Below are 114,293 nucleotides of genomic sequence, written 5' to 3'. Positions count from 1 at the left end.
TTTTTCTGATGAAGACCAGGCTATATTTTTTGCCTTTACATTACAGTCATATTGGCAGCTTTATAACAAAGAAAGTTCCTCACCATTTCGTGAGACCAACTATGAGCCTGAAATTTTTTGGGTTAATTATTTAGATAAAAAGCACGTTCCATGGGGCGACGAAATGGCAGTAGTCCTTGGTATTTCGCATCAATCTAACGGTAATAGTCAGCCTGATTCGCGCTCATGGAACCGTATTTATGCAAACTTTTTGTGGGAAAACGATGGCTATGTGTTTAGCTTTAAACCTTGGTACCGTATTTCAGAAAGCGAGAAGGAAACGCCATTAGATCCAAGAGGTGATGATAACCCTGATATTTACAAATACATGGGTTACTTTGAATTTAGCGGTGCATATCGACTTAATGATCATGAATTTAGTTTTATGACCCGCAATAATTTAAATTCAGATAACCGCGGTGCAATTCAGCTTGATTGGTCATTCCCATTATGGGGCCGAGTTCGCGGTTACGCCCAATACTTCAACGGCTACGGTGAAAGTTTAATTGATTATAACGCTGACATAGAACGTATTGGCGTGGGTATATTATTAACTGATTTACTATAAAAAAGGCCAAGCAATTGCTTGGCCTTATCTTTTGTTTGCTCTGAATTCTAACTACTTAATAATTCTAAATGTACCTTCAAACTCAGCAGCCAGTAACTCACCATCGTAGATTTCCACTGGCACTACATAGCTCGCTTTACCTTCTGACTCTAACTCGGCTAATTTACCCTTACAGCCGCTTAAATCAACGCTGCCACGTGGGTCGTTATTAAGCGGTTTTAAATATTTAATATTAGCATCAGCTAACACAATATTACCTTCAAGCCCGGCTTCTTTGAGTGCTAAATAAGTCGCGCCCCAGCCGGTTAACGTCGCTAAACTATAAATAGAGCCAGCAAACATAGTGTTATGCAAGTTTAAGTTCGCATTTAAATCTGCACTGGTGGTAAATTGCCAATCAGTGTAACTTTCAACTTTAATGCCCATAGCATCGCTGATCGGAATAGATTCGCGCCAGGTATTTTGCAGAACTTGGGTCCAATTGGGATGGCGGAACCAGCCTGGCTCAGACGGTTTTTGTTTCACCATTTTCCAGTGTTGTACATCATCGTAAGCTAAGTGAGCCTTTTCTTTTAATTCATAACCATGACGTTTGTAAAATTCTAATGCTCGTTCACGAGCGAATAAAACTAACTCATCGGCGTCTTGAGTCCAGGCTATTTTCTCGAGCTCATGCAATAAACGGCTACCAATGTGTTGATTACGGTTACCTTGTGCAACGGCCATATAACGGACTTGCGCTTGTTGTTGATTATTAAAATGCAGTCGTGCAACACCTAACACTGCCCCCTCTTTATTTTTAATAAAGCGATGCTCAGCATCTTGCTCTAAATCATCCTGCTCAGAACCACGCGGTTCATTCCAAGGCGCGCGCAATACTTGCCAACGTAATTGATAATACGCTTGCCAATCTTCGCTACTTTGTGGTGTTGTCACCTGAAACATAATCACTCCTGTTGCTACCAAGGCCGCAAACGCTTGCTAATTCAAGATGCGTTTATCTAACTAAAAATGCGGTCAGTTATTATTTGCAAACTACCATACTCCATCTGGTAAAAACTTGGAATACGACTTTGGTGAGCAACGCAAAATAACTGCTTTACCTGTAAAACTTGATAGACATATTGGCACTTTAGATTGACTCGTCTATGCTGATGTAACTATGGAACATTTTTTTGAAGACAACGGGGCAGTAAAACACAGCTTTATCGAAGATTGTCACCGTATCGGGCAACTACTCTATTGGCACAAATATGGCGCCGATTGCATTCAGGTACGCCAACATAAGCAGTTACGTTGGTTATTGATCAACGAAACACTACAGTCAGTGGTCGAGAAAAGCAGCCCAAGCCATTTGCTGTTTCCGCATTTACAATATTTAGCGCAATTATGGCAACCACTCCCGGCACCAAACGCCGTACTTGAACTGGGCTTAGGTGGCGGCGCTATCCGCAATTACTTACAACACACCTACCCTGATAGTCAGCTACTTTCTGTAGAGAAAAATCCGAATATCATTCATTGCTATAAGCGTTTTTTTGGTGGTGAGCATGCATCGAATTTACGCTGTTTTGATGCTGAAGCTGTATTAGAGCATGGCCCACAATACGATTGGATCATTCTTGACCTATTTAGCCAATTAGATGCGCCGTTATTTTTATACAAACACCGCTTTTATGAAAAACTGCGCTGTGCTTTAACTAAAAATGGCTATTTATTTATTAATTTTTTATCTGGTCATGAATCACAATTAAAGCAGTTAGAACATTTGCTGATCACCACTTTTGGTAAAATACCTAGCATCGAAAAAATTCCAGGTTATGCCAACAACATCGTGGTGATCAGAAAATAACTGCTAGCCTTAACTACACTGTTAAATTAAATGTCACCGGCCCATCATTACATAAACTGACTTGCATATCCGCAGCAAATTGCCCTGTAGCTACGCTTAACCCCATAACTCTAGCTTGGCTAACAAAGTATTCGTATAGCTCATTAGCTTGTGCAGGTGTGGCTGCTGATGAAAAACTTGGCCGCATGCCTTTTTTAGTATCCGCCGCCAGAGTAAATTGCGATACCACCAATAACTCACCTTGAATATCTTGCAGGCTTAAATTCATTTTGTCGTTTTCATCGCTAAATACGCGGTAATTGCTAACTTTATGTAGCAGCTTATCAGTGCTTTGTTGATCATCATGCTTTTCAACTCCAAGCAACAATAAAAGCCCCTGCTCAATTTGCCCAACCACCTGACCATCCACTTCAACTTTTGCGTGTTTTACGCGCTGAATTAATCCTTGCATCTATTCCTCGATAATTTGATCCACATAAGATCGGCTGCACGCCGCACTGCCGCTAAATATACATTACTATCAACACCATGCCCAACACCATCTAAAATAAGTAACTGTGCGTTGAGTTGCTCAGCTAAATGCTGTACGGCATTAAAACGACACACTAAATCATGCCTGCCATGAATAAACCAAGTAGGAATTTTACTAATTCTTTTATAGTGTTCACCAATGAAGTTATCAGTAATAAAACACTGAGCAGTAAAGTAATGGACCATTAAACGCGCCATATTAAGCCCCAACTGTGGTGAACTTAACCCCCATTGATGTTGCTGTTTACCATGGCTTAATACGTTTTCCCATTGGCACCATAATTTAGCAAAGTGATTTGCATTAATTTGATTATCATCATTTAACTGCCGCCGATAAAACGCAAAAATGCTGGCAACATCAGGTAACTCCTGAGAAAAACGCGCATATAATTCAGGATAAAAATGTGCAGCAGCACCATGACGACTATATAGCCACTGAAAATCGGCTGAAGTAGCCAAAAACGTGCCTCGTAAAATTAACCCATGTACATGTTGAGTGTGTTCAATGGCATACAGCAAACACAGAGTTGCTCCCCACGAACCACCGCTTAACACCCACTTTTCTAGTCCTAAGTAAGTGCGTAAATAATCAAGGTCAGCGACCAGTTCTGTGGTTGTATTAGCGCTAGTTAAATGAGGCGTTGATTGCCCGCAGCCGCGTTGGCTATATAAAATAATACGATAACGGGTAGGATCAAAGAAACGGCAATTATCAGCATGCAAACCCATGCCGGGACCGCCATGGCAAATTACCACCGGCAGGCCAGCTGGAGCACCGAACTCTTGTACATGAATTTGATGTCCACTCCCTACACTCAAATGAAAGTCATGGTATGGGGTAATATTTGGATATAACTGCATAATGCCGATTCTCCTATCAGCGATGCAGTGAATTACTTATTAGCATCGCCCTCATCAAGGATAATATCGGGTGTATCTTCGATATTTTTAGGGCCAATGCACACTGTAAACTCTGCACCGAGTAACACAACCACCCACGACAAATACACCCACACAAATAAAATTGGAATAGTTGCCACCGCACCATAAATCACTTCGTATGAAGGAAAGTGACTGATATAAAGCGCAAAACCTTTTTTAGTTAATTCAAACAACAAGGCTGCAAATAAAGCACCTGGTACTGCAGCTTTAAAAGATACGCGAGTATTAGGCACTAAAGTATAGAGCATAATAAAGCCAGCCATAGAAATTAAATAAGGCAGTAATTTTAATAAAAAGCCACTAAAGCCCGGAATCCCCTGATCGGCAAATGATACTAACGACACAATATATGAAGTAACACCAATACTTGCGCCTAATAACAATGGCCCTAAACTCAACACCATCCAATATACCGCGAAAGAAATCATCATTGGTCGCTTGGTTTTAATCCGCCAAATTCGATTCAGTGTCGCATCAACATTACGGATCAGTAGCAATGCTATCGCTGCAAGAAAACCAATACCTACAGCAGTCATTTGATTCGCATTACCTGCAAAAGACGTTATATGCTCTTTAATTACATCTGATGAGGTGGGCACAAAGTTAGTAAATAAAAAGTTTTCAATAGCAATACGGGTATCTTCAAAGCCAGGAAAAGCCGAGAAAATAGCCACGCCAACTGCAATTAAAGGAACCAATGAAAGTAAGGTTACATAGGCTAAATAACCAGCATTTACAGTAATTTGGTCGTCAATACAGCGATTAATATACTGCATCCACCACGTTGGCTGCTGACGTATAAGTACCCTCAACTGCTGTTTATAATGTGCGACCTTTTCATTCATAAAGTTAACTTTCTGCTAAAATAGTTTTGATTATCATAGCAATCCACCACATAATTTACAGCACTAACGGATTTAAAAAGGGATCTCGATGAAAAAACTGACTTTACTCAGCGCACCAATATTGGCCTTATCACTGGCTTTATCTGGCTGCCAATCTGCATATTACTCGGCTATGGAATCAGTTGGTGTGCATAAGCGTGACATTTTAGTGGACCGCGTAGAAGCAACTAAAGAGTCTCAAGAAGAGTCTCAAGAGGAATTCCAATCTGCACTTGAGCGTTTAACAACATTGATTAACTTTGATGGTGGAGATGTACAAGCAGCCTATGACCAACTCAATGATGACTACGAATCTAGCCTTGCGGCTGCTAATGACGTTACAAATAACATCAACAAAGTTGAAGATGTAGCTGAAGCATTGTTTGAAGAATGGAGCGATGAATTAGAACAGTATTCTAACGCCTCACTTAAACGTGAAAGTAATAAAAAGCTCACCGCAACCAAACGTGACTTTGATAAACTATTACGCTCTATGCGTAATGCTGAAAGCAAGATGGAGCCGGTACTGTCATCACTGCATGACAATGTTTTATACTTGAAGCATAACCTTAATGCACAAGCTGTATCAGCCATTCAAGGTGAATTCACTAATCTTAAGCGCGACATCAAAGTGTTAATGGATGACATGAACAAGTCGATTGCTGATTCAAATAAATTTATTGAGCAAATGAGTAAAGCAGGCTAAATCAGCTGTGAGTTTGCCTGTCACTTATCAAGAGCGCTAGTTTGCTAGTCGCAGAGTAATCAAAGCCTACATTTATGTAGGCTTTTTTGTTGTTATATCTTGTTACTTTTTAAGTGTTTTTTCATCGGCTATTTTTGCTACAATTCTACCTAATTAGAATTATAAAAACATTAAACAATGAAAATACGTGCAGTTAGTTTAATTATCGCATCAAGTTTATTAGCTGCGTGTAGCACTGCCAATCATGTGCAAAGAATTGCAGGCGCTGATACTGTTGTGCCACTTCATCAAGAGGGTGAACAGGCTGGGCGCTACCACAACCTCTATCCAGGGAAAAAAACCTATCCGATTAGCTGCGAAAGTGATTGTTACCCAAGTAATGCTAACTTGATATGTGAAACTCCGGGTGAAAACTGCCTCTATCAAGGCGCGCAACTAGCACCACAACTAAATACCGGCTACACAGTTCGCTGGCTCGGTCACGCCGGGTTTATGATCAACACTCCTAACGGCCAGCAAGTTGTATTTGACCCAGTAAAAGAGCAATTTGACTCCCCTGTTGATTTAGCTTTTCGACTGGCATCTGGGTTTTATCGTAAACCTGGGGACTGGCTTAGCGAAAGCGAGCTTAACAATCTAGACGCAGTAATTTATTCTCATATCCATTACGATCACTTCAATAAAGCAGACATTGAAAGCATCGGTAATAAACCTCGCTACTTAACACCACTTGGTATGGCAGATAACTTTCCTACCGGTGGTTTTAATATTAGCGAAATGGCGTGGTACGCAAACACTAACATTGATGATTTAACCATTCATGCGCTACCTGCACATCATTTTAGCGCCCGCGTGCTGGTACCTTTTATTTATGAAGATCGCGATAAAGATTTATGGAATGGCTGGTTACTTGAGCAAAATGGCAGCACTTTATTTTTTGCAGGCGATACTGGCTACTCCCAACATTTTAAGGATATCCAACAAAAATACGGTGATATTGATATCTGTTTAATGCCGATTGCCTCTTATTACCACGAAGAGAATGGCAACTGGTATCGTTATGTACATACTACTCCTGAGGATGCCTTAACAGCCGCACAGCAGCTTAATTGTAAAGTTATTATACCTTGGGGCTATGGCAACTCAAGTTGGAAGATGGGCGATCACAGCAGCCATTCTGCATTGCTGCGCTTATTGCATATGAATGATGAAATGAAGTCACAAATCCCGCTGTATATTTTAAATGAAGGGCAAAGTGTCGCACTATAAAACGACACTTGGGTACTGATACGATTGCTCTTCCGCCTTACATTCATCATCACCGAGAGAGCGATTTATTGGCCCAAGTAACATACTAAACAAACCATTAATGATATTCGCTGTTTGATGTGTATCTGAACTATCAAGCGAGTGGTTCTGCACTTGCCGTTGCTGACTTTGTGCACTACCAACAACAAAGTCACAACCCGAGCTCATTACTTGCGACGAAGTACAGCCAGATAACAACATAGCCGCAATCAACAACAATACGTTAGCCACAATTATTCCTTTTATATTAATTCTAGTAGTGCCATTACTTTACCTGTTAATTACACTCAACAATGTAAAAAACTGTATTCACTTACGATCCATTACTATCACTAATTTTATACCTGAACATTCTGTCTGTTGTTTTCAATTTTTGTTTCAGTCACTATTGAGCCACAAACAAAATAAGAAACTTTGAGAATTAGATGAAAACAGCCGCGCTTACCTTAAGCCTATTAATGAGCAACGCCGCTATGGCTATAGATGTAGAGCATACAGCAACACCAATTACTATTGACGGTGTATCTGAAAGCCCATGGGACCAAGCAAAATGGCAGCCTATGCCTTTTCTTATGGATGGCACCTTGCCTGACTCAGATAAAGACTTTAAAGGCCGCTACAAGTTACTTTGGGATGAAAACTACCTGTATTTACAAGCCGATATTGTGGATGATGTACTAATTGATACCCATCCAGATCCTACCGATAAGTACTGGGACGATGATGCCTTAGAAGTGTTTATTGATAGCGACGCATCTGGCGGTAACCATCAGTTCAATCATACTGCATTTGCCTATCACATTGGTCTTGATAACCAAGCTGCCGATTTCGGAGCTGATAAAAAACCCCAGTTATACACAGATCATTTAATCAGCCACTGGCAACGAAACAGTACCGCCCCATATAACATCACATGGGAAGTAGCCATTAAGCTCTACCCGAATGATTTCCAAGAAGGCGCGCAAAACACCCCACTTAAATTAACGGCAAAACAAGTCATCGGCTTTATGCTCGCCTACTGTGATAACGACGGCACCGAAGTGCGCGAACACTTTATGGGTTCACACGAAGTACAACCCGTAAATGGCAGCCGCAACCTAGGCTATATCGACGCCAGCGTATTTGGAAAGGTTACGTTATTACCGAAAAAGTGATAGGAGTTGGCGAGTCAACTAGAGTAAAGTTAGCAAGTTAAGCAAGGTTGGGTTGAGCGCAGCGAAACCCAACGAAAAAATACCCCGCTAACAAAAACAGGGGCTTTGCATTATCAGCTACTTTAAAAGCCCTTCCTCTTTTACTGCTCATTTTCTTCTCCTTGTGCAAAAAAATCTTTAAGTCAGTTATTCACAAAGAGGATAAGAGCCGCTGCACTTTTAGAGGAAAGAGGTTATGTTGCATGGTTTATAAAATCTAGCGATTTTTACCTAATAACTATACAAACACCAATCTAGCCAACTACGCTGTTCTAATCTGACAGCTGACCGCTTATAGCTTACAGCTCTTCCCCTCACAAACTTTACTCTCGCTAACTTTACTCTCGCTAACTTTACTCTCGCTAACTTTACTCTCGCTAACTTTCCCCTCGCTAACTTTCCCCTAGCTAACTAATAACCACAAAAAAGCCGCTGTATTTTGCAATACAGCGGCTTTTAAAATCAGCTTAATTTATAAGGTGATTATCCTTTAGGCGCACGACCAGCACGTTTACGTTCGTTTTCTGTAAGATGACGCTTACGGATACGAATGTTTAGTGGTGTTACTTCAACTAGCTCGTCATCATCGATGAACTCAAGCGCTTGCTCAAGTGAGTAGTTTAGGTGCGGAGAAAGCGTTTGCGCTTCATCAGTACCAGATGCACGTACGTTAGTTAACTGCTTGCCTTTAAGGGCGTTAACTGTAAGGTCGTTATCACGGTTATGAATACCGATAACCATACCTTCGTATACTTCAACACCGTGACCGATGAATAAGCGACCACGTTCTTGTAAGTTGAATAATGCGTTAGTAAGTGCTTTACCTGTTGCATTTGCAATCATTACACCGTTCTTACGAACACCGATCTCGCCACCTTTGTGCGGGCCGTAATGGTCGAAAGTATGGTACATAAGACCTGAACCTGATGTAAGCGTCATGAAATCAGTTTGGAAACCGATTAAACCACGACTTGGGATCATAAAGTCTAAACGCATACGACCTTTGCCATCTGGCGTCATATTTGTTAGTTCGCCTTTACGAAGACCAATTTGCTCCATTACAGAACCTTGGTGCTCATCTTGACAGTCAATTGTTACTGTTTCGAACGGTTCTTCTAGAACGCCATCAACAGTACGTAAGATTACTTCTGGACGAGAAACAGCTAGCTCGTAACCTTCACGACGCATGTTTTCGATTAAGATACCTAGGTGTAATTCACCACGACCAGATACACGGAAGCTATCTGGGCTAGCAGTATCTTCAACGCGAAGTGCTACGTTGTGTACTAATTCTTTGTCTAAACGCTCACGGATATTACGTGACGTTACAAACTTACCTTCTTTACCACAGAAAGGTGAGTTATTTACAGAGAATGTCATTGTTACAGTTGGCTCATCAACACTTAGTGGTGGTAATGCCTCAACGTTGCCAGGGAAACAAACTGTATCAGAAATCTTAAGCTCACCAATACCAGTTACTGTTACGATGTTACCAGCGTAAGCTTTATCAGTTTCGATACGCTCAAGGCCTAGGTAGCTTTGTACTGCGCCAATTTTGCCATTACGTTTAGTACCATCGGCACTGATAATAGTAACTTGTTGGTTAGGAGCAACAGAACCACGTTTGATACGACCGATACCAACTACACCAACATATGAGTTGTAATCAAGTTGCGAAATCTGCATTTGGAAGTCACCTTCAGGATCTGCATCCGGTGGTGATACTTCGTCAACGATCATCTTGAACATAGGTTCCATGTTGTCTGATGGCTCGTCTAAATCTAATGTTGCCCAGCCGTTGATTGCTGATGCATAGATTACTTTAAAGTCTAACTGTTCGTCAGTTGCGCCTAGGTTGTCGAATAAATCAAAGATTTGATCCATAACCCAATCAGGACGTGCACCTGGCTTATCAATTTTATTGATAACAACGATTGGCTTTAAGCCTTGCGCGAATGCTTTTTGCGTAACGAAACGCGTTTGTGGCATTGGACCTTCTTGAGCATCAACAAGTAGTAATACTGAGTCAGCCATCGAAAGTACGCGTTCAACTTCACCGCCAAAGTCGGCGTGTCCAGGGGTGTCTACGATATTGATATGGTAGTCATTCCATGAAATGGCTGTGTTTTTAGCCAAAATGGTAATACCACGTTCTTTCTCAATGTCGTTTGAGTCCATCACGCGCTCTTCGTTACCGCCGCGTGTTTCTAATGTACCTGATTGCTCAAGTAGTTTGTCAACCAATGTTGTTTTACCGTGGTCAACGTGCGCGATAATCGCTATATTTCTTAACTTTTCGATGCTCATATTTTTACTCAGAGAAATTAATTCTCAATGATCCTGCAAGATCTACGCACTCACCTGCGTTTTCACGAGATGTCCCAGCATAGGATTTAAAAGGGCGCATATTATCCCTCATTAATGACATGGATGAAAGTTTATCCAATATATATTTCACAACTTTCTTCATACTTCTAATAAGTATCTGTTTTATATATGACATTTTAATTAATTTAATTTTTCAATTTGTCACTATTTTGCTCATTCCTAGCTATTATTGTCATAATTTGGCAGTATTTGGTGAGTAAGTTAGCTTTATGTTGGTGTTTATAATCTATACAATTTAGCGCTAAAGAGAAGCAACCACACTGGCGCACCAAAATGATCATAAGACGATCCAATATGGTGCAAAACATATAAAAGCTGGATGTATAACTTATTTTTTAACCTTAAAAAACAATGCACTATAAAAATGGCATAAAAGCCGCTTACTATAAAAGCAAAAGCAATTATGCAGCAAAATAAAACCCAACAGTTGGAGGACACATGTCACAATCGGTTTTAGATTTTATTAAAGAAAATGACGTTAAGTTCGTTGATTTACGCTTTACTGATACCAAAGGTAAAGAGCAACATGTTTCTATTCCTCATCACCAAGTAGATGAAGATTTCTTTGAAGACGGCAAAATGTTTGACGGTTCTTCAATTGCTGGTTGGAAAGGCATTAACGAATCAGACATGGTATTACTACCTGTTGCTGAGTCTGCTAAATTAGACCCTTTCACAGAAGAAGCTACTTTAATTTTACGTTGTGATGTTGTTGAACCTGGCACATTACAAGGTTATGAGCGTGATCCTCGTTCAGTTGCTAAGCGCGCTGAAGAGTACATGCGTTCTACTGGTATTGCTGATACCGTGCTATTTGGTCCTGAGCCAGAGTTCTTCGTATTTGATGACATCAAATACAAAACTGATATGTCAGGTTCAATGTACAAGATTGATTCTAAGCAAGCAGCTTGGAACTCAGATAAAAGCTACGAAGGCGGCAACACTGGCCATCGTCCAGGCGTGAAAGGTGGTTATTTCCCTGTTGCTCCAGTGGATGATTTCCAAGATTGGCGTTCAGCGACGTGTTTAGTTCTTGAAGAGCTAGGTCAAGTTGTAGAAGCGCATCACCACGAAGTGGCTACAGCTGGTCAAAACGAAATCGCAACTCGCTTTAACACTATGGTATTAAAAGCAGATGAAATCCAAGAAATGAAATATGTTATCCATAACATGGCTCATTTATATGGCAAAACAGCGACCTTCATGCCTAAGCCAATCGTTGGTGACAATGGTTCTGGTATGCACTGTCACCAGTCTTTAGCTAAAGACGGTGTTAACTTATTCGCAGGCGACAAGTACGGCGGTCTTTCTGAAGAAGCGCTTTACTACATCGGTGGTATTATCAAGCATGCTAAAGCAATCAATGCTTTTGCAAATGCGTCTACTAACTCGTACAAACGTTTAGTACCAGGCTTTGAAGCGCCAGTAATGCTTGCGTACTCTGCACGTAACCGTTCTGCATCAATCCGTATCCCAGTGGTTCCATCAGAAAAAGGTCGTCGTATCGAAGTACGCTTCCCAGATCCAACAGCTAACCCATACCTTGCTTTCTCTGCAATGCTTATGGCTGGCCTTGATGGTATCAAAAACAAGATCCACCCTGGCGATGCAATGGATAAAGATTTATACGACTTACCAGCAGAAGAAGCAGCAGAAATCCCAACAGTTGCAACTTCACTACAAGAAGCGCTTGCGTCTCTAGATGCTGACCGTGAGTTCTTAAATCAAGGTGGTGTATTCACTAACGATTTAATCGATGCTTACATTGCGCTTAAGTCTAAAGAAGTTGAAAAGCTTAACATGACGACTCACCCTGTTGAGTTCGAAATGTACTACAGCTGTTAATTAGGCTGTAGAAAAATTATCTTATAGATAATATATGTGTGTTCTCAAGGCCCGTTCTGCGGGCTTTTTTTATGGCTAATTTTCCCATTCTCCACTAAAGTTTAATTAGTGCAAAAAATGCAAGGTGACAAGGTGAAAAAGACGCTTTTATTACTAGTAACTCTGATTTTAATCAGCTTTTATGGCTATTCTGGCGATAAGAAAATTTATTCTTGGAAAGATAAAAATGGCGTATCAGTATTTTCAGATACTCCTAAACCAGGTGCGCAAGAAATCAAGCTCACCAATCAAAGTTTGTCGATGCCGACTGTTGATACAAGCATTTTAGATGAACAGCAACCAGCGGCTGTGAAAAGCTATAAAGCGGTTATTTCTTCCCCTGCCGATCAAGGCACTGTTCGTGAAAATACCGGTTCAGTGTATGTAACTAGCCGTATAACACCACGCTTTGAGAATGGTTTTAAAATTCAACTACTAGTTGATGGCGCACCGTACGCAGAACCTAGCAATATCAGTACTTTTGCCCTGCGCGAGGTAAACCGTGGCGAACACACATTGCAACTGAAGCTATTTGACCCACAAGGCTCTGTTGTCTCTGTTAGTCCAGTGAGCACATTTTATATGCATAGAGCATCGTCTTTATAAAAACCATGTATTTCTATCAAAGACCATAATTTACTTAAAATATTTGTGCTAAGCTGCTAATAATCATCAACGCACTAAAATGGTGCAATCATGCCCGATAATAAAAATTTTAACCCTGAGTTACTAACTAGCATTTGGCAAAACCTGTCAACGGCAGTGATCTTACTTGATCAACAATTCACCCTTATTTACGCTAATAATAGCGCCAGTGAACTGTTAGGATTAGGCCCTAAACGTATCCTCAATCAACCGTTTGACAGTCTTTTTAATTACCATTCCATTGACCTTAAACGCATTGCACAATACTCTTTGGTAGATGGTGTAGATTGCCACCAGCACAGAGCTGACGTGGTTTTTGTTGATTCTCGTCATGCCAAACTAGCAATTAGTTCGCGTCGCGTGAAGTTACAAAATGAATATTTTATTTTATTCGAGTGTCGCCAAACTGATGATGAAATTCGCCACGATCAAGCTTCTAATCAAATGCATCAATATCAGGCAGCACGTAACCTAATTAGAGGGCTTGCTCATGAAATCAAAAATCCTTTAGGCGGAATTCGCGGAGCGGCGCAATTATTGCAGTATGAGGTTGATCAGCAAGAACGGGATGAATGTGCAGAATTAATTATTGAACAAGCCGATCGCTTACGAGAGCTTGTTGACAGGCTACTGGGCCCGAATCAATTACCACAAAAGTCATACGGTAATATTCATCAAACCTTAGAGTCTGTAATTAAACTAAGTACATTAGATAATTGCGCCAATATTAGCTTGGAAAAAGATTACGACCCAAGTATACCTGATGTCTATATTGACCAAGGTAAAATTCAGCAAGTAGTACTTAACATCGTTCGAAATGCACAACAAGCGTTAGTCGGTGGTGGCGTGATAAAAATTAAAACACGTATTAATCACCAGCAACGTCGCCCCGGAAAAGCCCCTAAAAAGGCACTGCTGATCCAAATTTCAGATGACGGACCAGGTATCGATTCCAGCATCAAAGAGACATTATTTTACCCGATGATCACCAACAAAGAAGGTGGTTCTGGCTTAGGTCTCTCGATTGCACAAACCTTGATCGATCAACACAACGGCTATATAGAATGCGATAGCTGGCCAGGTCATACAGAGTTTAATATATATCTGCCTTTTGCGGATTAATCGGTTTTTGGAGTTTGCATGAAAACAGTTTGGCTGGTTGATGATGATGCATCTATTCGCTTTGTACTTGAAAAAGCACTAACTCGCGCAGGATTTAATGCTGAAAGTTTTTCTAATGCACAAGACGTGCTGTCAGCATTAAAGTTTAGCCAACCTACGGTACTGGTGTCTGATGTACGTATGCCTGGTATGGATGGTATGGCATTATTAGAACTGATCGCTGAACAAAACCCAGGCTTGCCAGTGATCATCATGACTGCGCATTCAGATTTAGATTCAGCGGTAAATGCGTTTCAAAAAGGTGCTTTTGAATACCTAGCCAAACCATTTGATTTAAATGAAGCAGTTGCGTTAGTAGAAAGCGCGTGTCGCGCTAACTCAACTAAAAAAGTAAAACGTAAACCCGCACCACCTAAAAGTGCCCATATCATTGGCGAAGCGCCAGCCATGCAGGAAGTATTTCGGGCAATAGGTAAGCTGTCAGCATCAAGTATGAGCGTACTTATCAATGGTGAATCTGGTACCGGTAAAGAATTGGTAGCCAGTGCTTTACATAACCACAGCCCACGCAAAGAAAACCAGTTTATTGCCTTAAACATGGCAGCTATTCCAAAAGAGTTGGTTGAATCAGAGCTATTTGGCCATGAAAAAGGCGCTTTTACTGGTGCTGATAGCGTACGTAAAGGTCGCTTTGAGCAAGCCAATGGCGGTACGCTATTCTTAGATGAGATTGGTGATATGCCGCTGGATGTACAAACCCGTTTGCTGCGTGTTTTAGCTGATGGTGAGTTTTACCGTGTTGGTGGCCATCAAAGTATTAAAGTTGATGTCCGGATCATTGCCGCGACTCACCAAAACCTTGAAGACTTAGTAAAACAAGGCAAATTCAGAGACGATTTATTTCATCGCTTAAATGTTGTGCGCCTGCGCCTACCTGCACTGCGTGAACGTACCGAAGACATTGAACGCTTAGCACAGCATTTTTTACATAAAAGCGCCAAAGACTTACAAGTCGAAAGCAAAATTCTCAGCTCAAAAGCCACCGACTTACTACGCTTGTTCAACTGGCCTGGCAATGTTCGTCAACTAGAGAACACCTGCCGCTGGCTTACCGTTATGGCTCCCGGCGAGCTTGTGAGTGAGCAAGACTTACCTCCAGAGATCTTAGCAATTGACGAGACTCAACAAGAGGGTGATTGGCTTGATGCCTTTCAACAATGGCTTAACCTAGAGCTTAAGCAAGGCAAAGAAAACATCTGGCCTAATGTACAAGCGCAATTAGAAACCCGCCTAATTAAAACCGCATTGGCAAACTGTGCAGGACATAAACAAGAAGCCGCAGTAAAAATAGGCTGGGGCCGCAATACATTGACCCGTAAATTAAAAGAGCGCAATATCAACTAACTTCCCTGCTCAAACGAAGGAAAATAAGTTGAAGTTAATCGAGCATATTCCATTAATAAAGCAGATGGAGATACTTAATAGGCTGAGTTTTTTTAGAGAGTTCAGCCTCAATGAGCGCCAAGTATTACTGGAGTCATTCAGTCACTTATACTTGATCAATAAAGATCGCTTTGTGTTTAAACAGTTTGATAACGACAAACAACTGTATATCGTGCTCAGCGGCGCTATTGTGGTATTTAAACATAGTCATCTGATGGATTTAGGCACCATTGAACCAGGCGAATTTATTGGTGAAGGTGCGTTTATAAATAACCGCGAGCACAGTACCAGTGCTCGTGCTAAAAGCGATACCATAGTACTGGCGATTACCAGCGAAGCACTAATACGTTTACCAAATGTGATCCGCGAAAAAATTAAAGACCGCATTATCGAAGGGATGAGCGAGCGTATAGCCAAACTTAGTCACTACCTAGAATCACGGGGCTAATCCATATACACAACTTGCAGCGAGCAGTTTAACCAATGCGGCCCTGTAATGTGTGCGTTATAGCGAAATGTGTCTGAGGGCTTTTCCCCAAAAGGAGTAGCAACCAAAGGGCTTAAATGCGTGTATGACTGCGAAGTATCTCTATAATTGATGACTAAATAATTTTCATAACGCTGCCAAACTAACTGAGCGCGGGCACCATTTAGTAAAGCAAATTCAACCAAGTTATCAACAAATCTAACTTTGAGACCATTGTAACGATCTTCAACGCAACCAGTAGTTCGCATTTGTTCTGGCACATCAAAACCTAGCTCTATTTGCTCACCACGCAAGTAAAAGCCAATATTGCCATTGCTATAATGATGATTTGCCGCCGACACATAGTGTATCTGTGGCTGATAGCCCATTGCTTGCATAATATCAGCAAGCTGCTCGGTTTCAGCTGTAAGTAGCTTATCTTCGGAAGTTAACAGTGTCGCAGCGGCAAACTCTTTGGGGATTGGTAATTGAATAAACTGATACGGTAATGGTTGTTGCTGTAAGCGTATTGTTAGCTGTTGTTTTTCTAGCTCTGTTAACGCTTGCGTGTACACATATATTGTTGGTTGTTGGCACGCAGTTAGTAATAACAACATGCCAATTAAAATGCCATATTTCATAGTCACCTCGAATAGATTACAACTGTAGTCTATTCGAGGTGACTATTTATAGCAAGTTAATTCACTTGGCTATTGAGCCAAGCATCCACGCTTTTACGGGTATATAAAACATCCTTAAACAAGCGGTGTCGTTGAAACTCAAGTAGTTTTTCTTTGCTATTTTCACCACAACTTAATTGGCTGTGATTGTCGTTAAAACGTGAAATTAAAGAAAAACCACGATCTGACCTATCAGGCGCTTTTTTTACAATCTTGCTAAGTTCAGACCTTACATCATCAGCGGTCATAAACCCTGAACCCTCCAGGCCCATTAACTCTTTTTTCATGGCTGATCTAACACCCATTTTAAATCTCCAGTACTGCGGCATTTGTAATAAAATGACCAACTAAATATCGAATACGACACGAATAGCAAATTACAGGCCAGCTACTGACGCGGATACTACGCTTGAATTACTACCGTTTTTTTAAAGACGGTAGAAAATTCAAAAAAGTTTCAGATTAATTCTATTTAATGCCCTGTATACTTTTGGCAGCTTGATGCAAAAGTCGCGCACAGCCTTTATACTACAGGCTGTGCCCTACCTTAATGAGATCAAACATGAACGACGAATATATTGAAATTGAATTAGAAGAAGAGCCAATTGAGCTATGCAAACTCTTAAAAGTTCTTGATTTAGTCGAAGGTGGCGGCCAAGCCAAAAACCTTATCACTGAAGGCTATGTTGGCGTTAACCATGAAATTTGTACAATCAAGCGGAAAAAATTATACAGTGGCGACATTCTTGAATTTGATGGTGAGCAATTTCAACTGACATTAAGCGAAAGTGCTATTCCAGCAGAGCGCCCTGTTACATCAACGCAACCTGAACCACAACAAAGTGCAGAGCCTGCGACTAACGCGCCTGCTAAAGCTAAGCGTAAACGTACCAAAAAACCAAAAGTGGATGAAAAAACAGGCCGTCGCCCTATTTCATTCGGCTAATCCAATTTAGACTACGTGCAACTTGTAAAAGTAGCCGTAGTCGCCTTTAATAACTTTTTAAATAATAGTTTAAAAGGTAATGTATGACTCCTCCGCACTGGTTAAAATCTGTCGCTTGGGCAGCCCTTATTTGGAACTTGCTAGGGGTAATTGCATTCATTATGCAAATGCTCATGACTCCAGACATGATAAGTAAACTCCCTATAGAACAACAAGCTGCATATTCAAACACACCAATTTGGTCAACTATTGCATTCGCTACCGCGGTTTTTGGTGGGGTATTAGGCTGTATTTTATTATTACTTAAAAAAGCCCTTGCTCGAGTGCTTTTTGCGCTCTCACTCGCTGGGATTTTTATCCAGCAATTTTATAATTTCATTGTTATTAATAGTATTGAATTACTCGGTGCCAGCGCGGTGTTTATGCCAATATTCGTAGTCGTAATTGCAATTATCCTGCTACTGCTAAGCCACAAAGGCAAACAGCAAGGTTGGCTACTGTAAAACACGCTATTGAGTTGCTATTGTTTTACTGCTGACGCTTGAAATATAAATTTTCAGCATCATATATACCCTATTACTTGTATAAAAATCGCACAAAAACACACTGGTATGTACTTTGCATTTTAATTATTCAAAGAGAGGTTACATTTACCACTTAAGTACCATTTAAGGATATTCATCTAACTTAGGGGCACATAATGAACAATAGTTTTGACACCCAAAAACAACTCACTATCAACGGTGAGCAGTTTCATATCCATTCACTGCAAGGTTTAGGCGATAAAGCCAAGCGACTGCCGTTCTCGCTCAAGATCCTACTCGAAAACTTACTGCGCAATGAAGACGGCGTAAATATTAAAAAACAAGATATTGAAGCGTTGCTAAACTGGGATTCACAAGCCAAGCCCAGTGCTGAGGTAGCATTTACACCCGCCCGCGTGGTGATGCAAGATTTTACTGGCGTACCAGCAATCGTCGATTTGGCCGCAATGCGTGATGCTATGGAAAGACTTGGCGGCGATCCTGCGAAAATAAATCCACTATCTCCAGCTGAATTAGTTATCGACCACTCAGTACAAGTAGATGGTTATGGTGAAGATGGCTCATTTGATTTAAATGCCAAACTTGAGTACGAACGTAATAAAGAACGTTATGAGTTTTTACGCTGGGGCCAAACAGCCTTTGATAACTTAAAAGTTGTGCCACCAGCAACGGGTATTGTTCACCAAGTGAATTTAGAATACCTTGCTCGCGTTGTCTTTAATGAAGAGCGCAATGGGCAAAAATTTGCTTACCCTGACACCTTAGTCGGTACTGATTCACATACCACTATGATCAACGGCTTAGGCGTACTTGGTTGGGGTGTAGGCGGCATTGAAGCAGAAGCTGCAATGCTCGGCCAGCCAATTAGCTTGCTGATCCCACAAGTTGTGGGCATGAAGCTCAGTGGCCGTTTACCTGAAGGCACCACAGCGACAGATTTAGTACTGACCGTCACTGAGATACTGCGCAAACATGGTGTGGTGGGTAAATTTGTTGAATTTTATGGTGACGGCCTTGCCGACTTACCATTAGCAGATCGTGCCACCATTGCTAATATGGCGCCTGAATACGGTGCTACGTGTGGTATTTTCCCTATTGATGATGAAACCATTAGTTACTTGCGCTTAACTAATCGCGATGAAGAGCAGTTAAAACTGATTGAAGACTACGCAAAACACCAAGGGTTATGGCGTAATGATGGCGATGAAGCTAATTACACCGATAAACTCGAGTTAAACCTCAGCGATGTGGTGCCAAGCCTTGCCGGTCCAAAACGTCCACAAGACAGAATTGCACTGGATCAAGCCGGCGAAGTTATTGCCAATCATTTAAAAACCTTTCAAGATGAACGTCTTGCTAAACGCGACAATAGTGATGAACAGCAATCACGTATCGAAAGTGAAGGCCCTGTCACTAATCCTGATGAGCCAACCAACGAAGCGCAATTTATGGGCGCAGCAAAGGTTAACTTTAAAGGCCAAGAATTTGAGTTAAAAGATGGCGCTTGTGTAATTGCTGCCATTACTAGCTGTACCAACACTTCAAACCCAAGCGTTATTTTAGCTGCGGGTTTAGTCGCGCAAAAAGCTCGCCAATTAGGAATTAACGTAAAACCTTGGGTAAAAACATCACTCGCACCTGGCTCACAAGTGGTCACTGACTACTTAGAAAAAGCAGGCCTGATGGATGATTTAGATGCCCTTGGCTTTAACCTAGTAGGTTATGGCTGCACTACCTGTATTGGTAACTCAGGTCCGCTTGCCGATGAGATCAGTGAGGCAATTCAACAGCACAAATTAGTAGTAAGCTCTATTTTATCGGGTAACCGTAACTTTGAAGGACGTATTCACCAAGATGTGAAAATGAACTTTTTAGCCTCACCACCTTTAGTTGTCGCCTATGCGATTGCAGGTCGTACAGATATCGATGTTTATAACGAGCCACTTGCGCAAGATGCTAATGGTAACGATATTTACCTGAAAAACATTTGGCCTAGTGTCAGCGAAGTGAATGAACTGGTGAAAAAAACCGTCACTAAAGAAATGTTCGCTACCAGTTACGGTAATGTTTATAAGGGTGATGATCGCTGGCAACAAATCAAAATTCCTGATGGTAAACTTTATGACTGGGATGATGCCTCAACGTATATTAAAAAAGCGCCGTTTTTTGATGGCATGACGACAGAACCACCAGGCATCCCTACTATTACGGGTGCTCGCTGTTTAGCAAAACTTGGCGATTCCGTCACTACTGATCATATATCCCCTGCTGGTGCAATTAAAGCAAGCGCGCCTGCTGGCGAATACTTACAAGAAAATGGCGTAGATAAATCGCAATTTAACTCATACGGTTCTCGCCGTGGTAATCATGAAGTAATGATGCGCGGTACATTTGCCAATGTACGCTTAAAAAACTTGCTTGCACCAGGCACCGAAGGCGGTGTAACGCGCACTCAACCTGATGATGAGCTTGCCAGTATTTACGATGCTGCAATGGCGTATCAACAGCAAGGCGTGCCACTCGTTGTGCTTGCCGGTGCTGAGTATGGTACGGGTTCATCACGAGACTGGGCAGCGAAAGGTTCGCTATTATTAGGTATTAAAGCGGTCATTGCGCAAAGTTATGAACGTATTCATCGCTCGAACCTAATTGGCATGGGCGTGCTACCACTGCAATTTAAAGCAGGTGAGAGCCATGAATCACTGGGGTTAACAGGTCAAGAGCAGTTCGATATCGAAGGTCTCTACGATAAAACCAAGGAAGTTAGTGTCGTTGCCACCAATAGCGAAGGCAAAAAACTAAGCTTTAGTGCCGATGTCCGTATTGATACCCCCAAAGAGTGGGATTACTACAAACATGGCGGCATTTTACAGTATGTACTACGTAATATGTTAACTAGCTAATTAATCTATAATATTAGGGCTTTGCAAAATTAACTTGCTTAGCCCTTAATTTTTTGATGTAAAACAAGTCAGCTTACTCATTATTAACTACACTTAATTCATCTTATCATTAATGCCTGCATACTATGACCGAGCAGAAGATCATCAAAGTACTAAAAGTATTTATTGTCCTTGGCATATGCCTTATTGTGACTGGACATTATTTATTAGTGTCTGATCTGTTTGGTGAACAAAATAGTATTCATGGCATTATTATCAGCGCCGCTTTTATTGCTATTGGGGTGCTATTTTCTCTGCCTACAAAAATTTACCTCACTATTGTTTTAATGAACATAGAGGCTGTACATGACCAACATGTATAGCAGCAAGGTATTGCAATTAATCAAACCATTTAACACCTCTAAAACTTTATTAATAGCGGCACTTTTAGTGCTTTGCTTACCCATTCAATTACGTGCAAATGACAAATTGATTATTGCATCCGGTAATTTTGCACCTTATTTCATGCAAGATAACGTAACCGGTAATGGTTACTTCGATCAGCTTGTGGTTCAAGTGTTACGGATACAAGGCTATCAAAACCCGCAGTTGGTGCCGTTAAATAATGATGCTATTCAACGCTACTTCAACAATAAAGTCGCTGATATCGCGATCAACTATACGGCACAACCAGCTGCACACGCATTTACTTCTCGTTATCGTGTGCGATTTATGAACCGCGTGACCATGCTCCGTTCTGCATGGACCGAGAAAGTAACTACGCTGAACGATTTGAAAAATTTAAGAGTCGGTAGTTTTATAGGGGCGAGCGATATCTTTGGTGCTGAGTATAAAAACATGGCGACACAGGTATTCACTCACTATAGTGAAGTAGGAAATCAACAAGCCCTAAATAAACAGTTACTTACCAATAAGATCGATGCCCGTATCGGTGATTATTTAATGCTCTACTGGCATACATCAACAAACACCCAACTTGACCCTACAAGTTTTATATATCGCGATATTTTAAACTATCAAGGCTCTTACATTGTTTTTCAAGATAAGTCTGTCAGAGATAATTTTGATAAAGGCCTGACAAGGTTAGTTGCTTCAGGAGAACTAATGATAGCTACTGAGCGTTGGTTAAAAGCTTATAACCTGCCAATCATTAAGCAACAATTTTTTGTAACACAGCCCGAAAAAACACAGCAAAACAACGCTATTGAAGCAAATTAATGCGTCTCATCTAACGATTTAGTGCGATGCTCTAACTGTTCTTTCACTTGCTCTGCATCTTCAAACAGCTTTTTCATCACCACGGGATCATAAACACTGCTTGAGTTTGGCATTAAAGACATATTAGTTGTTTTTGAGGTACCTTTTAAAATAGACGTATCTTCTGCGGCAGTTACCGTAATATCACGCGGATCAAGAATTACTTTTTCACTTGTACCGTTAGGATTAGGCTGATCGGAGTAATGCCATTGCCCTTGCTGATCTTGCCATTTATAAATAACGGTCGTTGCTACTGAGCTTTCATAGGTAATTGATTCAACAACTTTTTGACTAGTCTCACTGACCAATTTGGCAGCTATAGCAAAGGTGTCACTTGATAACTCAAGCATTTGATCTGTTAGCTGATTTGATTTACTACTAATACCATCACTGGTTAACCACGTTTGGCCATCGGGTCGTTGCAAGTAAAATAATGCCGCGACACTGATCAGCAATACCATAATTGCTAGGTACGCAAAATACTTCATCTTCAATCCTTTGAGTTAAACTTTTTTCTTTCTATTTTCTTACTATCATTGATAGCGAGCTATGATTTTAGCTAGGCCACCATTATCTTTCAAGCTTTGTAAAAAATCATTAAATTCTTTTGCCCGCTTCTTGCCACGCTCAGTATGTGCAAATTGTAGCTGCAAAGGCGCCTCACCGACATTAAAAGCACTTACACCAAGAGCTGAGAATTTAGGGTATTTATTGACGTACCAATCAAAAACCGCGCGCGACATAATAGTAAAACGTCTACTAACATGGTTATCATTATAAAGACTCTGTAATACATCTAGATCCGAATAAAAGTTCTCACGATGCAAGATTTGATCACGCACCAATGGCTCATATTCAGGATATACATAACCAAAGCGCCCAAGCAGTACACCATTATGCAGCACTTTTTCATCTTGAAAATCACTGGGGTTTGCACCATGGGTCACCACCATGACATCTTCAACCATCACAATTTCTTGACTCCAATAATACTTATGGGCTGTCAAGAGCCAACTTTCAGATTCCATACGCGCATCAACCTCACCATTACAAACCATTTTCTCCGAGCGCATTTCAGGGACATATGTATACTCAATAGTAAGGGAGTGCTGCTCAGCAAACAGGGTTATTAACTCATTCAACAGTCCTTTTTTAGCGCCTCCAATAATGTGATATGGGGGATAATTCTCATCAGGTAACGCAACGCGAAAGGTGTCAGCAAAAGAGTGGTTTGGAAAAAATAAAAACAAGATAGCAAAGTATCTATTCATCAATGATGCACACAAAGCTAATGGCTACTTACTTTATACTGTAGTCAAAAAAATAAAGCACAGCTAGGCTGCGCTTTAAGAATTTAATGATAACCGTAAGATTAGATCCCATCACCATCAATGTGTAGGCCACATTCGCGGTTTAGACCAAAAAAACGGGTCTCTTCTTCGCTCATACCTGGCTCTAGTTTACGCGTAGTATGCACATCGCCCATTGATACATAACCTTGCTCCCATAATGGGTGGTATGGCAAGTCATGTTTAGTCAGGTACTGATAAACATCGCGGTTTGACCATTCAATGATTGGATAAACCTTTACCGTGCCACGGCTAATTTCAACAACTTGCTTGTCGGCACGTGTCGATGATTGGTCACGACGCAAGCCGCTAAACCAAGTACCTGCATTTATATCTTTTAATGCGCGAGTCATTGGCTCAACTTTATTAAGCTGGTTATATTGTTTAATACCCGCTTCGCCTAGCTCCCATAACTTACCAAACTTGGCTTCTTGCCAAGCTGGGCTTAACTGCGACTTATACACTTTTAAATTTAGCGATAAACGTTCGGTCATTTGCTCAATAAACTGATAAGTCTCTGGAAATAAATAACCGGTATCAGTTAGCACCACTGGAATATCGGCTTTTTGTGACGTTACTAAATGCAACATTACCGCGGCTTGAATACCAAAGCTTGATGATAAAAACTGCGTGTCTGGCAAGTTTTCCAGTGCCCAAGCGACACGCTGTTCAGCGCTCATATCTTTTAATATGCCGTTAGCATCTGCAAGCAGTGTTACTTGGCTTTCTTTATCAAGCTGTAAAATGTTTTTAAATTCACTCATAGTAAATTCCAAACCTTAGCAAGCGTAACCGCTTGCTTTTAAATTAAGCGTAGAAATCGGTGACTGAGACTTTAACTTCAGCAACAATGCCTTTACGGATCACAAAATCACCAAAACATTCGCCGTCGTTACGCTCACTTGCCCATTGACCTATTAATTTATCAAAGGCCTCTAAATACACGTCTTCACCGACATTCTCTAAATACAACTTAGGAATACGCGTACCTTCAAGATTGCCACCTAAGTAAACGTTATATTTGCCAGGTCCTTTACCCACCAACCCTGCTTCAGCCAACATTGCGCGGCCACAGCCATTCGGGCAACCTACAACACGCATGATAATACTGTCATCAGGAATACCGTGTTTAGCAAGCAACGCTTCAGTTTTTTCAATTAAGCTTGGTAAATAACGCTCGGCTTCCGCCATCGCTAAAGGGCAAGTCGGCAGTGAAACACAGGCCATTGAGTTTTTTCGCTGCTCTGAATCTTTGTCATCAATCAAACCGTGTTCACGCGCTATTTTTTCAATTATTGCTTTTTGATCAGCAGGCACACCGGCAATGATCAAATTTTGATTTGCTGTCATACGAAAATCACCTTGGTGAATTTCAGCAATTTTTCGACAACCTGTTTTCAGTGGTTTACCCGGAAAATCTAAAATACGACCACTTTGGATAAATAAGGTTAAGTGATGCTTGCCATCAATGCCTTCAACCCAGCCAATGCGATCGCCACGATGAGTAAACTCATAAGGGCGGCTTGGTGCAAATTTAACCCCTGCACGCTGCTCTACTTCTGCTTTGAATACATCAGTACCTACGCGGTCTAAGGTGTATTTAGTTTTTGCATTTTTACGGTTTGAGCGATTACCCCAGTCGCGCTGTACAGACACCACATGCTCAGCAATTTTTAGCGTATCTTCGAGTGCGATAAAACCAAAATCATCGGCTTTACGTGGATACGTTGCAGTATCACCGTGGGTCATAGCAAGACCACCACCTACTAGCACGTTAAAACCAACTAATTTACCGTTATCAGCAATCGCGACAAAGTTTAAGTCATTCGCATGCACATCCACTTCGTTGTTCGGTGGAATAGTCACTGTGGTCTTAAACTTACGTGGTAAGTAAGTTGAACCTAAAATTGGCTCTTCTGTGGTTTCGCTTTTTTCGCCGTTTAGCCAAATTTCAGCATACGCTTTAGTTTTTGGTAACAAGTGCTCAGAAATTTTCGCTGCCCACTCATACGCTTCTTGATGCAGCTCAGATTCAACCGGATTAGTAGTGCATAGTACGTTACGGTTTACATCGCCCGCTGTTGCGATAGAGTCAATGCCCACGCTATCCAACATTTGGTGCATGCCTTTTATATTTGGCTTTAACACACCATGAAACTGAAACGTTTGGCGAGTTGTTAAACGAATACTACCGTAGCTGGTTTTTTCATCAGCGAACTTATCAATTGCTAACCATTGCTCTGGCTTGATGATACCGCCAGGCATACGTGCACGTAACATGACGTTGTGTAATGGCTCAAGCTTTTGCTTAGCACGCTCACCACGAATATCACGGTCATCTTGCTGATACATACCGTGGAAACGAATTAACTGAAAGTTATCCGCAGTGAAACCACCGGTGATCTCATTTTTTAAGTCTTGTTCAATTGTGCCACGTAAAAAGTTACTTTCTCTTTTCAAGCGCTCGTTATCAGAAAGCTTTACGTTTTTATCTTGTTCGCTCATGTTTAATCCTAAATTTGTTACAGTGACGGCTGTTAGCTTTTAATAAAATAAACTACGTGCGCTTAGTACACGTCTTTCTGATAGCGGTTAGCGCTGCGCAAATCTTTCAAGTATTGATCTGCATCTTCATAGCTCTTACCTGTGTTCTCGCTAATAATATCAACCAACGCATTGTGCACGTCTTTTGCCATTCGATTAGCGTCACCACAAATATATAAATGCGCGCCCGCTTCTAGCCATGCAAATACGTCTTTGCTGTTTTGGCGTAGCTTGTCTTGCACGTAGACCTTCTCTGCTTGGTCACGGCTAAACGCCACATCAACTTTACTTAGTAGCCCTGATTTTAAGTAACCTTGAATTTCTACTTGATATAAGAAATCTTGGGTAAAGTGTGGGTTACCAAAGAATAACCAGTTTTTACCGGATGCTTCGCGGGCATCACGTTCTTGTAAGAAAGCACGGAACGGCGCAATACCAGTACCAGGGCCGACCATGATCACTGGCGTTTCGTCGTTAGCAGGTAAACGGAAGTTATCGTTATGCTCGCTATATACTTTTACTCTACAGCCTTCTTCGGCACGACGTGCTAAATAACCCGAACAACCACCTAAGTGCTCACTACCGAATGCCTCAAATTCAACTAGACCAATGGTTAAATGCACTTCATCTTCAACCTCAGCTTGGCTTGAAGCGATAGAATATAAACGCGCTTGTAGTTTGCGTAGGCAATCAACTAAAGTTTGTGCTTCAAGCTTGGCTGGATTTTGGCGGATCACATCATAGATTTGACGAGGCTCGATGTATTCACGCATTGCCGCTTTATCTTCAACCAGCTTTAATAACTCAGGTGTGCCTGTCGCTATCGCGTACTTTTCCACAAAGCCAGGGTATGACTGAGTCAATTCAAGTTTTTCAATCAGTGCATCACGAATACTGAGCTCTTCATCAGCGATTTTAACTTGGCTTGCAGCATCAATTTGCGTCAGTGTCAGTACTTCATCAACCAGTGCTTCATCATTTAAGAAGTACACACCCAGCGAGTCACCCGGTGTGTAAGTAATATCAGACCCTTCCAGTGAAATCTCAACATGGCGCACATCTTTGGTTGAATCTCGACCGGTGATCTTTTGCACTAGGCTAAGCTCTGCTGGAAATGGGTTTTGCTTAGTATATTGGCTGGCAGCTGTTGCTGGTGCACCAAATGACACTACTTGCCCACCTGTTGCGCCTTGCTGTGCTTTTAAATCAGGTTCAAATGCATCAAGTGCTCCGCTGATCCAGCTGGCGGCTTCATCATCGTAATCAACGTCTAAATCAGCACGCTGATAAATGGTTTCTGCACCGAGCTTATTTAAGCGCTGTTCAAAGTCTTTTGCTGTTTGACAGAAGAACTCATAGCTTGAATCACCTAAACCTATAACCGCAATTTTAACGCCATCAAGCTTAGGTGCTTTTTTGGTTGCTAAAAACTCATGTAATGTTTCGGCATCTTCCGGCGGCTCACCTTCACCGTAAGTAGAAACAACAACAGTTAAGAATTTTTCTTTTTTCAGGGCCGTTGGTTTGTAATCAGCCATGCTAACTAGCTTAACAGCTAAACCACGAGACTCCGCTTGCTCTTTGAGCTTAGTCGCTACACCTTTTGAATTACCGGTTTGTGAGCCATATAAAATGGTCAATGCCGCTGCATCCCCAGCACTTGGCGCAGCACCTACAACACCACCTAAGGCCGCCGTATTGGCATTCGCAGCAAGGTAGCCACTTACCCAAGCTTGCTGAATTGGATTAAGCTCAGCCACTAAACCTTGCAGCTTTTGTACTTGCTCTTGCGATAGCGGACTTGCCGCGGCATTGAGTTGACCTAACAACATGAATTAATTCCCCGTAACCCTGAAAGTTATCTGCAAAATGATCACTGATTGCAGTAATCACTTTGCCTAAAATTTGTGTCGCCTTTAAGGCAAATAACTCAGGCCCTAAAGATTTCTCTGAGTGTGAAGAATAACGGGGTACGCGCCAATAAAAAAAGAATAGAATCTGCTTTGTTATTCCATTTAGTTATTAATTTATAAATTAACCAGTAAAAACAGATTAAAAGGTAAAAATAACTGCTGATGATTTCAGCACCACGCTTAGCCGATCAGAAATATCATACAAAAATTTATTCACTTCATTTTTTTCAAAATACAAATTAACTTTTTTGCAACAAATCTTGAGTAGGCTATAGTGGATTTGGCCACATTCTGTGCGCCGACTATAAATACAATAAGGAAACACTATGTCACACGGGGCATATAGAAAACTCATACTCAGCAGTGCTATGTTAGCTACAGCACTTCCCTGCATGGCCAGCATTAATAATGGTGACTTTGAAAACTGGTCAAGTAATAGCCCAAACGGCTGGAGTACGATTGACTCAGGCATTACACTATCAGCTTCAAATACCATAGTGAATTCAGGAGCTCTTGCTGCAAAAGTAGTGGTTAATACCGCTAGTCAAAGCAATACTGATTTACTGCAAGAAGTTACTGTTGAGGCCGGCAAAAGCTACTTATTCTCAAGCTGGGTTTATCACACCGAAGGCGGCATTAAAGCGCGCTTAATTGCCGACGGCTATCAAGGCTATTCAAATCCAGCGTTATTAAATCAGTGGCAACAAATAAGCTATACATATACAGCAACCAGCAATGCTACGATTACCGTGGGCCTGCGTTTTTACGATGTCAGCGGCTTTGATGGCAGTGAAACTATTTATGTGGATAGTTTTACACCAGGTGCTAGTGATACCACCCCACCGCCACCAGTCGGTTGTGCTGATAACACCGTTAACTTAGCACTGACAACTGATAACTATGGCGAAGAGACTAGCTGGCAGATCACTAACGCCCAAGGCACAGCAGTTGCGTCAGGTGGCAGTTATAGTGGCAACAACAGCTACACAGAGCAAGCTTGCTTAGTTGATGGCGATTACACATTTAGTATTTTTGATAGTTACGGCGACGGTATTTGCTGTTCATTTGGTAATGGCAGCTACGCGCTAACATCCGCCCAAACAACATTGGCTAACGGCAGTAGTTTTCAAAGCAGTGAAGCAACTCCCTTTATACTTGGTGATAATACCAACCCAGAAACGCCACCCAGCGAGCCAACTGGCTACTATGTTACAGCACAAGGTTTAACGGGCTATACACTTAAAACCGCGCTTTATAACATTATTAAAGGTCACAACTCACAAGGTTATTCAGCTATTTGGAGTTTTTACGATCTTGCTTCACGGGATAAGTACTTTGAAAATGACAATTCAATACTCGATCGCTATTCAGAAAATCCCACCGGTCAAGACAGCTATAACTATGTCGCTGTAAGTGATCAATGCGGCACTTACAATAGTGAAGCTGATTGTTATAACCGCGAACATTCATTTCCGAAAAGTTGGTTTGGCGGCACAAATGAGCCTATGAACTCAGACGTACATCATATTTTTGCAACCGATGGTTATGTTAATTCAAAACGTAGCAATTACCCATTTGGCGAAGTAGGCAGCGCCAGTTTCACCTCAAGCAATGGCAGTAAGCTTGGCAGCGCAGCAAGCTCGATTAATTACTCAGGCACGGTATTTGAGCCAATCGATGAGTTTAAAGGTGACTTTGCTCGCGCCTACTTCTATATGGCAACCCGCTACGAAAACGTCATTGGTACTTGGCAAAACAACACCACGGCTAGTAATGCCGTGCTTAACGGCTCTAGTAACCAAGTGTTTGAGAATTGGGTAGTGACTATGTTGGTTAATTGGCATAACGACGATCCAGTCAGTCAACTTGAACTTGATAGAAACCAAGCCGCTTATGAGCATCAAGGCAATCGCAATCCATATATCGATCATCCAGAATTTGTTGAGATGATTTGGTAAAGGTCAGCGGTCAGCGGTCAGCGGTCAGCGGTCAGCGGTCAGCGGTCAGCGGTCAGCGGTCAGCGCAGAAAAACATCAGCCTTTGCACTTGCAAAGGCTGTTTTGCTCTCTAATTTTATAACCCAATTTATGCAGTAAGAATATAATTAATGCTCTTTTGTTTGTCATTGTTGGGCATCTTTTTTGTTGCTCAACCCATGCTAACGCAGCAGTTGCAAATTCACTGTTATTTGCAATTGAGTGATCCACCGCTTCTGCAAGCTTCACAATTTGCAAAATAGATTGTCTATATTCGGTAAGGCCTAGGCTTAAAAGGTAATTTTGAATCGGACACATAGCATTTAATCAGAGTGAAAAAATACAGCATAAAAGCTGGAGCTAGGTTAAGGTCAAGTAGTTTTTTATGAGGGAAATTTATCGACGTGCTTTTTCTATGGTATGAATTTTTATACCTGCATATTCTTATACCAATCGTGTTAAGTTACAGACCATTTATAGCGACAGATAAATACAGTGATAACAAGGCGTAAATTTTGACATGTAGTTGTTCTAATTGAAAAAATTATAACGCAGTTAGCGCTTTATTTAGCTCGCTAGAATGGTTAAATATTTAAGTCGATTGGTATTACTGTTCTCTTCTTCCCGGCCCTCAATAGACTCAACCCAAGCTACGGTGGGGAAATTTACTCCGCGCTGACGGCTGAAAGCTTACCGCTAAAAGCTGCTCCAAACGCAAAAAGCCCCAGCTAATGCCGGGGCTTTTTATAAAACAGACTTAATTAAAAATTAAGCTTGTTTTGGACTAGAAATAACGTCTACTAATGTCCAAGACTTAGTCTTAGAGATTGGAGCGCATTCACGGATAGTAACAACGTCACCCGCTTTTGCTGTGTTATTTTCGTCATGTACGTGTAATTTAGTCGTACGTTTGATGAATTTCCCATAGATTGGGTGCTTCACGTAACGTGCGATAGCGATAGTGAAAGATTTTTCCATCTTGTCGCTGATTACAGTGCCTTGAAGAGTACGAATTTTATCACTCATTATTGACCTGCCTTCTGGTTAATAACTGTTTTTACACGCGCGATATCGCGACGTACTGTTCTTAGCGTGTGAGTTTGAGCTAACTGACCAGTGCTTGCTTGCATGCGCAGGTTAAACTGCTCACGAAGAAGACCTAGAAGTTCAGCATTAAGCTCTTCTACGCTTTTATCTTTTAGTTCGCTTGCTTTCATCACATTACCGTCCGAGTTACGAAAGTTGTTTTGAATGGCAGTTTACGAGCAGCAAGGTCGAATGCTTCACGAGCAAGCTCTTCAGAAACACCTTCCATTTCGTAAAGTACTTTACCAGGCTGAATTTCAGCAACCCAATATTCAACAGAACCTTTACCTTTACCCATACGAACTTCAAGAGGCTTTTCTGTGATCGGTTTGTCAGGGAAGACACGGATCCAGATTTTACCTTGACGTTTCACGTGACGTGTCATGGCACGACGAGCTGCTTCGATTTGACGAGCAGTCATGCGGCCACGGCCAGTAGCTTTCAAACCGAAAGTACCGAAGCTTACTTTGTTACCGTTTTGCGCTAAACCACGGTTGCGGCCTTTGTGCATTTTACGGAATTTTGTACGTTTTGGCTGTAACATTACTCGCTACCTCTACTTAGCACTTTTTTTGGCTTTCTTTGGTGCGCGTTTAGCTGGCTTCTCTTGCTCTTGTACTAGTGGTAAACCACCAATAACTTCGCCTTTGAAGATCCAAACTTTAACACCAATGATACCATAAGTGGTTAAGGCTTCAGAAGTTGCGTAGTCGATATCAGCACGAAGAGTATGTAGAGGTACACGACCTTCACGATACCATTCTGAACGTGCGATTTCTGCGCCGCCAAGACGACCGCTAACTTCAACTTTGATCCCTTTAGAACCGATGCGCATTGCATTTTGTACCGAACGCTTCATAGCGCGACGGAACATAACACGACGCTCTAGTTGAGAGGCAATGCCGTCTGCTACTAGTTGTGCATCTAGTTCTGGTTTACGTACTTCAGAAATATTGATCTGAGCAGGTACACCAGCAATCTTAGTTACCGCTTGACGTAATTTTTCTACGTCTTCGCCTTTTTTACCGATAACAACACCCGGACGAGCCGTGTGAATTGTTACGCGGATTGATTTTGCTGGACGCTCAATAACGATTTTAGACACAGAAGCCGCTTTCAATTCCTTAGTAAGGAATGTACGTACTTTGTGATCGCCAAAAAGCTGTGCAGAGAAATCTTTTGAACTCGCGTACCAGGTAGAAACCCAAGGTTTAGATATACCTAGGCGAATACCAGTAGGATGAACTTTTTGTCCCATTACTTATACTCCTAGCTATCTGAAACCACAACAGTGATGTGGCTTGTACGCTTAAGGATGCGGTCTGCGCGTCCTTTAGCACGTGGCATAATACGTTTCATTGTTGGACCATCGTCCACAAAGATCGTTGTTACACGTAGCTCATCAATGTCAGCACCTTCGTTATGCTCTGCGTTAGCAATAGCAGACTCAAGTACTTTCTTAACTAATACAGCCGCTTTCTTAGGGCTGTACGCCAGGATTTCTAGTGCGCGATCGACAGGTAACCCGCGGATCTGATCTGCAACTAGACGTGCTTTTTGCGCCGAACCAGAGGCGAATTTATGTTTAGCTAATGCTTGCATTTATCATTCCCCTCTTAACGTTTCTTCGCTTTCTTATCCGCAGCGTGGCCACGGTAAGTGCGAGTTGGTGCAAATTCACCTAGTTTGTGACCGATCATTTCGTCAGAAACGAAAACTGGTACATGCTGGCGACCATTATGGACAGCAATGGTCAATCCGATCATGTTAGGTATGATCATTGAACGACGGCTCCAAGTTTTAATTGGCTTCTTGTCACCGCTTTCCAAAGCTTTCTCTACCTTCTTCAGCAAGTGTAGGTCTATAAAAGGACCCTTCTTGAGAGAGCGTGGCATGGCTATTCCTCAATATTACTTAGTACGACGACGTACTATAAATTTATCCGTACGCTTGTTCTTACGCGTCTTAGCACCTTTAGTCGGCTTACCCCATGGAGACACAGGATGACGACCACCAGATGTACGACCTTCACCACCACCGTGTGGGTGATCAACCGGGTTCATGGCAACACCACGAACTGTCGGACGAATACCACGCCAGCGATTTGCACCTGCTTTACCAAGTGAACGAAGCATATGCTCAGCATTGCCTACTTCACCTAGCGTCGCACGACAATCTGATTCAACTTTACGAACTTCGCCTGAACGAAGACGTAATGTTACATACTGACCATCACGAGCAAGGATTTGAACGTATGCACCAGCAGAACGTGCGATTTGAGCACCTTTACCTGGTTTTAATTCTACGTTGTGAACAGTCGAACCTACAGGCATATTGCGCATAGGTAATGCATTACCAGGCTTGATTGGTGCATCAACACCAGACTGGATTGCATCACCAGCTTTTAAGCCTTTTGGTGCGATAATGTAACGACGCTCACCGTCTGCATATAATACAAGTGCGATGTTTGCGCTACGATTTGGATCATATTCTAAACGCTCAACAGTGGCTGGAATGCCATCTTTAGTACGTTTAAAATCGATTAAACGGTAATGCTGCTTATGACCACCACCGATATGACGAACCGTAATACGACCATTGTTATTACGACCACCTGATTTAGAGTTTTTCTCTAATAGTGGTGCGTATGGCTTGCCCTTATGTAGATCTGGGTTTACCACTTTAACTAGGTGACGACGACCCGCAGAAGTTGGCTTACACTTTTGAAGTGCCATAATTCTAACTCCCCTTATTACTCGGCGCCGCCGACAAAGTCTAGTTCGCTGCCTTCTTTAAGAGTAACGTAAGCTTTTTTCCAGTCGCTACGACGACCGAAACGTGCGCCAGTACGTTTTGTTTTACCCTTAACATTAAGTGTGCGAACACCAGTTACTTCCACTTCAAAAAGCTTCTCTACAGCTGCTTTAACTTCAGCTTTAGTTGCGTCATTTACTACTTTGAAAACGATAGTGTTGTTTTCTTCAGCAGCAATAGTGCTTTTTTCAGAGATATGTGGAGCAAGGATCACTTTTAAAAGACGTTCTTCACGAATCATGCTAGCGTCTCCTCAAGTTGCTTAACAGCAGCTGCTGTAATAAGTACCTTATCGAAAGCGATTAAGCTTACAGGGTCGATACCAGCTACATCACGCGTGTCAACCTTGTACAGGTTACGTGCCGATAAAAATAGATTCTCATCTACTTCTTCAGTTACGATTAGAACATCTTTAAGCTCAAGTTCTTTAAGCTTAGCAACTAGTTCTTTAGTTTTTGGTGCTGCTAGAGCAAAACTTTCAACAACGATTAAACGCTCTTGACGAACTAATTCAGATAAAATGCTTTTGATCGCACCGCGGTACATTTTACGGTTTACTTTTTGGCTGTGGTCTTGTGGTTTAGCTGCGAAGCTAACGCCACCTGAACGCCAAATTGGACTACGGATTGTACCAGCACGTGCACGGCCAGTACCTTTTTGAGCCCATGGTTTTTTACCACCACCGCTTACTTCAGAACGTGTCTTCTGAGCACGAGTACCTTGACGAGCACCTGCTGCGTATGCAACAACTACTTGATGTACTAATGCTTCGTTAAACTCACGTCCAAAAGTAGCTTCAGAAACTTCAAGACCGCCAGAAGCGTCTTTAATTGCTAATTCCATCACTAAATCTCCAGGACTTATGCTTTAACAGCAGGTTTAACGATAACGTCACCGCCGATAGCGCCAGGTACTGCACCTTTAACTAAAAGCAAGTTACGCTCAGCGTCAACGCGTACTAGTTCTAAGTTTTGAGTCGTTACACGCTCAGCACCCATATGACCGGCCATTTTCTTACCTTTAAACACCTTACCAGGTGATTGGTTTTGACCGATTGAACCAGGAGCACGGTGAGATAGAGAGTTACCATGTGTAGCGTCTTGCATGCTGAAATTCCAGCGCTTAACACCACCTTGGAAACCTTTACCTTTAGAAGTACCGGTTACGTCAACTTTGTTGATTTCGTTGAATAATTCAACAGTAAGCTCAGCGCCTACTTCAAAATCGCCTTCACCACCATTTAGGCGGAATTCCCACAGACCGCGACCCGCTTCAACACCAGCTTTAGCGAAGTGACCCGCTGTTGCTTTGTTTACACGGCTTGCTTTTTTAGTGCCTGCGGTTACTTGAAGCGCGTTATAACCGTCTGTTGCGTCAGATTTGATCTGAGCAATGCGGTTAGGTGTCGCTTCAATAACTGTCACAGGGATAGATACACCATCTTCAGTGAAGATACGTGTCATACCCACTTTACGACCGACTAGACCTAATGCCATTTTCCTAAAACCTCTCTAATCTTTCGATTAACCCAGGCTGATTTGAACATCAACACCAGCAGCAAGATCTAAACGCATAAGTGCGTCAACAGTCTTGTCAGTTGGTTCTACGATGTCGATCAGACGTTTATGGGTGCGGATCTCGTACTGATCACGCGCATCTTTATTAACGTGCGGTGATGTAAGTACAGTAAAACGTTCAAAGCGTGTAGGTAGTGGAATTGGACCACGTACTTGTGCGCCAGTGCGTTTCGCAGTTTCCACGATTTCCGCCGTTGATTGGTCAATCAAACGGTGGTCAAAAGCTTTTAGGCGAATACGAATGCGTTGATTTGACATTCTTAAACCTCAATATAAAGAGCATTTAAAAGAGCATAAAAAAACGACCGAAACAATCTTAAAAACATAAGATGCCGGTTGTTGATTTATATCTACGTTGAGTTCCAAATCGGAACTCCTGTTTTATTAGCTTGAAATCCAAGCTTAATGTTCCTTCCAAGTTCCCGGGGGAATTTTGAAAGCCTGCGTATTATAGTGATATTGGTGATAAATGCAACAACTATTTCAAACTACCAGAATGAGGATTATTTATACTGTAAAAAAGGGTTGTCACTATGTCGTCATTACTGGGAATTTACTATAGTTAGGAAGCCATGCAATCGTACTTGGCACTAATGATAATGGTCAGTCCAGTTTTTAATTGTTATTATTCATCCTTATTTTGCTTTTATCTCTTAATCCTTAACCTTGGTGAGTTGATGCGTATTTTTAATTATTGCTTGAATTTTGTGTCTATGGTGATGAATCGCCTATTTGTGAAAAGCAAAGTACTGCCCGAGAACCCAATTGAACAATACGGTCTTAATCCCGCCTACCCTACTTTTTATATAGTTAAACTTAATGCTCGCTCAGATTTAGCGGCTCTTGACCGAGTTTGTAAGAAGTACAACCTGCCCAGACCAACTGAACAACAGCTGTTGGGTAATGCAGAGTTAGACCGTTTTATTGGCCTACAAAATCCACCACCACTGTTTGGCAGCCAAGCGAAGCCAACTGACGCGCTAAACCAGGGTAAACAAATAATTGCTCAACTATTTACCAGTGGCGAAAAAAACGTGCAAGTCATTCCGGTCACTATTTTATGGGGTCGTAATCCTGGTAAAGAAAAACCAGGTTTAGGTACGCTAGTTTCGCACTCACTTACACCTAGCTGGTTTCGTAAGTTTTTTGTATTACTGTTTTCGGGGCGCGATAACTTTATACGCTTTAGTCAACCGTTGGATTTATCGTTATTAGTAAATGAAAAAGCCGATGTTGATGAATTACCTCATAAATTACTTCGCGTCGCTAGGGTGCATTTTCGTCGTCAAAAATTGGCGGCAACGGGCCCTAAAATGCCCTCACGCGAGCAACTATTTAATTCATTGTTAGCATCACCGACTATAAAAAAAGCAATTAACGATGAAGCAAAAAGCAAAAAAATCAGCCATGAGCAAGCACGGCAAAATGCGTTAAAGCTATTAGATGAGATTGCTGCTAACTACAGTGATGCCACCATACGTGTTGCAGATCGTGTATTAACCTGGCTATGGAATAAGCTCTACAACGGCATTGATATAAAATACACCGAACAAATCCATGATCTAACCAATAAAGGTCATGAAATTATTTATATGCCGTGTCATCGCAGCCACATGGATTACTTATTACTTACCTACTCGATTTATCATCTTGGTTTAGTACCACCACATATTGCTGCTGGTATTAACTTAAACTTCTTCCCAGCAGGCGGCATATTCCGCCGCAGTGGCGCATTTTTTATTCGCCGCTCATTTGCTGGCAACAAGCTTTACTCTGCTGTATTTAAAGAGTATTTAAGTCAGTTGTTTATCAAAGGTTACTCAGTTAAGTTTTATACTGAGGGCGGACGTAGCCGTACCGGGCGTTTACTACCACCAAAAACAGGTATGTTGGCGATGACACTACAAGCTATGTTACGTGGTATTGATCGCCCTATTTCGATTGTGCCGGTGTACATTGGTTATGAACACGTCATGGAAATAAATACTTATCTGAAAGAACTCGCAGGTGATGATAAAAAAGGCGAGTCGATTTTCGGTATTTTCAAAGCCATTAAAAATCTCAAAAACTATGGCCGCGGCTATTTGAATTTTGGCGATCCGATTTCGGTTAATCAATATTTAAATGAGCATCAACCTGATTGGCGTGAATCTATTCACCCAACTGATGTACAAAAACCACAATGGCTTGGTCCGCAAGTGGCGACTTTAGCGGATAAAGTGATGGTTAATATTAATAGTGCCGCCGCGCTTAACGCAGTTAATTTACTGGCAATGATCTTACTGGTAAATGATAAGCAAGCATTGAGCAAACCTAAATTGTTAGCACAACTAGACTTTTACTTACATTTACAACGTAGCGCTAGTTACAGTGAAAAAATCACCACCCCAGATGAAACTTCATCACAGTTACTCGAACATGCTTTAAAGTTGAATAAATTTGACGTTATAAGCGATGAGTTTGGCGAGATTATCGCGATTAACGATAAAGAGAAAATCCTCTTTAACTACTACCGTAATAATATTCTTCATGTGTTTGCCGTACCAAGCTTACTGGCACTGCATATATTTAAAAGCCATAAAACGACAGTATCGCAGTGCCAAAAATTGGTTAACTGTTTTTACCCGATGTTTGCTAAAGAATGGTTTTTACACGAACTTGATGAAAATTATATCACCCGCATACTGGCCAGCTTTGTAGATCAAGATTTAATAGAAATTGATGGTGATAACATAAAAATCACCAACAGTAATGATTGCTTAGCCAAGCTGGAAATTCTAGGTCGTGCGCTTAGCTTAACCCTGCAACGCTACGCCATTGTGATTGGCTTTATTCAAACCAGTAAAGAAATTGAACGCGCAGAACTTGAACGCGAAAGCCAAGTATTAGCGCAGCGCTTAGGTACCTTGCATGGTATTAAGACTCCTGAGTTTTTTGACAAAAAAGTATTGGTAGGCTTTATTAGCAACTTGCGCGAACAAAATTTAATTAGCGAAACCGAGAATGGCTTACAGGGCAGTACTGAACTTTGTGAAGTGTATATTCATCTTAAAGCCTTGCTGCCAGCGCGAGTCTGGCAGTCAATTAGTGATATTGTGCAAGGACAATGTAAGCAAAAATAACTGCAAGCGGCATATTAACGCTGACGCATTACACCTTCTTGGATCGTTGAGGCAACTAAATTGCCTTGACGGTCAAAGAACTGACCACGCACCAACCCCCGCCCTGAGCTCGCACTTGGGCTATCAATGGTATATAAGATCCAATCATCCATTCGAAACGGACGATGAAACCACATCGCATGGTCAATTGTTGCTACTTGCATGTTTGGCTGCATAAACGAGACACCATGGGGCTGTAGAGCCGTTGGTAAAAACTCAAAGTCAGACGCATACGCCAATAAATAGTTATGAATACGTTGATCATCTGGCATCTCGCCATTGGCTTTGAACCAAATATGTTTAACCGGCTCCATTACCTCTGGCTTAAATGGGTTATGAAAGGTGACCGGACGCATTTCAATCGGCATTTCGCGAATAAACTTATTGCGGATCACCTCAGGTATATGAGATGCGTGCTCTTGATAAAACTCCAGTGATGAGCGCAGCTCCTCAGGAGCAGGTACATCCGGCATAGTAGCTTGATGCGACAAGCCATCTTCAGCACCTTGAAATGATGCCGTCATATAAAAAATAGGTTTTCCATATTGAATAGCACTAACTCGGCGAGTACTAAAGCTCTTACCATCACGGATCGTTTCAACATCGTACACAATTGGCTTTGCAGCATCTCCAGGGCGTAAAAAATAAGAATGCAGTGAATGAACAATACGGCCTTCCGGTAAGGTTTCTTTAGCTGCAGACAGTGCTTGGCCCATGACTTGACCACCAAATACCGCACGAAAACCCAAATCTTGGCTTTGCCCTCGATACAAGCCCTGCTCTATTTCTTCTAACGTTAATAACGACAATAAATCATCTAAAACTTGGCTCATAGTTGCTCCTCAATCCCATTTAGATTTTAATGATACTATAGACAAGTATGATGTAAATATTTCAAGGATCCTAGTTATGGCGTATTGGTTATTTAAAACTGAACCCGATGCATTTTCAATCGACGATTTAAAAAGCGCCCCTGCACAAACCACTGCATGGGAAGGTGTGCGCAACTACCAAGCCCGTAATTTTATGCGCGATGGCGTAAAGCTCGGCGATTTAGTAATGATTTACCATTCTAGCTGTAAACACGTCGGCGTTGCAGGTATCGCAATAGTGACTGCTGAAGCCTACCCAGATCCTTGCCAGTTTGATTTAAGCAGTGATTATTACGATCCTAAATCAACCAGTGATAAACCGAGATGGGTTGTGGTTGATGTGACCTATCAGCAGCATTTAAATAAATTAGTCAGCTTAAAAGCGATTAAAGAAAACGACGCCATCACCGAAATCGCTCTAAAAAAAGGCGGTCGATTATCGGTAATGCCAGTGACTAAAGCGGATTGGCAAGCAATTATAAAAATGGCAGAGTAACAACAATAGATTGTTGCTAATACATCACGTTTCCTTCTTTTTCCAAATTTGCTAAAATAGACGGCTTGTTTTAGTTAGGGGGTTAGATGAAATTACTGTATTGGTTAGATGAGTGGTTAACTCTACCTCAAGATGAACAGCAAACCAGATTACCTATCTCTGGAGGCGATTTACTTGGCGATGTTTTTGTTAAGTATCACTTTATTGATATAAATAAGCCTTTATTGTTCACCTTTTCTCCTGCAGGTACTAATTACCAAGAGCATGATCTCAATGATGATTTTAGCCCTTGGGGATTTCAACTAGCGCAAAAACAACATGTGAATGTTATTTCTTTTCAGCACTTAGGAATAAGTAATTGGTTTAGACACCGTAATTTACTGTTTTTCCTCGAGCAACTAGCTCCCTTGCTAACACCCTTTACCCAGAGATTAGGCTACGGCTTAAGCCGAGGTGGCTTTGCTGTGGGTGCATTTGCTAATTTACTAAAGCTAGATAAGGTACTGTTATTTCACCCTGTTAGCACCAAAAATAAAGCACTTGCTCCTTGGGATGACCGCTCAAGTACCGATATAGCACAACAATTCGATTGGGAGCAAGATTACCACGATCTCGATTTAGGCAATGCTAAAGGCTATATAATTTACGACCCGACCAATCGTATTGACCGTGGCCATGCTAAGCGCTATTCGCAACTAACCCACTTACGCGTGTTTGGTATGGGTCACAGTACCCATGCCACCTACCTAAATAAATTTGGCTTCTATAAACAAGTGGCCGTCGACTTTATTAGCCATCAACAAGTCGATATTGCGCAATTTCGCCTACAAACCAAAACCCTGCGCTTTAAAGAAGACTATTATAGAAGGCTCAACAAGGCGAATGCTAAATCGGCACACCGCCAAGTATTATTAAGCAAAGCGCACAACATACTAATTGATGAAAAAGCAGCGCATGTGCAAGAGCATCAAGCAAAAATTGATATTCAACCATTGATTGATGTCGCGCTAAAGCACCAAGATGAACACCCTAAGGATGCCATTCAGCTGCTGGAAGTTGCTCAGCAACTTGCCCCTGATGATCCTTTAGTGGAGCACAAACTAAAACAGTTAAAATAAAAAACCGTGCTTGTTTAATCAAGCACGGTTGGCAAATTTATATGTAAACTGACAACTCAATTTTAACCTTTCTTTTTCTTGGTAGTTTTCTTTTTGTGCCCGTGCTTGGGCACTATCGCAAAGTACATTATCAGTGCGAGCCAGGAGAAAAGGATAATGCCGATTAACCAGCCATTTTTTTCATGACCTTGCGTGCGCTTACTGTTAAGCACAATTACCACTGGTAAAATATAAGCACTCAAAAGTAGAATTAAAAACGCCACTTCATTCATTGCTTAGCAAGCCCCTGCCAATCGACTTCGCTGCTTAAAACACGATCAACCGCGATATAATGTAAAATATCACCACTGTTAACCGGATAATCCAGTGGTGGATTTAAATCCATATTTTGCGCACTTAGATTGTGTGCAACACCAAGTAAAATAGCATCATGGTCGTGTTTAAAATGATGAAATAATTTACCAAATTCCATTACCGCTAAATCATCAGGAATAACTAAACTAAACTGGGTATCACCATGCAAAGTAGATAATAATTCCTCTTGTACACGACTAGAGCCTGGGTCTTGCATTGAGCGTACTAGAATTTCGGCTGACTTAGCCGTTGAACATTCCACGTTGTAACAATGTTCTAGCAGCATTTCGACTTTACTCTCATCGTTAAAGTGCGCACTAATATGGCAGTCATCTTTTACTAATTTACTAATGCGCAGGGCGGTGGTAAAAGTTTCGTCGTCGTCTTGCCCGTCAATAATAATTTTATCTGCCAGTTTAATTGCGACCCTTTCCAGCTCGCTTAAATCTGTAAAACTAGTTAAGCGTACAAAATCAACATGGGCATTAGCTAAAAATGGATGCTCCATTGACTCTGTGACCGCAAGCAAAATTCGTCGATCCAAACGCTTTTGGTCAGCGAGAATATAATCAATCATTTTTTTAGTACGAATTTGATGCCAGCCAAAAATAATAATGTGATTGTGAAAATGTGCAAAACTTTTATCACCCGTCATAGCGCGCCTAATTAAATAAGTAACTGTTTGCCCTGTTTTACCTAACAGAACACCAAATAAAGCTAAACCAAATGGAATTTGCAGTATCGCTACAATCCATCTACCCAGATCTGTAGTTGCACTAAAATCACCATATCCTACCGTTGAGGTAGTAACGATATAGTAATAAACAAAAGTGCTAATTGGCCTCAGTGCTACTTCTCCTGCGAAGATTAACAACAACCAGATCAAGACCATATGTAATAATGTAGCAATAGCGACAGCTTGCCAACTAACCTGATCAATATGATTTCTGACTAGTAAAAATAATCGTTTAAATATAAAAGGCATGCCCACACTTGGTTATTCAGCTATCAATTATCCGATAAGTTACTGTAATGCTGAAATGAAGGCAATGCTTGAAATACCTTTGAGGATCAAGATTATTATCTAGACTGCTTTTTTAAAGTAGAACAGTGTAAGCTATACTTGAATTATTAATTATAAAGTCGAGCGTGTTATGTCAGGTGTATTAGCTTCTGTTGATCAACGAACTCAACTCGTTGGTGAAAATCGCTTAGAGTTATTATTGTTTTATTTGCACAGTCGTCACTTGTTTGCTCTTAATGTCTTTAAAGTTAAAGAAGTAGTGAAACTGCCGCATCTTAGTATCATTCCACATGCCCATCCTAAAATATCAGGCGTAGCCAATATTCGTGGTGAATCAATCCCTGTTATTGATTTACGCCAAGCGATTTGCATGTCTGCGGCTAAGAATACTGAAGATAGTAACTTAGTGATCACTGAATACAATCGTACAGTACAAGGGTTTTTAATTGGTAAGGTTGATCAAATCGTTAATATGACATGGTCAGATATAATGCCACCGCCTTCCTCTATCGGTAAAAATCATTATCTAACTGCGCTCACTAAAATTCAACGTGATGGTCAAGAGCAGTTAGTAGAGATCATTGATGTAGAAAAAGTATTAGCAGAGATTATTGAGTACGAAGTGCAAATCTCTGATGAGGTACTTGACCAAAGTATCGTAAACGAATTTGTTGGCCGAAAAATACTCCATGCAGACGACTCACCTACAGCACGAAAGCAAGTGAGCGATACATTAACGCAGTTGGGTATTGAGATTATCCCAGCGAGTAATGGTCTTGAAGCACTCAATATGCTTAAAGCCTGGGCTGATAAAGGCATGGACGTAGAAAAAGAGTTACTGATGGTGATCACCGATGCAGAAATGCCAGCAATGGATGGTTATCGCTTAACGCACGAGATACGTAACGATAACCGCTTAAAAAATCTGCATGTGGTACTTAACACATCCCTCAGTGGCAGCTTTAACCAAGCCATGGTCGAGAAAGTGGGTTGCAATGCGTTTTTATCTAAATTTCAACCAGATTTACTCGTAGAAGAAGTACAAACACGTTTAAAAGCGGTCCTCGCACCACAGAAATAGCACTGTATCTAAGCGTGGCTTATGCCACGCTAGTGCTTGAATTAACGTTTATTGTAATGACGAACAAATACGCGATTTAACACCACGACTACAACTCTATTTGCCAATTAAACGCTTTCGTGATTAATTGGCAATATGTAGCAATAATCAAAACACACAATCATTATGCTAAATCATGTTGCCAAACCGTTCACTAAATTAGTGGAACGTTACCTACCCGATCCCTTTATTTTTGTTATTTTACTCACACTACTTACCTTTATAATTGCGTGTGTAGTGACACCTTCAAACCCACAACAAGTGCTGAGCGCGTGGGGCAGTGGTTTTTGGAACTTACTGAGTTTTGCCATGCAGATGCTGTTGGTATTACTCACCGGATATATGCTGGCAAGTACACCGATGATGAGCCGACTGCTCACGCAATTAGCAAAACTTGCCAATACTGCGCCAAAAGCTATTTTATTAGTGACTTTTGTATCATTACTCGCCAGTTGGATTAACTGGGGATTTGGCTTAGTTATTGGCGCTTTATTTGCCAAAGCAATTGCCCGCCACACACTCGTTGATTATCGCTTACTGGTTGCCAGTGCGTATTCTGGCTTTATTGTTTGGCATGGTGGCTTGGCAGGTTCAATTCCATTAACCATTGCTACTCCAGGGCATTTTGCTGAGCAAAGTATGGGCGTGATAAACACCAGCGCCACCTTGTTCTCAGGTTTTAATATCGCCATTGTGGTGGGCTTATTTATTATTATGCCACTGGTTAATCGTTATATGTTACCCAGCGCAAAAGACAGCATTTATGTTGATAAAACGCTATTAGCAGAACCGACACCTAAGCCCAACAATGTTACTCGCCCTGCCGATAGAATTGAACACAGTAAGTTATTAGGACTAGGCATTGGAGTGCTTGGGCTAGTTTATTTAGCTAATTATTTTGTGTTTAGTGGCGGCTCACTTAATTTAAACAGTGTGATTGCACTGTTTTTATTTTCTGCGATTTTACTGCATCAAACGCCGTATAATTTACTTAATAGCCTGCAGCAAGCAGTCCCCAGCGGCGCAGGGATTATTATCCAGTTTCCATTTTATGCTGGGATCATGGCAATCATGGTACAAACGGGTTTGGCGCAGCAGATATCACAAGGATTTATCGCCATCGCCAGTGCACAATCATTGCCATTTTGGAGCTTTTTAAGTGCTGGCTTAGTAAATATATTTGTGCCCTCAGGTGGCGGCCAATGGGCGGTGCAAGCGCCTATAGTGATACCCGCAGCACAGGCTTTAGGTGCCGACATGCCCCGCGTAGCAATGGCGGTAGCCTGGGGTGATGCCTGGACTAACCTGATTCAGCCATTCTGGGCTTTACCGGTACTGGCAATTGCCGGCCTAAAAGCCAAAGACATTATGGGCTTTTGTTTAGTGCAGTTAATTATAACCGGCGTGTTTATATCCTTGATGTTGAGTTTTTATCCGTAACGCTTGCTGCAAAAATACAGCGTGAGTAACACCTCACGCTATTTAAATTTGTTAACTCGATAGAATTTTCATCGGCAGGCTTAAAATTGCGTTTTCAGAGTCAGCAAAGTGCATCATCACCCCGACGTGTCCTGCAACGACGAGTGCATACATTACCGCTGAAAAACCTTGCCCGTATTTATCTAGTGGCAGTAAATGCGAATAGTGGCGGCCGCGCCATTCAAAGGCGATTTCCAGTGCACCGATAAATAAGAAAAACACTAATAGCATTAAACCAAAGGTGTAGCTTAGCCATAAGCCAAATAACACGCCTAAAATACAAATACTTAAACCAACCCATGAACGCATTGAGAAGCTAATACTTTTTAATACATGCCCGCCATCAAGCGGTAAAATAGGCAGCAAGTTAAATAAATTCAATAATGCGCTGAGTACTGCGACCCCGGCAAATATTTCCATCTCGGTGGCATAATAAAGCACCACACCAAGTATGGAGGTGATCAAACCAAATGCAGGCCCCATTAAAGAAATCACCACATCTTGCCAGCGGGTGGTAATTTTATCGTCGCTTACGGCAAGCCCACCAACAAATGGGATTAAATAGATACCCTTGGTTTTAATACCAAAATATTGCATTGCTCTGACATGGCCGTACTCGTGGATCACCAAACAAGCAATTAGCATAAGCGCAAACTCAAACGTAAATAACCAAGCATAACCAGCCACTGAGGCGCCCGCTAATACTACCTTAACGACTTTCGCACTTTTAAAAATCTTAAAACCGAGCGCAAATAATCCAAGCAGCCCCTGCTTAGGTTTAGTTTTTTCAATAGGCGGTAATGTCAGTTGTTTTACAAACTCATTATCAATATGTAGCGCTATACTATGCTCAATGACCGTACTGGTGTCTAAACCAATCACTTGATTATCTAGCTTAAATTCAAAATAGTTAGCACGTGGATTATCAAATCCGATTGCCTGTTGTTGCTGAAAAATTTTTACAATTTGTTGCCCCGCGAGCACTAAACTAAATTGTTGATCAGCAAGGGTCAGCTGTATTTGCATGATGTCACTTCAAATCTTAAAAATTATATCGTTAGTATACCCATTTTTTTAGCTAGATTATGGAATATATTTGCAACTATAAAGCTGACACCTTCGCTATTCTCGACTACTTTTAATTAACGAGTAAATTTTATTTCAGGGAAGAAAATGACAAAGCTAGCACGCAGCATTTTGGTCGTTGATGATTCAAAAGCTATTTTAGTAGTGATGCAGGCTATCTTAAATGAGCTTGATGTGCCCAATGTAACAACCTGTTTAGATGCGCAAGATGCCCTCAATAAAGTAAAAGCGCATCCATATGCATTTGATGCCGTATTTACTGATCTGAATATGCCGAACATGGATGGCATGGAGCTTATTCGTCACCTTGGCGAGTTACATTACCCAGGGGCAATTGTCATTATTTCTGAAATGAATTCAAAAATCATTGATTTAGCGGCTGATTTAGCGCGTAAAAACAACGTACATTTAATTGGTAATATCGCCAAACCAGTACAACTCAACCAAGTTTATACACTGCTACAAAAACTAGAGTATTTAGCTTGTCATACAGAAAAGCCCACAGAACCAATTTCTGAAACGCAATTACTGCATGCGATAAGCCATAATGAGATAACGCCGTTTTATCAACCAAAAATAAACCGTACTAATAATAAAGTTGAAAGCGTAGAAGTATTAGCCAGAATTGTGACAGCAGCACAAGGTGCTATATTTTTACCTGAACGGTTTATTTGTGTTGCTGAAGATTTAGATTTAATTAATCTGATCACGTTTCAGTTGTTTGAAAAGGCAACAGGCGATTTCTCAGAAATAAAAACTCGTTTAGGCTACAAACTTAAACTGGCTTTTAATTTGTCCCCCTGCCAGCTAGAAGATTTAAGCTGCCCAGATAAGCTGGCTTTAATTTTACATCTTAATCAACTGACCCCAAGTGAGATTATTTTAGAGATCACAGAACAGCATGCTTTATCCAGTTCTGCACAGCTAGAAACTCTAAACCGTTTACGAATGCGCGGTTTTGGCATTTCTCTTGATGATTTTGGCACCGGCTTTACCAATGTACAACAATTAAAAACATTGCCTTTTACTGAGGTGAAAATAGATCGTACCTTGATCAGTAATATTGAAAGTGATTTATTTTCTCAAGTCATTGTTAGTAGCTTAGTAAATATAGCCATTCAAGATGACTTAACAATTGTCGCTGAAGGCATTGAGCGCGTTGAAGAGCTTGAATACTTGGATCGTTTTAAAGAGCACATCTTAATGCAGGGCTTTTTGATCAGTCGCCCAAAAGGCAAAACTGAATTTATTCGTTGGGCGCAATCATGGCTACATATGGTTTCATTAAATAGTCATAGCCGACGTTAATTTTTTCGTTTCGCCATGGTATTCTCAGCGCTTAACAATTTATTGCTACTTTCCAAGCGCTGACGCCAGCGTTGCTTAGCAACTGCCTGCATATTAGCTGATTGATCATGCTCATCGACTATTTCAAAGCCCATTAACGCTTCGATCATATCTTCGAGTGTCACAATCCCCTGCACATCACCATATTCATCTATCACTAAACAAATATGAGTACGCTCAGCTAGCAGAGTATGTAATAAAGTAGGTACGTATAAAGTCTCTGGCACAGTATAAATAGGTTTTATCAACTTACTTATTTTATAGTTTTCACCCAACCTATGATACGCCAGCATAATATCGTTTTTATGCACAAAACCGATAATATCATCACCATTTTTATCATATACCAACACCCGAGAAAACGACGCTGAACCATGCTCAGCCAAATATTGATTTACGGTTAAATCTTTATGTACTTTAAACAAGACGGTACGCGGGGTAATTAGCGCATCTAATTTGGCGTGACGGAAATGCAATAAACTACGGATGATTTCAGACTCTTCCTGATGTAAGGCACCTGATTGCGATCCCATATCAGCCATGGCTTCAATTTCTTGGCGAATATAGTACTCTTCGTTGTAATTACGGCCCAACATACCGGTGAGTTTTTCGGCAAGCCACACAAAAGGTTTGAGTGCGATGACTAAATACTGTAATGCTTGGGTCACCATAGGTGCAAGCGTTCGCCAATGCTTTGCGCCCAGAGTTTTTGGAATGATTTCTGACAACACCAATACTAACAAAGTCATTATCGCCGAAGCAATTCCCACCGCCGCATCAGAAAAAACTACGGCAGCTTGTGCCCCTACACCGGCAGCTCCAGCAGTATGGGCAACCGTATTTAAGGTTAAAATAGCAGCTAAAGGCTGATCAACATTGGTTTTCAAGTGCTCGAAACGCTTGGCTAGTTTAGGCTTTTTTTTACGTAATACTGCAACATAGCTAGGCGTTATACTCAATAATACGGCTTCCATAATCGAACATAAAAAAGAAATCGTAATCGCCGCTACCATGTAAACGATTAATAATGTCACTGTTACCTCTACGCTACTCAATTGCTCAACACCTTATCAAGTGTCAGCCCTAACCTCAAACCTTACACTGCTGAGCAATGGAATCCATCGCAGAGCACTTTTTGACACCACAACCACATGCTATATTAAATTAAATTCCCTACATCAGGCTCAATAATGAATTTTAGTTCACTATGGCGCGGAAAAACACCTCGCCTAACAACCACACTCGCGGTGTTAACTTTAAGCACGTTAAGTAGCGCTCTAGTAGCTGCACCATTAGATAAAGCAGATATTAAGTTTATTGGCCCAATTGCAGCCGACATGCAACTAAAGCCATACCAAACTGAGCATCAAGATGCGATTATTAACGCCCTATTACCTAGCATTCAACAACCAACAACAAGCATTACGGTATTTGGCGAAAAATTAAAGTGGCAAACCTTAGATAAAGTAAATGCATTAACTCTGGGCGGTCTACAAGCATTAAAGTTTACCACTCATGCTGAGCGCTTTAGCCAAGGCACATTGACACTTAAAGGTATCGAAAAAGCGCAGTTGTTTATCAATGGTGAAAAACAAACAGCCACAAAAGAAAGCTACGAACTGGCATTACCGCAAGGCGATCACCAAATAGTGATTATTGCTGAACAAGTTGCTAATTGGCACGATGTTGACGTTGATTTCAACCCTAAAGCAGCAATTGATAGATTAACTTTTAGCAATAAAGAGCAACATGGTTTATCTGCCAAGCAACTGTTTGATGCCACAACGGTCAGTTCAATATCTTTAGCACCTGATGCCAAACAGCATTTAGTGGCAAAACGCCATTATCAAGATAGCACGGGTAACCAAGCAAATGTGATCACTGAGCTAAAAAATGATGATAATCAAATAGTTTACCGTTTTGAGTCGGGTCAACCGAGTAACATTATTTGGAGCCCTGATAACAATTATTTAGTCTATCTATTAGATGGAAAATTAAAGCAATTAAACCGCAAAACCCTTAACCTTAAAGTGATTGCCAACAACCTAGAGGGCGCGGGTGACTTTGCTTATTACGATAACAACAGCTTAATCTTCAGCTGGTCCAAATCACCAGCAGCTGATAACAGCCTAACTAAACACTACCAAGGTTTACAAGATCGTTGGTCATATGCCCGCACAACCTCACAAGCTTACTTATTAGATATAAGTACAGGCCTGAGTAAAGCATTGAGCCAAGGACCACTTAGTCACAGTATTGAAGATTTTAATAGCAAACGTGGTACGGTATTACTGAGTCGTGGTGTGCAAGTAATGCAAGCGTCGACTCACCCCACCACAGAGTTAGTGGAACTGAATATTGCCAATGCGAGCAACACAGTTATTGGTCAGTTTACTACGTTTAATCAAGCCAAATACACAGGTGATGACATTTATGTCACTGCGGGTCCTGATTTTAAAGATGGTTTAGGCAGAAACCTACCTGAGAATATGCTTGCCAACAACTATGATGGACAGCTTTACCTATTAACTGATCATGGTAAAAATGCAGCACCATTAAGTCGTGAATTTGATCCTGCCATTGGTCAACTTGAAGTACTCGCTAATGGCGATGCCCTCGTTAAAGTCACTGAGCAAGATACGATTGCTTTATACCTGTACGATAAAAGCAAACAACGCTTTAGCAAACTCAAAACAGGTTTTGATGTAGTTGAACAATTCAGTTATTCAAACAACCGCAGCCCAGCTATTTTAGTTAGCGGCTCTAATGCATCATCTCCACAGCAATTAAAACAGTTAAGTATTAATAAAAACACCGCAACCACATTGTGGGATTCTAAACCACAAGCGTATGCGAATACCGATATAGCCAGCTTAGATGAATTTAACTTTACCAATACCGCAGGTGTTGAAATTAAAGGTCGTGTTTACTTTCCAAGCAATCTTGATAAGAACAAACACTACCCTGCATTAGTATACTACTATGGCGGTACATCACCGGTTACTCGTGGGTTTACTGGCCGTTATCCTTTCAATTTATGGGCCGAGCATGGCTATGTAGTCTATGTAGTGCAACCGACCGGTGCAACTGGGTTTGGCCAACAGTTCTCCGCTAAGCATGTGAATGCGTGGGGTCAATATACTGCTGACGATATTATGCAAGGTACCCAAGCGCTATTAAAACAGTATCCATTTATTGATAAAAATCGTTTAGGTAATTTAGGCGCATCATACGGTGGCTTTATGACTATGTTACTAACCACTAAAACAAATATGTTTAGTGCCTCAATCGCGCACGCAGGTATTTCTAATATTACCTCGTATTGGGGTCATGGTTGGTGGGGCTATTTATATTCTGGCGAAGCTTCTAAAAACAGCTACCCTTGGAGTAATAGTGAACTATACAGCCAACACAGTCCGGTTTTCCACGCAGACAAAGTAACTACACCGCTACTGCTATTACATGGTGATGCTGATACCAATGTACCAGTAGGCGAAAGTCACACTATGTACACTGCGCTGAAACTACTTGGCAAAGATGTTGATCTTATTGAATATAAAGGAGCGGACCATCAAATTTTTGCTCGCGATCAACGCTTTAACTGGTGGGATACTATGCTTGCCTACTTCGATAAGCATTTAAAAGAGCAACCGCAGTGGTGGCAGTACTTATACCCTGAGAAGTAGCTTTGCATACCGTTCAACAGGTAAGCCTAGTATGTTTACCTGTTGATAATAATTAATAAATAATCTAAATAGAGCATAAATACTAAAAATCGCCCTTCTCTCCTTTTGCGAATGAGTGATAACATAGCGGCATCATTAAAGGTAATTAAGATACTATGACTATTCATGTTTTATTGGTTGAAGATGACGAACTATTAGTTAAACGCATAATCAATCATTTTGCAGAGACTGAATTTTGCATTGAGAATGATGCAACTGGCGCTGATGCCTTAGCTATAGTGCAATCTCGCGCTAATAATTATGATGCCATATCATTAGCAATTATTGACATAGTATTACCTAAACGTGATGGCTTACATTTAGCAAAAGAACTCAACACCCTCACAGACATTGGTGTGATCATGCTTTCAAGCCGAGATTCTCAAGCCGATCGTATTGCCGGACTTGCTCAAGGCGCTGATGACTATATTTGTAAACCAGTTGATTTATTAGAGCTTGAACTGCGTATAAGAGCACTTTATAAGCGCTTAAAAAGCAATAATAACAGTAGCGATGAAAGCGAAGAATTTATTGAATATGCTGACTTCAAACTGCATCCAGACAACCGCACTTTAATCACTGCTAATGGCATTGAATCTAGGCTCACTGAAGCGGAACATAAAGTGTTAATTTGTTTGATCTCAAACGCAGGAAAAGCCACGTCTCGTGAAAAAATATCAGAAGAAATTGGCCAGCCAGATTGGAGTCCAAATGACAGAACTGTTGATGTTTTAATTGGTCGCTTACGTAAAAAACTGAGCGATGAAAAAGACCAAAAACGCATCGTTACGGTACGCGGTAAAGGCTACATGCTGTCAATTTAATGCAATCTAACCGCTAATACTGGGTTAATTGTGATAACAAACGTTCAAATGCACGATAATTGAGTGCCTCTTTTAGTTCATCAAAACTAATATTATCTTGCCCTTTTAGATCACTAATTGTTCGCGCTACTTTGATCACTCGATGATAAGAGCGTGGCGATAATGATAGCTTTTCACTGGCTTTAGCTAAAAACTGTAACTCTGGTGCTGCAAGCGCGCAATGCACACTCATTTCTTTATTATTAAGTCGCGCATTGACTTTCCCTTGGCGACGCAATTGCAGATTATATGCCGCCTCCACCCGTGTGCGCACAGTCGCACTACTTTGTTCTTCTTGAGTACTTTGCAATTGCGCACTGCTTAAACGTGGTAGCTCTATTTGTAAATCAATACGGTCAATAAATGGTCCTGACACTCGCGATAAATAACGCATAACTTGATCCGGAGTTGCGCGCTTATCATTATGACAACCCGTAGGACTTGGATTAAGAGCCGCAATTAATTGAAACTGTGCAGGAAACTCCATTTGCCTTGCCGCTCTTGAAATCGTTACAGTGCCTGTCTCCATTGGCTCGCGTAATGAGTCAAGCACCTTACGTTCAAACTCAGGTAGTTCGTCAAGAAATAATACGCCATTATGTGCCAGTGAAATCTCCCCGGGCTTTGGGTTTGAAGAGCCTCCTACTAGCGCCACTGCGGAGCATGTGTGATGAGGATTACGAAATGGTCGCTTGCGCCAATTAGTTAGATCGACACTTTGGCCAATAATTGAATACAACGCTGCGGTGGAAAGTGCCTCATCATCGGACATGCCCGGCATAATAGTCGGCATACGTTGCGCGAGCATTGACTTACCCGTACCAGGTGGCCCCAAAAAAAGTAAATTATGGCCACCCGCAGCAGCGATTTCTAACACTCTTTTTGCGCCCGGCTGGCCTTTTACATCACTTAAATCAATTAAGAACTCAACACCGCTATGTTGCTGTTCTGGGTAGCTAATATTAAGAGGTAAAGGCTGCTGATTGAGTAAATCACTCCATACTTCTTGGATAGAAGAGACCGCTTTGCGCTCAACGCCATTTACTAAACTCGCTAAACTGTCATTTACTAAAGGTAAAAAACAACAACGCCCTTGTGCTTTAGCTGCTAAAACTGATGGCAGTATTGCATTCACGCCACGCACTTCGCCATTCAGTGCCAGCTCACCATAAAATTCATAGCGCTCAATATCAGTGCAAACAATTTGCTCTGAAGCGATGAGAATACCAACCGCAATCGCTAAATCAAAACGCCCCCCTTCTTTGGGTAAATCAGCAGGTGCTAAATTGACTGTAATGCGTTGGTCTGGAAAACCAAATTTAGAGTTTTCTAATGCGCTGCGTACACGATCTTTGGCTTCTTTTACTGAGGCTTCGGGCAAACCTACAATATGAAATGCTGGTAAACCATTACCTAGATGCACCTCAACGATCACTTCAGGTGCTTGAATGCCCACTTGGGCACGAGAATAAATTCGAGCTAATGACATCCTTTGTCCCTGTAACGTTCTGTTCTTTACAGTCTAGTCAGGATATTTAAAAATATGTAGTGTTAGTTGCCATTTCATTGCTGCAAGGCGTAACAGCAAGGTGGTTAACATCGCTAACACCATCGCTATCTCTGTCTCAATGTTCAATACAATTGCTTGGGTATAAACAATACCACCAGCAATACAAGTAATTGCATATAGCTCACCTTTTAATAGCATAGGAATATTGCCTGCCAACACATCACGCGTTACCCCGCCAAAGCAACCGGTGATCACCCCCATAATAATTGCCGTTGTAGCTGGCATCCCCGCGAGCAATGCTTTTTGCGCCCCCATTACAGCAAAGAACGCTAAACCAAACGCATCTGCAACTTGTAAATGATATAAAGGAATTGATTTTTGCTTATTGATCAATCGCGTGGTAACAAAGACAGACGCAAATATCGCGATAAAATAACTTTGGTCATGTAACCAAAATACCGGAACATCTAAAATCAAATCTCGAATTGTGCCACCACCTATCGCGGTGACCGTCGCCAGTACCACGACTCCAAAGCCATCCATTTTTTTATCATAGGCAATTAAAGTGCCTGACATGGCAAATACGGCGATGCCAATTAAATCAAACCAATGATAAAGTTCAGTCATATATCCAAGCCATCCCAAGATGCGAATCGAAGTAAAATAAACATTGCTTAACGACGCCGTTTTAGCACAATAAATGCAAAGTTTTAAGCGAACTTAGATTTATTGCTATTTCTATTAATTCAGTAACTGCTGCGCTGTCTGCAACTGCTTATAGCGTACGATCAATGTAACACCACGCAGTAGCATAAAGCAGGTCATTGCTAACCAAAGCGCATGATTTTGCCAAGCATTAAACACCCAAAACACGCCAAAGAATCCAACTAATGCTGAAATTAGCATAGTATTTCGCATATCTTGAGCTCTGGTTAGGCCAACAAAAATACCATCAAACAAAAAGCAACTCATTGCCGCTAATGGCATAAAAATCAACCATGGTAAGTATTCATAGGCGGCTTTGATCACTTCAGGAATATCTGTTAATAAGGTAATAATTTGCGAACCAAACAATGCAAAAAACACGCTATAACAAAAAGCAAATAGCACTCCCCAAAATACGCTTATTTTTACCCATAAGTTTATACGTCGTACGCTATGTTGACCTTTTGCTTGGCCAACTTTTGCTTCACTTGCATAGGCAATACCATCAAGAGCAAAGCTCACTAGCATTAAAAAGTTCAGTAATACAGCATTTACCGCAAGCGTTACCTCGCCAATGCGTGCACCATAGAAGGTCATAAAGCTAAAACACAGTTGTAAAATTAAGGAGCGAATAAAAATATCACGGTTAAGACTTAATAACGCCCACATTTTATCTCGGCTAAACCACCCACCTAAAAATAGCGGCACAGTCATTTTTTTCGCCAACCTAAAAACCAAGAATAATGCAAATAATAGCGCGGTATAATCGGCAATCAACGATGCCCAAGCAGCTCCGGCGACTTGCCAATCTAAGTACACAACAAAATAAATATCTAAAACAATGTTGGTGATATTAGTAACTAGTAATAAATAAAAAGGCCCTTTACCGTAATGAATCCCTAACATCCAAGCTAATAATACCAAGTTACATAATGCCGCTGGTGCACTAAAAATACGAATTTCAAAATAACTATAAGCTTGTGCGAGCACCTGCGCACTGGAACCAGAAAGGTAAGCTATGGCATTTTTAATAAGTGGCGATAAAGCAATTAAAGAAAATGCCACGATAAGCGCTAATACTAAACTGCGCTTTAATAATCCGGCTAATTGAGGATAATCTTTCTTGCCATAAGCTTGTGCAACCAGCCCTGTGGTACTCATGCGTAAAAAGCCCGCCAACCAAAATAGCAATGAAATCACCGTGGCGCCCAAGGCAATTCCGGCAAGAAAATGAGCACTACCAAGGTGCCCTATTACTGCAGTATCAACTATTCCTAACAGTGGCACGGTTATATTTGATAATATCATTGGACCAGCTAACAACAGCAAGCTTTTATGGTGTGCTTTATGACGATTAAGAAATTTTTTCACAGTCTGCTATCGATCCTCTTTTGTCTATCTTTACCTGCTCACAGCGCAGTTATTTTACAATATCACCATGTCAGTGAGACCCTGCCAGCAGTCACCAGTGTCAGTGCAGAAACCTTCACTGAGCATTTAAACTATCTAAAACAGCATGACTTTAACGTAGTGCCACTGAATGAATTACTATCTGCTTTACAACAAGGCCAAAGTTTACCAGATAAAGCCGTCGCTATTACCTTTGATGATGGTTACAACAATAATTATGAACAAGCAGCGCCGATATTAGAAAAGTTTGCTTACCCCTATACTATTTTCGTTAATCCAAAATTAATTGATGAAGGTAAAGGCTATGTAATGGGCTGGGATAAACTCAGAGAACTTGCCAAAAAAGGTGCTCTGATCAGCAATCACAGCGCACAACATGATTACCTACATCGTAAATTAGCCGATGAAACAACCCAACAATGGCAGGCGCGTATTAAGCAAGATATTTTGTCATCACAACAACGGATCAAAGAAGAAATTGGCCATGACTATAAATACTTAGCATATCCATATGGCGAGTTTAATAACCAATTACAAAGTTTAGTGAAAGAGTTGGGCTTTATTGGTATTGGCCAACACTCTGGTGCCATCAACAAAGACTCTGATTTTAGCCGTTTACCACGCTTTCCGGCTTCTGGGTTTTATAGCAAGCTTGATACGCTAGTGACCAAACTAAACTCTCGCGCATTTTCAATCCAAGAGCTTACTTATATTGATAGCGTGACCAGCCAAAATCCACCTCAGATCAGCATTAAATTTAATATGGGAGACTTTCATAAAAGTCAGCTAGCTTGTTATGTATCGGGCATCGGTCAGGCAAAACTAAACTGGTCAGCAGCTGATACTGTGACCATAAATTCACCGAAAAATTTAGCTCAAGGGCGATCACGATTTAACTGCACAGCACCATCAATTGCTCATAAAAATAGCTATTATTGGTTTTCACAACCGTGGGTAATTGTGCAGTAAAAATATAATCCCTTGATAATTATCAACCTGAGCCCGGGATAATCAGCTCTAGTTTATAAGATGACTACTTTTTCATTGCTTGGTTTAGTAGATGCTGCGTCACTTTATCAAGCGAGACCACCGCTAAAGCTGCTCCGATCTCTACAGCGGCTTTAGGCATGCCCCATACCACTGACGATAGTTCATCTTGCGCTACGGTATAAGCACCATGCTGTTTTAGCGCCAGTAAACCTTGCGCGCCATCGCTCCCCATACCCGTTAATAAAGCTGCGATGGTATTTTTAGGGCACACTTTAACCAGCGAGTTAAACAATACATCAACCGCAGGACGATGACGGTTAACCGGCTCGCTCTCATCAAGCTGACAATATAAGCTGCCTCCTTGCTGTATAACGCTTAAGTGTTGACCACCCGGGGCGATAAACGCCCAGCCAGCTTTTAACTTATCGCCTTGCTGCGCCTCTTTGACATTAATAGTACATGTCCTATCCATGCGCAAAGCAAATGAACTACTAAACACAGGTGGAATATGCTGCGTGATAACGATCGGAGGGCAGTTTTCTGGCATTCTTATTAGCACCTCTTTAATCGCCTCTGTTCCTCCTGTTGAAGCTCCAATCGCCAAAACCTTATTGATACTAAACTGTGCATTACTTAGCGTTTCGATAGGTTGTACTTGGCTTAATTTAAAAGGCCGTACTCGTGCCGCCGCTGCCGTACGGACCTTTTGTTGCACTAATTTAGCATACTGGCTTAATTGCTCAGATACATTGACTGTCGGCTTAGCTATAAAATCAACTGCTCCTAATTCCAGCGCCTCCAAAGTTATCGGTGAACCTTTTTGGGTGAGCGTTGATATCATTACCACAGGCATAGGCCGTAGACGCATTAGGTTTTTCAAAAAACTAATGCCATCCATTTTCGGCATTTCAATATCTAAAGTCAGCACATCGGGATTAAGTTGCTTAATCATTTCTCGTGCTTGATAAGGGTCTTCTGCACACCCTACGACCTGAATATCATCAGCCTGGTGCAGTACCTCCGTCAATACTCGTCGAATCAATGGCGAGTCATCAATCACTAACACCTTGACCATTTTTTACCCCTTAAAATAACTCAATATCGGTTTTAGAATCTTGTTCTTCGATATCATGTAAATAACGGACTTCGCGTTTTTCAATCACATCAGTGTGCATGTCGCGCAATTTTTTAACCTGTGCTTTGCCTGTTTGAGGGTTAAAATTGACCTTACGCGGCCAAGGCCCCCCCACATCATGAGACACTAATTCTAGCCCTTCTTCTTGCACATAAGAATAAGCAAAGCGAATATTACCAAGGCCAATATCTGTCATCGAGCGAATAATTTTACCGCCGCCAAACAGTTTTATTTTTAGATTTTGCCTAGAGGCGCCATTTTTAAGTACTTCATTAATTAAAAACTCCATCGCCCAGTTACCATAACGACAATTTAAGTTATGCGCACTAGTTGGCTCTACGCCTTTTTCAATCGGTAACATAAAGTGATTCATGCCACCCACACCAAGCTTGTCATCATAAATGCAAGCAGCAATACATGAACCTAGCACAGTGGAAATCACCTCATCGTTTTTTGACACGTAAAACTCACCGGGCAATACTTTAGCAATAACTTGCCGCTGACCTGAGTCCCAAAACCGCTTAATATGCTCAAAGCCATGTAATACTGGCTTAAAATGACTATCCATAAATCACCTTCTGATACATAGTTTTACCTAAGTTTTTAAACTCACTATGCTCCTTTCCCATGGTTTCAGAATGACCTAATAATAGGTACCCATGATCAGCTAAAATATGACAATAACGGTGGAATAACTGATCTTTTGTTTCTTTATCAAAATAAATCACCACATTGCGACAAAAGATCACATCAAAAGGCCCTTTCATTGGCCATTCTTGTAATAAATTCAATCGCTTAAAATGAATTTTTTGCTGTAATTCAGGTTTAACTTTGAATAACTCACCATCTTTAGTTTTTAAAAACCAGCGCTGTAATTGATGTTGTTCAAGTCCATTCACATTAGCCGCAGTGTAGGTACCGGATTGTGCTTTAGCTAATACGTTTGAATCCAAATCAGTGGCTAAAATTTTCACATCCCAATCGGCTGGAAATAACCCATGTAAGGTCATAGCTAAAGAATAGGGCTCTTCCCCAGTTGAACAACCTGCAGACCATATCCGAACTCGCCGAGTGCTTTTATTTGTCACTAATAACTTTGGTATTACATGGGATTGCAAATAATCAAAATGATGTGATTCACGAAAAAAAGAAGTCAGATTAGTTGTTATTGCATTGATAAAATCACTAAATTCTTGCTCTTTATGTGCCTCTAAATAAGCTAAATACTGTTTAAAATTTGTCAGCTGCAATGTTCTGAGCCGACGAGCAAGACGTGAATAGACCATTTCTCGTTTATGATCACCTAATACAATGCCACACGCGTCATAAACTATTGCAGCTATTTGCTTGAAATCATGGTCGGTTAGTAAAAACTCTTTCATTTCAATTACTCGCAATAGGCGTGACTGAGCTGCGATTGAATATTAACAAAATTGCTAAAAGTTAAGACTCTGGATTTTTCAAAGTACAGAGGCTCAACTAGTAATGCGATTGCAAAAAACGTTAAAATTCCTCCCATTCATCAGCTGAATTAGCAAAATTATTACCTCGCGCTTTACTACGGATATTATTACTACGTGGTGGCGCGGTAGTAGGAGTTACTGGTGCAGTATTAATTACAGCGTCTTGCTGACTTAAAGTGAAAAAGTTCAGTAACCGGGTCATATCATTCGCTTGCTCTGACATTGACTCGCTGGCCGCTGATGCTTGCTCAACTAAGGCCGCATTTTGCTGGGTCATTTCATCCATTTGCGAAATAGCTTTGTTGACTTGCTCAATACCTGAACTTTGCTCTTCGGATGCTGCTGCAATATCAGATATCATTTCAGTTACTTTTTGCACTGCAATAACAATTTCTTTTAAAGTGGCTCCTGATTCATTAACTAATAAAGTGCCATCTTCAACCTTACCAACGCTATCTCTGATCAACTCTTTAATTTCTTTTGCAGCACCCGCTGAACGCTGCGCTAAATTACGCACTTCCCCAGCAACAACAGCAAAGCCACGGCCTTGCTCACCAGCTCTTGCAGCTTCAACAGCTGCATTAAGAGCTAATAAATTAGTTTGAAAGGCAATCTCGTCAATCACACTAATAATATCGGCAATTTTTTTACTCGACTCATTAATTGCCGACATGCTGATCACCGCGCGATTAACAACTTCGCCACCTTGCTGCGCTTTATCGCGCGTTTCTTCAGCTAATTCATTAACCACTTTTGCATTATCAGCATTTTGACGTACTGTACTGGTCATTTCCTCCATGCTTGATGCTGTTTCTTCAAGCGATGATGCCTGCTCTTCAGTACGCTGGCTTAGATCAGCGTTGCCTTGAGATATTTCCTCAGCTCCACTTGCCACTAAGGTTGCCGAGGTATTAATACGATTAATGACTTCCGTTAATTTATCAGCCGTGGTATTGGCATCACGCTTAAGCTTTTCAAACGACCCCTGATACTCTTGCTCTATGCGTTGTGATAAGTCACCATTGGCCATCGCATCAAGCATATTACCAGTACCGGTGACAGCATCATCAACAATACCAATTAAACCATTTAGGCCTTTAGCTAAGCGTAAAAAGAAACCGCCTTTACCTTGCTCTGTAACACGGGCTTCAAGATTACCTTTACCTGCCGAGCTAACTAAATCAGCCATCTCTTTTTCCATTGCCACTTCAGCTGTTCGATCTTCCCATTCCACCACAGTGCCGATTCGTTCATTTTCTGAGTTAAAAATAGGGTTAGCAACTAAACCAAAAGTGCGCCCGCCAACCAGTATCTCTGCACTGTAAGTATCGGTTAGCTTGCTTAACAGATTGCGTTGATGCGCTGGATTTTTATGAAATACATCAATGTTTTGCCCTAATAACTGGCTACTATCAAAATTAGGTAAATCGCGACGTAAATCTTGCTCAGCGTTGCGCATCATATTTTGCACCGCTTCATTCATATAAATAATATCGTTTTTCGTATTTGCAATCATGGTATTTGTTGCAACTCGATCCAGAGCTTGACGCACCCTAAGATTTTCTTCAGCAGCACGTTTTTCAGCAGTCGCTTTTTTAATACTTTCGGTTAAATCTTGCCACTCAATTATAGTTCCTAATCGTTTGCCTTCTTTATTAAACCAAGGGGTCGCAATAATATTAAAAATTAATGATGCAATTTCTAGTTTTGATTCAATAGAGTCGGTCAAGTTTGTATACAACTGAGCCTGCTGTGCTGTATTTTCAAAAAATGCCGTAATACTTGAGCCCACTATACTATTGACGGAAAAATCACCTAGTACACTCTGTAGCTCACCTTGTCTGGCTTGGAGCATTTGTTTTAATTGATTATTAGCAAACACTATCTGTAAATCATTGTCTGCCATCATCACACTCGCCTGGCAGATCGTTAATGCGCTCGATAGATCAGCATCCCTTTTAGATTCTTTTTCTAATTCTTTTTGAGCTGTGATGTCTGTCGCATATTTAACCACCTTATAAGGTTTGCCACTGAGATCAAATATTGGATTATAAGATGCTTGGATCCATACCTCACTGCCATCTTTAGCAATACGTAAATACTCACCGGAGTCAAATTCACCACGACCTAATTTTTGCCAAAACAGTTGGTATTGCTCACTTTTAGCAACCTCAGGCTCAATAAATATACGATGATGCCGCCCGACTATTTCCTCTAACTGATAACCAAATGTCTGCAAAAAGTTGTCATTCGCGGTCAACACGCTGCCATCTAAATCAAACTCAATCACCGCTTGAGATTTGCTAATAGCAGCAATTTGCCCCGCAGCTTCAACAGCGACCATCTTTTGCGCCGAAATATCACTGGCAAATTTAACAACTTTTATAACATTTCCATGCTCATCCTTAACGGGATTATAAGTTGCTTGGATCCACACTTCTTTGCCACTTTTACTGATCCGCTTAAACTCATCAGCAATAAACTCTCCGCCTTTCAAGCTTTGCCAAAAGCTTTTATATTCACTGCTCTGAGCTTCTTTTTTAGATACAAATATTGAATGATGCTGGCCCTGAATTTCTTCTAAGGGGTAACCCATTACATCTAAAAAGTTATTATTCGCCGTAATAATTATGCCGCTAGGTTCAAACTCAATCACCGCAAGTGACTTATTTAATGCCGTAACGATTAAATCATTATTTGATTTTTTAGAATTACTAAACCACCCCATGCCCATCACCTTCTTGTTGATCACCATTTGCTATATTTAGTACTTGGCTAAATATCCATTGTTTTTTGCAGGTCCAATAACGCGACCATCTTCTCACCGACATTCACTAACCCTGCGATAAACTCAGCATTCTCTGAGCCGCTAAAGTTAGGCACCGTCTTCGCATCTTGCTCTACAATACTGTAAACATCAGATACGGCATCGACTACCATTCCCATAATCTTGCTATTTTGCTCAAAAATTACTTTCACTACGATCACCACGGTTAACGGTCCATAGTCAATCGTCGCTAAGCCAAACCGTAATCTAAGATCTAAAATAGGTACTATGGTGCCACGTAGATTAATCACCCCTTTGACATAATCTGGGGCATTCGGGATCTCGGTGATCTCCTCCCAACTGCGAATTTCTTGAACAGTTAAAATATCAACTCCGTATTCTTCATCAGCCATAATAAAGGTTAAAAACTGCTTAACTCCTTGGCCCTGTTCAAGCATTATTTTGTTATTTAACTCGCTGTGCGCAGAGATCATGAAGCCTCCAAGTTAGCTTGCGATTCAATAATCAATTCTTGGCTACCGGGTTTTCTTAATCCTGATAATTTAATTAAGCCGCTGATATCGACAATCAACGAAACCCGACCATCCCCTAATATAGTGGCACCTGACACGCCATCTACTTTTTGGTAATTAGCTTCTAAACTTTTAATCACTACTTGTTGCTGTGACAATAAATCATCAACTAACAAACCAATTTTTTGATTATCGCTTTCAACTACCACTAACAAGGTTTTATCAAGCGTTTCTATCGCACCTTGATGATTGAAAATACTGTATAAACGCAAGATAGGAATGTATTCATCACGCAGTCTAAGTACGTCTAAGTCTTTACCCACTCGACTGACTTTATTGATATCAATTTGTAATGATTCAACAATAGATATTAATGGAATAATATAGGTGTGCTTTGCAACCCTCACTAACTGACCATCTAAAATAGCCAGAGTAAGTGGCAAGCGAATAGTAAAGGTAGACCCAACACCTGCAGCAGATGACACTTCAACCGAGCCATTGAGTGATTGGATATTACGCCTGACCACATCCATACCAACACCACGTCCGGATATATCACTTACCTCATCTGCGGTTGAAAAACCGGGCATAAAAATGAGCTCATTAATTTCATCATCATCCAACTCATCAGCTTCGCTTACGAGCCCATTAGCAACCGCTTTTTGTTTAATCTTTACAGTATTAAGGCCTTGTCCGTCATCCATGATCTCTATAACAATATTGCCACCTTGGTGAAATGCATTAAGTGTGACTGTACCGACTGGGTCTTTACCTGCAGCAAGGCGCTGTTCAACCGTTTCTAGCCCATGATCCAGCGAATTTCGTACTAAGTGCACCATAGGATCTGATATTTTTTCCATTACGGTTTTATCAAGCTCGGTCTGTTCACCTAACAGTTTTAGCTCAACTTGCTTATTCAGTTTTTGCGAAATATCTCGCACCAAACGCGGAAAACGACTAAATACAAAGCTGATTGGCAGCATTCGGATACGCATTACATTTTCTTGTAAATCACGAGTGTTATGGGCCAATTGCGCTAAGCCTTCCTGCAAAGAGGCGATCGTCGCTTCGGTGATCTCTTGTTGACCAATTTGGCTTAACATCGCTTGAGTGATAACCAGCTCTCCAACCATATTGATCAATGAGTCAACTTTATCTATGCCTACTCTGATTGAAGTAGATTCTGCAGCTGGAGTGCTTGCTTTGACCGCAGTACCTTTTTTTATTGGCTTAACCGCAGCAACATTGACAACTGCTGGGGCTGAAGTTGAATTAGGGTTTTCCTCAATCACATCAGGCGCTGTAATTTGTGTATCATCATCAGCAAATAAGCCGCCGCACAACGCGATAGTAATATCAGCATCATCTTCAACCCACTCAAATATTTCTCGAATCGCACTCTCATCTTTTGCTGTGTTTAAAAAGAATCGCCAAGATAAAAAACAATCGTCGGGGCTTAAATCAGCAATGTCAGGGATCTCATTATTGAAAGCTTGAGTCTCTAAATCGCCCAATTCAGCCAACTCACTGATCATATAAAGTGGCTCATTGCCTGTTTTAAATAAATGATGATGTGGTTTAAAATCAATCTGATAGGTGTTTAGCGCAAGTTGAGCGGGGCTAGCAGTGACTTCCAGTTTATTTTGTTCGGCTTGGTTTACTCCTAAAATCTGTTCAAACTTAATTCTCAGTGCAATTGCTTCTTCTAAATTAGGTTCTTGCTCTGCTTGTAAGCCACGAAGTAACTCCCGCAAGCAATCAACAGATTTAAGTAATAGGTTAACATGCTCTGCGGTAAGCTCTCGTTTCCCCTCACGAATTTGATCTAATAGGGTTTCTAGCACATGAGTAAAGTCAGACACAGAGTTAAAACCAAATGTACCACTGCCGCCTTTGATAGAATGCGCAGCACGAAAAATGGTATTGATTGTTTCTAAATCTTCTTCGCCAGGTACTAAGTTTAATAACTCAGCTTCCATCGCATCTAAGCCTTCAAAACTTTCCTCAAAGAAGACTTCAAAAAATTGACTTAAATCTATACTCATACCCCGTCCCCTAGATTAGCGAATTACTTTTTTTAAAACCGCTAATAACTGTTCAGGATTAAAAGGTTTAACTATCCAGCCTGTTGCACCAGCAGCTTTCCCTTCTACTTTTTTGTCCATACCTGATTCTGTTGTTAGCATTAGCAATGGCGTAAATTTATAGTTTGGTAAGGTGCGTAACTCCCTGATCAAAGTAATACCATCCATCACTGGCATGTTTACATCTGAAATAACAGCATCAAAACCTTGTTGTTTTGCGATGCTAAGTGCTTCACTTCCGTCCTTTGCCTCAGTGACATCAAAACCCGCCTTTTTCAGTGTAAAACTCACCATTTGACGCATTGATGCCGAATCATCCACGGCTAAAATTCTTTTCATATGAACCCCTTAATCTACATTTTCAAGTATCAGATATTCACTTAGGCCTAAGCGACTAATGGCATTTTTTAAAGGCTCACTTTGCCCAACCCAAATAATTTTGTGATGTACGCATAGCAAGTGCTTTTGCAGAGCACACAATAGTTGAATAGAGGCAGTATCTACGCGCACAACTTCACTAATGTCTAAACAAACATCATCATTGCGGTGTAATTCTTGTAATAAATCTTGGTGTAAGTTTTCAACTTGGGTGATTGCTAGTTCAGCGGGAAGCTTCATCATATTGTTCGCACTTTCCATGTTTAACCAATTCATAACAAAAGCTTAGACTGAGTTAGTAAAAATGCCATAAATGCGTTGAAAAAAGAGTGAAATTATTTACAGGGGATAAAAGAAAAACAAAAAAGGAGCTCAACGCTCCTCGAAAAGAATTAAAGTATACTTTCTGGCTCATTTATTGATAATGATCGGCGATCTGCTTAAATTCAGTTATTAATAATTTAGCATTAATTAATGGCACACTGCCTTGTTTAAATTCAGGTTTAAATATGGCTCTTACCGCTCCTTGAGGGTCAACCATCGCAATTGAAGCACTATGGTCAACGGCATATTCTTGCTCATCACTATTACTAATTGCGTAAATCAAACCTAACTCTCTAACTAGTGGAAATAGATCTTTATGTTCCCCTGAGACCGCTAAAAAATCAGGATTAAAATAATCAATGTAGGCTTTGCGTTTAGCGACTGTATCGCGTTTTGGATCGACCGCTAAAAACCAAATTTGCAATGGGTATTCATCTTTCAACGCTTTATAAACGCCATTGAGTTTAGCTAATGTCAGAGGGCAAATATCTGGGCAACTGGTATAACCTAAAAACACTAAATTCCATTGACCTTGCAATGTTTGCTTAGTTACGGGCTGAGCATTTTGATCTTGTAAAGTAAAATCACTCAAAGGTTTGGCTTGTTCATATACCAAAGCTTCAACGTCAGGCATAGCGCTGTCACTACAAGCTGTTAACAGCAATAAACTTAACACCAACCACACTCTTGCCCCACGCTTAACTGCTAAGCTATTCATATAACGAACCATTTATCTATAAATAAGGCGACAAAGAGTATCATTAAATGAATAATTGAAAAACGGAATAAATCCATTGCCGTATCGTCATTCCCCGCTATTTTTAGTTTTACCGCTTTATAGATGAAAATCCCATTAAGTAGTGTCGCAGCAATTAAATAAATGAGCCCCGACATACCAATTAAATAAGGCAATACACATACCAAGGCCAATAAAATAGAGTATGCAACTACACAGGTTTTACAAAAATCAATACCATGAGTGACTGGCAACATGGGGATCTTAGCGCGTTCGTAATCACTTTTGCGAGCAATTGCCAGCGCCCAAAAATGCGGCGGAGTCCAAGTAAATATGATCATCACCAATAACCAAGGAGCCGCTGCCATATGCCCGGTTTCTGATACCCACCCTAACAACGGCGGCATGGCACCGGCCAGCCCTCCTATAACAATATTTTGTGGCGTTGCACGCTTTAAAAAGGAGGTATAAATAAACGCATAACCAACTAACGCAAATAAGGTTAATACAGCGGTTAAAGTATTAGCCCAGATCATCAACATAATGAAACCACTCACCCCAATAACAGCGGCAAAACTTAAAGCATGCAGTTTAGATAACCGCCCCTTCGCCACTGGCCGATGGCGTGTACGTGCCATTTTGCTATCTATTTCGCTATCAACCACATGATTGATCACCGCAGCTGCTGCGGATAACAAGCCAATCCCCAGTAAACTAATAAACTGTACGCCAATACCACGACCAACATCGGGTGCCAGCGCTAAACCAACCCATGCTGTTAATACCAACATCGCGACTACTTTAAATTTACTGATCGCTAAATAATCATTTATTAAGCCGCTAATTTGGCTAGGTGCTAACTTTGTTATTGCTATTAATGGTGTCATAACTGCCCCTATGTACGTGCTTTTAAGTAAAAACATAAACGAACGACTGTTAACAATAGTATGGCAGCCATTAAATTATGTGCCAGCGCAACGCCGAGCGGGAAATGCCAGTGCACAACCGCCAAGCCCAAACAAATTTGACACAGCAACGCGACCAATACGGAGACTGTACAATGCTTTATTTTTCTCGACACAGCACGGCTATAAATGCGCCACATGATCAGCGCTAATACTACACAGGTAACTAACGCCCACATTCGATGTAATAAATGGATCGACATTCTAGCCTGCTGTGAAAGTACACCATATTCATAAGTACTTTGCTCTAATGGCAACTGAAATACACTACTCAATGAAAACGGCTGTCCGTAACTACACAATGGCAAGCCATTGCAGTGCGGCGCCGCATAATTAGCAGCAAGCCAACCGCCTAGCGCTATTTGCAATACCAACACCACTAATGCGACTAGACTAAGTTTAAAGTAACGCCGAGCTGGGGCGTCGCCGCCAAAAATTGGTTTTGCCGTTAGCCGTAAATACAATAATGTAACCAATGATAAAATACTAAATCCACCTAATAAGTGCCCCAATACAATCAGCGGCTGTAAATTCATGGTGACGGTCCACATCCCTAAAGCCGCTTGAAACACCACCAGTATTAGTAATAGTAAGGGTAATTTAATTGGCGTGGTTGGATATTGACGTTTTAATAAAGCCAATATAAATAACGCTAAAATAAGTAAACCTAACGTGCCGGCAAAATAGCGATGGATCATTTCTTTCCACGCTTTAGCGGTTTCGAACATCATATCTGGGTAGGTTTGCTCTACATGGGCTAAATCAGCCTCATGCTTGGGTACCGTCAAAAAGCCATAGCAACCGGGCCAATCCGGACAACCCAATCCGGCATCACTCAAGCGCGTATAAGCCCCTAAGCCAACAACTAAGATCGATAACATAAAAGTTGCTAATACCAAATGTTTATAGTTTTTATACATAATTGGCACTCCTTAATTTAGCTAGAACGCGAATAGTTAAGTAATTTTTTTAAATCTTTTAACAGTCCTTTTTGAGTCAAACGGTTTTGCTGTGGCTCACTATGGTAAGGATACTGCAAGACCACTAAGCCCATATGATCAATTAGATATAAACTAGCTGGTTGCAGTACATCAACCTCTGGTAACTGACGCCATGGCAGCTCTTTTTGCTGTGTCTGGCCAAGGATGGCTACATCGACTTTACCTTGATTTTTACCAAGAGCGATGTAGAGGTTCTCTAGTGCTTGTAACTGCTGTGCACAAGCTTGTTGGCATTGTGCTGGGTGATTTAAAGCAATAGTCCATTGTTTATGCTCCGTTTTTTTCCAATCTTGTAGTTTTATTTCCTGTGTTAAAAATTCCCCTTTATTACTCGATGCACTAGGTATCCACTCAAGCTTTAACGCCAAATACGCCAGTATTAAAGGCACTAAACAACAGCCAATAAATATTAATAACGGATTGTTTTTCATTGTAATTCCTTCTTTTTAAAAGCAAATACAGCAATAACAAGGCAGGCAATCGCAATCAATAACCATTGCACTGCGTAGGCTTGATGTTTTTCGGGGCTCATCACCACAGCTTGGTAATGCGGCGCAGCAATCTCATCCGCGATACCTTGCCGATAACCAATAAAGTCAATCATGTCGCGACCTGTTTGCTGTGAAAACAATACTAAATCGATAATTTGTACGCGCTTGGGCCATGCTGTATCCGTCTTGTGTTGTGCATCTTGCAAAGTAAAGCCACTGAGCTTTCCTTGCTTTAATTGCACGGTCATTGCCAAAGGAGTCGATGGTAGGTTTATACTAGGGAGTTGCTGGCGAGTAAGTGGTGCTTTAACCCAACCCAAATTCACCAACAGAGTTTGCTTACTTTGCTGTAAACGCAGCAAGGTAAGTACATCGTAGCCAACCTGACCTTGGTAAACTTGATTATCTAACAACCAATATTGCTGCGTATCTAGCACTCCAGAGATACTTATCTGCAAGCCCGTTTTATTCCAATCACTAGGCAGTTGCTGCATTTGCTGCCAGCTCATTACTCCCTGACTTTGCAGGGCTGCTATTTGTGTTAATTGCTCAGTTTTACTTTCAGCTCGCTGTAATTGCCAATACCCTAGGCGTAAACACACCAATACCACAATGGTTACCACGCAAATGGTAATAATTGAGCTAAGCTTTTGTTTACGCCATAAAATTAACTGCATAAAGGTGACCCAGTGATTATTAAAATTATTATCGTACTGTTGCTACTATTTATACTTTTTAACTTGTTCCGTGCCTTATTTATTATGGTATCGGGTAAAACAGATGGACGGCCTATGTCTCACTATTTAGGCCGTCGTGTGCTGTTTTCTGTTATCGTCTTAGTGATTGTTATTGCGGCCCTTAAACTAGGTTTCATCCACAGTAACTCATCACCAATTGACAAAGTTACAGCACATATACAAACACAAATAAACACAACCACACCACATCAACAAAATGCCAATACCAAGCTGCGGCTTGAAACGCAAAATGTTTATCTGGGCTAAAGTGGCCCTTTAAAATACGGATCAGCATGACTAATAATAAAATAGTTCCTAAGGTCACATGCATGCCATGAAAGCCGGTTAGTAAAAAGAAAGTATTGCCATATACGCCAGCATCTAAGGTCAGTCCTAAATCCTGATAAGCATGCAAATACTCTACGACTTGCAGCCCTAAAAAACAGACCCCTAGTACGATTGTCAGTGCCATAAATACTTTTAATGGCCCACGCTTATTGTTCTCCATGCCTACATGAGCAAAATGTAAGGTAACCGATGAGGTTAGTAATATTAATGTGTTGATCAGCGGCAATCCCTGCCAACCCATAGCCTGTGTCGTACCACCACCGGGGGTAGTAACTAAGGGCCAGATTGCCTCAAAAGTAGGCCACAGTACCTCATTGGTCATGGCATTATTTCCGGCGCCACCAAGCCAAGGCACAGAGATCATCCGGGCATAAAAAAGGGCACCGAAAAAAGCCATAAAAAACATTACTTCAGAGAAAATAAACCAGCTCATACCTTGACGAAACGAGCGATCCATCTGTGCTGAATATAAGCCTTGATCAGACTCTTCAATGACATTTTTAAACCAGCGAAATAGCATAAACAGCAACACACCAATTCCTGCATAAAGCACATAATGGCCAGCCCCACCGCCGCTGCTTGCTTGCATTACGGTAAGACCTGCCCCAACAGCAATAAAAAACATCGCAAATGCGCCAACTATTGGCCACGGACTTTGCGCGGGAACATAATATTTTTCGTAATTTTTATCCATTTTGTTTGCTCCTAATTAGCTATTAGCTTGGCAACCTAATTACTAGCCACTATCTGCCCGCTAATATCAAACACGGTATAAGACAAAGTTAACTCTTCAACATCTTCAGGTAATTGCGTATCAACATAAAAAAGCAGTTTAAATTCCACTTCTTCACCTGCTTTCAAAGGTTGTTGATCGAAACAAAAGCAAGCCATTTTATGCAAATACTTAGCTGCTTTGCCTGGAGACACCGACGGTACCGCTTGCATAACTTTATCTTCATTACTGGTATTTTTTGCTCTAAACAGCACTTCGCGCATAGCTCCGGGCTTTACTACCACACTATACTCATGTGATTGCACCTCAAATGGCGCTCCACTTTGCGCATGAGTTGTGAAGCTTACGTCGATTTCTCGTGCCTCATTAACACTCGTACTTTGCTTTGCTTGCTCTAACGAAGGCTTACCATTAAGGCCTGTTACATCACAAAAAACGTCGTACAACGGCACCAAAGCAAACGCAAAAGCGAACATGCCAAGACATATTAAAACTAAGCGCTTAAGCAGTGGTGCATGACTCATTACTTAATCTCCGGTGGCGTTTCAAAAGTATGATAAGGCGCAGGCGATGCCACCTCCCATTCCAAACCCTCAGCACCATCCCACACTTTGGCGGGCACTTTATCGCCGCCTCGTGCACACTTAAATACTACAACCACAAATAACAATTGTGATAAACCAAAAGCAAAGCCACCAATACTAATAATCGCGTTAAAGTCTGCAAATTGCAGTGCGTAGTCAGGAATCCGGCGCGGCATACCGGCCAAACCAACAAAGTGCATAGGGAAAAACAATACATTCACGCTCACTAAAGACAACCAAAAATGCCATTTAGCCAAGGTGATATTGAACATATTTCCCGTCCATTTTGGCAGCCAATAATACGCCCCGGCCATAATTGAAAATATCGCCCCAGTCACTAACACATAATGAAAGTGCGCCACCACAAAATAAGTATCATGGTATTGAAAATCAGCAGGAGTAATCGCCAGCATCAACCCAGAGAAACCACCTAAAGTGAATAACACAATAAACGCAATACTAAATAACATAGGCACTTCAAAACTAATCGAACCACGCCACATGGTGGCTACCCAGTTAAATACTTTGACCCCAGTTGGCACCGATATCAGCATAGTTGCATACATAAAAAATAATTCGCCAGCGACAGGCATACCTGTGGTAAACATATGATGCGCCCAAACTATAAAGCTCAGTAAAGCAATCGAAGATGTGGCATATACCATAGAGGCATAACCAAATAATTTTTTACGTGAAAAGGTCGGCACTATAGTCGAGATAATGCCAAAGGCTGGCAGTATCATAATGTACACTTCAGGGTGACCAAAAAACCAAAATATGTGCTGGAACATCACCGGATCACCGCCCCCAGCAGCATCAAAAAAGCTGGTTGCAAAATACTTATCAGTCAATACCATAGTCACAGCACCGGCCAATACCGGCATCACAGCAATCAATAAAAAAGCGGTGATAAGCCATGTCCACACAAACAGCGGCAGCTTCATCCAAGTCATACCTGGCGCACGTAAATTAACGATAGTTACAATCACATTGATTGCGCCCATAATTGAGCTAATACCCATGATGTGAATAGCAAAAACAAATAATGCGGTATTATCGTTACTGTAAGTTGTTGACAGTGGTGCATAAAAAGTCCAGCCAAATGCCGGGCCACCACCTGGCATAAACAGGGATGCCAGTAAAATAATAAAAGCAAAAGGTAAAATCCAAAAGCTCCAATTATTCATCCGTGGTAATGCCATATCTGGTGCGCCAATCATGAGTGGTACCATCCAGTTAGCCAATCCTGTAAAGGCCGGCATAACGGCACCAAATACCATGATCAAGCCATGTACTGTGGTCATTTGATTGAAAAAGTGAGGCTCTACTAACTGTAAGCCAGGTTGAAATAACTCTGCGCGGATCACCATCGCCATGGCGCCACCAATTAAAAACATCGTCAACGAAAAAATTAAATATAAGCTACCGATATCTTTATGGTTAGTAGTATAAAGCCAGCGTTTAAAACCTTTCGCAGGATGATGATGTCCATCATGGTGTGCAGCTTGATCATGTTGTTGCTCTGTTACGCTACTCATTATTTAGCCTCCGAAGTTGCATCAATCGCGGCTTGTATCTGACTCGGTTGAATTACATCCCCAGTGTCATTGCCCCATGCATTACGCTTATAGGTGATCACAGCTGCTAGCTGCTTGATTGATAACTGCTTGTCAAATGCTTGCATAGCGGTACCTGGGCGACCATGAAGCACGACATCAATATGATCTTTAATATCTCCTAATACTACCGGACTGCCTTTGAGCGCAGGGAAAACCCCCGGTAAGCCCATACCTGTTGGTTGGTGACACGCAGCGCAACTGGCCATATAGACTTGCTCGCCGAGTGTCATTAATTCTTCTTTTGGTAATGTTTGATCTAATAATGCAGCATCAGCAATTGCAGCGTTTGCTTTTGCCTGCTTAGCTTCGCTCAGCCAGTTTGCAAATGCTTGCTCAGATTTAGCTTCAACCACCACAGGCATAAAGCCATGATCCTTTCCGCATAGTTCTGCACATTGCCCTCGATAAATGCCCTCTTCATTAATTCTGGTCCAAGTTTCATTGATAAACCCAGGGTTAGCATCTTTTTTCACTGCAAAATCAGGCACCCACCAAGAATGAATAACGTCGTCTGAGGTCATTAAAAATCGTACTTTTTGATTAATTGGCAACACCAAAGGTTTATCAACTTCAAGCAGGTAATTAGGGTTTTTATTTGCAAGATTAGTTATTTCATCTTGAGGTGTAGCAAGCATTGAATAAAACTCAACATCTTCACCCATGTACTCATAATGCCATTTCCATTGAGAACCAGTAATTTTAATCGTGAGATCAGCTTTACTAGCATCTTCCATTGCAATCAAAGTTTTTGTCGCAGGAATTGCCATACCAATTAAAATCACAAACGGGATTGCCGTCCAAAGGATTTCAACTTTAGTACTTTCATGAAATTGGGCTGGTTTTGCCCCTTTAGATTTACGGTGGTGGATCAGTGCCCAAAACATCACGGCGAACACTATGACCCCAATCACACAACATATAATAAATATTGTCATGTGCAGCTGATAAACATCATTACTTATATCTGTTACGCCCTTACGCATATTAAACTGGCTATTAGCCAATACTTGCTGCGGTAGAACAAACAATATAAGCCACAAGGTAGAGCTCAATTTACCCATGTGACGGCTCCTTTAAATGCTATTGCAAAACGCAAAGCGAAAAGGCGGCACAGCTTTATTCGCGCCAATTCGTTATTTTTTATTGTTACTGAATATTAACGCAACCCTAAATTATGCTATTGAGCAAAATTGTTAGACTTTTAAAGTAGCTGTTAACACAGTGTATTAACCAATTAGTTAAAAAATGAACAATTAGCAAGTTTTAAGAGCAATTAAATTCTTTTTTGGTGCATAAATAACAGCTAAAAATCAGCGCGTTATTTTGTAATTAGGGATAATATTAGAGGGCTAAAAGTAGCTGACAAGTAGATTTGATAGGGCTTAGGACGCTATAGCTAAGTATAAAATCTAGCCATTAAAGCGGTAAAAAATTAAATGCACCAAACTTCCCCAATTTGGTGCGAAATATAGATCAAAAAATTTACATCCAATCAGCGTTGCGGATCACCCCAACAGCTAACCCTTCAATATTGAAAGATTCATGTTCAAGATCCACTTCAATCGGTGAAAATTCATCATTTTCAGCATGTAAAAAAACTTTTTTACCTGCTTTTTCAAGGCGTTTTACTGTTACATCGTCATCAACACGGGCAACCACCACTTGGCCATTTTCAGCAACTTGAGTGCTGTGTACTGCCAATAAGTCGCCATCCATAATACCAATGTCTTTCATACTCATGCCTTGCACACGCAGTAAAAAATCAGCAGCCGGTTTAAACAAGAGTGGATCTATTTTGCAATGACTTTCAACATGCTGCTCTGCCAAAATAGGCTCACCAGCGGCAACTCTGCCTATTAGAGGTAAACCAAGTTGTTCCGGCTCATCCTCTTCAACTAACTGAATACCTCGACTAGCACCGGGCTTCATTTTAATAACGCCCTTTTTCGCTAATGCCTTTAAATGTTCTTCCGCTGCATTAGCACTTTTAAAACCTAACGTTTGCGCAATCTCAGCACGGGTTGGCGGCATACCGGTATCTTTAATAAAAACTTTAATAAGTTCGAGAATTTGAGCTTGGCGATTCGTTAATGGGCGCATACAACTGGTTTTCCATACAGTACATTTAACTGTGAGTATATACAGTTATCTGAAAATCGCAAATATAAATTGGCTTAAAATCGCGCCGTTAATAACAAGCTCATACTATTTAAACCACTTCCAGAATCTAGCGCAGATCCAAGACCAAACTTTAATGCTACATGTTGATTAAACCAATATTGCGTTTGCAGTTCATAGTTGTCTTTTAGATTTTTCTGATTACGAATATTAGCAACGACTCCCACTGACCATGCTTGATTTACATAATAAACCGCCTGCCCCTGCACATAACGATAACGCCCTGCCAATTGCTTTAGCTCTAAATCCCAACCTTGATTGCTAACTATATTTGTCCAACGAACATAAGGAGCATAAGTCCATTCAACCGCGACTCTTTCATTATCTTTGCCAAACCACATATCATGGCGCTCTAAGCGACTGTAATATACATTGAACCCTAGTTGTAACTGCTCATTCATTTGCTTACCAACAGCGGCACTCACTAAATAATCAGTATTTTGCCAATAGCTATTATCTTCACAGAGGCGCTGCGCGCTGGCACTAATAACTAATCCTGCGGGACCATAGATGGCAGCATCGGCATTTAAATAGCTAAAATCATCATTAGCAAACCCACCAATAGCATAATTATTGACTTGATTTAAATACGCTTTTAGCTCGTATGGACCAGTCAACGATTCAAGATCTTGCGCAAAATATCGATACCGTGCGCCTAAAAAAGATTCATCTAAACCAGCTAAATCGGTAAAACCAATATCGAGTTGATGTTGGGTACTAGCAACAGCCTGCGGCTGAGCAACAAGGCTCATTAATAATATTGCACCACATCCAAATACCTTTACTTTCATCCTTAAGATCCATTAACAGTTAGATAATATAGGTACATTTTATCTATTTTTATGATCTTAACTGTAGGAAAATGTTTAAAAGTGTAGACTGATTTAGTAAATAACTTAGTGAGGTAGACAGATGAGTATTTGGTATCAACCGATCACCCTAGCACAATGTAAGCAACTTGATGACGGCATAAGTGGTCAAGGCACATTGATGAAAACCATGGGCATTGAAATAAGTGAAATAGGCGATGATTATTTAGTAGCAACGATGCCCGCGATCCCAGCTCATCATAACCCTATGGGTATGGTGCATGGCGGCGCAAATGTTGTACTTGCAGAAACGGTGGCGAGTTATGCTGCAAACTTTGCTGTTGATTTTACAAAGTTTTATTGTGTTGGCCAGGAGATCAATGCCAATCATCTAAAAGCATCACGTAATGGTATATTAACCGCGATAGCAACACCACTACACTTAGGCAAGCGTACATCCGTATGGGAAATAAAAATCACCAATAGTCGTGGAGAACTGTGCTGCGTATCAAGAATGACCGCAGCAATTGTAGAGCGAAAAGGCTAACTTGAAAGTGGATAAATTGTAATTTCAATACCTGCGCCAATAGCAGAAATACGCAATAAAGTATCGGCACTGAGCGCTTGATTAAAGCATTTTGGCGAAGTGCCTGATTCAAAGCCAATATCAAAGGTGCGCTTTGAGCATGATAACCACTGCTTTAATGCATTGCGTGAGCAAGATTCAATTAACTCACATAAGTGGTTAATCGCTTTATCTGGTGAGATAACGTCTTCATTAGACTCAATACGTGCTAGTTGACGGTACTCATCTTTATCGTAATGCAAAACCACAGCACTTTTTTTTAAGTCTGCAACTAACAAACTAATATCTTGCTTTGATTCAAGCTCTAGATCTACATTTAAAAATTGAATTTCCGACATTGTTTCATTTTTACCCTGCGTTAATAACAACGCAAACTTTAACCTAATTTTGCGTATATACCAAATCTAGAGTAGCTAGTTTTATTTTGTTGATGCGACAATTTGCCACATTGGCAAACTCAATATAATTTATAGAATACCGCACTAATAACAAACAGGTAGTCACTATGGATAAACGCATTTTTAAACATGCGCGTAAGTTTCACAAATGGTTAGGTTACTTATTAGCGCTACAAATTTTTGCATGGTTACTCGGTGGTTTAATTATGAGTGCTATACCGCTTGAAAAAGTTCACGGTAAACATTTAGCTGCGCGGCAATTAAATAACCCATTCAAACAAGCTGATTATCTAGCCTCAGTTGATAATATCGTTGCAAAAATTACTCAACCAAGACAAATTAGTTATAGTCACTTTTTAACAATCCCTACCATTATTGTGAGCAACAGTAACGGTGAGTACAGCTTTAACGGAGTTACTGGCCGTCCTTTGGTAGCACCGAGTAAAGCGCAAATTATTGCCAATGCCCAAGCTCATCTATTAATTAATGCGCAAGTAACAGACGTGATCAAACTAGCTAAAGGTACTCGCGAAGTTGGCTTTAAAGAAAATATTTGGCAAGTAAATTTTGACGATACGTTTAACACCACACTATATTTATCCGCTGATAGCGGCCAAGTTATTACTGTTCGCAGCACAATTTGGCGAATTTTCGATTTTTTCTGGATGTTACACATAATGGACTATGATCAACGTGAAGATTTTAATAACCCATTATTAATTAGTTTTGCAGCCAGTAGCATATTGTTTTGTTTAACTGGCTTTATTTTATTACTACAGAATATCCGTTTTAGAAAACGTACTTCCCGTCGCCCAAGTAGCTAACCTTACCTTGTAGATGAGTTGAAATTCCCACTACATCACACAGTTAAGCGATTTACTTTTTGAATAATCGCTCTAAACTAGCGCTTCCTGTAGTTCACTAAAGTGATTGGATATGCCGCATTTAATTATTGCGCTGGTATTGTGTTGTGTGAGTTTTAACCTTTATGCAGAACAATTCACCAGTTTTTACAGCGCAAAAAAACACCTCATCAAAACCCTTCCTGATAACGCCACCAGCCTCTATTGTGGCTGTAATATTAAACGCCAAGGTAAAAAACTGGTGCCCGACCCAAATGCATGTGGTTATGTGCCTCGCAATGCGGTTACTCGTTCAGGCAAACCAAATGCGCGCGCAACTCGGATTGAGTGGGAACATATTGTGTCTGCATGGGAATTTGGTCACCAGCTACAATGCTGGCAAGATGGCGGCCGAAAAAATTGCATTAAAGTCAGTGCGCAATTTCGGAAAATGGAAGCTGATATAAATAATCTCGCTCCGGCAATTGGTGAAATAAACGCAGACCGCTCTAATTATAGCTTTGGCATGATTGCAGGTAATGCAAGCCAATATGGTCGCTGCCAAGTAAAGGTAGATTTTAAACAGCGTGTGGTAGAGCCGCCCTTTTATGCACGAAAACGCATTGCCGATGCTTATTTTTATATGCAAAAAACCTATGGTTTAAAAATTTCCGACAAGCAACAAAAATTATTTACCGCATGGCAAAACCAAGCTTTGGCAGCGAAAAATAGCAATGCTGTACTTTAAATAGCCAAAACCATAAAAAAGGCGCATTTCGCGCCTTTTCACTTAAAACCTACATTTAGTTTCGTCATTAAAGATCTTGATGTGGGCCAAACACCTCGTAGTGAATACGCTCAGCAGCGACTCCTAATACGAGTAATTGCTGTTTAATTGCAGCCATAAACCCCGTTGGGCCACAGATGTAGAAATCACCTTCTTCAAGCGGTAGCTGCTCAGCAACAGCGCTGACATTCATCAATCCAGTAAACTCAGCTCCCTCGCCACCTTGATTAAACCAAGTGTAGTAATTTAATCGAGTATGCGCCGCGGCTTGCTCCGCCAAAAACTGACTAAATGAATGCTGCAGGATATTTTCACAGGCGTGTAAATAGGTGACCGCTTGATTCGATGTATCACATAATAATGTTTGTAGCATTGCCAGCATCGGTGTTTGACCAACGCCCGCAGAAATTAATACCACAGGTTTTTTATTTGCGCGTAAAAAGAAGTCTCCAGCCGGTGGATAAAGCTCCACAACGCTGCCCACATCAAGTGAGTGCAAATAATTAGATACAATCCCCGCTGCTGGCAATAACTCTTTTTTCACGCTAATACGGTAATTTTCACCATTACTTTGCTGAGAAATAGAGTATTGGCGTATCTCACTATACTGTGCATAAGCTGGTTTTACTTTGATACCTAAATACTGCCCTGGTTTATGAGTCATTACCGCTTTACCATCGACTGGCACTAAAGTAAAACTGGTTACTAACTCTGATTCAGGCTGTTTTTTAGCAATAACAAATGCTCTAGTACCCGACCAGCCACCGTGGTTATTTTTACTGTGCTCGTATAGTGCCGCTTCTTCGGTAATACAAATATCAGCAAGTAGTGCGTAAGCCTCACGCCATGCATATTCAACTTCAGCTGTAAATTGCTCAGGGATCAATTCTTTTAAAGTGCCAATCAGGTGTCCGCCAACAATTGGATAATGCTCAGGTAAAATATGCATGCTGGTATGCTTATGATTAATGCGTGCCAGCGCCTCTTTTAATACGGCTAAATTATCAATATTTTGCGCATACGCAGCCAAGGCATTAAATAATGCAAATTGCTGACGGCCACTACGTTGATTGGCCATATTAAAAATATCCTGCAGCTCAGGGTTATGACTAAACAGCCGGTTATAAAAATGCTCCGTGACAACGGTGCCCGCCAGCGCCAATAAAGGCGCTGTGCTTTTTACTATTTCAATGGTTTTATCAGATAACATACAACTTCCTTTAACCACGACGCCCATCAACACGACGCCGCGTTAAAATAGGAATACAGTGGAATAAGAACAATAAAAATGCCACGATCCACAGTACAGCACTCAGCTGCCATGCGATGTGTGGCCCAATAACAACAGGTAATAACGAACGAATAATTGCTGCAATAAACACTAAAGCAAACGCCACAGCCATAAAGTGAGGAATAGTTAAAGGGCGGCCAGTATGACCATGAGATACCCGCGTCATCATCGCTAAGATCATCATGCCAATCGTACCTATAGTGATCATATGCAGCGCGTCTTTAAACAAAATAACCGAGCTGTAAAAACTCAGCGCAAGCAATACTAAACCAAGCCCAAGAGCTAGATAGGAGAAGTGCAACGACCATAACAGTGGTACTTTGAGCATTTGATTATTCCACCACAACAATGAGCGACTTAAATGCACTACAGCAACAACAGCCAATGCCCAACCAGGATTAACGCTTGCTATAAATAATTGGCTGATAAAATAAAGCGCGACAGCAAACAATGAGCTGTAAAGCAGCACTTTATCTAAACGAGGAGTACGCACTTGCTCCGCTAAACCAAGACCACGAGCAGTAAAAAAAGGTAATACCCGCCCAGCCACCACACCGACAAGTAAGGTCATTACTAGTACTGCGGTATCGGCGACTGCCAATGCAAGTAGCATGTTTTGTTGTATTGCTAAGCATAAATAAATAATATTGAGCACACACAATGCGCTTAGCATCGGTAAAAATTGGTAGTTATTTTTATTGCCAGCTTTAAGGAGCATATTAGCCAGCGCCATAACTGCACCTAACCACCAAAGCAATTGGAACAATAACACCGCATATAAACTAAAGTTTTCAATACCTGCACTGGTAATAAAAAACGCAACACGAGCTGCTAGCCACACTAGGGTTAGCAACATCAATTTACGACCATTAATACTCGCAACCCCGGTCCAAGTTTGTGCTGCGGTTAATAAAAACCCCACAGCTACAGCGCCTGCAAAGCCAAACATCATTTCATGGGCATGCCAAAGTGTTGCTGGCATAGTCAATTGCCATCTGGCATGGCCTGTTAAAATGAGTAACCAATAACTAATCGACAAAACGGCCAACAAGCCAGCTCCTAAAAAGTAGGGCCGAAATGCTAACATCCATAACGGCCATTGACTGACTTGATAAAAACGCACTTTTTTGGGCATTGGTTCGGTTAAATTGATTGCTCGCATCAGCGTATTAGACTCATCTATCTAGGTATTTATAACACGCTACTGCACAAGCCGAGCCAAGATTTAAACTGCTTATTATTCAACATATTAACTATTTTACTATTGACAAAAAAGTCTTTATGACTCACCTTTAAATAAGATAAAAACACATTTGAGTCATTTTGACATGGCAGATAAACAAAGCTTACTTAATGTCGCCCTTGTGCTTGCTAAAGTGAGCGACCAAAAGCAGCCTTTTCAGCAGTTAATTCAGTGTATCAAGCAAGTAATACCCAGTGACGCTATTGCACTGCTTACCTTACAAGGCGATGTGTTAAAACCACAAGCTATTCATGGACTGACGCCTGACACCCTAGGACGACGCTTTGTAATAAACGAGCATCCACGTTTACATGCCATTTGCAACGCTAAGCAACCATTACAGTTTGCCCATGATTGCCCAATTCCTGATCCGTACGACGGTTTACTATCGAGCAAAACTGGCGATATCCCTGTTCATGCTTGCTTAGGCATCCCCCTACTTGATAGCGAAGATAACTTACTCGGTGTGATCACCCTCGACAGTCTCGATGCAAATGCATTCGACAGTTTTGACCTTGAGCTATTTACTCAACTAGGTACGCTTTGCACCGCGCATTTGCAAACTGTATTAAAACTGCAGCAATATCAAAACCACGCGCAACATAGTAGCGCTTTAGTGCAAGAGCTAAACCGCGAAGCGCTTACCCGCGATGGTGCAGAGATCATCGGCCAAAGCACGGCCATGCAAGCCCTTCGAAGCGATATAAAACTAGTGGCGGCTTCTGAGTTTAGTGTCTTGATCCAAGGTGATACTGGGGTAGGTAAAGAGCTAGTAGCACGCAATATCCATCTTCATTCAAAGCGTAGCGAAATGCCGTTAATTCACTTGAATTGTGCATCATTACCAGAGAACCTCGCCGAAAGTGAATTTTTTGGCCACGCCAAAGGCGCATTTACCGGCGCCCATAATGCACGTCAAGGCAAGTTTCAGCTGGCTGATGGTGGCACCTTATTTTTAGATGAAATTGGTGAACTACCACTTGCCATGCAAAGTAAACTATTGCGCGTCTTACAAAGTGGTGAAATCCAAACGGTTGGCGAAGATGAAGTAAAATACGTCGATGTAAGGGTTATTGCGGCTACAAACAGGCATTTAAAAAACGAAGTCGCTCAAGGGCGTTTTCGAGCCGATTTATATCATCGGTTAAGTGTTTACCCGCTCAACGTTGCGCCACTTAAACAACGCGAAAACGATGTAATTCTACTTGCAGGTTACTTTGTTGAAAGAACAGCCCGTAAGCTAGCTATCAAACAACTCAAACTCAGCGTCGAAACGCAACTACTACTCACTCAATATGACTGGCCGGGAAATGTGCGAGAACTTGAGCATGTGATCAGCCGTGCAGCATTAAAAGCCAAACAAAGCCAGTGGCAGCAAGCAATAATTACTATTGAACCTGCTCATTGTGAACTTAACCTAAGTACAAATAACCCAGCGCCTGTCGCATTAACAACTGCCGATAACAATAACATAAATAAACAAAATTTCTCGCTCAAACAAGCAACGGATACATTTACTCAGCATTTAATCAGCCAACAGCTAGAACAACATAATTACAACTGGGCCAGTGCAGCACGAACATTAAAAGTTGATCGCGCTAACTTAGTGCGATTAGCCAAACGTCTCGGTATTACAGTAAAAAAATCTATTTAATGTGTATTTTATACACCCAAACTTGGCTATAGTGCCAACTGGTGTAAAACCACAATAAACATCTAAACAGGAGATATTTGATGATTGTATTAAACCCCCTTGCTGGGCAAGTAAGTGCTTAATTTTATTTTTTAATATTAAGTTTTGCCCGGCCATTAGCCGGGGCGCTGTTGATAGCTAAAATTTAACAGCAAACCCCTTTGTTATTTTTACTCTTTGCAGTAATGGGGTTATATGAATACTAATTTAAGTTTAAGCCAACTGGGTTGGCGTGCATTTTTCCAACAACAACTTACGCTCAATGATTTAGAGCACACACTGATTGCACGGATCATTACCTATCATCGCGACCACTTTGTTGTACAGAGTGAGCAGGGTTGCCACAAGGTATTGGTAAATTCAGATCATCCCCCCTTAACTGTGGGTGACTGGATATTACTTACGCAACACAACGAACACTGGCTGTTTACCCGATTGCTTGAGCGCTTAACATTGCTCAGTCGCAAAAGTGCGGGAAGTAAATTAAGTGAACAGCTTATTGGCGCTAATATTGATACTTTGTTTATTGTCAGCTCGCATAATCAAGATTTCAATCTAAGCCGCTTTGAGCGCTACTTAGCGTTAGCATATCAAAGTGAGTGTTTACCCGTTGTTGTACTGACCAAACGCGATCAATGTGCAGAACCAGAGCAACATATAGCACAACTAACTGCGCTTGATAATCACTTAACCGTGCTGTCTGTTAATGCATTAGAGCGTGGCAGTGTTGAGCAATTAATGCCATGGTGCGGCAAAGGTCAAACATTAGCTTTTGTTGGGTCTTCGGGTGTAGGTAAATCCAGCTTAGTTAATAGCTTATGTGAACAGCAGCTAAGTGACACTGGTGCAATTCGTGAGGACGATAGCAAAGGTCGCCACACCACGACTCATCGAGCATTGCATGTTCTTAACGTAGGAGCGCTGTTACTCGATACTCCCGGCATACGAGAGCTGCAACTAAGTGACTGTCAACAAGGTGTAGAGCTTACTTTTAACGATATAAGTGAACTGGCGCAGCAGTGTCGATTTGCCGATTGTAGTCATCAGCTAGAACCCGGTTGTCAGGTGCTAGCTGCGTTACAAAAAGGCTTATTAACGCAGCGGCGTATCACTAATTATCAAAAACTGTTAAAAGAGCAGCAACGCAATACTCAGAGCCTTGCGCAATTACGTAGCCAAGATAGAAGCTTAGGTCGGTTTTATCGTAACGTACAAGCAGACATGCGTAATTTAAAAGGACGTTAATTAATTTTTCTCAGTCGTTAAACAAAACGTGGCTAAATACTGTTTAGCCACGTTTTTGCTGATAGAAAGATTAACCAGCTAAATTACGCGAGCTTATGCTCCTTAAAATACGCTTTTAAAAGCTGACTGAACGCCTGTACCTTAGCTGTTCGGTGCACTAAGTGATGGGTTACTAGCCATAAATCCGTTGGCCAACTCAGTTCATCCGCTAGTATTGGTACTAAATCAGCATACTGCGCCGCCACGTCATGCTGCATCCCGCCAATTCCCAAGCCTTTAACAATCGCACGGGTTGCCTCTGAGGTTTCAGACACGCGTAATTTCACTTGTGAAGTTGGTATATTTTCATCAACCCAAACAAAATAAGGCACTTTGCCATTATAGCCGGCCACCCCCGAAACAAAATTATGCAACGGCAATTGCTTAATACTTTTTGGCACGCCATGCTTATCAATATAACGCTTTGATGCATAAAATCCTGACGACAAATGCGCCAAATGCTGGGCGATATAATCACCTTCATCAGGACGAGGACCTGCGCGTACCGCTATATGTGCTTGGCCGTGATCAAGACGTAACCGGTTTTGATCAAGTATCACTTCCAGCTGCACTTGCGGATGTAAACTTTGAAATTGTTCACACACATCACTCAGTACATCAATAAAACCACTGACCGTTGTAAGCAATAAACTACCACGCAAAGTACTATCTGCGGCAATAATATCATTGTGTAAGCGTTCAAGTTCACTATTAATAGACTGCGCTGCTGTAAAGAGTTTAGCGCCAATCTCAGTTACTTTATAACCCCGGGCATGACGATGAAATAAACGTGCATTTAAACTTTGCTCTAGGTTATTAATGCGCCTAAGTACCGTACTGTGATGGACGTTGAGCTTTTCAGCCGCCGCTGTTAACGTTCCTAACCGCGCAACTTCATAGGCTACTTTTACATCTTGCCAGTCATCAAATTGAATCGCCATACCTGCCCTTAACCTTAAGTGTGCGTATATGCACATAAGTTTTGCGTTTATTTGGCTTTTCTGCAAGTAAATATTTGCTAAAGTAGTTAACAGGCAAACCCAACTACGTTATTGAAGGCGACCACCATGACAGCACCAAAAATTATTGCCTTAGCAGGCAGCTTACGTAAAGACAGCTTTAACCAAAAATTGATCAATGAAGCAGCCCGCTTTGCATTAGAAAGCGGTGCAGAAGTTGAAGTAATTAAACTGGCAGATCTAAACTTACCCATGTTTGACGAAGACGTTGAAGCGCAAGGCACACCAGTAGGAGCTCAGTTATTAAAAGACAAACTACGCGCTGCAGATGGCATCTTACTTGCCAGCCCTGAATATAACGGTTCAATTACGGCGGTACTAAAAAATGCCATTGATTGGGCATCACGTACTGAGCAAGGCGCAGTTCCAGCATTTCGTAACAAGGTAACGGCTTTATACGCCTCATCACCGGGAGGCTTAGGTGGCTTGCGTGGTCTAAACCACGTTCGCGATATTTTATCGGGTATCGGCAGCTTGGTATTGGCAGATCAACTTGCCGTACCTGCAATTCACACTTTGCTTGATGAAAATGGCCGCATTAGTGACCCTGTGACAGCAGAACGAATTGCAGGCCTTGCTCAGCAGCTCGTCAGCGTTGCCAGCAAATTAAATAAATAAACCGCTTAAGAAAGCTTTGTCGCTGCTAACTTGGCAGCGATAAAATCCTCATGCGCGACATACAACAAGTTAGAAACACGGCGAATTACATACTCTTCTTGCGGATCTAACTCACCATCGGCATACGCTAAGCGCCATAGCAGCTCTATAATTTCAATGCGTTGCTCTGCGCTGCATTGATCATTAATTTGTTTAGAAAACTGAAAGTAATCAATCGCGTCATCCAAACTTTTTCCTGCGCTTTGCATTAGCTCACTAACGTCTTCATCACTCAAATTAAAATACTTTTTTAAAGTCAGAGATAACGTTTTCAATTCATCGTCTTGCTGCTCGCGATCAGCACGCATGACTTCAATCAATAATGCCGCTACAGCCGTTTTCAAATCATGCTCTTGCAGCTGAGCTGGTTGCTCATCAAAAGCTGAAAATAGTTGTTTTATTTGTTTGAACATCACATTTTCCCTTTTTGGGTGTTAGACTTACAGCATAACTCGTTGCATCACTGTAATTAAATAGTGCGCTCAATACAATAATGGAGTTAAAGGTTTATGAAAGGAAAAACAGCAAATAGGCTAGTAATTATCAGTGCACTGGCACTATTAATAGGCAGTAATGCGGTATTAGCAGAAAAAGGTGAAACCGAAAAACTCTATGACTTTGATGAAAAAGTCCATTATTACCAAACAAAATTAGACGCAAATAACTATCATCTAGAAATTCAATCTGACGACTATCAGCACTTTAAAAATCAAAGTGTATTTTTATTGCGCCATGCTGACCGTTTATGCCGTGGTAATCCGTTTATGCTAAAAGTGACTGATGGTGTACAAGAGTATGATCGTTTCCCAACCAAACCCCGCGCCTATCAGCCACCTTTAACGGTATTACTACAATGTGAGACAAAGCCCAGCAAAGACTAATCTTTAGTCTTTATAACCCCAAGGCGCTGGCGGTGGTGTAATTGGTTTTGTTAAATCAAAATCAACGCGAAACTCGCGGCCTTGGCGAATTAAACGATAAGTAAACTTTTCAGGGTAAATATACATCTGCCATGTATTACCGATAGATTGTGGAATACCTTGGCTAACAAACAATTCTTTTGAATACTGATCCGCAGGGAACGACTGCACGTTAGCAAACCCAGCATCAACCGTATGACCACCGTACATAGTCGATACATCATCAGTCCCATCTTGATGGCGATGATCGTGTTTTAAACTCAAACCACTACCGGTTTTGGTAATGATCCACGTACGTGATGCATCATCACCTACATGAAACGGTACTTGTAACTCGCTATCAGTGCATTTACGAACATGCATGACTAATTTTTTACCCGCAAACGAGCTAGGACCAGTGGCATTATCAACCGTTACTTTACCCTCAAAAGCTTTACCACAATAGGCGGCAATATTATCAAAAAAGCCATCATGAGTTGGGATAGATACCAAAGGCGCAGGGCGAGCAAACGCCGCCGTAGACGCCAGCAATAAAGTTGCCGCAGTTAATAATTTCATAGCATGTTCCTAAAAGTATAAAGTTGCAGCTTAGCCTGTTAATAAATACAAAGGAAGTAATCGCGGTGAATGGTGGTCCAGCGGTGAGTAAGCTAAAAAAGTTTGCAAGCCAACCATAAAATAGCTTAAACGGCTTTTTCAGCTCGGCTTTTCATCAACTTTAATAGTGAATTATGAAAGTCTTGAAAAATAACCTCACCCCATAATCGAGAGTAAATAGTAAAGTTGGTATTATCTTCAACAGTGGTTTTTAACGTTAAAACGGTTTGTCCATTAGCGGTTTCTGCTAAATAATAGCCTCCATAAAGAGGAGAAAAATATTCTCCACCTAGCTTTACATGTTTATCTAGTGCGTTGTCTGGAATCAAATCAGGGTCGATATCAAACTGGTAGAGCACTTGTTTATTTGGCTGCCAATCGGTTATAACTTCTTTAAATACAATGTTCTTTTGCCATTTACTGGTTCTCACTGCACCTACACCTTGTGCATCCATATCCGCCTGCAAAGGGCGAGGAATACCTATTAATTGCGAAAATGACATTGGGAACTCTTCGTCTGCAATGTAACTTACATTCGCCAATTGCCGCCAAACAACATCTATTGGTGCATTGATAACAATTGAATTTTTAACTTCGTATGTTTGCGATAGCTTTAAAAAATTCACCTCTAGCGGTGATAAAATCAAAGGTATTAATGCCACTGACATGACGACTTTTTTACTTTCTTTTTCTAATTTACGATGTACAAATCCAGCTAAGACTCCTCCTATACTTGCAAATAACATAAATGCTGGTAGCGCCATGGCGACACAGATACTCCCCTCTAAAAGAGTGACTACACTGACCAGTAAAAATACAAAAATAGGCTGCCAAGCCTTAACTGCCATTTGCTTATAAGACATTGATTTATTGAGTTTGCATTCAAAATAAATACGAATATAGCCAATCGCAATGGGGACTAAAAACATAAAAGAAATAGTGACTAAACTGCCGAAGTTAAACGCATCACTAAACTCTAGAAATACCCGTATAGATATGCCGTAAAGCACACCTAAAATAATGCCTATATATTTTGGAGAAAGCGTTCGCATAAATAGTTCTTTCAATGTTTAATTGCCAATAATGTTCCGAAGTTAACAACTATTTTTAACCGCAGCAATAAAAAACGCGGCCTGAGCCGCGTTTCATTGTTTAATAACTTTTAAACCTTTACTGCCAAGGGCGCTCAGCGTTAAGCTTTGCTTCAAAGGCGTCAATTTGTGGGTTGAGGGTTTCGGTGACACCGATAAAATCTAAACCACTTAATAAACGCTCTTTTACGTCTTTGCGAATATCAAAGCTAATTGGGGCAAACTTGTTACTGGTAAGCACCTGATTTTCAAGGTCGATGTCGATATGAATATCGTCATGTTGCTCACTCAATACAAACAAGTCTTCCAATGTTTGCGCTGGTAGTGCAATAGCTAGCATCTGGTTATTGCCACAGTTATTAAAGAAAATATCAGCAAAGCTTTCCGCTAAAATCACTTCAAAACCATATTGCTTAAGCGCCCATGGTGCATGTTCACGTGATGAGCCGCAGCCAAAGTTATCGCGAGTTAGTAATATTTGCGCGCCTTGGTAACATGGCCGATTTAAAATAAACTCAGGGTTTGGCTCGTCGTTATCTAAATAGCGCCAATCATAAAACAATGCCGCATCAAAACCATCACGGCTGGTTGAGGTTAAAAACTGCTTGGGAATGATTTGGTCGGTATCGACGTTGTTTTTATCAAGTGGGGCCATTAAGCCACTAAAATAAATGCTCATTAGGCTTCTCCTCTAATATCAACAAAGCGACCATGAATAGCTGCCGCAGCGGCCATTGCAGGGCTTACTAAGTGTGTACGACCACCACGGCCTTGGCGACCTTCAAAGTTACGATTTGAGGTGGATGCACAGCGCTTGCCTGCACCTAAGCGGTCATCGTTCATGGCTAAGCACATTGAGCAACCCGGTTCACGCCACTCAAAACCAGCAGCTTTGAAAATATCAGCTAGGCCTTCATCTTCAGCCTGTTTTTTCACCAAGCCAGAGCCAGGTACGATTAACGCCTCAACACCAGCAGCCACTTTTTTACCTTCAACAATCTGTGCGGCGGCGCGTAAATCTTCAATTCGGCTGTTGGTACATGAACCGATAAATACCGTATCTACGCTCGCTGACGATAACTTATCACCGGCCGTTAAACCCATGTATTTAAGCGCGCTGCGAATCGCATCAGCTTTAATTAAATCAGGCTCTTGATCTGGATCTGGAATGCATTCATCAACACCAATAACTTGCTCAGGGCTAGTGCCCCAAGTAATTTGCGGCTGAATGCTACTCGCTTCTAGTTCAACTTTTAAATCAAACTGCGCGCCTTCGTCAGTTTTTAAGGTTTCCCAGTAGACAACTGCAGCTTCAAAATCATCGCCTTGTGGAGCAAATGGGCGGCCTTTTAAGTAATCATAAGTAATTTGATCCGGTGCGATTAAACCTGCTTTTGCGCCCATTTCAATACTCATGTTACACAATGTCATACGCGCTTCCATTGACAGTGCTGCAATGCCTTCACCACAAAACTCTGCCACATAACCTGTACCACCAGCGGTACCTAGCTTACCAATCACCGCCATGATCAAATCTTTGGCTGTCACAGTTGGCCGTAGTACACCATTAATTTGAATTTTTAATGACTTGGCTTTTTTCTGTTGTAGTGTTTGCGTCGCGAGTACGTGCTCAACCTCAGACGTACCAATACCATGGGCCAGCGCACCAAATGCACCGTGAGTAGAGGTATGGCTATCACCACAAACAATGGTAGTGCCAGGTAAAGTAATACCTTGCTCAGGCCCCATTACATGCACTATGCCTTGGTTAATTGAGTTTAAATCGTAAAGTACAATACCAAACTCTTTACAGTTGGCATCAAGCGCCATCAATTGGTTTTTTGATACTTCACTGGCGGCATCTAATGAGCGGCTTTTGGTCGATACATTATGATCCATCGTTGCGATGGTTTTTTCAGGACAACGCACTTTACGGTTTTTCTCTCGCAGGCCAGCAAAAGCTTGCGGCGATGTCACTTCATGTACTAGATGACGGTCAATATAAAGTAAATCGGTTTGCTCATTAATACTAGCAACTACATGTGCTTGCCAGATTTTATCGTATAACGTTTGGGCCACTTGCTGATCCCCTAATTTGTTTGACTCGCCGCGTGACGGTGCAGCGAGTGAATAATTGTTTAAATACGTGCTGTTTTATATACGAGCGACAATTGCTGCGGCAACGTCTTGCGTTGTATAACCTGCATTTGGGTAAATATCCGGTGTACCTACGCCTGCTTCGACCGCTTCGGCTACTGCTTTTTCAATGCTGCGCGCCGCTTCATCTTGGCCTAGTGAATAACGTAGCATTAACGCGGCACTTAAAATTTGTGCGATTGGGTTTGCAACCCCTTTGCCAGCAATATCAGGTGCCGAACCACCAGCAGGTTCATACATACCAAAGCCTGACTGATTTAAACTTGCCGATGGCAATAAGCCCATAGATCCGGTGATCATCGCGCATTCATCTGACAATATGTCACCAAATAAGTTATCACACAGTAACACATCAAACTGGCTAGGTTGTTTAACCAGTTGCATTGCCGCGTTATCAACGTAAATATAATCAAGGCTTACTTCTGGGAAGTCTTTGCTTACTTCGGTTACTACTTCGCGCCATAATACACTTGATGCTAATACGTTGGCTTTATCAACCGACGTTACATGGTTATTACGTAATTTTGCTGCTTCAAAGGCAAAACGTGCAATGCGTTCAATTTCTTTGCGTGAATAAGTTTGTGTATCAAATGCGGTTTCTTCAGCCCCTTCGCCACTGCGGCCTTTTTCGCCAAAGTAAATACCGCCGGTTAGCTCGCGCACGCATAAGATATCAAAGCCTTTTTCGCTTATATCGGCACGTAATGGCGATGCAGCGCTCAGTGCTGGTAATAGTTGCGCTGGGCGTAAGTTACAAAACAAACCAAAGTGTTTACGTAGTGGCAAAAGTGATGCGCGCTCTGGTTGCTCATTGGCAGGAAGATGCTCCCACTTTGGACCGCCTACTGAACCAAACAAAATTGCATCGGCACTTTCACACGCTGCAAGGGTTTGATCGGGTAACGCTTTACCAAATTGATCAATCGCAGCGCCGCCAATGGCATGATGATGACGAGTTAAAGTAAAACCAAATTTACTGCTCACAGCATCCAATACCTGCTCTGCTGCTGCCATTACTTCTGGGCCGATACCGTCGCCTGCTAATACTGCAACGCTATAATTTGATTGACTCATCCTGCTTTCCTTTGTTGTTTTAAATCAGACACTTTTTGTGCGCGATAAATTAAGTTATAAACGCGGATCATGGCGCGTACTGACGCCTCAACCACATCCGCTGCAATGCCCGCGCCGTGATAAGGGCGGCCATCGTATTTAGCTATTATATTTACTTCACCTAATGAGCTGGCACCTTCACCGGTCGCCTCTAGATTAAATTCAATCATTTCAACAGCCATACCCGTTAAACGTTCAATCGCTAAGAATGACGCCTCTACAGGGCCATTGCCGGTAGCCGCTTCTTGTTTAGACTCTCCGCCAATCGTCATCCCAATCGTTGAGCTTGCTACTGATTGCGAGTTAGACGTTGAGTTAACAAACTCTAATTGGTATTTGTCGTCTTTATCACTGATTTGGTTAAAATAAATCATCGCTTCAAGGTCATAGTCGTACACTGTACCTTTTTGATCTGCAAGGGTTAAGAAGCTTTCATATAGGCTATCCATATCGTAATCAGATTTTTGATAGCCTAATTCTTCAAGGCGGTGCTCAATAACATGACGACCCGAACGTGAGGTCATATTTAATTGGTTATTTGGTACGCCGACGCTTTCTGGTGACATAATTTCATAGGTATTTTGCGCTTTTAATACACCGTCTTGATGAATACCTGAACTATGGGCAAAAGCATTCTCGCCAACAATCGCTTTGTTAGGTTGTACTGGCATATTACAAATTTTCGCCACTTGGCGTGAGGCGCGATAAATCTCTTCACTGCGAATATCGGTATACACTTTTAAGTGGTCTTGGCGCATCTTCATGATCATCGCCACTTCTTCAAGTGAACAGTTACCCGCACGCTCACCAATACCATTAATAGTACATTCGATTTGCCGTGCACCGGCTTGCACCGCTGCAACAGAATTGGCAACAGCCAAACCTAAATCATTATGACAATGTACACTTAACCGCGCTTTATCAATATTTGGCACGTTATTCATTAAATGGCGGATCATCGCCGCGTATTCGTCTGGCGTAACAAAACCAACTGTATCTGGTAAGTTGATGGTTGATGCACCGGCATTAATCGCCTGCTCAACAATTTTGCATAAATCCCAATGCGGTGTACGGCCTGCGTCTTCGCATGAAAATTCCACATCATCAGTATAATTACGGGCAAGCTTAATTGATTTAACCGCCATGGCTGTCGCATCATCTAAGCTCATACGTAGCTTGTGTTCTAAATGCAAAGGGCTGGTAGCAATAAAAGTATGAATTCGACTTTGTTGTGCTGTGCGAAGTGCTTCGCCACAGGCTTCAATATCTTTAGCAACAGCGCGTGCTAAACCACAAATAATAGGGCCTTTCACTTCTGTCGCTATACGTTGCACTGAACGAAAATCGGCAGGGCTCGAAACCGGAAAACCTACTTCCATCACATCCACATTTAGGCGGCTAATAGTATGTGCCAGCTGGATTTTATCTTCTTCAGTCAGGCTCGCTTTAAGCGCTTGCTCACCATCACGTAAAGTGGTGTCGAAAATCCATACTTTATCTTGTTCTTGCATAATCTACCCTTAATTCTCTGCTGCCCTGGATGCGAGATAAAAAAAACCCCGCGATATGCGGGGTTTTTTGTGTTTACTTAATGCAAATACACTAATCCCCGCTCACGTGCGCTTGCAGTAAGAGGTTCAGTTTTAATGTAATTAAATGAGTGTTTTGCATCGTCTTTACTAAATGTGTGTGTTCAGTGAGCCCTATTTTTAACACTTCAAAACTGCGCATGCAAGCATAATATTTCCACAAAAAGGAATTTAACACCACTCAAAAAGAATTAACAATCCAAAAAGTTAAATTTAAAGCATAGATTAATACAAAAAACCAAAAATATAAGCCTATTAAACTAATCAGCTTAAAGCCTACGCTTAGATTAACTCTTTGCTATTTTTTACTCTTTATTACCATCTCGCACATAATTACTAGCGCCACGCGTTATATAACGTAATTGCCAAATTAAACGCTCGACTAACTCTTCTCGTTGTTGCCCTTCTATGTCTAATGCTTCAGCACCGGCATTAAATACTAGCGTGACCATAGCCTCTGCTTGAATATACGCATGAGTTGCATCGCACGGGGTTTCGCTTTCAAGATAATGAGCAAGCTCTAAAATAAAGTGTTTAATTTCACGGGCTACAGCGGCACGAAATGCTTTAGAGGTGCCGGAGCGTTCACGCAGTAATAATCTGAATTGATTACTGGAGTTATCAATAAACTCCATAAAAGTAACAATCGAGGTGGTGATAATGCTACCGCCACTGGCTATACGGCGGCGCGCTTGGCGCATTAGCTGGCGCAGCGTTAAACCGGCTTCATCGACCATGGTTAAACCCAGTTCATTCATGTCTTTAAAGTGGCGGTAAAATGAGGTTGGTGCTATACCTGCTTCACGGGCAACTTCACGTAAACTTAAATTAGAAAAGCTATGATCGGCGCTTAATTGGTTAAATGCCGCTTCAATTAAAGCTTGTCGTGTTTTTTGTTTCTGTTGCGCGCGAACACCCGACATGAACTACTCCTGATTTAATTTAAATCAATTTATGGTGATTTTTATCTTAATTCTCCAGTCTAATACTTGACGGCAAGAGAATGAAATATTATTTTAGCTTACAAGTGTACGCTCAGATTTGAAAAGATGAAAAAACCACCGATTATTTGGACCAATGTCCTATTTTTTAGTATTACTTTTTTGGCTGCTGCCACATTAGTGCCTTGGTATGGGTTTACCCATGGCTTTACCAGTAGTCATTGGATCGCATTTGTTGCTTGTATGTTTTATGCTGGTATGTCAATTACCGCAGGCTACCATCGCTTATGGGCTCATAAAACTTACGACGCTCATCCTGTTGTAGAAGCCTTTTTTGCTTTAGGTGGTGCTTTTGCACTACAAAATAGTGCGCTGCACTGGAGCAGCGATCACCGCGTTCATCATGGCCAAGTTGATGACCCTGTAAAAGACCCTTATGCAGCAACTAATGGCTTTTGGTATAGCCACATAGGTTGGATGTTACGCGATTACCAAGGCGACAGTTATGGTGATTATAGTAATTGTCGTGATTTACAACGCAATAAAATAGTGATGTGGCAACACCGTCATTATATGAAATTAGTATTAGCAACTAATATTGGTATCCCTGCCCTGCTGGGTTTAATAATTGGTGATGTAATTGGCATGCTGTTGTTAGCTGGATTGTTGCGTTTGGTATTGAGCCAGCATTTCACCTTTTTTATTAATTCGGTGGCGCATATCTGGGGCTCTCGACCTTACACCGAAAAAAACACTGCTCGTGATAACGGGGTACTAGCCTTGTTTACTTATGGCGAGGGTTACCATAACTTTCATCATATTTTTGCCAGTGATTATCGCAATGGCATAAAATGGTTTCATTATGATCCCACAAAATGGATGATCCGCGCTTTTGCGGCTGTTGGACTTGCTAAAAAATTAAAACGTACGCCGGTTGAGCGCATCGAAAAAGCCAAAGCCGAAACGTTAATGAATAGAACGCAAAACCGTTTAGCGAAATTGCCTTTAGCGCAAGATAAGCTTACATTATTGCAGCAAGAGTACGATTTATTGCTGAAAAAGCTACAACACTTTTGCGCACTAAAAAAGCAAGTTTTAGAAGTTAAAAAGAATAACATGCTGCAACAATGCGAAAAATCAGCTTTAATGACACAATATCATGAGTTGGAAGCAGCCTGGGAAAATCAAAAGCAGGCGTGGCTTGCACTCAATGCGAGGTTATTAAAAGCCTCTTTTAGTTAATGTAGGAGTGGCTGTGGCCAAACAACAAGTAAAGCAAGAACAACCATCATTTCAATATGATGCAATTATTATAGGCACAGGTCCTGGCGGTGAAGGTACCGCCATGAACCTGTCTAAAAGCAACAAAAAAGTGGCCGTTATCGAACGCCAAGCTGCCGTTGGTGGTGGTTGCGTACATTGGGGTACTATCCCTTCAAAAGCACTACGTCACTCTGTTAGCCGCTATATAGAATACAAAGCAAACCCATTGTTTAATGTGGGTGAGCGCCCTAGTAGGTTAACGTTTCCTGATATTTTGCGCCACGCCAGCTCGGTTATTTCTAAGCAATCAAATTTACGCAGTAGCTTTTACGATCGTAATCGCATTCATATGTTTCAAGGTGATGCTAGCTTTGTTGATAAGCACACAATTGAAATTAAACGTCTTGATGGGTCAACCGAACGACTAACTGCTAAAACCATTGTTATTGCTACAGGTTCTCGCCCTTATCGCCCACCTGAAGTCGACTTTACCCATTCTCGTATTTACGACAGCGATACTATTTTAGGCCTAGAGCATGACCCTCATCGTGTGCTTATTTACGGCGCTGGTGTCATTGGTTGTGAGTATGCGTCTATTTTTAAAGGTTTAGGTGCAAAAGTCGATTTAGTTAATACTCGCGACCGCTTACTCGCCTTTATGGATGCTGAAATCTCAGATGCTTTAAGCTATCACTTTTGGAATAGCGGCATTGTGATCCGCCATAACGAAGAGTTTGACCGCATTGAAACCCGTGATGATTGCGTTGTTATGCATTTAAAATCAGGAAAACGCGTTAAAGCTGACTGTATTTTATTTGCCAATGGTCGCACCGGCAACACTGACGGACTTAACCTTGAAGCGGTTGGCTTAAAAGCTGATGGCCGCGGGCAGTTAAAAGTTAATGAAACTTACCAAACCGAGGTCGATAACATTTATGCCGTTGGTGATGTCATTGGCTACCCAAGTCTTGCTAGTGCAGCGTTTGATCAGGGTCGAATTGCAGCCGATGCAATTGCCTGTGGTAATTGCGATGAAAAACTAATTATTGATATTCCGGCAGGTATTTATACCATCCCTGAAATGAGCTCAGTAGGTAAAACAGAGCAGCAGTTAACCGCCGCGAAAATCCCTTATGAAGTCGGCAGAGCTCAATTTAAACATTTAGCGCGAGCACAGATTGCTGGTACCGAAGTGGGTAGTTTAAAAATATTATTCCACACTGAAACCAAAGAAGTACTGGGTGTGCATTGTTTTGGCGAGCGTGCCTCTGAAATCGTGCACATTGGCCAAGCCATTATGGAACAAAAAAATGGCGGCAATAATATTGATTACTTTGTAAATACCACCTTTAACTACCCAACTATGGCTGAAGCCTATCGTGTTGCGGCGTTAAATGGTTTGAATCGACTGTTTAAATAAACACGTTGAGACAGCTAATAAAAAGCCCGCTTACTGATAAGCGGGCTTTTTTGATTATAAATGACAGTGCTTGTTACAGCTGCAGTTACTTATGATATTGCGCACTAAACTCATGTACGGCATTAATAAATACACCCGCGTTTTCAGGATCAACATCAGGCGTAATACCATGGCCTAAGTTAAATACATGACCTTCACCTGTGCCAAAATCTTCAAGGATAGTCGCTACTTCTTGGCGAATACGATCTGGTGTGCCATGTAACATTGATGGATCCATATTACCTTGCAGAGCTACTTTGTCGCCGACACGGCGCTTAGCATCGCTAATATTAATTGTCCAATCGAGACCAATTGCATCACACCCCGTTGCTGCTATCGCTTCAATCCATTGACCACCATTTTTAGTAAATAACGTAACGGGCACTTTGCGGCCATCGTATTCACGAATTAAACCATCAACGATTTTGTGCATGTACTGCAATGAGAACTCTTTATAATCACGCGGGCTCAATACACCGCCCCATGAGTCAAACACCATTAGAGACTGCGCACCGGCTTTAATTTGTGCATTTAAGTAATCGATCACTGAATCAGCAAGCTTATCAAGTAACAAATGCAGTGTTTTTGGCTCAGCAAATGCCATTTTTTTGATTTTGCCAAAGGTCTTGCTGCTCCCGCCTTCAACCATATAAGTAGCAAGTGTCCAAGGTGAACCCGAGAAACCAATTAGCGGTACTTCGCCTTTTAGTTCACGACGGATCGTGCTTACGGCATTCATAACATAACCAAGCTCATCTGTTGGATCGAGCTTTGGAATTTTTTGTACATCAGCAAGTGATGAAATTGGACGCTCAAATTTAGGACCTTCACCGGTTTCAAAATACAAACCTAAGCCCATCGCATCTGGAATCGTTAAAATATCACTAAATAAAATAGCGGCATCTAATGGGTAACGACGCAGCGGCTGTAATGTTACTTCACAAGCGAGCTCAGCATTTTTACACAGGCTCATAAAATCGCCCGCTTGTGCACGAGTTGCGCGGTATTCTGGTAAGTAACGCCCTGCTTGGCGCATCATCCATACCGGAGTCACATCAACTGGCTGTTTTTGTAGTGCACGTAAATAACGGTCGTTTTTTAATTCGCTCATAGCGTAAAGGATCCTAAAGCTGATAGATATTGCGCAGATTGTATCACCATATCGCACACCTCTCTATCGCTATGGCACTAATTAACCTTAGTATTGATACAGATTAATAATCTATTTTAAGATGCTTGCTTGGTACAAAATTAATACAACAAACAATAACATTTGAAATTTTTTATTAATATGTTTGCAACATAGTAAAAACCTTGGTATAACTTGTCCCGCGTTAACAATAAAAACAATAAAAATTACATAACAATAAAAATAAAAATCTTCTAATAACAATAAGAAAGCTTGTTTAAACAAGTCATGGAAAAAGAAATTAACCACCTTTATGGTGGTTTTTTCTTGCCTGAAACAATATAAACGATTTGTATTTTATTAAAAAAACTGTTTATATATCATATAGTTCTTGTTTTATTACAAAATTATAAAAAAAATGTGTTGATCTTTGCGGCATATTTCATTGTTATAGAAGAAACCAACCCAGCTAAGGAGAATGATAATGCTGACGCGTTTGGAAAAAGCTCAACAAAAATGGGGTGGTAGCCACACCGTGATCGACAAATGGCTCTCAGAACGCCAAGAACTATTAGTTTTATATTGTCGTATTGCTGGCTTTTCACCGTATGATAAAAAAGACCATGCCTTACCTGACCAATTACAGATCCAAAATTTTTGCCAACTATTGATGGATTATTTATCTGCTGGTCACTTTGAAGTGTATGACGACATTGCCAAGGCATGTGAGCAAAAAGGCCCTAATAGCCAGCAGCTTGCCAATGAACTTTATCCACGAATTTCGCAAACTACTGACATTGCACTTGATTTTAATGACAAATATGCAGAGGTGGATAAAGAAGATTTACTCAATGATTTTGATGACGACTTATCAAAACTTGGTGAAACACTTGAGCTGCGTTTTGAGTTAGAAGATGAGTTGATTGATAATTTATATTCTAATCACACCTAGATAATACACACAATTATTACGTTACAAGGAGCTAAGCTCCTTGTTTGCTGTTTACTTTAAGTCTTTTCTTACCCATCTATAAATTTAATATTCCCATAACACCCCATAAAATTGAAATTTATATTTCAATGATGTAATTATAGCCTTATTGTGCATTAAAACTACACAGGCTCGCCATGAATAAACGTACATTTTTGAAATCTGTATCACTCCTCAGTGCAGGGTTACTCGCAGGCAATAGCGCTCAAGCAGCTAACCTATCAAGTCAAACTGCACTAAGTTTAAAAAAGCCGAACGCCTTACCAAGCAGAGGCACAATTGGTGTAGCTAGCCCATCAGCAGCAACAGCAAATCAAAAAGACATTATTTTAGCTAAGCAAGTAATTGAAGCACTTGGCTATAATGCTAAGTTAGCACCTAATATTATGGCTAGACGTGGCCACCTTGCGGGCACTGATACACAACGTGCAGACGATCTTAATGCGCTGTTTAACGACAGCAGTGTTGATGCTATTTTTTGCTTACGAGGTGGCTCTGGGGCGGCACGTATTTTACCCCTACTGGATTATGCAATGATCCGTGCTAACGCCAAACCGCTGATGGGCTACTCAGATATCACCGCACTTCATAACGCGTTGCTGGCTAAGGCGGGTATTGTTAGTTTTCATGGACCTAACGCCTCTAGTGATTGGAATCCATTTCATGTTAAACAATTTAAACAAATGTTTGAGCAACAAACCCGCATGCACTTTAGCAACTTGCCAAAAGCCGAGGATGAATTGGTTAATAGCCAATACCTCACCCAAACCATCACACCAGGTAAAGCGACTGGACAACTTATCGGCGGTAATTTAACTGTACTAACAGCGCTGGCTGGCTCAACTTATTTACCACAATTTGACGGGGCTATTTTATTTTTAGAAGACATTGATGAAGCACCTTATCGGATTGACCGCATGCTCAGCACTTTAAAACTAATGGGTGCACTGGACAAAATAGCGGGGTTTGTATTTGGTGACTGTAACGATTGCAGCCCGGGAAATGGCTATGGCTCATTGACGCTAGATGAAATTTTTGCAGATTATATAAAACCGCTGGCTATCCCTGCCTACCGAGGGGCGATGATTGGCCATATAAAACGACAGTTCATATTACCGGTCGGTACGCAAATCGAACTCAATGCTGATACTGGTACGTTGACTATGAAAGAAACCGCCTTTAGCTAAGATTTTAGCAACAAAAAAAGGGGCTAATTAGCCCCCTTCTCACACAGAATAAATAATTACTCTGCAGCTGCTGCTTGCTCTTCATTTTGAATTTCAAGTAATTCAACTTCAAAAACAAGTGTTGAGTTAGCTGGGATCTTACCTAAGTCACGATCGCCGTATGCTAGTTCTGCTGGAATAGTAAACTTATACTTAGAACCTACAGGCATAAGTTGTAAACCTTCAGTCCAACCAGCGATTACGCGGTTAAGTGGGAAAGTCGTTGGTTCGTTACGAGCATACGAACTATCAAATTCAGTACCGTCAAGTAGTGTGCCTTTGTAGTGTACTTTAACTACGTCAGTTGCTACTGGCATTTCACCATCACCTTGAGTGATCACTTCGTACTGTAGGCCTGATTCAGTTACTGTTACGCCTTCTTTCTTAGCGTTATCAGCTAGGTATTTTTCACCTTCAGCTTGGCTTTTTTCAGCTTCTACTTTGGCATGTTGCTCTTGCTTAGTACGTACTGACGTATCAAGTGCAGTTAATACTTCACGAATTTTCTCTTCGTCAATTTTTGCGTCGCCAGCAAGGGCATCTTCAAAACCACGAATTAATAATGCTTGGTCAAGCTCAATGCCTAACTCTTTTTTATCAGCTAAATCTTTATTTAAAAAGTTACCAACAGATGCACCAATACCGTATGCTTGTTGTTGTACTTCAGTTTCAAGTTTAACAGGTGCTTGTTCTTGTTTTGCTTCTTGATTACAAGCTGTTAGCGCTAAAACTGACGCTGCAATCAATGACAATTTAATCGTCTTTTTCATTTTAAATCTCCGACACACTTTGCAGATGTCATTTATTGTATTATTACTAGTTAAAGGTTAACGGCCCATGGTAGGCTACTTATCTAATTTCTGATTGTAGGCTATACGCTCACTTTCACGTTAATTAGATAAACAACCTAGGCTTTCACGAGCCCTAGTCTAACCTCTCAATCACTAAGAGTTAAGGGGAAATAGCTGTAATATGTCGATATTTCGTACTTTTTTGTATCTTCTGTGCTGCACCTTGCTGATTGCCTGCTCAGAACAAAAAGACCAAGCCACTGCAAGCTATGAGCATGCAGCCAGAGGCGCGTTTGCCTCCGCAATATCTCATGATGGCAAATACAGCCTGATCTCATCTATACACCATGGGGTCGCCCTATGGGATAATCAACAGCAAGTACTAAAATACCAATGGTTTCAGCAACAAGACGCCGATAGCCTAGTACATACCGTGGCTATCGCTTATGACAACAGCCACGCTGTTACCGCTGAAAAAACCACTTTTGCAGTATGGGATATTGCCACTGGCAAAAATACCGGCTACTACAAAATAAAAACCGCCACTATTCGTGATATCGCCATTAGTAACCAAGGCCGCAGTGTTTTGTACGGTCGTAGCGATGGCGTTGTTGTTTACCTCGACTTAGAGACCGGTAGACGCATTGAGTTCCTTGGCCACCAAGAAAAAATTAACGCAGTTGCTTTATCGCCCAACGGAAATTTTGCTCTCAGTGGCTCCAACGATTATGCGGCGTACTTTTGGGATACTCGTTCCGGACAAGTGATCCATCGCTTTAACCATCCAAGTCGTGTCACCCAAGTGACCTTAGATCCGCAAGGTCGCTATGCATTTACCGCAGACAGTATGACACAAGCACATGTATGGCAGCTGACAACTGGTGATCTTGTTAGTAAACTGCAGTATATTGCCCGCCAGAGAATTTTCACTGCGGTACGCTTTAATGAAGCAGGCACCTTGCTGGCAACAGGCTCACCTAACCGCTTAGTGGACCTATGGCAATTATCCAGTGGTGAACAAATTCAAAGTTGGCATGTAACACCGCGAGAAGGCAGTAGACCAAAATCAGCAGTGGTACTTGATGTCGCTTTTACTGACAACGATACTGCGTTGTTAACCGAAAGCTCCAGTGGGATCGCTGAGCGCTTTACTAGACGAGAAAAAAATGAACACAATTGAACATCGCTTAACAGAACTTGAAGCCAAAGTGGCTTTTCAAGACGAAACGATTGAAATTTTAAATGATGAAATAAAAGTGCACCAGCAGCTGTTGGCAAAAATGAAGCGCCAAACAGAGCTACTGGCTGAAAAAATTAAAGAGTCGCAATCATCATCTATGATGATGTCAGACACGCCAGAGCCTCCGCCGCCACACTATTGATGGTTGCGGGCGCTTAATCGCCAGGTTTAAACACGCCAATGACTTGTTCAAATTGGCGTGTTGATGCCTGAACAGCCTGCTCTGGCTGTGCCATTTTATGGCCGCACTGCATGCATTCGACTTTCTCTACATCGTGCTCTTTGTAAAGCATCATCATATCCATGGTTTTACACTCTGGACAGGTTGCCCCAGCAATAAATCGTTTTTTCTGTTTCACTACGTTTTCCCACAGTTTGAAAAGAAACTTGCTACATTTTAACCCAATAACTACCCAGTTGATACGCTGACGATTGAAATATAGTCCAGCTTCCGTGCTATGATAGCGTCAAGTTCACAAAGGCACAGTAAAGCGCAGACTACATGATCCAGATCTCAGAAATTGAATTACTTCGCGGCGGTAAAGCACTCCTTAAAGATGCCTCAGCTACATTATTTCCAGAACACAAAGTTGGCCTAGTTGGCGCCAATGGCTGCGGTAAATCAACACTCTTTAGTTTATTGAAATCTGAACTACAGCTTGATGCCGGTAATTGCAGTATCCCTAAAGACTGGTCTATCGCCTCGGTAAAACAAGAAACGCCAGCGCTAGATATCAGCGCAATTGATTATGTATTACAAGGTCATCCTGAGTATTACGCCATGCGTATTGCGCTGCGCGAAGCCGAACAAAATGATGATGGCGATACCCAAGCCAAAGTGCACATACAACTTGAGCACATTAAAGGCTATAGCATAGAAGCCAAAGCCGGCGAGTTACTTCACGGGTTAGGGTTTGCAAATAACCAAATTGAAAACCCCGTTAGTGATTTTTCCGGTGGTTGGCGAATGCGCTTAAACCTTGCCCAAGCGCTGATCCGTGATGCCGACTTGCTGCTACTGGATGAGCCAACTAACCACTTGGATTTAGATGCGGTGTACTGGCTGGAGCGTTTTTTACGCGCTTACACCGGTACTTTAGTGTTGATATCGCATGACCGTGAATTCCTCGATGCTGTAGTTGACCAAATTTGGCATATCGACAAGCAAAAGATCAATGTTTACAAAGGCAACTACTCGCAATTTGAACGCCAAAAAGCAGAGCGTTTATTACAACAACAAGCGATGTTTGAAAAACAACAAGATCAAATTGCCCACCTTGAGCAATTTATTACCCGCTTTAAAGCCAAAGCCAGTAAAGCCAAACAAGCACAAAGCCGCGTTAAAGCGCTTGAACGTATGGAAAAGCTCGCACCAGCTCATGCTGATTCGCCCTTTGACTTTGAATTTGCAGAGCCTACCGCACTACCAAACCCATTGATGACACTCGATAAAGCTCAAGCCGGCTATGGCGATGTCACAATATTAAATAGTATTAAACTTAACTTAGTCCCTGGTAGTCGCATTGCCCTACTTGGCCGTAACGGCGCAGGTAAATCAACCTTAATAAAGTTATTGTCTGGCGACTTACAACCGCAAGCAGGCGAAGTATTCCAACATCAGGGCTTAAACATAGGTTACTTTGCTCAGCATCAATTGGAATCGCTAGATTTAAAAGCCAGCGCGATTACCCATTTGCAGCGTTTAAATCCTAAAGCCACCGAGCAATCACTGCGTGACTTTTTAGGTGGTTTTGCCTTTATTGGTGATAAAGCCCTTGAGCCCGTAGCACCGTTTTCAGGGGGTGAAAAAGCCCGATTAGTACTCGCAATGTTGGTCTATCAAAAACCAAACTTATTACTGCTCGATGAGCCAACCAACCACCTTGATTTAGAAATGCGTCATGCTTTAGTAATGGCGTTGCAAGGGTTTGAAGGCGCGATGGTTACCGTTTCCCATGACCGTCACATGCTAAAAAATACCGCCGACGAATATTACTTAGTGGATAACGGTGAAGTAACCCAGTTTGGCTACGACTTAGACGAATACTATCAATGGCTACTTAACGCTAATAAAGAAGCGGCAAAAACCACTCAAGATGACAATGAACCAAAAGCAAACTCAAGCGTTAACCGTAAAGAGCAAAAACGCCTAGAAGCAGAGTTTAGAAAAGCCACACAACCACTTAAAAAGCACATCGAAAAGCTTGAAAAGCAACTTGATAAACACTCTGCCGAATTAGCTGAAATCGAACAAGCACTTGGCGATAACGAGCTTTATAACGATGACAACAAAGCAAAACTCAAAGAATTACTAGCTAAACAAGCGACATTAACACCGAAAGTAAATGACATCGAAGAGGAGCTATTAATGGCCCTTGAAGAGATGGAAGAAAAAGAGCAGGCCTTTGCCGATGAACTTGCTTAACAGCAACGATTTTTGGCAATTTGCATGTCAGCTTTATAGCAAAGATGGCATGCAAGCACGCCTGTTGGATTATCAAAACCAGCAAGGTAAAAACGTTAACCTGTGCCTGCTACTGTACTATTTAGATTCTCTCAATCTAGCAATTAGCCAAGCACAGCTAAGCAAACTTGAACAATGTATTAGTGCATTTGATCAACAGGTTTTAAAGCCCCTACGTACTTCCCGCGCCTATTTAAAAGCCAATCACACCGAAATTGCAGAGTATGCTGCAATTCGTAAAGAACTGCTCAGTGCCGAGCTAAAGCTAGAAAAACAACAACAACAGATGTTAATAACCACAATTAATAGCTTTGCGCTAACACCTTGCAGCACGCCACATAACACATCGTTATATTTGTAAAAGTTCTCATGTAGGTCGTACTTTAGCGCGACAATCCTACTAACAAAAATAATTCATGGCTAAAGCCATTTCCTACGGGTAACCAAATTTTTCATTCCCCCCTCATTTACTTCTCATTCTCTTCTCTTTGTGCAAAAAGATCTTTAAATGACTTACTGCAAAAATTGTCGCCATAAATGACGACCTACTGTAATTCGTTACTTTGTAACTACTTCTTTATTATTAACTCAGTAAAGAGATCAAACTTGAAAAAGCAACAACAGCAGGTGTTGGTGGAAAAATTAACACATTAACATTAGAGTCTGATTCCAAGACCATTAATGTAATACTATATATTGGTGAGCTTTAAGCGCTCGTTTTTCTTTGCAATTTCAACCCTGTCAGGGTTGCTAAAATAATAACTAACAATGAAACGGGCAACTCGATAATGGAAGTTTTTGAGAAAAAGTAAAACTCTTGCAAGATCAATGAGACAGTTATTGCACCAAGAAAAAAGCCTAAAAAACAAACATAAAATGCATATCGCCAAGCATAATTATCACTGCGATATGCCATTACACCATATAGTAAAAAAGATAAGACACTGGATGGGATGATTGCAATAAGAATATAATCGCCAAGCCTCGATGATGCATAGCGCTCAAAACCAGCAACAATATTGAGTAATGTCGATAAAGCAATTTGCAGCAGCATAATCACTAAAGTGTATTTAACTATCCGTGTAATTTTCAATGTCTACCACCATTATTACTAGGTATAAAAAAATAAAGTTGAAATTATAAGCCCAAACAGATGCTATTTCTAACAAGCTTGTCAGAGCCAACTTTACTGCAAATAAATTTTGCATTCCCCTCATTTACTTCTCATTATCTTCTCTTTGTGCAAAAAGATCTTAAGTAACTTATTCACAAAGAGATTTAGAGGCGCTTCGCTTAAGAGTAAAGCAAAGCCATGATTTAGCTTATCACTTTACTTCAAAAAAATTATCGCCATAAATGACGACCTACAGAAATTTATTACCTTGTAACTGCTTTTCTATCATTAACTCAGCGCCGTCGAACTCAGATAAAGATAAAGTAGACACTGTACTTTATAGAAGAGTCAGTAAACCCCTATCATTAAACCCCACTTTAATATCGTATATCATGCTACGTATTGGTCGCCCGATATTGAAATACCTCCTCTAAAGGTAACTTAAAGACGGCTGCAATTTTAAAGGCGACTTCTAATGACGGTGAGTACTTATTTGCCTCAATCGCCATCACAGTCTGACGCGTTACCCCAATAGCATCGGCGAGTTGCTTTTGGGTCATTTCATTGTATAAAAACCGTAATGTCCGAATAGAGTTACTGATTGCATATTCACTCATAGATATCACCCGTTCTACCTTTATATAACTGCGCTATGTAGTTCGTTATTTCAGCAATTAAAAAAGCACCTACCATCACATGCATAGGTAAATAAGGAATGTTGTATTCAATAGCAGGCCCCCAACCATTTGCTTCAATTTGATATTGAAAAATAGCAATACAAATACCCACTTGTAAAATTACCGCTTTATACTTATAACCAATTAAATTTATTTGTTTTTCCCTAACATCAAGTGGCTGTTTTAACTCGTTATCACTAATGAATGCGAGCAATAAATAGCTCAATACCATAAGTACCACAGAGTAAGTTAATACCTGTAGCAGTAACCCTGACAGCCAAGAGACCGAAGCGAGCTGCTCTGTAGTTGCGTTAATTAAGCTGTCTACATAAAAAAACGAAATATATACGCTGACCAATAAATCGATACTAAGCGTAAGCTCTCTAAAGCTTATACTTTGTAAAAGCTCTTTCAACTGTTCTGAACGAGTCATATATAATTAACTCCAAGTAAAATATTTTTGACACCAACTAAGTTAAGGCTATTTTTTAAACATGTCAATTTTTTTTGACTTCAAGTTTATTTTACTTTACTTTGCCTACCCCCCCCTTACCAGTCACTCCGCCACTTGACTTAACTTTGTTGATCCAAATCAACTTCTCAATCACGCTTTTTATAATCAACAAAATAGCTTGATCTGGATCATATCAGCCTCTGCCAACTCGCACTATGATGAACCCATAGACATTAGGAGGCATTTATGGACGTATTCTTCAGAGACTTTTTTAGTGACCCAGTACTATTTTTATCATTTGGTTTTCTGGGAGTAGTGATCAGTTTATGCCTTTTCTTTGTGTACTTTTTTATCAAAAAAGTACATGACGACAAAACACCCAATCAGAATTAAGCACGACGCACAAAGCCCCTATCAAGTTATTTGATTAGGGGCTTTTTATTATTAAAAGTTTGTTACACTAGCGATTCTATTAGCTAAACATGTTTTAACTTATGTCTACAGATTTCAAGCCAGCTTGGTGGATGACTAATCGCCATGTGCAAACCATTATGCCACGGTTTTTTCGGCCTTTTCATAATACTCGCTACCAATTAGAGCAGCTTGATACTCCCGACGGCGATTTTTTAGAGCTCGCTTGGTCACAACCCAAAAACGATAACGCGCCGCTGGCAATTGTATTGCATGGCCTGGAAGGTAATATCAATAGCTTTTATGCAAAAGGCATGATGAAAGCCCTCAAAAAGCAGGGGTTTAGTGTTGTTTTAATGCATTTTCGTAACTGTTCTACTGAAGTTAACCGCCTACCCCGTGCATATCATAGTGGCGAAACCGGCGATCTCGATTTTTTTATAAAACAACTTAAGCAGCAGTTTCCAGATCGCTTGATGGTTGCAGTTGGCTTTTCACTCGGCGGTAACGTACTGGCCAAATACTTAGGTGAACAAGGCGAACAATGTTTACTTGATGGCGCGGCGGTTGTTTCAGCTCCTTATGATTTGTCGCCATCATGCCAAGTTATTCGTAAAAGTTTGGCTAAGATTTATCAAAAGTATTTACTCGATCGCATGAAAAAATCGATGCAGCGTAAATTACCGCAAATCACAAAACAGATTGATTTAACACCAGATCAGCTAATGGAAATTGATGATTTATGGCAGTTTGACGATAAACTGACAGCTCCTTTACATGGTTTTATTGGTGCTGAAGATTACTATCAACAAGCCAGCGCTAAGCCTTATTTAAAACACATTACAACACCCACATTAATTGTTCATGCGAAAGACGACCCAATGCTGTCAATTAAAGCTGTACCCAGTAGGCAAGATGTTAGTGAGCATGTTACGCTGCAAGTCTCAGAAAAAGGCGGCCATGTTGGCTTTATAAGTGGAAAAAATCCATTTAAACCGATTTATTGGTTAGAGCATGTAGTGCCAGATTTCTTCACCCAAATCGTCAAAAAAGAGCAGCTATGATCATTCCCCATGAGCAACTAGATAAAGACACTCTATACAATTTAATTGAAAGTTATGTGCTACGTGAAGGCACCGATTACGGTGAGCAAGAATTCAGTATTGAAAGTAAAGTGGCGCAAGTAAAACAACAACTACAAAATGGCGATGCCATGGTGTTTTTTTCAGAACTGCACGAATCAGTTACTATTATTTCTAAAGGTGAATTTAAAGCACTGCAAAGTGAAACACAATTTAACGAGTAAACTTGTAACCCTAGTTGTAAAAATAGACAATGGCTTTTTTACTAAAAGAGCCATTAAAAATGATAAAACTAAGCTCAGTAGTTATTGCCGTTGCACTTGCTTTATCAAGCCAAGTGCAAGGTGCAGACATTAGCGCATCAGCTAAAGCAATTAAACTCACCAAAGACACTATTTTAATCGATACTCATATCGATGTGCCGTACCGTATTCATGCTAAATGGGCTGATGTTACTAAAGCCACTGATGACGGTGATTTTGACTACCCACGCGCAGTTAAAGGTGGCTTAAATGCGCCATTTATGTCGATTTATATTCCTGCGCATTTGGAGTTTGAAGGGAAAGGTAAAAGCTTTCAGCTAGCAAATCAACTCATTGATAGTATGGAAGCAATTGCCCAGCGCGCCCCTGACAAATTTGCTATTGCCGATTCAACGAATGATATTAAAAAGCAGTTCAAACAAGGCAAAATGTCGATAGCAATGGGGATGGAAAACGGCTCACCAATTGAAGGTGACATGGCAAACCTACAGCACTTTTTTGATCGTGGTGTACGCTATATCACCCTTGCTCATTCACAAAGCAACCATATTTCAGATTCATCTTATGATATTCGCCGTAAATGGAAAGGTCTAAGCCCATTTGGTAAAAAACTGGTTACTGAGATGAACAATATCGGCATGCTGATTGATGTTTCACATATTTCAGATGATGCATTTTATCAAGTAATGGAGCTATCTAAAACACCGGTTATTGCCTCACACTCATCACTGCGCAAATATACGCCTGGTTTTGAGCGTAATATGGATGACGATATGCTACTAGCGCTGAAAAAGAACGGCGGGGTTATTCAAATAAACTTTGGTTCAAGCTTTGTAACCGCTAAAGCAGGTGATTGGGGCAAGCAGTTAAAGAGTAAAAAAGAGTCGGCAAAAAAAGAAGGCACTAAATTAAGTCAAGATTTTGATGCCGCGTATCGTGCTAAAAACCCGTATCCATTTGCGAGTCTTGAGCAAGTACTTGAGCATATTGATCACGTTGTTGAGCTAATTGGTATCGATTACGTTGGCATCGGCTCTGATTACGATGGTGTTGGCGATTCACTGCCAGTAGGCTTAAAAGATGTATCTAGCTACCCGAATCTAGTGCAAGGATTAATGGATCGTGGTTACAGTGACAAAGATATCAAAAAAATCCTCAGTGGCAATGTGCTGCGCGTATGGCAACAAGCCGAACAGTATGCAAAAAAACATTAATTGATAAATAATTAGGTCCTGAGGTTCAGGGCCTAATTACTCTTTGATGGCTGAAAAATCTCATTTATCAATTTCTCTTGAGACGTGGCCCCTGCCATTTTTATCAACTCATACATCGTTCCTGTTGTCGCAAATGTGCTTTGTGTACAGCTAAACGCGTCAAACAAGTTGTACTGGTAATGCGTTGACTCAGCTAGTAAATCACCTGAAGACACATCATATACAAAAAACTCAGCATAGGTATGAAGCGCATTTTCATCTTTATAATAACCGTCTTTAGATCTATATTTAAACGCGCCACTGAAAATCAAAACCGTGTCTACATTTTGTTGATTATTAAACTCAATGTTGCTCCATCGCGAGACGCCTACATCAGTATTAATGATCGACATAGATTGCTTATTTAACGGCACTAATGTGGTATCAAAACCAGCAAAGCGCGCAATTATCCGCTGCGTTAGCAGCTCATTTAAATCCGTAGGGAGCGCATACAACTGCCGTTCATTGCTGAATACCGTAACCCCTGTATGCGTACAAAGTAAGTTATCACCAATCAGCGTAATCACACCAACTTTACCAAGCGGTTTGCGATTATCTGCGATGCTGAGGGTTGCTTTTTTGACACTGTCTTTTTTAACCTTTTCTTGCTTTGTTGCGCACCCCGATAGGAGCAAAAACAACGCAATAAAAAACCACTTAAGTATATTCATATTTTTCTTTTCCGTGCTGTATACAACGACCAAACAACATGATGTTTGCAAAGAGAAGAGTCTCCTTGCTTAATTAAAAATAAAATTAATCTTCGTTATCAATCATACTTAGCGAATAAATTATAATACGCTGAAGCACACTTAACTTTCTACATCTTTTAACAGACTTATAGCCCCAAAAGCGGTAAATTACGCCTTTTCAAATATGGAGCCTCCACCACATGCCTATTAGTAAAGGATCAGTCGCAATAGCCCTTGCCTCAGCCGCACTTGTGATCTCGTGTTACGGTACATTTTTCAAATCAGTGAGTTTACCTAACGACAAAAGTAGCACTGAACAGTCATCGATCATTGTTACTAATATGCCACTGAATAATGACAGCAACGAACTTTCAGTTACCCAATTGCATAACAAAATAATATCTTTACAGCGACAAGTTACCAGCCTAAAAATAAAAAATACTTCTATAGATCAAGAATATAATAACGATGACTTTAAGGAGTTAGTGCTTGCCGTACTGACGGAAAAAGAACAGCAAGAAATAGATGAAATGCGTGAAAGCAACCCACTCTACGGTTTTTATGCCGACTTACCTCAAGACTATGAACTACGCATAAAGTCAGACTCTGACTATGCGAAAAAAATAACCACACAATTACGAGAGCAAATACTCGACCCAAATGCCACAGACATCGATAGACTCGCAGCCCTAACTCAACTACAAATGAATATGTATATTTTGAATAAATCAAAAATACCTGAGTATGACTTTGTGGTAGTCGATTATATTTTAGAGCTGGCCGCTAATAGTGATGATGAGAAATTCAAAATTCAAGCCATTGAAGTCATAACTCAAGCACCCGTAATCGATCAACGCCTGACTGAGCGCTTTACTTCACTACTGCAGCATGAGTCTAACGATTATATTCGCCGTTTAGCGGGGCAAGGATTGATATCGCAATACTATCAATCGCAAAGCTCAGAAGATGGCAATAGCCAACAAATTGCCAAGCATATTTTATCACTTTACCAGCACACTAGTGATGATAATGTCCGCTCTGTACTTGATGAAATGATTGGCAATGAAAGCATGCTAGCAGAACTGCGAAAACATGCTGAAGGTTAAACGTATTAAAAAACGGCTCTCATTCTGATATAAAAAATTCATATTTCTACTCATGAAGGATTACTGAGTTTTAACTATACTGTTTTGCATAAGTCGCTAAATAAGCTATCGACATAACGCAATATGCGCACGATTAAAATTAAAAGTGGCATTACAATTAGCTATCAAGATAAAGGAAAGAAATCAGCGCCTGTCATCATTATGATTATGGGCCTTGGAGCGCAGCTAACAGTATGGCCTGATGAATTATATTTAGGCTTAGTAGCTAAAGGGTTTAGAGTCATCCGTTTTGATAACCGCGATACTGGTCTTTCAAGCCAACTTGAACAATTTGGTAGCCCTAACCTATTCAAAATATGGCTAAATAAACGGTTACCTATTAAATCCCGCATCCCATACACCTTAGATGATATGGCAAATGATGTATTAGAATTAATGGCCGAATTAAAAATCAAAAAAGCGCATTTAGTCGGTGCATCTATGGGCGGCATGATTGCGCAAATTATCGCAGCTAAATATAAAAAAAAGGTCTTGAGCTTAACCTCAATTATGTCAAGTTCGAGTAAACCTAAGCTATCGGCGTCTAATTTAAAGCTATTTTTACAGCTTGCAAAACATCGTCGCGCCCAAGCCAGTCGTGATGGTGCTATACATTATAATATAAGGCTAAATCAATTAATTGGCAGCCCAGCCTATCCACAAGATGAACTAGCTTTGCGTAAACAAGCTACCCTAGGAGTGGATAGAGCACACAACCCGCAAGGCTTTAACCGACAACTTGCCGCTATTACTGCCAGTGATTGCCGGCAACATTTAATGCCGAAAATAAAAGCCCCAACCCTCGTCATACATGGCAGTTTAGACCCTGTCATGCCAATAGCCGCTGGAAAGCAAACCGCAGCCCAAATCAGGAAGGCTAAATTAAAGATAGTAAACGGTATGGGCCATGACTTCCCGCCAGCATTAATGGTAAAAATGACCAAGTGGATCAGCAAACACGTTAAGAAAGCAGAACAAAAGCGCGCGCAGAAAAAGTTAAAAAAAGCGGTAAGCGGTAAGCGGTAAGCGGTAAGCGGTAAGCGTGTAATGGTCAACAAATTCTGTAGAGATTCTAAGCGGCATTTTTTAATTCATTATATTTCTGATGTGGCGTCATATAATTAAGCGTAGAATGCCTACGTTTGTAATTGTAAAACTGAATATAATTGTCCACCTCACTTATAACTGAATGATGATTTATAAATGACAGGCGATTCAGTCGCTCTGTTTTTAAACTTCTAAAAAATCGCTCCATTACTGCATTACCCCAACAATTACCTCGACGACTCATACTTTGCGTTATAGTTAGTTGTGATAACCGAGCTCTAAACGAGGCCGCAGAATACTGACACCCCTGATCGGAATGAAACATCAGTTGATTAAGAACCGGCTGTTGACGCTTAATAGCATTATTCAATGCTGCTATAGCCAATTCAGCATTTGGGCTTGTTGATAAGGCATACCCTACAACTTCCCTCGTTGATAAGTCTAACACACAGGCCAAGTAGCTCCACCCTTGATGGTTCCTGATATAGGTAATATCACCGACCCAATGCGTGTTATGTGAATCAGGGTTAAACTCTCGTTTTAAGAGGTTCTGTGCGTACTTATGTTCATCACCTGAGTTAGGGTAGTAATGTTTTTTCTTCGGCCTGATGGCTTTTATATTCAACTTTTTCATCAGTGCCGCTGTTTTATATATTCCAATCGTATGATTTAACGCATTCAGTTCAACGTTCACTCTGCGTCTACCATACGTATAACCAGAATCGTCAGCGATAGATTTAATTAACTCCAGCAGTGCCTGCTCTGACTTATTTGGCGCGACGGGCGCATAGTAATAACTACTTGTACTGACTTCTAAAGCACGACACAACTCAGATACCGTATAGCTTGGGGTCGCTTTCTTCAATGCTTTAATTACTTTAAATTTTGATTGTCGCGAATGAAGAAAGCGGTGGCTTTTTTTAATATATCATTATCCCTTAAAGCGCGCTGTAGCTGCTTCTCTAGCAATTGAATACGTTGCTGTTCTGGTGTGAGTGCTTGTACATTTCCCGGGCTCTTACCATCTAGCTCAGATAGATATTGTTGCTTCCAACGTGATACTGCTGACTTTCCTGCGCCAGACATCTCTTCAATTTGCTTATTGGTATAACCTTCTTCTACCATTAATTTGGCATATTCAAGTTTTTGTTGCGCACTGAGTGTTACTTTTGATTTTCTGGTCATAGTGATACCTTTTGGGTTTAGCTCATTTTACGCTATAAACCTGTCCAGTTTCATTAGACCATTACAGCGGTAAGCGGTAAGCGGTAAGCGGTAAGCGGTAAGCGGTAAGCGGTAAGCGGTAAGCGGTAAGCGGTAAGCGGTAAGCGGTAAGCGGTAAGCGGTAAGCGGTAAGCGGTAAGCGGTAAGCGGTAAAAATCTAGATCTCCTCAACTTAAATAGCAAGAAAATTTAATATATTTACTTTCTGTTATAAACGCGGTGGCAAGCCACTCGCCTACAAGTACATATTAACGCCGAGCAACTTAAAACTTTCCGCTTAGAGCTTACAGCTCAAATCGCAGACATTAAAAAAGGCCACCGAAGTGACCTTTTTCTAACAATTAACTTAAAAGTTAATTATTACTCTACGATAGTTGCTACTACACCAGCACCTACAGTACGGCCACCTTCGCGGATTGCGAAACGTAGACCTTCATCCATTGCGATTGGAGAG

The 114,293-nt window shown here is 41.1% G+C and carries 118 protein-coding genes (1 of these 118 running past the window's edge); 46 read left to right on the top strand and 72 right to left on the bottom strand.

Features of this window, described 5'->3' with window-relative positions; all coding sequences use genetic code 11:
- Positions 1-607 carry the 3' portion of a phospholipase A gene (locus PSR9079_RS03580; protein ID WP_149980465.1) on the top strand. 434 nt of this gene lie to the left of the window's left edge, so 607 of the gene's 1,041 nt are visible here — the last part of the coding sequence; its start codon lies beyond the left edge, outside the window; its stop codon occupies positions 605-607.
- Between the two features lie 51 nt (positions 608-658).
- Here PSR9079_RS03580 and PSR9079_RS03575 read toward each other — a convergent pair whose 3' ends face one another.
- A complete protein-coding gene (locus tag PSR9079_RS03575) occupies positions 659-1,552 on the bottom strand; it encodes a bifunctional GNAT family N-acetyltransferase/hotdog fold thioesterase (protein WP_149980464.1) in 894 nt (297 codons plus the stop codon).
- A 217-nt stretch (positions 1,553-1,769) separates the two neighbouring features.
- On the opposite strand from PSR9079_RS03575, the gene PSR9079_RS03570 reads away from it, so the two are divergent.
- The gene (locus PSR9079_RS03570) at positions 1,770-2,459 is read left to right on the top strand and encodes a spermidine synthase (RefSeq protein WP_145237969.1); all 690 of its coding nucleotides are present in this window, start codon (positions 1,770-1,772) and stop codon (positions 2,457-2,459) included.
- Positions 2,460-2,472: 13 nt separating this feature from the next.
- Here the strand turns inward: PSR9079_RS03570 and dtd are convergent, their stop codons facing one another.
- Genes dtd through PSR9079_RS03555 form a run of 3 tightly spaced genes read right to left on the bottom strand, consistent with a single transcriptional unit; the run spans position 2,473 to position 4,777 of the window.
- On the bottom strand, positions 2,473-2,910 hold the full coding sequence (dtd, locus tag PSR9079_RS03565; RefSeq protein WP_149980463.1) for a D-aminoacyl-tRNA deacylase: 438 nt from the start codon (positions 2,908-2,910) through the stop codon (positions 2,473-2,475).
- On the bottom strand, positions 2,898-3,851 hold the full coding sequence (locus PSR9079_RS03560) for an alpha/beta fold hydrolase (protein WP_149980462.1): 954 nt from the start codon (positions 3,849-3,851) through the stop codon (positions 2,898-2,900). Before PSR9079_RS03560 ends, dtd begins: the two co-directional genes overlap by 13 nt.
- A 32-nt stretch (positions 3,852-3,883) precedes the next feature.
- Entirely contained in the window at positions 3,884-4,777 is an 894-nt protein-coding gene (locus PSR9079_RS03555; protein WP_145237963.1) for a virulence factor BrkB family protein, read from the bottom strand.
- Between the two features lie 88 nt (positions 4,778-4,865).
- Here PSR9079_RS03555 and PSR9079_RS03550 point away from each other — a divergent pair, with 88 nt between their 5' ends.
- Positions 4,866-5,522, top strand: a complete 657-nt coding sequence (locus PSR9079_RS03550; protein ID WP_145237960.1) for a DUF2959 domain-containing protein — start codon at positions 4,866-4,868, stop codon at positions 5,520-5,522.
- Positions 5,523-5,699: 177 nt separating this feature from the next.
- Complete coding sequence (locus tag PSR9079_RS03545) at positions 5,700-6,791, top strand: MBL fold metallo-hydrolase (RefSeq protein ID WP_149980461.1); 1,092 nt, start codon at positions 5,700-5,702, stop codon at positions 6,789-6,791.
- Here the strand turns inward: PSR9079_RS03545 and PSR9079_RS03540 are convergent.
- Entirely contained in the window at positions 6,786-7,061 is a 276-nt protein-coding gene (locus tag PSR9079_RS03540; protein WP_149980460.1) for a hypothetical protein, read from the bottom strand. The two genes, PSR9079_RS03545 and PSR9079_RS03540, sit on opposite strands and share 6 nt — an antisense overlap.
- Positions 7,062-7,255: 194 nt before the next feature.
- Here PSR9079_RS03540 and PSR9079_RS03535 point away from each other — a divergent pair, with 194 nt between their 5' ends.
- Positions 7,256-7,984: a CBM9 family sugar-binding protein gene (locus PSR9079_RS03535; RefSeq protein WP_149980459.1), complete on the top strand. Its 729-nt coding sequence runs from the start codon at positions 7,256-7,258 to the stop codon at positions 7,982-7,984.
- A 522-nt stretch (positions 7,985-8,506) separates the two neighbouring features.
- Here PSR9079_RS03535 and typA read toward each other — a convergent pair.
- Positions 8,507-10,330 carry a translational GTPase TypA gene (gene typA / locus PSR9079_RS03530; protein WP_145237948.1) on the bottom strand — a complete coding sequence of 608 codons (1,824 nt, stop codon included), beginning with the start codon at positions 10,328-10,330 and terminating at the stop codon, positions 8,507-8,509.
- A 519-nt stretch (positions 10,331-10,849) separates the two neighbouring features.
- On the opposite strand from typA, the gene glnA reads away from it, so the two are divergent.
- From glnA to PSR9079_RS03505, 5 genes are all read left to right on the top strand, one after another.
- Positions 10,850-12,256, top strand: a complete 1,407-nt coding sequence (glnA, locus tag PSR9079_RS03525; RefSeq protein ID WP_145237945.1) for a glutamate--ammonia ligase — start codon at positions 10,850-10,852, stop codon at positions 12,254-12,256.
- A 132-nt stretch (positions 12,257-12,388) separates the two neighbouring features.
- Positions 12,389-12,901 (top strand): DUF4124 domain-containing protein, encoded by a 513-nt coding sequence (locus PSR9079_RS03520; protein WP_246175485.1) that lies wholly within the window; start codon positions 12,389-12,391, stop codon positions 12,899-12,901.
- 90 nt (positions 12,902-12,991) lie between these two features.
- Positions 12,992-14,062 (top strand): nitrogen regulation protein NR(II), encoded by a 1,071-nt coding sequence (glnL, locus tag PSR9079_RS03515; RefSeq protein ID WP_145237942.1) that lies wholly within the window; start codon positions 12,992-12,994, stop codon positions 14,060-14,062.
- Positions 14,063-14,080: 18 nt separating this feature from the next.
- The gene (ntrC, locus tag PSR9079_RS03510) at positions 14,081-15,466 is read left to right on the top strand and encodes a nitrogen regulation protein NR(I) (RefSeq protein ID WP_145237940.1); all 1,386 of its coding nucleotides are present in this window, start codon (positions 14,081-14,083) and stop codon (positions 15,464-15,466) included.
- A 28-nt stretch (positions 15,467-15,494) separates the two neighbouring features.
- Positions 15,495-15,953 (top strand): cyclic nucleotide-binding domain-containing protein, encoded by a 459-nt coding sequence (locus PSR9079_RS03505; protein ID WP_145237937.1) that lies wholly within the window; start codon positions 15,495-15,497, stop codon positions 15,951-15,953.
- On the opposite strand, the gene PSR9079_RS03500 is transcribed toward PSR9079_RS03505, so the two are convergent.
- Together PSR9079_RS03500 and PSR9079_RS03495 are read right to left on the bottom strand one after the other, a co-directional pair.
- Entirely contained in the window at positions 15,950-16,612 is a 663-nt protein-coding gene (locus PSR9079_RS03500) for a hypothetical protein (protein WP_145237934.1), read from the bottom strand. The two genes, PSR9079_RS03505 and PSR9079_RS03500, sit on opposite strands and share 4 nt — an antisense overlap.
- Before the next feature lie 56 nt (positions 16,613-16,668).
- A complete protein-coding gene (locus PSR9079_RS03495; protein WP_149980458.1) occupies positions 16,669-16,956 on the bottom strand; it encodes a hypothetical protein in 288 nt (95 codons plus the stop codon).
- A gap of 257 nt (positions 16,957-17,213) precedes the next feature.
- On the opposite strand from PSR9079_RS03495, the gene PSR9079_RS03490 reads away from it, so the two are divergent.
- From PSR9079_RS03490 to PSR9079_RS03470, 5 genes are all read left to right on the top strand, one after another.
- Complete coding sequence (locus PSR9079_RS03490) at positions 17,214-17,597, top strand: RNA-binding S4 domain-containing protein (RefSeq protein WP_149980457.1); 384 nt, start codon at positions 17,214-17,216, stop codon at positions 17,595-17,597.
- A gap of 83 nt (positions 17,598-17,680) precedes the next feature.
- Entirely contained in the window at positions 17,681-18,100 is a 420-nt protein-coding gene (locus PSR9079_RS03485; RefSeq protein WP_149980456.1) for a hypothetical protein, read from the top strand.
- Positions 18,101-18,297: 197 nt separating this feature from the next.
- Positions 18,298-21,045 (top strand): aconitate hydratase AcnA, encoded by a 2,748-nt coding sequence (gene acnA, locus PSR9079_RS03480; protein ID WP_149980455.1) that lies wholly within the window; start codon positions 18,298-18,300, stop codon positions 21,043-21,045.
- Between the two features lie 125 nt (positions 21,046-21,170).
- Complete coding sequence (locus PSR9079_RS03475) at positions 21,171-21,407, top strand: hypothetical protein (RefSeq protein ID WP_149980454.1); 237 nt, start codon at positions 21,171-21,173, stop codon at positions 21,405-21,407.
- Positions 21,391-22,263 carry a substrate-binding periplasmic protein gene (locus PSR9079_RS03470; RefSeq protein ID WP_149980453.1) on the top strand — a complete coding sequence of 291 codons (873 nt, stop codon included), beginning with the start codon at positions 21,391-21,393 and terminating at the stop codon, positions 22,261-22,263. Before PSR9079_RS03475 ends, PSR9079_RS03470 begins: the two co-directional genes overlap by 17 nt.
- Here PSR9079_RS03470 and PSR9079_RS03465 read toward each other — a convergent pair.
- The 5 genes from PSR9079_RS03465 to PSR9079_RS03445 all read right to left on the bottom strand — a co-directional run bounded on the left by PSR9079_RS03465 (position 22,260) and on the right by PSR9079_RS03445 (position 28,027).
- Complete coding sequence (locus PSR9079_RS03465; protein WP_149980452.1) at positions 22,260-22,790, bottom strand: DUF4124 domain-containing protein; 531 nt, start codon at positions 22,788-22,790, stop codon at positions 22,260-22,262. The two genes, PSR9079_RS03470 and PSR9079_RS03465, sit on opposite strands and share 4 nt — an antisense overlap.
- Positions 22,791-22,835: 45 nt before the next feature.
- Positions 22,836-23,573: a transporter substrate-binding domain-containing protein gene (locus PSR9079_RS03460; protein ID WP_149980451.1), complete on the bottom strand. Its 738-nt coding sequence runs from the start codon at positions 23,571-23,573 to the stop codon at positions 22,836-22,838.
- 101 nt (positions 23,574-23,674) lie between these two features.
- Positions 23,675-24,415 (bottom strand): phosphoadenylyl-sulfate reductase, encoded by a 741-nt coding sequence (locus tag PSR9079_RS03455; RefSeq protein WP_149980450.1) that lies wholly within the window; start codon positions 24,413-24,415, stop codon positions 23,675-23,677.
- A 43-nt stretch (positions 24,416-24,458) separates the two neighbouring features.
- Positions 24,459-26,156 (bottom strand): assimilatory sulfite reductase (NADPH) hemoprotein subunit, encoded by a 1,698-nt coding sequence (gene cysI, locus PSR9079_RS03450; protein WP_149980449.1) that lies wholly within the window; start codon positions 26,154-26,156, stop codon positions 24,459-24,461.
- Positions 26,157-26,218: 62 nt separating this feature from the next.
- Entirely contained in the window at positions 26,219-28,027 is a 1,809-nt protein-coding gene (locus tag PSR9079_RS03445; RefSeq protein WP_149980448.1) for an assimilatory sulfite reductase (NADPH) flavoprotein subunit, read from the bottom strand.
- Between the two features lie 407 nt (positions 28,028-28,434).
- Between PSR9079_RS03445 and PSR9079_RS03440 the strand changes: the two genes are divergently transcribed.
- Positions 28,435-30,066, top strand: a complete 1,632-nt coding sequence (locus tag PSR9079_RS03440; protein WP_149980447.1) for an endonuclease — start codon at positions 28,435-28,437, stop codon at positions 30,064-30,066.
- A 786-nt stretch (positions 30,067-30,852) separates the two neighbouring features.
- Here PSR9079_RS03440 and rpsQ read toward each other — a convergent pair.
- Genes rpsQ through rpsJ form a run of 11 tightly spaced genes read right to left on the bottom strand, consistent with a single transcriptional unit; the run spans position 30,853 to position 35,819 of the window.
- Positions 30,853-31,110, bottom strand: a complete 258-nt coding sequence (gene rpsQ / locus PSR9079_RS03435) for a 30S ribosomal protein S17 (RefSeq protein ID WP_016709053.1) — start codon at positions 31,108-31,110, stop codon at positions 30,853-30,855.
- Positions 31,110-31,301 carry a 50S ribosomal protein L29 gene (rpmC, locus tag PSR9079_RS03430; protein WP_054552371.1) on the bottom strand — a complete coding sequence of 64 codons (192 nt, stop codon included), beginning with the start codon at positions 31,299-31,301 and terminating at the stop codon, positions 31,110-31,112. Before rpmC ends, rpsQ begins: the two co-directional genes overlap by 1 nt.
- Entirely contained in the window at positions 31,301-31,714 is a 414-nt protein-coding gene (gene rplP / locus PSR9079_RS03425; RefSeq protein WP_002957890.1) for a 50S ribosomal protein L16, read from the bottom strand. The genes rpmC and rplP overlap by 1 nt, the downstream gene beginning before the upstream one ends.
- A 12-nt stretch (positions 31,715-31,726) precedes the next feature.
- Entirely contained in the window at positions 31,727-32,428 is a 702-nt protein-coding gene (gene rpsC / locus PSR9079_RS03420; protein WP_054206128.1) for a 30S ribosomal protein S3, read from the bottom strand.
- An 11-nt stretch (positions 32,429-32,439) separates the two neighbouring features.
- Positions 32,440-32,772, bottom strand: coding sequence for a 50S ribosomal protein L22 (gene rplV, locus PSR9079_RS03415; protein ID WP_004588690.1), 333 nt, complete (start codon positions 32,770-32,772; stop codon positions 32,440-32,442).
- A 14-nt stretch (positions 32,773-32,786) separates the two neighbouring features.
- Positions 32,787-33,065, bottom strand: coding sequence for a 30S ribosomal protein S19 (rpsS, locus tag PSR9079_RS03410; RefSeq protein WP_010561269.1), 279 nt, complete (start codon positions 33,063-33,065; stop codon positions 32,787-32,789).
- A 15-nt stretch (positions 33,066-33,080) separates the two neighbouring features.
- Positions 33,081-33,905, bottom strand: a complete 825-nt coding sequence (gene rplB / locus PSR9079_RS03405; protein WP_007376192.1) for a 50S ribosomal protein L2 — start codon at positions 33,903-33,905, stop codon at positions 33,081-33,083.
- Between the two features lie 17 nt (positions 33,906-33,922).
- A complete protein-coding gene (gene rplW, locus PSR9079_RS03400; RefSeq protein ID WP_054206127.1) occupies positions 33,923-34,225 on the bottom strand; it encodes a 50S ribosomal protein L23 in 303 nt (100 codons plus the stop codon).
- Positions 34,222-34,827, bottom strand: a complete 606-nt coding sequence (gene rplD / locus PSR9079_RS03395) for a 50S ribosomal protein L4 (protein WP_054206126.1) — start codon at positions 34,825-34,827, stop codon at positions 34,222-34,224. Before rplD ends, rplW begins: the two co-directional genes overlap by 4 nt.
- Before the next feature lie 17 nt (positions 34,828-34,844).
- Entirely contained in the window at positions 34,845-35,480 is a 636-nt protein-coding gene (gene rplC, locus PSR9079_RS03390) for a 50S ribosomal protein L3 (RefSeq protein WP_054206125.1), read from the bottom strand.
- A gap of 27 nt (positions 35,481-35,507) precedes the next feature.
- Entirely contained in the window at positions 35,508-35,819 is a 312-nt protein-coding gene (rpsJ, locus tag PSR9079_RS03385; RefSeq protein WP_002957900.1) for a 30S ribosomal protein S10, read from the bottom strand.
- A 419-nt stretch (positions 35,820-36,238) separates the two neighbouring features.
- Between rpsJ and plsB the strand changes: the two genes are divergently transcribed.
- Positions 36,239-38,683: a glycerol-3-phosphate 1-O-acyltransferase PlsB gene (plsB, locus tag PSR9079_RS03380; RefSeq protein WP_149980446.1), complete on the top strand. Its 2,445-nt coding sequence runs from the start codon at positions 36,239-36,241 to the stop codon at positions 38,681-38,683.
- Between the two features lie 14 nt (positions 38,684-38,697).
- Here plsB and tesB read toward each other — a convergent pair whose 3' ends face one another.
- A complete protein-coding gene (tesB, locus tag PSR9079_RS03375) occupies positions 38,698-39,555 on the bottom strand; it encodes an acyl-CoA thioesterase II (RefSeq protein ID WP_145237887.1) in 858 nt (285 codons plus the stop codon).
- A gap of 76 nt (positions 39,556-39,631) precedes the next feature.
- Between tesB and PSR9079_RS03370 the strand changes: the two genes are divergently transcribed.
- Both PSR9079_RS03370 and PSR9079_RS03365 read left to right on the top strand, forming a co-directional pair.
- Positions 39,632-40,090 (top strand): EVE domain-containing protein, encoded by a 459-nt coding sequence (locus PSR9079_RS03370; RefSeq protein WP_149980445.1) that lies wholly within the window; start codon positions 39,632-39,634, stop codon positions 40,088-40,090.
- 86 nt (positions 40,091-40,176) lie between these two features.
- Entirely contained in the window at positions 40,177-41,208 is a 1,032-nt protein-coding gene (locus PSR9079_RS03365; RefSeq protein WP_149980444.1) for a cytosolic protein, read from the top strand.
- 62 nt (positions 41,209-41,270) lie between these two features.
- Here the strand turns inward: PSR9079_RS03365 and PSR9079_RS23875 are convergent, their stop codons facing one another.
- A complete protein-coding gene (locus tag PSR9079_RS23875; protein WP_149980443.1) occupies positions 41,271-41,480 on the bottom strand; it encodes a hypothetical protein in 210 nt (69 codons plus the stop codon).
- Positions 41,477-42,547: a potassium channel family protein gene (locus PSR9079_RS03355; RefSeq protein WP_149980442.1), complete on the bottom strand. Its 1,071-nt coding sequence runs from the start codon at positions 42,545-42,547 to the stop codon at positions 41,477-41,479. Before PSR9079_RS03355 ends, PSR9079_RS23875 begins: the two co-directional genes overlap by 4 nt.
- Before the next feature lie 169 nt (positions 42,548-42,716).
- Here PSR9079_RS03355 and PSR9079_RS03350 point away from each other — a divergent pair, with 169 nt between their 5' ends.
- Both PSR9079_RS03350 and PSR9079_RS03345 read left to right on the top strand, forming a co-directional pair.
- On the top strand, positions 42,717-43,667 hold the full coding sequence (locus PSR9079_RS03350) for a chemotaxis protein CheV (protein ID WP_149980441.1): 951 nt from the start codon (positions 42,717-42,719) through the stop codon (positions 43,665-43,667).
- A gap of 165 nt (positions 43,668-43,832) precedes the next feature.
- On the top strand, positions 43,833-45,146 hold the full coding sequence (locus PSR9079_RS03345) for a short-chain fatty acid transporter (RefSeq protein WP_149980440.1): 1,314 nt from the start codon (positions 43,833-43,835) through the stop codon (positions 45,144-45,146).
- Positions 45,147-45,197: 51 nt separating this feature from the next.
- On the opposite strand, the gene PSR9079_RS03340 is transcribed toward PSR9079_RS03345, so the two are convergent.
- Positions 45,198-46,214 carry a metalloprotease gene (locus PSR9079_RS03340; RefSeq protein ID WP_149980439.1) on the bottom strand — a complete coding sequence of 339 codons (1,017 nt, stop codon included), beginning with the start codon at positions 46,212-46,214 and terminating at the stop codon, positions 45,198-45,200.
- A 144-nt stretch (positions 46,215-46,358) separates the two neighbouring features.
- On the opposite strand from PSR9079_RS03340, the gene PSR9079_RS03335 reads away from it, so the two are divergent.
- Positions 46,359-47,579: an EAL domain-containing response regulator gene (locus PSR9079_RS03335; protein ID WP_149980438.1), complete on the top strand. Its 1,221-nt coding sequence runs from the start codon at positions 46,359-46,361 to the stop codon at positions 47,577-47,579.
- Here the strand turns inward: PSR9079_RS03335 and PSR9079_RS03330 are convergent.
- Positions 47,576-48,652: a CNNM domain-containing protein gene (locus PSR9079_RS03330; RefSeq protein ID WP_149980678.1), complete on the bottom strand. Its 1,077-nt coding sequence runs from the start codon at positions 48,650-48,652 to the stop codon at positions 47,576-47,578. The two genes, PSR9079_RS03335 and PSR9079_RS03330, sit on opposite strands and share 4 nt — an antisense overlap.
- A gap of 156 nt (positions 48,653-48,808) precedes the next feature.
- On the opposite strand from PSR9079_RS03330, the gene PSR9079_RS03325 reads away from it, so the two are divergent.
- Together PSR9079_RS03325 and PSR9079_RS03320 are read left to right on the top strand one after the other, a co-directional pair.
- Complete coding sequence (locus PSR9079_RS03325; RefSeq protein WP_149980437.1) at positions 48,809-51,304, top strand: alpha/beta hydrolase family protein; 2,496 nt, start codon at positions 48,809-48,811, stop codon at positions 51,302-51,304.
- A 155-nt stretch (positions 51,305-51,459) separates the two neighbouring features.
- Positions 51,460-52,167, top strand: coding sequence for a response regulator transcription factor (locus tag PSR9079_RS03320; protein ID WP_149980436.1), 708 nt, complete (start codon positions 51,460-51,462; stop codon positions 52,165-52,167).
- Positions 52,168-52,180: 13 nt separating this feature from the next.
- On the opposite strand, the gene PSR9079_RS03315 is transcribed toward PSR9079_RS03320, so the two are convergent.
- The 3 genes from PSR9079_RS03315 to dinF form a co-directional block, all read right to left on the bottom strand.
- On the bottom strand, positions 52,181-53,695 hold the full coding sequence (locus PSR9079_RS03315) for a YifB family Mg chelatase-like AAA ATPase (RefSeq protein WP_149980435.1): 1,515 nt from the start codon (positions 53,693-53,695) through the stop codon (positions 52,181-52,183).
- 33 nt (positions 53,696-53,728) lie between these two features.
- On the bottom strand, positions 53,729-54,343 hold the full coding sequence (locus PSR9079_RS03310) for a trimeric intracellular cation channel family protein (protein WP_145237840.1): 615 nt from the start codon (positions 54,341-54,343) through the stop codon (positions 53,729-53,731).
- A 114-nt stretch (positions 54,344-54,457) separates the two neighbouring features.
- Positions 54,458-55,792 carry an MATE family efflux transporter DinF gene (dinF, locus tag PSR9079_RS03305; RefSeq protein WP_149980434.1) on the bottom strand — a complete coding sequence of 445 codons (1,335 nt, stop codon included), beginning with the start codon at positions 55,790-55,792 and terminating at the stop codon, positions 54,458-54,460.
- Here dinF and PSR9079_RS03300 point away from each other — a divergent pair.
- Positions 55,769-56,800, top strand: a complete 1,032-nt coding sequence (locus tag PSR9079_RS03300; protein WP_149980433.1) for a polysaccharide deacetylase family protein — start codon at positions 55,769-55,771, stop codon at positions 56,798-56,800. The genes dinF and PSR9079_RS03300 overlap by 24 nt on opposite strands.
- Before the next feature lie 64 nt (positions 56,801-56,864).
- Here PSR9079_RS03300 and PSR9079_RS03295 read toward each other — a convergent pair whose 3' ends face one another.
- The 13 genes from PSR9079_RS03295 to PSR9079_RS03235 all read right to left on the bottom strand — a co-directional run bounded on the left by PSR9079_RS03295 (position 56,865) and on the right by PSR9079_RS03235 (position 69,375).
- The gene (locus PSR9079_RS03295) at positions 56,865-57,896 is read right to left on the bottom strand and encodes a protein-glutamate methylesterase/protein-glutamine glutaminase (protein ID WP_149980432.1); all 1,032 of its coding nucleotides are present in this window, start codon (positions 57,894-57,896) and stop codon (positions 56,865-56,867) included.
- 10 nt (positions 57,897-57,906) lie between these two features.
- Complete coding sequence (gene cheD / locus PSR9079_RS03290; protein ID WP_149980431.1) at positions 57,907-58,524, bottom strand: chemoreceptor glutamine deamidase CheD; 618 nt, start codon at positions 58,522-58,524, stop codon at positions 57,907-57,909.
- A complete protein-coding gene (locus PSR9079_RS03285) occupies positions 58,517-59,338 on the bottom strand; it encodes a CheR family methyltransferase (RefSeq protein WP_149980430.1) in 822 nt (273 codons plus the stop codon). Before PSR9079_RS03285 ends, cheD begins: the two co-directional genes overlap by 8 nt.
- 121 nt (positions 59,339-59,459) lie before the next feature.
- Positions 59,460-62,147 carry a methyl-accepting chemotaxis protein gene (locus PSR9079_RS03280; protein ID WP_149980429.1) on the bottom strand — a complete coding sequence of 896 codons (2,688 nt, stop codon included), beginning with the start codon at positions 62,145-62,147 and terminating at the stop codon, positions 59,460-59,462.
- A gap of 47 nt (positions 62,148-62,194) precedes the next feature.
- On the bottom strand, positions 62,195-62,680 hold the full coding sequence (locus tag PSR9079_RS03275; protein WP_149980428.1) for a chemotaxis protein CheW: 486 nt from the start codon (positions 62,678-62,680) through the stop codon (positions 62,195-62,197).
- Positions 62,677-64,764: a chemotaxis protein CheA gene (locus PSR9079_RS03270; RefSeq protein WP_149980427.1), complete on the bottom strand. Its 2,088-nt coding sequence runs from the start codon at positions 64,762-64,764 to the stop codon at positions 62,677-62,679. The genes PSR9079_RS03275 and PSR9079_RS03270 overlap by 4 nt, the downstream gene beginning before the upstream one ends.
- A 15-nt stretch (positions 64,765-64,779) precedes the next feature.
- Complete coding sequence (locus PSR9079_RS03265; RefSeq protein WP_145237813.1) at positions 64,780-65,142, bottom strand: response regulator; 363 nt, start codon at positions 65,140-65,142, stop codon at positions 64,780-64,782.
- 9 nt (positions 65,143-65,151) lie between these two features.
- Positions 65,152-65,424, bottom strand: a complete 273-nt coding sequence (locus tag PSR9079_RS03260) for an STAS domain-containing protein (RefSeq protein ID WP_149980677.1) — start codon at positions 65,422-65,424, stop codon at positions 65,152-65,154.
- A 172-nt stretch (positions 65,425-65,596) separates the two neighbouring features.
- Positions 65,597-66,223 (bottom strand): SCO family protein, encoded by a 627-nt coding sequence (locus PSR9079_RS03255; protein WP_149980426.1) that lies wholly within the window; start codon positions 66,221-66,223, stop codon positions 65,597-65,599.
- Positions 66,220-67,128: a heme o synthase gene (gene cyoE, locus PSR9079_RS03250; protein WP_179959138.1), complete on the bottom strand. Its 909-nt coding sequence runs from the start codon at positions 67,126-67,128 to the stop codon at positions 66,220-66,222. The genes PSR9079_RS03255 and cyoE overlap by 4 nt, the downstream gene beginning before the upstream one ends.
- Before the next feature lie 8 nt (positions 67,129-67,136).
- A complete protein-coding gene (locus PSR9079_RS03245) occupies positions 67,137-68,126 on the bottom strand; it encodes a COX15/CtaA family protein (protein ID WP_145237805.1) in 990 nt (329 codons plus the stop codon).
- 17 nt (positions 68,127-68,143) lie between these two features.
- Complete coding sequence (locus PSR9079_RS03240) at positions 68,144-68,638, bottom strand: transmembrane cytochrome oxidase associated protein (protein ID WP_145237802.1); 495 nt, start codon at positions 68,636-68,638, stop codon at positions 68,144-68,146.
- Positions 68,635-69,375: an SURF1 family protein gene (locus PSR9079_RS03235; protein ID WP_149980425.1), complete on the bottom strand. Its 741-nt coding sequence runs from the start codon at positions 69,373-69,375 to the stop codon at positions 68,635-68,637. Before PSR9079_RS03235 ends, PSR9079_RS03240 begins: the two co-directional genes overlap by 4 nt.
- A 12-nt stretch (positions 69,376-69,387) precedes the next feature.
- Between PSR9079_RS03235 and PSR9079_RS24185 the strand changes: the two genes are divergently transcribed.
- Positions 69,388-69,702, top strand: coding sequence for a DUF2909 domain-containing protein (locus tag PSR9079_RS24185; protein WP_149980424.1), 315 nt, complete (start codon positions 69,388-69,390; stop codon positions 69,700-69,702).
- Here the strand turns inward: PSR9079_RS24185 and PSR9079_RS03225 are convergent.
- From PSR9079_RS03225 to PSR9079_RS03200, 6 genes are all read right to left on the bottom strand, one after another.
- A complete protein-coding gene (locus PSR9079_RS03225) occupies positions 69,602-70,477 on the bottom strand; it encodes a cytochrome c oxidase subunit 3 (protein ID WP_149980423.1) in 876 nt (291 codons plus the stop codon). The genes PSR9079_RS24185 and PSR9079_RS03225 overlap by 101 nt on opposite strands.
- 35 nt (positions 70,478-70,512) lie before the next feature.
- A complete protein-coding gene (locus PSR9079_RS03220; protein WP_149980422.1) occupies positions 70,513-71,040 on the bottom strand; it encodes a cytochrome c oxidase assembly protein in 528 nt (175 codons plus the stop codon).
- Positions 71,040-72,638 (bottom strand): cytochrome c oxidase subunit I, encoded by a 1,599-nt coding sequence (gene ctaD, locus PSR9079_RS03215; RefSeq protein WP_145237784.1) that lies wholly within the window; start codon positions 72,636-72,638, stop codon positions 71,040-71,042. The genes PSR9079_RS03220 and ctaD overlap by 1 nt, the downstream gene beginning before the upstream one ends.
- Positions 72,638-73,780: a cytochrome c oxidase subunit II gene (gene coxB, locus PSR9079_RS03210; RefSeq protein ID WP_145237781.1), complete on the bottom strand. Its 1,143-nt coding sequence runs from the start codon at positions 73,778-73,780 to the stop codon at positions 72,638-72,640. The genes ctaD and coxB overlap by 1 nt, the downstream gene beginning before the upstream one ends.
- 421 nt (positions 73,781-74,201) lie before the next feature.
- Positions 74,202-74,819 (bottom strand): transcriptional repressor LexA, encoded by a 618-nt coding sequence (gene lexA / locus PSR9079_RS03205; RefSeq protein ID WP_145237778.1) that lies wholly within the window; start codon positions 74,817-74,819, stop codon positions 74,202-74,204.
- Between the two features lie 74 nt (positions 74,820-74,893).
- Complete coding sequence (locus PSR9079_RS03200; protein WP_149980421.1) at positions 74,894-75,688, bottom strand: hypothetical protein; 795 nt, start codon at positions 75,686-75,688, stop codon at positions 74,894-74,896.
- A gap of 121 nt (positions 75,689-75,809) precedes the next feature.
- Here PSR9079_RS03200 and PSR9079_RS03195 point away from each other — a divergent pair, with 121 nt between their 5' ends.
- Positions 75,810-76,253, top strand: a complete 444-nt coding sequence (locus tag PSR9079_RS03195) for a PaaI family thioesterase (RefSeq protein ID WP_149980420.1) — start codon at positions 75,810-75,812, stop codon at positions 76,251-76,253.
- On the opposite strand, the gene PSR9079_RS03190 is transcribed toward PSR9079_RS03195, so the two are convergent.
- A complete protein-coding gene (locus tag PSR9079_RS03190; RefSeq protein ID WP_145242456.1) occupies positions 76,250-76,630 on the bottom strand; it encodes a hypothetical protein in 381 nt (126 codons plus the stop codon). The two genes, PSR9079_RS03195 and PSR9079_RS03190, sit on opposite strands and share 4 nt — an antisense overlap.
- A 167-nt stretch (positions 76,631-76,797) precedes the next feature.
- Here PSR9079_RS03190 and PSR9079_RS03185 point away from each other — a divergent pair, with 167 nt between their 5' ends.
- Together PSR9079_RS03185 and PSR9079_RS03180 are read left to right on the top strand one after the other, a co-directional pair.
- Positions 76,798-77,514 (top strand): hypothetical protein, encoded by a 717-nt coding sequence (locus PSR9079_RS03185; protein ID WP_149980419.1) that lies wholly within the window; start codon positions 76,798-76,800, stop codon positions 77,512-77,514.
- Positions 77,515-77,626: 112 nt separating this feature from the next.
- Positions 77,627-78,280 carry an endonuclease gene (locus PSR9079_RS03180; protein ID WP_145242452.1) on the top strand — a complete coding sequence of 218 codons (654 nt, stop codon included), beginning with the start codon at positions 77,627-77,629 and terminating at the stop codon, positions 78,278-78,280.
- A gap of 67 nt (positions 78,281-78,347) precedes the next feature.
- On the opposite strand, the gene hmpA is transcribed toward PSR9079_RS03180, so the two are convergent.
- Both hmpA and PSR9079_RS03170 read right to left on the bottom strand, forming a co-directional pair.
- Positions 78,348-79,529 carry an NO-inducible flavohemoprotein gene (hmpA, locus tag PSR9079_RS03175; RefSeq protein ID WP_149980418.1) on the bottom strand — a complete coding sequence of 394 codons (1,182 nt, stop codon included), beginning with the start codon at positions 79,527-79,529 and terminating at the stop codon, positions 78,348-78,350.
- A 10-nt stretch (positions 79,530-79,539) separates the two neighbouring features.
- Entirely contained in the window at positions 79,540-80,772 is a 1,233-nt protein-coding gene (locus PSR9079_RS03170; RefSeq protein ID WP_149980417.1) for an NnrS family protein, read from the bottom strand.
- Between the two features lie 166 nt (positions 80,773-80,938).
- Between PSR9079_RS03170 and norR the strand changes: the two genes are divergently transcribed.
- The gene (gene norR / locus PSR9079_RS03165) at positions 80,939-82,507 is read left to right on the top strand and encodes a nitric oxide reductase transcriptional regulator NorR (RefSeq protein ID WP_149980416.1); all 1,569 of its coding nucleotides are present in this window, start codon (positions 80,939-80,941) and stop codon (positions 82,505-82,507) included.
- Between the two features lie 234 nt (positions 82,508-82,741).
- On the top strand, positions 82,742-83,791 hold the full coding sequence (gene rsgA, locus PSR9079_RS03160; RefSeq protein ID WP_149980415.1) for a ribosome small subunit-dependent GTPase A: 1,050 nt from the start codon (positions 82,742-82,744) through the stop codon (positions 83,789-83,791).
- 83 nt (positions 83,792-83,874) lie between these two features.
- Here rsgA and PSR9079_RS03155 read toward each other — a convergent pair whose 3' ends face one another.
- Positions 83,875-84,771, bottom strand: a complete 897-nt coding sequence (locus PSR9079_RS03155) for a LysR family transcriptional regulator (protein ID WP_145242443.1) — start codon at positions 84,769-84,771, stop codon at positions 83,875-83,877.
- 126 nt (positions 84,772-84,897) lie between these two features.
- Between PSR9079_RS03155 and PSR9079_RS03150 the strand changes: the two genes are divergently transcribed.
- The gene (locus PSR9079_RS03150; protein ID WP_145242441.1) at positions 84,898-85,467 is read left to right on the top strand and encodes an NADPH-dependent FMN reductase; all 570 of its coding nucleotides are present in this window, start codon (positions 84,898-84,900) and stop codon (positions 85,465-85,467) included.
- A gap of 5 nt (positions 85,468-85,472) precedes the next feature.
- Here the strand turns inward: PSR9079_RS03150 and PSR9079_RS03145 are convergent, their stop codons facing one another.
- Positions 85,473-85,919: a tellurite resistance TerB family protein gene (locus tag PSR9079_RS03145; RefSeq protein WP_145242439.1), complete on the bottom strand. Its 447-nt coding sequence runs from the start codon at positions 85,917-85,919 to the stop codon at positions 85,473-85,475.
- A 96-nt stretch (positions 85,920-86,015) separates the two neighbouring features.
- Between PSR9079_RS03145 and PSR9079_RS03140 the strand changes: the two genes are divergently transcribed.
- Positions 86,016-86,387, top strand: coding sequence for a hypothetical protein (locus PSR9079_RS03140; RefSeq protein ID WP_145242437.1), 372 nt, complete (start codon positions 86,016-86,018; stop codon positions 86,385-86,387).
- A 3-nt stretch (positions 86,388-86,390) separates the two neighbouring features.
- Here the strand turns inward: PSR9079_RS03140 and PSR9079_RS03135 are convergent, their stop codons facing one another.
- From PSR9079_RS03135 to fabR, 7 genes are all read right to left on the bottom strand, one after another.
- A complete protein-coding gene (locus PSR9079_RS03135) occupies positions 86,391-86,984 on the bottom strand; it encodes a hypothetical protein (protein WP_149980414.1) in 594 nt (197 codons plus the stop codon).
- Positions 86,985-87,109: 125 nt separating this feature from the next.
- A complete protein-coding gene (locus PSR9079_RS03130; protein ID WP_149980413.1) occupies positions 87,110-88,075 on the bottom strand; it encodes an SRPBCC family protein in 966 nt (321 codons plus the stop codon).
- A 118-nt stretch (positions 88,076-88,193) separates the two neighbouring features.
- The gene (gene leuD, locus PSR9079_RS03125; RefSeq protein WP_149980412.1) at positions 88,194-88,793 is read right to left on the bottom strand and encodes a 3-isopropylmalate dehydratase small subunit; all 600 of its coding nucleotides are present in this window, start codon (positions 88,791-88,793) and stop codon (positions 88,194-88,196) included.
- On the bottom strand, positions 88,793-90,193 hold the full coding sequence (gene leuC, locus PSR9079_RS03120; RefSeq protein ID WP_149980411.1) for a 3-isopropylmalate dehydratase large subunit: 1,401 nt from the start codon (positions 90,191-90,193) through the stop codon (positions 88,793-88,795). Before leuC ends, leuD begins: the two co-directional genes overlap by 1 nt.
- 75 nt (positions 90,194-90,268) lie before the next feature.
- Positions 90,269-91,345 carry a 3-isopropylmalate dehydrogenase gene (leuB, locus tag PSR9079_RS03115; protein ID WP_149980410.1) on the bottom strand — a complete coding sequence of 359 codons (1,077 nt, stop codon included), beginning with the start codon at positions 91,343-91,345 and terminating at the stop codon, positions 90,269-90,271.
- Complete coding sequence (gene leuA / locus PSR9079_RS03110) at positions 91,342-92,895, bottom strand: 2-isopropylmalate synthase (RefSeq protein WP_149980409.1); 1,554 nt, start codon at positions 92,893-92,895, stop codon at positions 91,342-91,344. Before leuA ends, leuB begins: the two co-directional genes overlap by 4 nt.
- Positions 92,896-93,278: 383 nt before the next feature.
- Positions 93,279-93,896, bottom strand: a complete 618-nt coding sequence (gene fabR / locus PSR9079_RS03105) for an HTH-type transcriptional repressor FabR (RefSeq protein WP_149980408.1) — start codon at positions 93,894-93,896, stop codon at positions 93,279-93,281.
- 126 nt (positions 93,897-94,022) lie between these two features.
- On the opposite strand from fabR, the gene PSR9079_RS03100 reads away from it, so the two are divergent.
- Both PSR9079_RS03100 and sthA read left to right on the top strand, forming a co-directional pair.
- A complete protein-coding gene (locus PSR9079_RS03100) occupies positions 94,023-95,156 on the top strand; it encodes an acyl-CoA desaturase (protein WP_145242414.1) in 1,134 nt (377 codons plus the stop codon).
- A 13-nt stretch (positions 95,157-95,169) separates the two neighbouring features.
- Complete coding sequence (gene sthA / locus PSR9079_RS03095) at positions 95,170-96,597, top strand: Si-specific NAD(P)(+) transhydrogenase (RefSeq protein ID WP_145242412.1); 1,428 nt, start codon at positions 95,170-95,172, stop codon at positions 96,595-96,597.
- Positions 96,598-96,682: 85 nt separating this feature from the next.
- Here the strand turns inward: sthA and hemE are convergent, their stop codons facing one another.
- The gene (gene hemE, locus PSR9079_RS03090; protein ID WP_149980407.1) at positions 96,683-97,747 is read right to left on the bottom strand and encodes a uroporphyrinogen decarboxylase; all 1,065 of its coding nucleotides are present in this window, start codon (positions 97,745-97,747) and stop codon (positions 96,683-96,685) included.
- A 502-nt stretch (positions 97,748-98,249) separates the two neighbouring features.
- Between hemE and rsd the strand changes: the two genes are divergently transcribed.
- Both rsd and PSR9079_RS03080 read left to right on the top strand, forming a co-directional pair.
- Positions 98,250-98,717, top strand: a complete 468-nt coding sequence (gene rsd / locus PSR9079_RS03085) for a sigma D regulator (protein ID WP_145242408.1) — start codon at positions 98,250-98,252, stop codon at positions 98,715-98,717.
- Positions 98,718-98,893: 176 nt separating this feature from the next.
- Positions 98,894-99,943, top strand: a complete 1,050-nt coding sequence (locus PSR9079_RS03080; RefSeq protein WP_145242406.1) for a S66 peptidase family protein — start codon at positions 98,894-98,896, stop codon at positions 99,941-99,943.
- 56 nt (positions 99,944-99,999) lie between these two features.
- Here PSR9079_RS03080 and fkpA read toward each other — a convergent pair whose 3' ends face one another.
- On the bottom strand, positions 100,000-100,752 hold the full coding sequence (gene fkpA, locus PSR9079_RS03075) for an FKBP-type peptidyl-prolyl cis-trans isomerase (protein ID WP_145242404.1): 753 nt from the start codon (positions 100,750-100,752) through the stop codon (positions 100,000-100,002).
- Between the two features lie 202 nt (positions 100,753-100,954).
- On the opposite strand from fkpA, the gene PSR9079_RS03070 reads away from it, so the two are divergent.
- Both PSR9079_RS03070 and PSR9079_RS03065 read left to right on the top strand, forming a co-directional pair.
- Positions 100,955-101,953 carry a WD40 repeat domain-containing protein gene (locus tag PSR9079_RS03070; protein ID WP_145242402.1) on the top strand — a complete coding sequence of 333 codons (999 nt, stop codon included), beginning with the start codon at positions 100,955-100,957 and terminating at the stop codon, positions 101,951-101,953.
- Positions 101,940-102,155 carry a SlyX family protein gene (locus PSR9079_RS03065; protein ID WP_145242400.1) on the top strand — a complete coding sequence of 72 codons (216 nt, stop codon included), beginning with the start codon at positions 101,940-101,942 and terminating at the stop codon, positions 102,153-102,155. The genes PSR9079_RS03070 and PSR9079_RS03065 overlap by 14 nt, the downstream gene beginning before the upstream one ends.
- A 13-nt stretch (positions 102,156-102,168) precedes the next feature.
- Here the strand turns inward: PSR9079_RS03065 and PSR9079_RS03060 are convergent, their stop codons facing one another.
- Complete coding sequence (locus tag PSR9079_RS03060; RefSeq protein ID WP_029216159.1) at positions 102,169-102,372, bottom strand: YheV family putative zinc ribbon protein; 204 nt, start codon at positions 102,370-102,372, stop codon at positions 102,169-102,171.
- 143 nt (positions 102,373-102,515) lie between these two features.
- Between PSR9079_RS03060 and PSR9079_RS03055 the strand changes: the two genes are divergently transcribed.
- Both PSR9079_RS03055 and PSR9079_RS03050 read left to right on the top strand, forming a co-directional pair.
- Positions 102,516-104,438: an ATP-binding cassette domain-containing protein gene (locus tag PSR9079_RS03055; RefSeq protein WP_145242398.1), complete on the top strand. Its 1,923-nt coding sequence runs from the start codon at positions 102,516-102,518 to the stop codon at positions 104,436-104,438.
- On the top strand, positions 104,425-104,838 hold the full coding sequence (locus PSR9079_RS03050; RefSeq protein ID WP_149980406.1) for a TIGR02444 family protein: 414 nt from the start codon (positions 104,425-104,427) through the stop codon (positions 104,836-104,838). The genes PSR9079_RS03055 and PSR9079_RS03050 overlap by 14 nt, the downstream gene beginning before the upstream one ends.
- A 345-nt stretch (positions 104,839-105,183) precedes the next feature.
- Here PSR9079_RS03050 and PSR9079_RS03045 read toward each other — a convergent pair whose 3' ends face one another.
- From PSR9079_RS03045 to PSR9079_RS03035, 3 genes are all read right to left on the bottom strand, one after another.
- Positions 105,184-105,531: a hypothetical protein gene (locus PSR9079_RS03045; RefSeq protein WP_149980405.1), complete on the bottom strand. Its 348-nt coding sequence runs from the start codon at positions 105,529-105,531 to the stop codon at positions 105,184-105,186.
- Positions 105,532-105,986: 455 nt separating this feature from the next.
- Positions 105,987-106,208, bottom strand: coding sequence for a helix-turn-helix transcriptional regulator (locus tag PSR9079_RS03040; RefSeq protein ID WP_064667688.1), 222 nt, complete (start codon positions 106,206-106,208; stop codon positions 105,987-105,989).
- Entirely contained in the window at positions 106,201-106,701 is a 501-nt protein-coding gene (locus PSR9079_RS03035; RefSeq protein WP_064667687.1) for a hypothetical protein, read from the bottom strand. The genes PSR9079_RS03040 and PSR9079_RS03035 overlap by 8 nt, the downstream gene beginning before the upstream one ends.
- 515 nt (positions 106,702-107,216) lie before the next feature.
- On the opposite strand from PSR9079_RS03035, the gene PSR9079_RS03030 reads away from it, so the two are divergent.
- Genes PSR9079_RS03030 through PSR9079_RS03020 form a run of 3 tightly spaced genes read left to right on the top strand, consistent with a single transcriptional unit; the run spans position 107,217 to position 109,692 of the window.
- Entirely contained in the window at positions 107,217-108,197 is a 981-nt protein-coding gene (locus tag PSR9079_RS03030; RefSeq protein WP_145242394.1) for a hydrolase, read from the top strand.
- Complete coding sequence (locus PSR9079_RS03025; RefSeq protein WP_145242392.1) at positions 108,194-108,439, top strand: YheU family protein; 246 nt, start codon at positions 108,194-108,196, stop codon at positions 108,437-108,439. Before PSR9079_RS03030 ends, PSR9079_RS03025 begins: the two co-directional genes overlap by 4 nt.
- 59 nt (positions 108,440-108,498) lie before the next feature.
- Positions 108,499-109,692, top strand: coding sequence for a dipeptidase (locus PSR9079_RS03020; protein ID WP_145242390.1), 1,194 nt, complete (start codon positions 108,499-108,501; stop codon positions 109,690-109,692).
- A 32-nt stretch (positions 109,693-109,724) separates the two neighbouring features.
- Here the strand turns inward: PSR9079_RS03020 and PSR9079_RS03015 are convergent, their stop codons facing one another.
- Positions 109,725-110,402, bottom strand: coding sequence for a hypothetical protein (locus PSR9079_RS03015; RefSeq protein ID WP_149980404.1), 678 nt, complete (start codon positions 110,400-110,402; stop codon positions 109,725-109,727).
- A 221-nt stretch (positions 110,403-110,623) separates the two neighbouring features.
- Here PSR9079_RS03015 and PSR9079_RS03010 point away from each other — a divergent pair, with 221 nt between their 5' ends.
- Both PSR9079_RS03010 and PSR9079_RS03005 read left to right on the top strand, forming a co-directional pair.
- Positions 110,624-111,529 carry a hypothetical protein gene (locus tag PSR9079_RS03010; RefSeq protein ID WP_149980403.1) on the top strand — a complete coding sequence of 302 codons (906 nt, stop codon included), beginning with the start codon at positions 110,624-110,626 and terminating at the stop codon, positions 111,527-111,529.
- Between the two features lie 123 nt (positions 111,530-111,652).
- Positions 111,653-112,594 carry an alpha/beta fold hydrolase gene (locus tag PSR9079_RS03005; RefSeq protein ID WP_145242384.1) on the top strand — a complete coding sequence of 314 codons (942 nt, stop codon included), beginning with the start codon at positions 111,653-111,655 and terminating at the stop codon, positions 112,592-112,594.
- 46 nt (positions 112,595-112,640) lie between these two features.
- Here PSR9079_RS03005 and PSR9079_RS03000 read toward each other — a convergent pair.
- Positions 112,641-113,800, bottom strand: a protein-coding gene (locus tag PSR9079_RS03000; protein WP_149980402.1) for an IS3 family transposase whose coding sequence is annotated in 2 segments (ribosomal slippage) — positions 112,641-113,527 and positions 113,527-113,800 — 1,161 coding nt in all. Because the reading frame shifts where the segments join, the coding sequence is not laid out codon by codon here.
- 399 nt (positions 113,801-114,199) lie between these two features.
- On the bottom strand, positions 114,200-114,293 hold a 94-nt coding region (locus PSR9079_RS02990; protein ID WP_484297941.1), incomplete at its 5' end, for an EF-Tu C-terminal domain-related protein.

The sequence above is a fragment of the Pseudoalteromonas rhizosphaerae genome (assembly GCF_902498845.1).
GTDB classification, from domain to species: Bacteria; Pseudomonadota; Gammaproteobacteria; order Enterobacterales; family Alteromonadaceae; genus Pseudoalteromonas; species Pseudoalteromonas rhizosphaerae.
The sequence above is the reverse complement of the archived record's forward strand: the minus strand, read 5'-3'. Positions and strand labels throughout refer to the sequence as shown.

What these genes read in the sequence shown, in the direction of transcription:
- hemE (WP_149980407.1), bottom strand. Translation starts at nt 97,747, where the DNA reads ATGAGCGAATTAAAAAACGACCGTTATTTACGTGCACTACAAAAACAG.
- rplB (WP_007376192.1), bottom strand. Translation starts at nt 33,905, where the DNA reads ATGGCACTTCAAAAGTGTAAGCCAACTTCTGCGGGTCGTCGTCACCTA.
- PSR9079_RS03025 (WP_145242392.1), top strand. Translation starts at nt 108,194, where the DNA reads ATGATCATTCCCCATGAGCAACTAGATAAAGACACTCTATACAATTTA.
- rpsQ (WP_016709053.1), bottom strand. Translation starts at nt 31,110, where the DNA reads ATGAGTGATAAAATTCGTACTCTTCAAGGCACTGTAATCAGCGACAAG.
- PSR9079_RS03570 (WP_145237969.1), top strand. Translation starts at nt 1,770, where the DNA reads ATGGAACATTTTTTTGAAGACAACGGGGCAGTAAAACACAGCTTTATC.
- typA (WP_145237948.1), bottom strand. Translation starts at nt 10,330, where the DNA reads ATGAGCATCGAAAAGTTAAGAAATATAGCGATTATCGCGCACGTTGAC.
- PSR9079_RS03535 (WP_149980459.1), top strand. Translation starts at nt 7,256, where the DNA reads ATGAAAACAGCCGCGCTTACCTTAAGCCTATTAATGAGCAACGCCGCT.
- PSR9079_RS03135 (WP_149980414.1), bottom strand. Translation starts at nt 86,984, where the DNA reads ATGAAATTATTAACTGCGGCAACTTTATTGCTGGCGTCTACGGCGGCG.
- rpmC (WP_054552371.1), bottom strand. Translation starts at nt 31,301, where the DNA reads ATGAAAGCAAGCGAACTAAAAGATAAAAGCGTAGAAGAGCTTAATGCT.
- PSR9079_RS03555 (WP_145237963.1), bottom strand. Translation starts at nt 4,777, where the DNA reads ATGAATGAAAAGGTCGCACATTATAAACAGCAGTTGAGGGTACTTATA.
- PSR9079_RS03455 (WP_149980450.1), bottom strand. Translation starts at nt 24,415, where the DNA reads ATGAGTGAATTTAAAAACATTTTACAGCTTGATAAAGAAAGCCAAGTA.
- leuA (WP_149980409.1), bottom strand. Translation starts at nt 92,895, where the DNA reads ATGCAAGAACAAGATAAAGTATGGATTTTCGACACCACTTTACGTGAT.
- PSR9079_RS03320 (WP_149980436.1), top strand. Translation starts at nt 51,460, where the DNA reads ATGACTATTCATGTTTTATTGGTTGAAGATGACGAACTATTAGTTAAA.
- PSR9079_RS03300 (WP_149980433.1), top strand. Translation starts at nt 55,769, where the DNA reads ATGACGATTAAGAAATTTTTTCACAGTCTGCTATCGATCCTCTTTTGT.
- PSR9079_RS03310 (WP_145237840.1), bottom strand. Translation starts at nt 54,343, where the DNA reads ATGACTGAACTTTATCATTGGTTTGATTTAATTGGCATCGCCGTATTT.
- PSR9079_RS03010 (WP_149980403.1), top strand. Translation starts at nt 110,624, where the DNA reads ATGCCTATTAGTAAAGGATCAGTCGCAATAGCCCTTGCCTCAGCCGCA.
- PSR9079_RS03475 (WP_149980454.1), top strand. Translation starts at nt 21,171, where the DNA reads ATGACCGAGCAGAAGATCATCAAAGTACTAAAAGTATTTATTGTCCTT.
- PSR9079_RS03245 (WP_145237805.1), bottom strand. Translation starts at nt 68,126, where the DNA reads ATGTATAAAAACTATAAACATTTGGTATTAGCAACTTTTATGTTATCG.
- PSR9079_RS23875 (WP_149980443.1), bottom strand. Translation starts at nt 41,480, where the DNA reads ATGAATGAAGTGGCGTTTTTAATTCTACTTTTGAGTGCTTATATTTTA.
- tesB (WP_145237887.1), bottom strand. Translation starts at nt 39,555, where the DNA reads ATGAGCCAAGTTTTAGATGATTTATTGTCGTTATTAACGTTAGAAGAA.
- PSR9079_RS03325 (WP_149980437.1), top strand. Translation starts at nt 48,809, where the DNA reads ATGAATTTTAGTTCACTATGGCGCGGAAAAACACCTCGCCTAACAACC.
- lexA (WP_145237778.1), bottom strand. Translation starts at nt 74,819, where the DNA reads ATGCGCCCATTAACGAATCGCCAAGCTCAAATTCTCGAACTTATTAAA.
- PSR9079_RS03260 (WP_149980677.1), bottom strand. Translation starts at nt 65,424, where the DNA reads ATGATGAAGCTTCCCGCTGAACTAGCAATCACCCAAGTTGAAAACTTA.
- PSR9079_RS03545 (WP_149980461.1), top strand. Translation starts at nt 5,700, where the DNA reads ATGAAAATACGTGCAGTTAGTTTAATTATCGCATCAAGTTTATTAGCT.
- PSR9079_RS03055 (WP_145242398.1), top strand. Translation starts at nt 102,516, where the DNA reads ATGATCCAGATCTCAGAAATTGAATTACTTCGCGGCGGTAAAGCACTC.
- PSR9079_RS03185 (WP_149980419.1), top strand. Translation starts at nt 76,798, where the DNA reads ATGGATAAACGCATTTTTAAACATGCGCGTAAGTTTCACAAATGGTTA.
- PSR9079_RS03365 (WP_149980444.1), top strand. Translation starts at nt 40,177, where the DNA reads ATGAAATTACTGTATTGGTTAGATGAGTGGTTAACTCTACCTCAAGAT.
- PSR9079_RS03470 (WP_149980453.1), top strand. Translation starts at nt 21,391, where the DNA reads ATGACCAACATGTATAGCAGCAAGGTATTGCAATTAATCAAACCATTT.
- PSR9079_RS03035 (WP_064667687.1), bottom strand. Translation starts at nt 106,701, where the DNA reads ATGACTCGTTCAGAACAGTTGAAAGAGCTTTTACAAAGTATAAGCTTT.
- PSR9079_RS03150 (WP_145242441.1), top strand. Translation starts at nt 84,898, where the DNA reads ATGACAGCACCAAAAATTATTGCCTTAGCAGGCAGCTTACGTAAAGAC.
- fkpA (WP_145242404.1), bottom strand. Translation starts at nt 100,752, where the DNA reads ATGAAAAAGACGATTAAATTGTCATTGATTGCAGCGTCAGTTTTAGCG.
- PSR9079_RS03460 (WP_149980451.1), bottom strand. Translation starts at nt 23,573, where the DNA reads ATGAATAGATACTTTGCTATCTTGTTTTTATTTTTTCCAAACCACTCT.
- PSR9079_RS03155 (WP_145242443.1), bottom strand. Translation starts at nt 84,771, where the DNA reads ATGGCGATTCAATTTGATGACTGGCAAGATGTAAAAGTAGCCTATGAA.
- PSR9079_RS03270 (WP_149980427.1), bottom strand. Translation starts at nt 64,764, where the DNA reads ATGAGTATAGATTTAAGTCAATTTTTTGAAGTCTTCTTTGAGGAAAGT.
- PSR9079_RS03050 (WP_149980406.1), top strand. Translation starts at nt 104,425, where the DNA reads ATGAACTTGCTTAACAGCAACGATTTTTGGCAATTTGCATGTCAGCTT.
- PSR9079_RS03190 (WP_145242456.1), bottom strand. Translation starts at nt 76,630, where the DNA reads ATGTCGGAAATTCAATTTTTAAATGTAGATCTAGAGCTTGAATCAAAG.
- acnA (WP_149980455.1), top strand. Translation starts at nt 18,298, where the DNA reads ATGAACAATAGTTTTGACACCCAAAAACAACTCACTATCAACGGTGAG.
- rpsS (WP_010561269.1), bottom strand. Translation starts at nt 33,065, where the DNA reads ATGCCACGCTCTCTCAAGAAGGGTCCTTTTATAGACCTACACTTGCTG.
- ctaD (WP_145237784.1), bottom strand. Translation starts at nt 72,638, where the DNA reads ATGAGTAGCGTAACAGAGCAACAACATGATCAAGCTGCACACCATGAT.
- PSR9079_RS03170 (WP_149980417.1), bottom strand. Translation starts at nt 80,772, where the DNA reads ATGCGAGCAATCAATTTAACCGAACCAATGCCCAAAAAAGTGCGTTTT.
- PSR9079_RS03295 (WP_149980432.1), bottom strand. Translation starts at nt 57,896, where the DNA reads ATGGTCAAGGTGTTAGTGATTGATGACTCGCCATTGATTCGACGAGTA.
- PSR9079_RS03495 (WP_149980458.1), bottom strand. Translation starts at nt 16,956, where the DNA reads ATGGGTGTTAGATCAGCCATGAAAAAAGAGTTAATGGGCCTGGAGGGT.
- PSR9079_RS03445 (WP_149980448.1), bottom strand. Translation starts at nt 28,027, where the DNA reads ATGTTGTTAGGTCAACTCAATGCCGCGGCAAGTCCGCTATCGCAAGAG.
- PSR9079_RS03285 (WP_149980430.1), bottom strand. Translation starts at nt 59,338, where the DNA reads ATGAAAGAGTTTTTACTAACCGACCATGATTTCAAGCAAATAGCTGCA.
- PSR9079_RS03225 (WP_149980423.1), bottom strand. Translation starts at nt 70,477, where the DNA reads ATGGATAAAAATTACGAAAAATATTATGTTCCCGCGCAAAGTCCGTGG.
- PSR9079_RS03100 (WP_145242414.1), top strand. Translation starts at nt 94,023, where the DNA reads ATGAAAAAACCACCGATTATTTGGACCAATGTCCTATTTTTTAGTATT.
- cysI (WP_149980449.1), bottom strand. Translation starts at nt 26,156, where the DNA reads ATGAGCGAACAAGATAAAAACGTAAAGCTTTCTGATAACGAGCGCTTG.
- rplW (WP_054206127.1), bottom strand. Translation starts at nt 34,225, where the DNA reads ATGATTCGTGAAGAACGTCTTTTAAAAGTGATCCTTGCTCCACATATC.
- PSR9079_RS03040 (WP_064667688.1), bottom strand. Translation starts at nt 106,208, where the DNA reads ATGAGTGAATATGCAATCAGTAACTCTATTCGGACATTACGGTTTTTA.
- PSR9079_RS03280 (WP_149980429.1), bottom strand. Translation starts at nt 62,147, where the DNA reads ATGGGGTGGTTTAGTAATTCTAAAAAATCAAATAATGATTTAATCGTT.
- PSR9079_RS03485 (WP_149980456.1), top strand. Translation starts at nt 17,681, where the DNA reads ATGACTCCTCCGCACTGGTTAAAATCTGTCGCTTGGGCAGCCCTTATT.
- PSR9079_RS03065 (WP_145242400.1), top strand. Translation starts at nt 101,940, where the DNA reads ATGAACACAATTGAACATCGCTTAACAGAACTTGAAGCCAAAGTGGCT.
- fabR (WP_149980408.1), bottom strand. Translation starts at nt 93,896, where the DNA reads ATGTCGGGTGTTCGCGCGCAACAGAAACAAAAAACACGACAAGCTTTA.
- rpsJ (WP_002957900.1), bottom strand. Translation starts at nt 35,819, where the DNA reads ATGTCAAATCAACGCATTCGTATTCGCCTAAAAGCTTTTGACCACCGT.
- PSR9079_RS03020 (WP_145242390.1), top strand. Translation starts at nt 108,499, where the DNA reads ATGATAAAACTAAGCTCAGTAGTTATTGCCGTTGCACTTGCTTTATCA.
- PSR9079_RS03070 (WP_145242402.1), top strand. Translation starts at nt 100,955, where the DNA reads ATGTCGATATTTCGTACTTTTTTGTATCTTCTGTGCTGCACCTTGCTG.
- PSR9079_RS03275 (WP_149980428.1), bottom strand. Translation starts at nt 62,680, where the DNA reads ATGATCTCTGCGCACAGCGAGTTAAATAACAAAATAATGCTTGAACAG.
- plsB (WP_149980446.1), top strand. Translation starts at nt 36,239, where the DNA reads ATGCGTATTTTTAATTATTGCTTGAATTTTGTGTCTATGGTGATGAAT.
- PSR9079_RS03500 (WP_145237934.1), bottom strand. Translation starts at nt 16,612, where the DNA reads ATGAAATATGGCATTTTAATTGGCATGTTGTTATTACTAACTGCGTGC.
- PSR9079_RS03550 (WP_145237960.1), top strand. Translation starts at nt 4,866, where the DNA reads ATGAAAAAACTGACTTTACTCAGCGCACCAATATTGGCCTTATCACTG.
- hmpA (WP_149980418.1), bottom strand. Translation starts at nt 79,529, where the DNA reads ATGTTATCTGATAAAACCATTGAAATAGTAAAAAGCACAGCGCCTTTA.
- glnL (WP_145237942.1), top strand. Translation starts at nt 12,992, where the DNA reads ATGCCCGATAATAAAAATTTTAACCCTGAGTTACTAACTAGCATTTGG.
- PSR9079_RS03195 (WP_149980420.1), top strand. Translation starts at nt 75,810, where the DNA reads ATGAGTATTTGGTATCAACCGATCACCCTAGCACAATGTAAGCAACTT.
- PSR9079_RS03140 (WP_145242437.1), top strand. Translation starts at nt 86,016, where the DNA reads ATGAAAGGAAAAACAGCAAATAGGCTAGTAATTATCAGTGCACTGGCA.
- PSR9079_RS03265 (WP_145237813.1), bottom strand. Translation starts at nt 65,142, where the DNA reads ATGAAAAGAATTTTAGCCGTGGATGATTCGGCATCAATGCGTCAAATG.
- PSR9079_RS03200 (WP_149980421.1), bottom strand. Translation starts at nt 75,688, where the DNA reads ATGAAAGTAAAGGTATTTGGATGTGGTGCAATATTATTAATGAGCCTT.
- cyoE (WP_179959138.1), bottom strand. Translation starts at nt 67,128, where the DNA reads ATGACACCATTAATAGCAATAACAAAGTTAGCACCTAGCCAAATTAGC.
- PSR9079_RS03370 (WP_149980445.1), top strand. Translation starts at nt 39,632, where the DNA reads ATGGCGTATTGGTTATTTAAAACTGAACCCGATGCATTTTCAATCGAC.
- ntrC (WP_145237940.1), top strand. Translation starts at nt 14,081, where the DNA reads ATGAAAACAGTTTGGCTGGTTGATGATGATGCATCTATTCGCTTTGTA.
- PSR9079_RS03315 (WP_149980435.1), bottom strand. Translation starts at nt 53,695, where the DNA reads ATGTCATTAGCTCGAATTTATTCTCGTGCCCAAGTGGGCATTCAAGCA.
- PSR9079_RS03575 (WP_149980464.1), bottom strand. Translation starts at nt 1,552, where the DNA reads ATGTTTCAGGTGACAACACCACAAAGTAGCGAAGATTGGCAAGCGTAT.
- PSR9079_RS03335 (WP_149980438.1), top strand. Translation starts at nt 46,359, where the DNA reads ATGACAAAGCTAGCACGCAGCATTTTGGTCGTTGATGATTCAAAAGCT.
- norR (WP_149980416.1), top strand. Translation starts at nt 80,939, where the DNA reads ATGGCAGATAAACAAAGCTTACTTAATGTCGCCCTTGTGCTTGCTAAA.
- PSR9079_RS03080 (WP_145242406.1), top strand. Translation starts at nt 98,894, where the DNA reads ATGAATAAACGTACATTTTTGAAATCTGTATCACTCCTCAGTGCAGGG.
- PSR9079_RS03465 (WP_149980452.1), bottom strand. Translation starts at nt 22,790, where the DNA reads ATGAAGTATTTTGCGTACCTAGCAATTATGGTATTGCTGATCAGTGTC.
- PSR9079_RS03440 (WP_149980447.1), top strand. Translation starts at nt 28,435, where the DNA reads ATGTCACACGGGGCATATAGAAAACTCATACTCAGCAGTGCTATGTTA.
- rsgA (WP_149980415.1), top strand. Translation starts at nt 82,742, where the DNA reads ATGAATACTAATTTAAGTTTAAGCCAACTGGGTTGGCGTGCATTTTTC.
- PSR9079_RS03015 (WP_149980404.1), bottom strand. Translation starts at nt 110,402, where the DNA reads ATGAATATACTTAAGTGGTTTTTTATTGCGTTGTTTTTGCTCCTATCG.
- PSR9079_RS03240 (WP_145237802.1), bottom strand. Translation starts at nt 68,638, where the DNA reads ATGAAAAACAATCCGTTATTAATATTTATTGGCTGTTGTTTAGTGCCT.
- leuB (WP_149980410.1), bottom strand. Translation starts at nt 91,345, where the DNA reads ATGAGTCAATCAAATTATAGCGTTGCAGTATTAGCAGGCGACGGTATC.
- PSR9079_RS03255 (WP_149980426.1), bottom strand. Translation starts at nt 66,223, where the DNA reads ATGAATAGCTTAGCAGTTAAGCGTGGGGCAAGAGTGTGGTTGGTGTTA.
- PSR9079_RS03345 (WP_149980440.1), top strand. Translation starts at nt 43,833, where the DNA reads ATGCTAAATCATGTTGCCAAACCGTTCACTAAATTAGTGGAACGTTAC.
- PSR9079_RS03130 (WP_149980413.1), bottom strand. Translation starts at nt 88,075, where the DNA reads ATGCGAACGCTTTCTCCAAAATATATAGGCATTATTTTAGGTGTGCTT.
- PSR9079_RS03355 (WP_149980442.1), bottom strand. Translation starts at nt 42,547, where the DNA reads ATGCCTTTTATATTTAAACGATTATTTTTACTAGTCAGAAATCATATT.
- dtd (WP_149980463.1), bottom strand. Translation starts at nt 2,910, where the DNA reads ATGCAAGGATTAATTCAGCGCGTAAAACACGCAAAAGTTGAAGTGGAT.
- rpsC (WP_054206128.1), bottom strand. Translation starts at nt 32,428, where the DNA reads ATGGGACAAAAAGTTCATCCTACTGGTATTCGCCTAGGTATATCTAAA.
- PSR9079_RS03560 (WP_149980462.1), bottom strand. Translation starts at nt 3,851, where the DNA reads ATGCAGTTATATCCAAATATTACCCCATACCATGACTTTCATTTGAGT.
- coxB (WP_145237781.1), bottom strand. Translation starts at nt 73,780, where the DNA reads ATGGGTAAATTGAGCTCTACCTTGTGGCTTATATTGTTTGTTCTACCG.
- glnA (WP_145237945.1), top strand. Translation starts at nt 10,850, where the DNA reads ATGTCACAATCGGTTTTAGATTTTATTAAAGAAAATGACGTTAAGTTC.
- leuD (WP_149980412.1), bottom strand. Translation starts at nt 88,793, where the DNA reads ATGAGCATTTATTTTAGTGGCTTAATGGCCCCACTTGATAAAAACAAC.
- PSR9079_RS03005 (WP_145242384.1), top strand. Translation starts at nt 111,653, where the DNA reads ATGCGCACGATTAAAATTAAAAGTGGCATTACAATTAGCTATCAAGAT.
- rplC (WP_054206125.1), bottom strand. Translation starts at nt 35,480, where the DNA reads ATGGCATTAGGTCTAGTCGGTCGTAAAGTGGGTATGACACGTATCTTC.
- PSR9079_RS03350 (WP_149980441.1), top strand. Translation starts at nt 42,717, where the DNA reads ATGTCAGGTGTATTAGCTTCTGTTGATCAACGAACTCAACTCGTTGGT.
- PSR9079_RS03030 (WP_145242394.1), top strand. Translation starts at nt 107,217, where the DNA reads ATGTCTACAGATTTCAAGCCAGCTTGGTGGATGACTAATCGCCATGTG.
- PSR9079_RS03235 (WP_149980425.1), bottom strand. Translation starts at nt 69,375, where the DNA reads ATGCAGTTAATTTTATGGCGTAAACAAAAGCTTAGCTCAATTATTACC.
- rplD (WP_054206126.1), bottom strand. Translation starts at nt 34,827, where the DNA reads ATGGAATTAGCAATTAAAGACGCTTCTGGCGGTCTTGAAGTTTCTGAA.
- rplV (WP_004588690.1), bottom strand. Translation starts at nt 32,772, where the DNA reads ATGCAAGCATTAGCTAAACATAAATTCGCCTCTGGTTCGGCGCAAAAA.
- PSR9079_RS03180 (WP_145242452.1), top strand. Translation starts at nt 77,627, where the DNA reads ATGCCGCATTTAATTATTGCGCTGGTATTGTGTTGTGTGAGTTTTAAC.
- PSR9079_RS03145 (WP_145242439.1), bottom strand. Translation starts at nt 85,919, where the DNA reads ATGTTCAAACAAATAAAACAACTATTTTCAGCTTTTGATGAGCAACCA.
- PSR9079_RS03045 (WP_149980405.1), bottom strand. Translation starts at nt 105,531, where the DNA reads ATGCTGCTGCAAATTGCTTTATCGACATTACTCAATATTGTTGCTGGT.
- PSR9079_RS03490 (WP_149980457.1), top strand. Translation starts at nt 17,214, where the DNA reads ATGAACGACGAATATATTGAAATTGAATTAGAAGAAGAGCCAATTGAG.
- rplP (WP_002957890.1), bottom strand. Translation starts at nt 31,714, where the DNA reads ATGTTACAGCCAAAACGTACAAAATTCCGTAAAATGCACAAAGGCCGC.
- rsd (WP_145242408.1), top strand. Translation starts at nt 98,250, where the DNA reads ATGCTGACGCGTTTGGAAAAAGCTCAACAAAAATGGGGTGGTAGCCAC.
- cheD (WP_149980431.1), bottom strand. Translation starts at nt 58,524, where the DNA reads ATGGATAGTCATTTTAAGCCAGTATTACATGGCTTTGAGCATATTAAG.
- PSR9079_RS03220 (WP_149980422.1), bottom strand. Translation starts at nt 71,040, where the DNA reads ATGAGTCATGCACCACTGCTTAAGCGCTTAGTTTTAATATGTCTTGGC.